Origin of the sequence: Pseudarthrobacter sp. NPDC058329, assembly GCF_042879835.1 — a bacterium.
GTDB lineage: Bacteria > Actinomycetota > Actinomycetes > Actinomycetales > Micrococcaceae > Arthrobacter.
The window spans coordinates 216,061-328,327 of record NZ_JBHVZR010000002.1 but is presented as its reverse complement, the minus strand read 5'-3'; the positions used below and the strand labels follow the sequence as shown (position 1 = coordinate 328,327).

At 65.5% G+C, this 112,267-nt stretch carries 106 protein-coding genes, 1 tRNA gene, 2 pseudogenes and 2 riboswitches (2 of these 111 running past the window's edge); of the genes and pseudogenes, 53 read left to right on the top strand and 56 right to left on the bottom strand.

From position 1 onward, the window contains the following. The 7 genes in view from ACFVYC_RS06005 to ACFVYC_RS05975 are tightly spaced (at most 49 nt apart) and all read left to right on the top strand, a layout consistent with a single transcriptional unit that may run on beyond the window. Positions 1-32: the end of an amino acid ABC transporter permease gene (locus ACFVYC_RS06005; protein WP_387547883.1), read on the top strand. It extends 1,024 nt beyond the left edge of the window; 32 of the gene's 1,056 nt are visible here — the last part of the coding sequence; its start codon lies beyond the left edge, outside the window; its stop codon occupies positions 30-32. Beyond that, positions 32-910: an amino acid ABC transporter ATP-binding protein gene (locus ACFVYC_RS06000; RefSeq protein WP_387547881.1), complete on the top strand. Its 879-nt coding sequence runs from the start codon at positions 32-34 to the stop codon at positions 908-910. Before ACFVYC_RS06005 ends, ACFVYC_RS06000 begins: the two co-directional genes overlap by 1 nt. Positions 911-921: 11 nt before the next feature. Continuing rightward, positions 922-1,944 carry a transporter substrate-binding domain-containing protein gene (locus ACFVYC_RS05995; RefSeq protein WP_387547878.1) on the top strand — a complete coding sequence of 341 codons (1,023 nt, stop codon included), beginning with the start codon at positions 922-924 and terminating at the stop codon, positions 1,942-1,944. Further along, positions 1,928-2,752 (top strand): DUF1684 domain-containing protein, encoded by an 825-nt coding sequence (locus ACFVYC_RS05990; protein ID WP_387547875.1) that lies wholly within the window; start codon positions 1,928-1,930, stop codon positions 2,750-2,752. Before ACFVYC_RS05995 ends, ACFVYC_RS05990 begins: the two co-directional genes overlap by 17 nt. A 49-nt stretch (positions 2,753-2,801) precedes the next feature. After that, complete coding sequence (locus tag ACFVYC_RS05985; RefSeq protein WP_387547930.1) at positions 2,802-3,839, top strand: LLM class flavin-dependent oxidoreductase; 1,038 nt, start codon at positions 2,802-2,804, stop codon at positions 3,837-3,839. A 9-nt stretch (positions 3,840-3,848) separates the two neighbouring features. Beyond that, positions 3,849-5,225, top strand: a complete 1,377-nt coding sequence (locus ACFVYC_RS05980) for an NtaA/DmoA family FMN-dependent monooxygenase (RefSeq protein WP_387547873.1) — start codon at positions 3,849-3,851, stop codon at positions 5,223-5,225. Beyond that, positions 5,222-5,380, top strand: a complete 159-nt coding sequence (locus ACFVYC_RS05975; RefSeq protein ID WP_387547871.1) for a hypothetical protein — start codon at positions 5,222-5,224, stop codon at positions 5,378-5,380. The genes ACFVYC_RS05980 and ACFVYC_RS05975 overlap by 4 nt, the downstream gene beginning before the upstream one ends. Here the strand turns inward: ACFVYC_RS05975 and ACFVYC_RS05970 are convergent. Together ACFVYC_RS05970 and ACFVYC_RS05965 are read right to left on the bottom strand one after the other, a co-directional pair. After that, on the bottom strand, positions 5,377-6,444 hold the full coding sequence (locus ACFVYC_RS05970) for an LLM class flavin-dependent oxidoreductase (RefSeq protein WP_387547869.1): 1,068 nt from the start codon (positions 6,442-6,444) through the stop codon (positions 5,377-5,379). The genes ACFVYC_RS05975 and ACFVYC_RS05970 overlap by 4 nt on opposite strands. A 159-nt stretch (positions 6,445-6,603) precedes the next feature. Beyond that, the gene (locus tag ACFVYC_RS05965; RefSeq protein ID WP_387547866.1) at positions 6,604-7,587 is read right to left on the bottom strand and encodes an ABC transporter substrate-binding protein; all 984 of its coding nucleotides are present in this window, start codon (positions 7,585-7,587) and stop codon (positions 6,604-6,606) included. 289 nt (positions 7,588-7,876) lie between these two features. Between ACFVYC_RS05965 and ACFVYC_RS05960 the strand changes: the two genes are divergently transcribed. Both ACFVYC_RS05960 and ACFVYC_RS05955 read left to right on the top strand, forming a co-directional pair. Then, positions 7,877-8,866: an LLM class flavin-dependent oxidoreductase gene (locus ACFVYC_RS05960; RefSeq protein ID WP_387547863.1), complete on the top strand. Its 990-nt coding sequence runs from the start codon at positions 7,877-7,879 to the stop codon at positions 8,864-8,866. 1 nt (position 8,867) lies between these two features. After that, entirely contained in the window at positions 8,868-10,349 is a 1,482-nt protein-coding gene (locus ACFVYC_RS05955; RefSeq protein ID WP_387547928.1) for an MFS transporter, read from the top strand. A 13-nt stretch (positions 10,350-10,362) separates the two neighbouring features. Here the strand turns inward: ACFVYC_RS05955 and ACFVYC_RS05950 are convergent, their stop codons facing one another. The 4 genes from ACFVYC_RS05950 to ACFVYC_RS05935 form a co-directional block, all read right to left on the bottom strand. Further along, the gene (locus ACFVYC_RS05950; RefSeq protein ID WP_387547861.1) at positions 10,363-11,493 is read right to left on the bottom strand and encodes an FAD-dependent oxidoreductase; all 1,131 of its coding nucleotides are present in this window, start codon (positions 11,491-11,493) and stop codon (positions 10,363-10,365) included. A gap of 10 nt (positions 11,494-11,503) precedes the next feature. After that, positions 11,504-12,430, bottom strand: coding sequence for an AEC family transporter (locus tag ACFVYC_RS05945; RefSeq protein ID WP_387547859.1), 927 nt, complete (start codon positions 12,428-12,430; stop codon positions 11,504-11,506). A 67-nt stretch (positions 12,431-12,497) separates the two neighbouring features. Beyond that, positions 12,498-12,923 carry an aspartate 1-decarboxylase gene (panD, locus tag ACFVYC_RS05940; protein WP_387547856.1) on the bottom strand — a complete coding sequence of 142 codons (426 nt, stop codon included), beginning with the start codon at positions 12,921-12,923 and terminating at the stop codon, positions 12,498-12,500. Positions 12,924-13,102: 179 nt separating this feature from the next. Continuing rightward, positions 13,103-14,017 carry a LysR substrate-binding domain-containing protein gene (locus tag ACFVYC_RS05935; RefSeq protein WP_387547854.1) on the bottom strand — a complete coding sequence of 305 codons (915 nt, stop codon included), beginning with the start codon at positions 14,015-14,017 and terminating at the stop codon, positions 13,103-13,105. A gap of 152 nt (positions 14,018-14,169) precedes the next feature. Here ACFVYC_RS05935 and ACFVYC_RS05930 point away from each other — a divergent pair, with 152 nt between their 5' ends. Both ACFVYC_RS05930 and ACFVYC_RS05925 read left to right on the top strand, forming a co-directional pair. After that, complete coding sequence (locus tag ACFVYC_RS05930) at positions 14,170-15,633, top strand: amino acid permease (RefSeq protein WP_387547852.1); 1,464 nt, start codon at positions 14,170-14,172, stop codon at positions 15,631-15,633. Between the two features lie 303 nt (positions 15,634-15,936). Then, a complete protein-coding gene (locus tag ACFVYC_RS05925) occupies positions 15,937-19,440 on the top strand; it encodes a proline dehydrogenase family protein (protein WP_387547850.1) in 3,504 nt (1,167 codons plus the stop codon). Between the two features lie 87 nt (positions 19,441-19,527). Here ACFVYC_RS05925 and ACFVYC_RS05920 read toward each other — a convergent pair whose 3' ends face one another. Together ACFVYC_RS05920 and ACFVYC_RS05915 are read right to left on the bottom strand one after the other, a co-directional pair. After that, positions 19,528-19,845: a hypothetical protein gene (locus tag ACFVYC_RS05920; RefSeq protein WP_387547848.1), complete on the bottom strand. Its 318-nt coding sequence runs from the start codon at positions 19,843-19,845 to the stop codon at positions 19,528-19,530. Between the two features lie 168 nt (positions 19,846-20,013). Further along, positions 20,014-20,868 (bottom strand): LysR family transcriptional regulator, encoded by an 855-nt coding sequence (locus ACFVYC_RS05915; protein ID WP_307093520.1) that lies wholly within the window; start codon positions 20,866-20,868, stop codon positions 20,014-20,016. A gap of 144 nt (positions 20,869-21,012) precedes the next feature. Between ACFVYC_RS05915 and ACFVYC_RS05910 the strand changes: the two genes are divergently transcribed. Further along, entirely contained in the window at positions 21,013-22,422 is a 1,410-nt protein-coding gene (locus tag ACFVYC_RS05910) for an MFS transporter (RefSeq protein WP_387547846.1), read from the top strand. Here the strand turns inward: ACFVYC_RS05910 and ACFVYC_RS05905 are convergent. From ACFVYC_RS05905 to ACFVYC_RS05895, 3 genes and pseudogenes are all read right to left on the bottom strand, one after another. After that, positions 22,407-23,559: pseudogene (locus ACFVYC_RS05905) on the bottom strand (N(5)-(carboxyethyl)ornithine synthase). The gene ACFVYC_RS05910 and the pseudogene ACFVYC_RS05905 overlap by 16 nt on opposite strands. Then, entirely contained in the window at positions 23,556-23,696 is a 141-nt protein-coding gene (locus tag ACFVYC_RS05900) for a hypothetical protein (RefSeq protein ID WP_387547843.1), read from the bottom strand. The pseudogene ACFVYC_RS05905 and the gene ACFVYC_RS05900 overlap by 4 nt, the downstream one beginning before the upstream one ends. Before the next feature lie 103 nt (positions 23,697-23,799). After that, positions 23,800-23,873 (bottom strand) — tRNA-Gly (locus ACFVYC_RS05895). A gap of 233 nt (positions 23,874-24,106) precedes the next feature. Here ACFVYC_RS05895 and ACFVYC_RS05890 point away from each other — a divergent pair. Further along, complete coding sequence (locus ACFVYC_RS05890) at positions 24,107-24,568, top strand: SRPBCC family protein (protein ID WP_387547841.1); 462 nt, start codon at positions 24,107-24,109, stop codon at positions 24,566-24,568. Positions 24,569-24,572: 4 nt separating this feature from the next. Here the strand turns inward: ACFVYC_RS05890 and ACFVYC_RS05885 are convergent, their stop codons facing one another. Continuing rightward, complete coding sequence (locus ACFVYC_RS05885) at positions 24,573-26,312, bottom strand: CAP domain-containing protein (protein WP_387547839.1); 1,740 nt, start codon at positions 26,310-26,312, stop codon at positions 24,573-24,575. 133 nt (positions 26,313-26,445) lie between these two features. On the opposite strand from ACFVYC_RS05885, the gene dcd reads away from it, so the two are divergent. Beyond that, positions 26,446-27,021 carry a dCTP deaminase gene (dcd, locus tag ACFVYC_RS05880; RefSeq protein WP_387547836.1) on the top strand — a complete coding sequence of 192 codons (576 nt, stop codon included), beginning with the start codon at positions 26,446-26,448 and terminating at the stop codon, positions 27,019-27,021. A 20-nt stretch (positions 27,022-27,041) separates the two neighbouring features. Here dcd and ACFVYC_RS05875 read toward each other — a convergent pair whose 3' ends face one another. From ACFVYC_RS05875 to ACFVYC_RS05860, 4 genes are all read right to left on the bottom strand, one after another. Next, a complete protein-coding gene (locus ACFVYC_RS05875) occupies positions 27,042-28,223 on the bottom strand; it encodes a cation:proton antiporter (RefSeq protein WP_387547834.1) in 1,182 nt (393 codons plus the stop codon). Positions 28,224-28,228: 5 nt separating this feature from the next. Beyond that, positions 28,229-28,711: a cation:proton antiporter regulatory subunit gene (locus ACFVYC_RS05870; RefSeq protein WP_387547832.1), complete on the bottom strand. Its 483-nt coding sequence runs from the start codon at positions 28,709-28,711 to the stop codon at positions 28,229-28,231. Between the two features lie 139 nt (positions 28,712-28,850). Continuing rightward, entirely contained in the window at positions 28,851-29,975 is a 1,125-nt protein-coding gene (locus ACFVYC_RS05865; RefSeq protein ID WP_387547830.1) for a PmoA family protein, read from the bottom strand. 145 nt (positions 29,976-30,120) lie between these two features. Next, a complete protein-coding gene (locus tag ACFVYC_RS05860) occupies positions 30,121-31,524 on the bottom strand; it encodes an MFS transporter (RefSeq protein WP_387547827.1) in 1,404 nt (467 codons plus the stop codon). A gap of 194 nt (positions 31,525-31,718) precedes the next feature. Here ACFVYC_RS05860 and ACFVYC_RS05855 point away from each other — a divergent pair, with 194 nt between their 5' ends. Genes ACFVYC_RS05855 through mnhG form a run of 6 tightly spaced genes read left to right on the top strand, consistent with a single transcriptional unit; the run spans position 31,719 to position 38,132 of the window. Next, entirely contained in the window at positions 31,719-34,796 is a 3,078-nt protein-coding gene (locus ACFVYC_RS05855; RefSeq protein ID WP_387547825.1) for a Na+/H+ antiporter subunit A, read from the top strand. Continuing rightward, positions 34,793-35,314 (top strand): Na(+)/H(+) antiporter subunit C, encoded by a 522-nt coding sequence (locus ACFVYC_RS05850; protein WP_387547822.1) that lies wholly within the window; start codon positions 34,793-34,795, stop codon positions 35,312-35,314. Before ACFVYC_RS05855 ends, ACFVYC_RS05850 begins: the two co-directional genes overlap by 4 nt. Then, a complete protein-coding gene (locus tag ACFVYC_RS05845) occupies positions 35,311-36,915 on the top strand; it encodes a Na+/H+ antiporter subunit D (RefSeq protein WP_387547819.1) in 1,605 nt (534 codons plus the stop codon). The genes ACFVYC_RS05850 and ACFVYC_RS05845 overlap by 4 nt, the downstream gene beginning before the upstream one ends. After that, positions 36,912-37,457 (top strand): Na+/H+ antiporter subunit E, encoded by a 546-nt coding sequence (locus tag ACFVYC_RS05840; RefSeq protein ID WP_387547816.1) that lies wholly within the window; start codon positions 36,912-36,914, stop codon positions 37,455-37,457. The genes ACFVYC_RS05845 and ACFVYC_RS05840 overlap by 4 nt, the downstream gene beginning before the upstream one ends. Further along, a complete protein-coding gene (locus tag ACFVYC_RS05835; protein WP_387547814.1) occupies positions 37,454-37,732 on the top strand; it encodes a monovalent cation/H+ antiporter complex subunit F in 279 nt (92 codons plus the stop codon). Before ACFVYC_RS05840 ends, ACFVYC_RS05835 begins: the two co-directional genes overlap by 4 nt. Continuing rightward, entirely contained in the window at positions 37,722-38,132 is a 411-nt protein-coding gene (gene mnhG / locus ACFVYC_RS05830) for a monovalent cation/H(+) antiporter subunit G (RefSeq protein ID WP_387547811.1), read from the top strand. Before ACFVYC_RS05835 ends, mnhG begins: the two co-directional genes overlap by 11 nt. Before the next feature lie 21 nt (positions 38,133-38,153). On the opposite strand, the gene ACFVYC_RS05825 is transcribed toward mnhG, so the two are convergent. The 7 genes from ACFVYC_RS05825 to ACFVYC_RS05795 form a co-directional block, all read right to left on the bottom strand. Continuing rightward, a complete protein-coding gene (locus ACFVYC_RS05825; protein WP_387547808.1) occupies positions 38,154-38,417 on the bottom strand; it encodes a DUF4235 domain-containing protein in 264 nt (87 codons plus the stop codon). A gap of 119 nt (positions 38,418-38,536) precedes the next feature. Then, positions 38,537-38,752, bottom strand: a complete 216-nt coding sequence (locus ACFVYC_RS05820; RefSeq protein WP_159829550.1) for a CDGSH iron-sulfur domain-containing protein — start codon at positions 38,750-38,752, stop codon at positions 38,537-38,539. Beyond that, positions 38,749-39,813, bottom strand: a complete 1,065-nt coding sequence (locus ACFVYC_RS05815) for a glycosyltransferase (RefSeq protein ID WP_387547805.1) — start codon at positions 39,811-39,813, stop codon at positions 38,749-38,751. The genes ACFVYC_RS05820 and ACFVYC_RS05815 overlap by 4 nt, the downstream gene beginning before the upstream one ends. After that, a complete protein-coding gene (locus ACFVYC_RS05810) occupies positions 39,810-40,871 on the bottom strand; it encodes an iron-containing redox enzyme family protein (RefSeq protein ID WP_387547802.1) in 1,062 nt (353 codons plus the stop codon). Before ACFVYC_RS05810 ends, ACFVYC_RS05815 begins: the two co-directional genes overlap by 4 nt. Before the next feature lie 67 nt (positions 40,872-40,938). Then, on the bottom strand, positions 40,939-41,409 hold the full coding sequence (locus tag ACFVYC_RS05805) for a DUF4383 domain-containing protein (protein WP_387547800.1): 471 nt from the start codon (positions 41,407-41,409) through the stop codon (positions 40,939-40,941). A gap of 131 nt (positions 41,410-41,540) precedes the next feature. Continuing rightward, positions 41,541-41,750, bottom strand: coding sequence for a hypothetical protein (locus ACFVYC_RS05800; protein WP_387547798.1), 210 nt, complete (start codon positions 41,748-41,750; stop codon positions 41,541-41,543). Between the two features lie 86 nt (positions 41,751-41,836). Continuing rightward, positions 41,837-42,379: a heme-degrading domain-containing protein gene (locus tag ACFVYC_RS05795; RefSeq protein WP_387547795.1), complete on the bottom strand. Its 543-nt coding sequence runs from the start codon at positions 42,377-42,379 to the stop codon at positions 41,837-41,839. Between the two features lie 72 nt (positions 42,380-42,451). Next, positions 42,452-42,592, top strand: a riboswitch (TPP riboswitch). A 55-nt stretch (positions 42,593-42,647) separates the two neighbouring features. Here ACFVYC_RS05795 and ACFVYC_RS05790 point away from each other — a divergent pair. From ACFVYC_RS05790 to ACFVYC_RS05780, 3 genes are read left to right on the top strand one after another with little or no spacing between them, the layout of a single operon-like run. Next, positions 42,648-43,271, top strand: a complete 624-nt coding sequence (locus ACFVYC_RS05790; RefSeq protein ID WP_387547792.1) for an ECF transporter S component — start codon at positions 42,648-42,650, stop codon at positions 43,269-43,271. Next, on the top strand, positions 43,271-44,824 hold the full coding sequence (locus ACFVYC_RS05785) for an ABC transporter ATP-binding protein (protein ID WP_387547789.1): 1,554 nt from the start codon (positions 43,271-43,273) through the stop codon (positions 44,822-44,824). The genes ACFVYC_RS05790 and ACFVYC_RS05785 overlap by 1 nt, the downstream gene beginning before the upstream one ends. Further along, positions 44,821-45,621, top strand: a complete 801-nt coding sequence (locus ACFVYC_RS05780) for an energy-coupling factor transporter transmembrane component T family protein (RefSeq protein ID WP_387547786.1) — start codon at positions 44,821-44,823, stop codon at positions 45,619-45,621. Before ACFVYC_RS05785 ends, ACFVYC_RS05780 begins: the two co-directional genes overlap by 4 nt. A 32-nt stretch (positions 45,622-45,653) precedes the next feature. On the opposite strand, the gene ACFVYC_RS05775 is transcribed toward ACFVYC_RS05780, so the two are convergent. Continuing rightward, positions 45,654-46,481, bottom strand: coding sequence for a hypothetical protein (locus ACFVYC_RS05775; protein WP_387547783.1), 828 nt, complete (start codon positions 46,479-46,481; stop codon positions 45,654-45,656). A 179-nt stretch (positions 46,482-46,660) separates the two neighbouring features. Between ACFVYC_RS05775 and ACFVYC_RS05770 the strand changes: the two genes are divergently transcribed. Continuing rightward, positions 46,661-48,184 carry a UDP-N-acetylglucosamine 1-carboxyvinyltransferase gene (locus ACFVYC_RS05770; RefSeq protein ID WP_387547781.1) on the top strand — a complete coding sequence of 508 codons (1,524 nt, stop codon included), beginning with the start codon at positions 46,661-46,663 and terminating at the stop codon, positions 48,182-48,184. Positions 48,185-48,248: 64 nt separating this feature from the next. Next, on the top strand, positions 48,249-49,478 hold the full coding sequence (locus tag ACFVYC_RS05765) for a glutamate--cysteine ligase (RefSeq protein WP_387547778.1): 1,230 nt from the start codon (positions 48,249-48,251) through the stop codon (positions 49,476-49,478). A 107-nt stretch (positions 49,479-49,585) separates the two neighbouring features. Here ACFVYC_RS05765 and ACFVYC_RS05760 read toward each other — a convergent pair whose 3' ends face one another. Genes ACFVYC_RS05760 through ACFVYC_RS05740 form a run of 5 tightly spaced genes read right to left on the bottom strand, consistent with a single transcriptional unit; the run spans position 49,586 to position 52,240 of the window. Continuing rightward, a complete protein-coding gene (locus ACFVYC_RS05760; protein ID WP_387547775.1) occupies positions 49,586-49,810 on the bottom strand; it encodes a hypothetical protein in 225 nt (74 codons plus the stop codon). Positions 49,811-49,821: 11 nt separating this feature from the next. After that, a complete protein-coding gene (locus ACFVYC_RS05755; RefSeq protein ID WP_387547773.1) occupies positions 49,822-50,325 on the bottom strand; it encodes a methyltransferase family protein in 504 nt (167 codons plus the stop codon). A gap of 20 nt (positions 50,326-50,345) precedes the next feature. Then, positions 50,346-51,554, bottom strand: a complete 1,209-nt coding sequence (locus ACFVYC_RS05750; RefSeq protein ID WP_387547770.1) for an O-succinylhomoserine sulfhydrylase — start codon at positions 51,552-51,554, stop codon at positions 50,346-50,348. Further along, positions 51,555-51,965 carry a rhodanese-like domain-containing protein gene (locus ACFVYC_RS05745; protein WP_387547767.1) on the bottom strand — a complete coding sequence of 137 codons (411 nt, stop codon included), beginning with the start codon at positions 51,963-51,965 and terminating at the stop codon, positions 51,555-51,557. It abuts the gene before it with no gap. Then, positions 51,962-52,240, bottom strand: a complete 279-nt coding sequence (locus tag ACFVYC_RS05740; RefSeq protein ID WP_387547764.1) for a DUF1737 domain-containing protein — start codon at positions 52,238-52,240, stop codon at positions 51,962-51,964. Before ACFVYC_RS05740 ends, ACFVYC_RS05745 begins: the two co-directional genes overlap by 4 nt. Before the next feature lie 13 nt (positions 52,241-52,253). Continuing rightward, a riboswitch (SAM riboswitch) is annotated at positions 52,254-52,368 on the bottom strand. A 295-nt stretch (positions 52,369-52,663) separates the two neighbouring features. On the opposite strand from ACFVYC_RS05740, the gene opgC reads away from it, so the two are divergent. Continuing rightward, positions 52,664-55,075 (top strand): OpgC domain-containing protein, encoded by a 2,412-nt coding sequence (gene opgC, locus ACFVYC_RS05735; RefSeq protein WP_387547761.1) that lies wholly within the window; start codon positions 52,664-52,666, stop codon positions 55,073-55,075. 100 nt (positions 55,076-55,175) lie between these two features. Here the strand turns inward: opgC and ACFVYC_RS05730 are convergent, their stop codons facing one another. Beyond that, positions 55,176-55,430: a hypothetical protein gene (locus ACFVYC_RS05730; protein ID WP_387547758.1), complete on the bottom strand. Its 255-nt coding sequence runs from the start codon at positions 55,428-55,430 to the stop codon at positions 55,176-55,178. 228 nt (positions 55,431-55,658) lie between these two features. Between ACFVYC_RS05730 and ACFVYC_RS05725 the strand changes: the two genes are divergently transcribed. Next, complete coding sequence (locus ACFVYC_RS05725; protein ID WP_387547755.1) at positions 55,659-56,372, top strand: TetR/AcrR family transcriptional regulator C-terminal domain-containing protein; 714 nt, start codon at positions 55,659-55,661, stop codon at positions 56,370-56,372. Positions 56,373-56,392: 20 nt separating this feature from the next. On the opposite strand, the gene ACFVYC_RS05720 is transcribed toward ACFVYC_RS05725, so the two are convergent. Together ACFVYC_RS05720 and ACFVYC_RS05715 are read right to left on the bottom strand one after the other, a co-directional pair. Then, entirely contained in the window at positions 56,393-56,857 is a 465-nt protein-coding gene (locus tag ACFVYC_RS05720; protein WP_387547752.1) for a pyridoxamine 5'-phosphate oxidase family protein, read from the bottom strand. 54 nt (positions 56,858-56,911) lie between these two features. Then, positions 56,912-57,841, bottom strand: coding sequence for an aminodeoxychorismate lyase (locus ACFVYC_RS05715; RefSeq protein ID WP_387547749.1), 930 nt, complete (start codon positions 57,839-57,841; stop codon positions 56,912-56,914). A gap of 98 nt (positions 57,842-57,939) precedes the next feature. Between ACFVYC_RS05715 and cls the strand changes: the two genes are divergently transcribed. Continuing rightward, positions 57,940-59,412: a cardiolipin synthase gene (gene cls, locus ACFVYC_RS05710; RefSeq protein ID WP_387547926.1), complete on the top strand. Its 1,473-nt coding sequence runs from the start codon at positions 57,940-57,942 to the stop codon at positions 59,410-59,412. A 21-nt stretch (positions 59,413-59,433) separates the two neighbouring features. Here the strand turns inward: cls and ACFVYC_RS05705 are convergent, their stop codons facing one another. The 7 genes from ACFVYC_RS05705 to ACFVYC_RS05675 form a co-directional block, all read right to left on the bottom strand. Next, a complete protein-coding gene (locus tag ACFVYC_RS05705) occupies positions 59,434-61,521 on the bottom strand; it encodes a chorismate-binding protein (RefSeq protein ID WP_387547746.1) in 2,088 nt (695 codons plus the stop codon). A gap of 33 nt (positions 61,522-61,554) precedes the next feature. Further along, positions 61,555-62,088: a low molecular weight protein-tyrosine-phosphatase gene (locus tag ACFVYC_RS05700; RefSeq protein ID WP_387547743.1), complete on the bottom strand. Its 534-nt coding sequence runs from the start codon at positions 62,086-62,088 to the stop codon at positions 61,555-61,557. 129 nt (positions 62,089-62,217) lie between these two features. Then, positions 62,218-62,841, bottom strand: a complete 624-nt coding sequence (locus ACFVYC_RS05695; protein WP_387547740.1) for a LysE family transporter — start codon at positions 62,839-62,841, stop codon at positions 62,218-62,220. 21 nt (positions 62,842-62,862) lie between these two features. Then, entirely contained in the window at positions 62,863-63,252 is a 390-nt protein-coding gene (locus tag ACFVYC_RS05690; protein WP_387547924.1) for a type II toxin-antitoxin system VapC family toxin, read from the bottom strand. Beyond that, positions 63,252-63,551, bottom strand: a complete 300-nt coding sequence (locus ACFVYC_RS05685) for a type II toxin-antitoxin system Phd/YefM family antitoxin (protein WP_387547738.1) — start codon at positions 63,549-63,551, stop codon at positions 63,252-63,254. The genes ACFVYC_RS05690 and ACFVYC_RS05685 overlap by 1 nt, the downstream gene beginning before the upstream one ends. 90 nt (positions 63,552-63,641) lie before the next feature. Continuing rightward, on the bottom strand, positions 63,642-64,460 hold the full coding sequence (locus tag ACFVYC_RS05680; RefSeq protein ID WP_387547735.1) for a methyltransferase domain-containing protein: 819 nt from the start codon (positions 64,458-64,460) through the stop codon (positions 63,642-63,644). A gap of 66 nt (positions 64,461-64,526) precedes the next feature. Then, positions 64,527-65,033: a MarR family winged helix-turn-helix transcriptional regulator gene (locus ACFVYC_RS05675; protein WP_387547732.1), complete on the bottom strand. Its 507-nt coding sequence runs from the start codon at positions 65,031-65,033 to the stop codon at positions 64,527-64,529. Positions 65,034-65,240: 207 nt separating this feature from the next. Between ACFVYC_RS05675 and ACFVYC_RS05670 the strand changes: the two genes are divergently transcribed. The 12 genes from ACFVYC_RS05670 (at position 65,241) to ACFVYC_RS05615 (ending at position 78,251) form a co-directional block, all read left to right on the top strand. Continuing rightward, positions 65,241-67,448, top strand: coding sequence for an MMPL family transporter (locus ACFVYC_RS05670; RefSeq protein WP_387547729.1), 2,208 nt, complete (start codon positions 65,241-65,243; stop codon positions 67,446-67,448). A gap of 222 nt (positions 67,449-67,670) precedes the next feature. After that, positions 67,671-67,967, top strand: a complete 297-nt coding sequence (locus ACFVYC_RS05665; protein WP_387547726.1) for a hypothetical protein — start codon at positions 67,671-67,673, stop codon at positions 67,965-67,967. A 240-nt stretch (positions 67,968-68,207) separates the two neighbouring features. Next, complete coding sequence (dnaK, locus tag ACFVYC_RS05660) at positions 68,208-70,079, top strand: molecular chaperone DnaK (RefSeq protein ID WP_387547723.1); 1,872 nt, start codon at positions 68,208-68,210, stop codon at positions 70,077-70,079. Between the two features lie 2 nt (positions 70,080-70,081). Continuing rightward, complete coding sequence (locus ACFVYC_RS05655; protein WP_387547720.1) at positions 70,082-70,789, top strand: nucleotide exchange factor GrpE; 708 nt, start codon at positions 70,082-70,084, stop codon at positions 70,787-70,789. 273 nt (positions 70,790-71,062) lie between these two features. After that, on the top strand, positions 71,063-72,037 hold the full coding sequence (locus tag ACFVYC_RS05650) for a DnaJ C-terminal domain-containing protein (protein ID WP_387547717.1): 975 nt from the start codon (positions 71,063-71,065) through the stop codon (positions 72,035-72,037). Between the two features lie 14 nt (positions 72,038-72,051). Beyond that, positions 72,052-72,477 carry a heat shock protein transcriptional repressor HspR gene (locus ACFVYC_RS05645; RefSeq protein ID WP_387547714.1) on the top strand — a complete coding sequence of 142 codons (426 nt, stop codon included), beginning with the start codon at positions 72,052-72,054 and terminating at the stop codon, positions 72,475-72,477. Positions 72,478-72,843: 366 nt separating this feature from the next. Then, on the top strand, positions 72,844-74,109 hold the full coding sequence (urtA, locus tag ACFVYC_RS05640) for an urea ABC transporter substrate-binding protein (protein WP_387547712.1): 1,266 nt from the start codon (positions 72,844-72,846) through the stop codon (positions 74,107-74,109). 33 nt (positions 74,110-74,142) lie between these two features. Continuing rightward, the gene (gene urtB, locus ACFVYC_RS05635; RefSeq protein ID WP_387547709.1) at positions 74,143-75,027 is read left to right on the top strand and encodes an urea ABC transporter permease subunit UrtB; all 885 of its coding nucleotides are present in this window, start codon (positions 74,143-74,145) and stop codon (positions 75,025-75,027) included. Then, on the top strand, positions 75,024-76,175 hold the full coding sequence (gene urtC / locus ACFVYC_RS05630) for an urea ABC transporter permease subunit UrtC (RefSeq protein ID WP_387547706.1): 1,152 nt from the start codon (positions 75,024-75,026) through the stop codon (positions 76,173-76,175). The genes urtB and urtC overlap by 4 nt, the downstream gene beginning before the upstream one ends. Continuing rightward, entirely contained in the window at positions 76,172-76,975 is an 804-nt protein-coding gene (urtD, locus tag ACFVYC_RS05625) for an urea ABC transporter ATP-binding protein UrtD (RefSeq protein WP_387547703.1), read from the top strand. The genes urtC and urtD overlap by 4 nt, the downstream gene beginning before the upstream one ends. After that, a complete protein-coding gene (urtE, locus tag ACFVYC_RS05620; protein WP_387547700.1) occupies positions 76,975-77,667 on the top strand; it encodes an urea ABC transporter ATP-binding subunit UrtE in 693 nt (230 codons plus the stop codon). Before urtD ends, urtE begins: the two co-directional genes overlap by 1 nt. Positions 77,668-77,867: 200 nt before the next feature. Beyond that, entirely contained in the window at positions 77,868-78,251 is a 384-nt protein-coding gene (locus tag ACFVYC_RS05615; RefSeq protein WP_387547921.1) for a hypothetical protein, read from the top strand. A gap of 58 nt (positions 78,252-78,309) precedes the next feature. On the opposite strand, the gene ACFVYC_RS05610 is transcribed toward ACFVYC_RS05615, so the two are convergent. The 3 genes from ACFVYC_RS05610 to otnK are packed head-to-tail and all read right to left on the bottom strand — an operon-like array spanning position 78,310 to position 80,995. Then, entirely contained in the window at positions 78,310-79,107 is a 798-nt protein-coding gene (locus ACFVYC_RS05610; protein WP_387547697.1) for a DeoR/GlpR family DNA-binding transcription regulator, read from the bottom strand. A 14-nt stretch (positions 79,108-79,121) separates the two neighbouring features. After that, entirely contained in the window at positions 79,122-79,769 is a 648-nt protein-coding gene (locus ACFVYC_RS05605) for a class II aldolase/adducin family protein (RefSeq protein WP_387547694.1), read from the bottom strand. After that, positions 79,766-80,995 carry a 3-oxo-tetronate kinase gene (gene otnK, locus ACFVYC_RS05600; protein ID WP_387547692.1) on the bottom strand — a complete coding sequence of 410 codons (1,230 nt, stop codon included), beginning with the start codon at positions 80,993-80,995 and terminating at the stop codon, positions 79,766-79,768. The genes ACFVYC_RS05605 and otnK overlap by 4 nt, the downstream gene beginning before the upstream one ends. 177 nt (positions 80,996-81,172) lie before the next feature. Between otnK and ACFVYC_RS05595 the strand changes: the two genes are divergently transcribed. The 3 genes and pseudogenes from ACFVYC_RS05595 to ACFVYC_RS05585 all read left to right on the top strand — a co-directional run bounded on the left by ACFVYC_RS05595 (position 81,173) and on the right by ACFVYC_RS05585 (position 86,260). Beyond that, positions 81,173-82,549, top strand: a complete 1,377-nt coding sequence (locus ACFVYC_RS05595) for a homoserine dehydrogenase (protein ID WP_387547689.1) — start codon at positions 81,173-81,175, stop codon at positions 82,547-82,549. A 55-nt stretch (positions 82,550-82,604) separates the two neighbouring features. Next, positions 82,605-83,962 (top strand): annotated as a pseudogene (locus ACFVYC_RS05590) (SLC13 family permease). A 387-nt stretch (positions 83,963-84,349) separates the two neighbouring features. Beyond that, complete coding sequence (locus tag ACFVYC_RS05585) at positions 84,350-86,260, top strand: FAD-binding monooxygenase (RefSeq protein ID WP_387547686.1); 1,911 nt, start codon at positions 84,350-84,352, stop codon at positions 86,258-86,260. Here ACFVYC_RS05585 and ACFVYC_RS05580 read toward each other — a convergent pair. Both ACFVYC_RS05580 and ACFVYC_RS05575 read right to left on the bottom strand, forming a co-directional pair. Beyond that, the gene (locus ACFVYC_RS05580) at positions 86,242-87,099 is read right to left on the bottom strand and encodes a prephenate dehydratase (RefSeq protein WP_387547684.1); all 858 of its coding nucleotides are present in this window, start codon (positions 87,097-87,099) and stop codon (positions 86,242-86,244) included. The two genes, ACFVYC_RS05585 and ACFVYC_RS05580, sit on opposite strands and share 19 nt — an antisense overlap. 103 nt (positions 87,100-87,202) lie before the next feature. Further along, the gene (locus tag ACFVYC_RS05575) at positions 87,203-89,116 is read right to left on the bottom strand and encodes an amylosucrase (RefSeq protein ID WP_387547681.1); all 1,914 of its coding nucleotides are present in this window, start codon (positions 89,114-89,116) and stop codon (positions 87,203-87,205) included. A 282-nt stretch (positions 89,117-89,398) separates the two neighbouring features. Here ACFVYC_RS05575 and idi point away from each other — a divergent pair, with 282 nt between their 5' ends. Then, on the top strand, positions 89,399-89,923 hold the full coding sequence (idi, locus tag ACFVYC_RS05570; RefSeq protein ID WP_387547679.1) for an isopentenyl-diphosphate Delta-isomerase: 525 nt from the start codon (positions 89,399-89,401) through the stop codon (positions 89,921-89,923). Positions 89,924-89,926: 3 nt separating this feature from the next. On the opposite strand, the gene ACFVYC_RS05565 is transcribed toward idi, so the two are convergent. Then, on the bottom strand, positions 89,927-90,583 hold the full coding sequence (locus tag ACFVYC_RS05565) for an AmiS/UreI family transporter (RefSeq protein WP_387547676.1): 657 nt from the start codon (positions 90,581-90,583) through the stop codon (positions 89,927-89,929). Between the two features lie 202 nt (positions 90,584-90,785). Between ACFVYC_RS05565 and gdhA the strand changes: the two genes are divergently transcribed. Next, the gene (gdhA, locus tag ACFVYC_RS05560) at positions 90,786-92,123 is read left to right on the top strand and encodes an NADP-specific glutamate dehydrogenase (protein WP_387547673.1); all 1,338 of its coding nucleotides are present in this window, start codon (positions 90,786-90,788) and stop codon (positions 92,121-92,123) included. A 6-nt stretch (positions 92,124-92,129) separates the two neighbouring features. Here the strand turns inward: gdhA and ACFVYC_RS05555 are convergent, their stop codons facing one another. From ACFVYC_RS05555 to ACFVYC_RS05545, 3 genes are read right to left on the bottom strand one after another with little or no spacing between them, the layout of a single operon-like run. Then, entirely contained in the window at positions 92,130-93,227 is a 1,098-nt protein-coding gene (locus tag ACFVYC_RS05555; protein WP_387547670.1) for an alanine racemase, read from the bottom strand. A 46-nt stretch (positions 93,228-93,273) separates the two neighbouring features. Then, a complete protein-coding gene (locus ACFVYC_RS05550) occupies positions 93,274-94,023 on the bottom strand; it encodes a ThuA domain-containing protein (RefSeq protein WP_387547667.1) in 750 nt (249 codons plus the stop codon). Next, positions 94,023-95,153, bottom strand: a complete 1,131-nt coding sequence (locus ACFVYC_RS05545) for a Gfo/Idh/MocA family protein (protein WP_387547919.1) — start codon at positions 95,151-95,153, stop codon at positions 94,023-94,025. Before ACFVYC_RS05545 ends, ACFVYC_RS05550 begins: the two co-directional genes overlap by 1 nt. 280 nt (positions 95,154-95,433) lie before the next feature. Between ACFVYC_RS05545 and ACFVYC_RS05540 the strand changes: the two genes are divergently transcribed. Beyond that, complete coding sequence (locus ACFVYC_RS05540) at positions 95,434-96,021, top strand: helix-turn-helix domain-containing protein (RefSeq protein ID WP_387547664.1); 588 nt, start codon at positions 95,434-95,436, stop codon at positions 96,019-96,021. A 15-nt stretch (positions 96,022-96,036) separates the two neighbouring features. Here the strand turns inward: ACFVYC_RS05540 and ACFVYC_RS05535 are convergent, their stop codons facing one another. The 5 genes from ACFVYC_RS05535 to ACFVYC_RS05515 form a co-directional block, all read right to left on the bottom strand. Beyond that, positions 96,037-97,332 (bottom strand): ammonium transporter, encoded by a 1,296-nt coding sequence (locus ACFVYC_RS05535; RefSeq protein WP_387547662.1) that lies wholly within the window; start codon positions 97,330-97,332, stop codon positions 96,037-96,039. A gap of 65 nt (positions 97,333-97,397) precedes the next feature. Further along, positions 97,398-98,378, bottom strand: a complete 981-nt coding sequence (locus ACFVYC_RS05530; protein WP_387547660.1) for a DUF3445 domain-containing protein — start codon at positions 98,376-98,378, stop codon at positions 97,398-97,400. 17 nt (positions 98,379-98,395) lie between these two features. Next, a complete protein-coding gene (locus ACFVYC_RS05525; protein WP_387547657.1) occupies positions 98,396-99,094 on the bottom strand; it encodes a flavin reductase family protein in 699 nt (232 codons plus the stop codon). A gap of 322 nt (positions 99,095-99,416) precedes the next feature. Then, the gene (locus tag ACFVYC_RS05520; protein WP_387547655.1) at positions 99,417-99,896 is read right to left on the bottom strand and encodes a dimethylamine monooxygenase subunit DmmA family protein; all 480 of its coding nucleotides are present in this window, start codon (positions 99,894-99,896) and stop codon (positions 99,417-99,419) included. 9 nt (positions 99,897-99,905) lie between these two features. Continuing rightward, positions 99,906-100,283: a cupin domain-containing protein gene (locus tag ACFVYC_RS05515; RefSeq protein WP_387547652.1), complete on the bottom strand. Its 378-nt coding sequence runs from the start codon at positions 100,281-100,283 to the stop codon at positions 99,906-99,908. A gap of 250 nt (positions 100,284-100,533) precedes the next feature. On the opposite strand from ACFVYC_RS05515, the gene glnT reads away from it, so the two are divergent. From glnT to ACFVYC_RS05485, 6 genes are read left to right on the top strand one after another with little or no spacing between them, the layout of a single operon-like run. Continuing rightward, complete coding sequence (gene glnT, locus ACFVYC_RS05510) at positions 100,534-101,874, top strand: type III glutamate--ammonia ligase (protein ID WP_387547649.1); 1,341 nt, start codon at positions 100,534-100,536, stop codon at positions 101,872-101,874. A 43-nt stretch (positions 101,875-101,917) separates the two neighbouring features. Continuing rightward, the gene (locus ACFVYC_RS05505) at positions 101,918-102,826 is read left to right on the top strand and encodes a glutamine amidotransferase (protein WP_387547647.1); all 909 of its coding nucleotides are present in this window, start codon (positions 101,918-101,920) and stop codon (positions 102,824-102,826) included. After that, positions 102,814-103,557 (top strand): protein glxC, encoded by a 744-nt coding sequence (locus ACFVYC_RS05500; RefSeq protein ID WP_387547645.1) that lies wholly within the window; start codon positions 102,814-102,816, stop codon positions 103,555-103,557. The genes ACFVYC_RS05505 and ACFVYC_RS05500 overlap by 13 nt, the downstream gene beginning before the upstream one ends. A 9-nt stretch (positions 103,558-103,566) precedes the next feature. Next, a complete protein-coding gene (locus ACFVYC_RS05495) occupies positions 103,567-104,955 on the top strand; it encodes an FMN-binding glutamate synthase family protein (protein ID WP_387547643.1) in 1,389 nt (462 codons plus the stop codon). After that, a complete protein-coding gene (locus ACFVYC_RS05490; RefSeq protein WP_387547640.1) occupies positions 104,955-106,157 on the top strand; it encodes an FAD-dependent oxidoreductase in 1,203 nt (400 codons plus the stop codon). The genes ACFVYC_RS05495 and ACFVYC_RS05490 overlap by 1 nt, the downstream gene beginning before the upstream one ends. Then, complete coding sequence (locus ACFVYC_RS05485) at positions 106,154-107,440, top strand: allantoate amidohydrolase (protein WP_387547637.1); 1,287 nt, start codon at positions 106,154-106,156, stop codon at positions 107,438-107,440. The genes ACFVYC_RS05490 and ACFVYC_RS05485 overlap by 4 nt, the downstream gene beginning before the upstream one ends. A gap of 19 nt (positions 107,441-107,459) precedes the next feature. On the opposite strand, the gene ACFVYC_RS05480 is transcribed toward ACFVYC_RS05485, so the two are convergent. Further along, on the bottom strand, positions 107,460-108,056 hold the full coding sequence (locus ACFVYC_RS05480) for a dihydrofolate reductase family protein (protein ID WP_387547634.1): 597 nt from the start codon (positions 108,054-108,056) through the stop codon (positions 107,460-107,462). Between the two features lie 328 nt (positions 108,057-108,384). Between ACFVYC_RS05480 and ACFVYC_RS05475 the strand changes: the two genes are divergently transcribed. Continuing rightward, positions 108,385-109,674: an ammonium transporter gene (locus ACFVYC_RS05475; protein ID WP_387547631.1), complete on the top strand. Its 1,290-nt coding sequence runs from the start codon at positions 108,385-108,387 to the stop codon at positions 109,672-109,674. A 171-nt stretch (positions 109,675-109,845) separates the two neighbouring features. On the opposite strand, the gene ACFVYC_RS05470 is transcribed toward ACFVYC_RS05475, so the two are convergent. Both ACFVYC_RS05470 and ACFVYC_RS05465 read right to left on the bottom strand, forming a co-directional pair. Then, positions 109,846-110,883 carry a glycoside hydrolase gene (locus ACFVYC_RS05470; protein WP_387547628.1) on the bottom strand — a complete coding sequence of 346 codons (1,038 nt, stop codon included), beginning with the start codon at positions 110,881-110,883 and terminating at the stop codon, positions 109,846-109,848. A 172-nt stretch (positions 110,884-111,055) separates the two neighbouring features. Next, positions 111,056-112,267, bottom strand: the 3' portion of a protein-coding gene (locus ACFVYC_RS05465; protein WP_387547625.1) for an SNF2-related protein. 2,259 nt of this gene lie beyond the right edge of the window; only the last 1,212 of its 3,471 coding nucleotides appear in the window; its start codon lies off the right edge, out of view; its stop codon occupies positions 111,056-111,058.

Below are 112,267 nucleotides of genomic sequence, written 5' to 3'. Positions count from 1 at the left end.
CCGTGGCCAACAACCGGGCAAGGAGCCTCTGATGACCACCGCTGCAACTGCCGCCACTGCTCCCGCCGGCCCTGCCCCGGCAACAGGTGCCCAGGAATCTGCCGAAGCTCCGACGCAGGAGCGCGCAGCCACCCGGGGGCTGGTGGAAATCACCAAAGTCCGTAAATCCTTCGGTGCCACCGAGGTCCTCAAGGGCGTCAGCCTGACGGTGGAGCCGGGCGGCGTCGCCGTCATCGTGGGACCGTCCGGTTCGGGCAAGTCCACGCTGCTGCGCACCATCAACCACCTTGAGAAGGTGGATGGCGGCTTCATTGCCATTGACGGCAAGCTGGTGGGCTACGAGGTCCGTGGCGAACGGCTGCATGAGCTGCGCGAGAAGGACATCCTGAAACAGCGCACCGAAATCGGCATGGTGTTCCAGAACTTCAACCTGTTCCCGCACCTCACCGCACTCGAAAACGTGGCCGAAGCGCCAGTCGTCGCCCAGGGCCGGTCCAAGGAAGAGGCGCGGCGCCGCGGCCTGGAGCTGCTGGACCGCGTAGGCCTCAAGGACCGTGCCGGCGCCTACCCCCGCCAGCTCTCCGGCGGCCAGCAGCAGCGCGTGGCGATCGCCCGCGCCCTGGCCCTCGATCCCAAGATCCTGCTGTTCGATGAGCCCACCTCGGCCCTGGACCCTGAGCTGGTCAACGAAGTGCTGGACGTCATCCGCGAACTCGCGAAATCCGGTACCACGCTCATCATCGTCACCCACGAAATGGGGTTCGCCCGCGACGTGGCGGACACCGTGGTCTTTATGGACGAGGGGCAGATCGTGGAACGAGGCACCCCGGAACAGATTTTCACCAACCCGCAGGAACCGCGCACCCGGAGCTTTTTCTCCAAGGTGCTCGAACCGGCTTTCAACATCTAAAGGATTCCCCCATGGCACTTTCCTCACGCCTTCCCCGCCGCTCCCGCAGCGTGGGCACCCTGGCCGCCCTGCCCGCCGTCGTACTTCTTGGAACTGCTGCGCTGGCCGGGTGCGCTGATCCCGGTGCAACCGCAGGCGGCCCGGCCAGCGGCGGAGCCGGGACGACGGCGGCCCGCAACGGCGTGGTGTACAACACCGACCCGGACCAGCAGCGAATCCGTGCAGAGAAGGACGCAGCGCTCGCCGCCAAGGTTCCCGAACTGATTGGCAAGGACGGCAAGCTGACCATCGCCACCACCGCCGGGTCCATCCCGCTGACCTTTCACGCAACGGATGACAAGACGCCCATCGGCTCGGAACTGGACATCGCCCAGCTCGTCGCGGACAAACTGGGCCTTGAGCTGGACGTCCAGGTGACGTCCTGGGAGAACTGGCCGCTGAAGACCCAGTCCGGCGACTTCGAGGCCGTCTTCTCCAACGTCGGCGTCAACAAGGACAGGGTGAAGCTGTTCGACTTCGCCAGCTACCGCGCGGCCTTTATGGGCTTCGAAGCCAAGAAGGACGCCACCTATGACATCAAGGGCGCGGACGACATCTCCGGCCTGAAGGTGTCCGTGGGGTCCGGAACCAACCAGGAAAAGATCCTGCTGGCATGGAACAAGGAGCTTGAGGACAAGGGCAAGGCACCTGCCACCCTGCAGTACTACTCCTCGGATGCCGACACCATCCTTGCGCTGTCCTCCGGACGCACCGACCTCAACATCGCCCCCTACCCCTCCACCGTCTACCGGGAAAACACCCGTGAGGACCTCAAAGTGGTGGGCAAGGTCAACGCCGGCTGGCCCTCCGAAACGCTGGTGGCAGCCACCACGCTCAAGGGCAACGGCCTGGCCCCGGTGATCACCGAGGCCCTGAACTCTGCCCTCGAGGACGGATCGTATGCAGCGGTCCTCGAACGCTGGGGCCTGTCCGAGGAAGCGCTGCCCGAGTCCAAGACAATCAACGAGGAGAACTTTAATGTCGTTGCACACTGACACCGCCTTCGAAGCGGTCGACGCCGACTGGCAGGAGTGGCACGCCGCCCACGAACGCCTCCGGGCACACACCCATGGCTTCCTCGCCGTCACCCACCTGCACTGGCTGGGCTCCGAGCCCGCAGCCCTGGAGGGAACGCCCGGAACGTGGAGCGCCGCCAATGATGTCGTCACCGTAGTCCTGGAGCCGGGCGAGGTCCTGGAACTGGAACAGCAGCCCCTCCCCGCCGGGGAAACGGTGATCGGCCCCATCGCCGAGCGCGGCGGCCTGAACCTCACGTCCGGGGACACCGTCATCGAGGTGGCCAAGCGCGGCGGCGAGTACATCGTGCGTCCGCGGAACCCGGACAACGCACTCCTGCGGGAGTACCAGGGCACCCCCGCGTACTCGCCGGATGCCGCGTACGCTGTCCGCGGAACCTATGTGCCGTTCGAGTCGCCCCGCCCCACCACGGTGGGTGCCGCAGTCGAAGGCATCCAGCACGTTTACGAGGCGCCCGGAGAAATCCGCTTCAAGCTGGCGGGCCAGGAGCTGGCCCTGACGGCATTCAACGGCCACGCGCCCGGATCGCTGTCGGTGCTGTTCACTGACCAGACCTCCGGCAGGACCACCTACGCGGCCAACCGATCCCTGTCTGTGGTCCCGGCCGCGGACGGTTCCGTGGAGCTGGATTTCAACCGGGCCGTCAACCTGCCCTGCGCCTACACCGACCTGGCCACGTGCCCGCTGCCGCCGGCCGAAAACCGGCTCCCGGTGGCCATCGAAGCCGGCGAGAAGATCCCCTACGAACGTCAGGACCAGCAGTGAGCACAACAGAACCAGCCCCCCCTGAAAAAACCGCGCAGGATTCCTCGCCATCGAACTCGACGGCGCCGGGTGGAACGGCGGAGACTTCGCCGGGCTTACCGAAGCCGTCCTCGCCGCCGAGTCTGCAGGTTTCCACGCGGCCACGTTCACCGACTCGCCGGTTCCCGGCCGGGCCAACGCCCTGCAGCGCGCCGCCTACGCAGGACCGGTAACGCGGACCATTGCCCTGGTTCCCGAGGTGGACACGGTGTACACCGAGCCGTTCCACGTCTCAACGCAGCTCGCGAGCCTCGACTACGTTTCCGGCGGCCGTGCCGGGTGGATCGCCACGGCAGCGGAATCGACGGAGGCCGCGGCCGCCGTCGGACGCCGGAACGTCAGCGGCGCAGCCCTGGCGCAGGAAGCCGCCGCCTCCGTTGAGGTTTCCCGCCGGCTGTGGGACTCCTGGGAGGACGACGCCGTGATCCGCGACGTCCCCACGGGCCGCTACATCGACGTGGACAAGCTGCACTACGCCGACTTCGAAACTCCTGCGGATTTCGCCGGGCCCGGCTACTCGGTCAAGGGACCGTCCATCATCCCCAGGCCGCTGCAGGGGCAACTGCCGGTGATTGCCGCCGCGTCACTGGTAGGTGAGGGGCAGGTTGCCGCGGACGCCGTTGATGCCGTGCTCGTCACCGCACCGACGCCCGAACTGCTCGCCGACGAAATCAGGGACGTCCGAAGCCGTTTGGGGGCAACGGTGGCAGTCATCGCCGAACTCGACGTCGTCCTGGACTCCCGCGGGCAGGCCGCCGCTGGGCGGGTGGCGGGCACCGAAGGCGGCCGGGCGCTGTACGCAGGCCCTGCGGCGGGCCTGACGGACCTCCTCGGGTCGCTGCTGTTGGAGGCCGACGGCGTCCGCCTCCACCCGGCGTCGCTCGCCGTGGAACTGGACGAACTTTCCCGGCTGGTCCTGCCGGAACTGAGGCGCCGGGGTGCACTCCGTGCAGCAGTGCAGGATGGCACCTTCCGCGACCTCCTTGGGCTGGATCGCCCGGACAGCCGCTATGCAGACTCATCCACGGCCGCTGCAGCCGGAAACTAAGGGGAGACCATGTCACAGCACAGCAGTGCTAAATCCGAAACCTTCACGCCCTCGGGCAAGCTGCAGTTCGGCATCTTCTTCCAGGGGGTCAACTCCGGCACCATCTGGAAGGCTGCCGAGTCGGGCTCGCAGACGGACTTCGAATCGTTCCGCCGCATTGTCCAGACAGCCGAGCGCGGACTGTTCGCTGCGTTCTTCCTGGGTGAGGGCCTTCGCCTCCGGGAGCACCTCGGCCGGCCGCATGCGCTGGACGTGGTGGGCAGGCCGGACGCGCAGACCATGCTCGCCGCCCTTGCCTCGGTGACCAAGAACATTGGCCTGGTGGCCACCCAGAACACCACGTACAACGATCCCGCGGACCTGGCACACCGGCTCTCGTCCCTTGACCTGATCTCCGGGGGCCGCGCAGCCTGGAACATCGTGACCACGGACAACGCCTGGACCGGTGCGAACTTCCGCCGCGGCGGATACCTGGACCACGCAGACCGCTACAAGCACGCAGAAGCATTCGTGCAGACGGCCAAGCGCATCTGGGATTCCTGGGAAACCGCCCACGGGCCCGTACGCCGGGTGCTGCATGAAGGACAGCACTACACCGTGGATGTCACGCCGAGGCTGCCCCGGAGCGCGCAGTACCGTCCCGTACTCTTCCAGGCCGGCGACTCTCCGGAAGGCCGTGACTTTGCCGCCCGCCAGGCGGACGTCATTTTCTCGGCGCACCCGAAGTTCGAAGCCGCCGTCGAATTCCGCAAGGACCTCGTGGCCCGCTCACTGAACGCGGGCCGCGGCGCCAACGCCGTGCAGATCATGCCGGCCAGCGAATTCATCCTGGCGCCCACCGCAGAAGAAGCTGCCGCGAAGAAGGAATGGGTGCGCAGCCTGCAGATCGGTCCGCAGCAGGCAGTGGCCTACCTGGAGCAGTTCTGGGGCCGTGAGCTGTCCGAGTACGATCCGGACGGGCCGCTTCCGGAAATCGATCCAGCCGTGGAGGAAACCTCGGAAACCCGCGGCAGCGGCTTCCACGGCGCCAAGGCCCGCCAGCTGGCGGACCAGTGGCGGGCTGAAGCCAAGGACAAGGGACTTTCCATCCGCCAGTTCGTCACTTCCAAGACGGCCCGCATCGACGCCACCTTCACCGGTTCCTACACAGCTGTGGCGGACCAGCTGGCCGAGTATGCACGGGTTGGCGCGGTGGACGGGTTCAACATCTCGCCGTGGCTGATTCCTACAGGCCTGGATGACATCGTGAACCACCTGGTGCCGGAGCTGCAGGAACGCGGCGTCTACCCCACGGGGTACGCAGGCAGCACGCTGCGCGAAAACCTTGGGCTGGAAACTCCGGTGCGTTCTGCGGACGAAGCTGCTGAGGCGGTCCGCGCGTCATGAACGCGGACCGCTTCAGCGGGTGGCTGCGGCGCTGGTTCCTGACTACGCGCCACAGCTTCGCCGGGATGTTCGACGGCGGCAGGGCCACTGCCGCCGTCGGCCCGTCCTTAGGTTCTGTGCAGCTCCAGCTGACGGTGTGGGAGCAGCGGCTCTAGGGTACTTCGGCGTCCGTCGCATGGGTTTGAGCCGGAGACCATCCCAGGGCTGGACCTAAGGTGCCGGCGATGTCGGTAAGGATCTGGACGTAATCCTCGTGGTCGAAGCTGAAGGGCAAGGCGAAGGCCACCTCATCGACTTCCCGGAATCCTGCGTGTGCGTACAGCTGCTCAGCGAGTTCATCGCTGGTGCCAATGAGGTCCGGGGCGAACAGCATGCCCTTTGGCCCCTGCGGCGCGCGTGTCCGGGGACTCCGTGCATCCACGTACCGCTGGTACTTTTCCCGTTGATCCGGAGACGCCGAATCGGTGGGGATCACCACCAAACCCTGTGACACCCGGGCCGGAGCATGCGCTGTAGCCGCCGTGGCAGCTGCCTCGCGGAAGGCGCGGATCTGCGATTGCTGGATGCGGGCGAAATCCGGTTCCTGGTCTGCTTCGGGAAAGACCACACTGCTGGAGAGCAGGTTGAAACCGTTGGCTCCGGCCCAGACGGCCGACTTCCTGCTGCCGGCACCGTACCAAAGGCGGTCCCGCAGGCCGGGGGAGTGCGGCTCGACGCGGCTGGAGAACTCCTCCACCACACCCTGCCGGCCGGAAAAGTCCCGCACCGGTTCCCCTGCGACCAGGCGTGCAAGCCGTTCCACCCGTGCGTAGCTGAAGTCCTCCAGCTCCGGGGAATCCGGGTACAGCTCATGTTTCACCGTGTCGTAGTGCATCGGTTCCCCTACGCTCAGCCCCGGATTGATGCGTCCTCCGGCGAGCAGGTCCACGGTGGCCAGGTCCTCGGCCAGCCGCAATGGGTTTTCCCAGCCCAGCGGGGTCACCGCGGTTCCCAGCTCAATGCGGGAGGTGCGCTGGCTGGCGGCGGCCATCACCGCGATGGGGGAGGAAATCCCGAACTGCAGATGGCGGTGGCGCAGCCAGGCGCTGTCGAATCCGAGGCGCTCGCCCAGTTCGATGATCTGCAAAGTGGACTGGTGGCCCGGTGCCGGATCTGCCGGATCGAACAGGCCAATGGTGAGGAATCCAAGCTTGCGCAAGGGATGCGTGGGGTGGGGCATGGGGCTCCTTCAGGATCGGGGCGCGCGGCTCCTTCCCAGAATATGCGCACGGATCCGGCGGTTCTTCTGACAAGGGCGGACAAAGGCGGGCGGAACTGGAACGTGAAGAATCCCCGCCTCGCTGGAGCAAGGCGGGGATTCCTTCGTCGGCAGGGCCCCTCACGTCTTGGGCAGGCCTGCCGGGTTCAGTTCTGACTTCTCGATGGCCTCGGAAGTCAGGCCCCAGCGGTCCAGGATCTTGGTGTAGGTGCCGTTCTCGATCAGCTCGTTCAGCGCGGCCTGGGCAGCGACGGCAAGGCCGTTGCCCTTCTTGGTGGTGAAGGCGATCTCAGCGGTCAGCGGCCAGCCGCCGTTGAGCGTGCCCACCTGCTTGCTCTTGCCGTCCAGGGCTGCCTTGTAGGCGGCCCCGGCGTTGGGTCCGAAGGTGAGGTCGGCGCGGCCCGACTGAAGGGCCAGGGTGGAGGCGGAATCGTCGTCGTAATACTGGAACTCAACCGGCTTCAGGCCGTTCTTTTTGTTCTCTTCGTCCCAGCGGACCAGGATGGCTTCCTGGTTGGTGCCGGAGCCCACGATGATGCGTTTGCCGGCAACATCCTTGGCCTCCTTGATCTCCCCGAGGTCCGAATCGCTCTTTGCGTAGAAGCCCAGCAGATCGTTCCGGTAGGTGGCGAAATCGAACTTTTCCTTGCGCGCCTCGGTGACTGTGACGTTGGAGAGAACGGCCTCGTACTTGGATGACTCGATGCCCAGCGGCCAGTCGGCCCAGGCCACCGGAAGTACCTCAACTTCCAGGCCCAGGGTCTCGCCCACGGCATAGGCGATGTCCACTTCGCTGCCAATCACGGTTTTGTTGTCAGTGGCGAACAGGCTGAGCGGGGCGGTGCCGCCGGTGGACACCACGGTCAGCTTGCCGTCGGCCTTGATGGCTTCCGGGACCAGCGCGGCGGCCGCGGTGTCCACGGAAACCTCGAAGCGGTCCTGCTCGGGCGCCAGGTTGAAGGACTTGCCGGCCGCGGTGGTGGATGCTCCCGACGTCGGTGCTGACGCCGCCGTCGCGCCAGGGTCTGCGCAGGCAGCCAGTCCCAGCAGCGCGGTGATGGCGAAGGCTGCGGCGGCAGCCGGTTTTGCCTTGATGGTGGGCATTTTTCCTCCTTGGAGGGGGTAGCGGATGCAACGGAATTTGCTCGTTGCAGCAACTATCCGGCAGCCCATGCGGGGGAATCAAAGGCCTGCGCAACCCGGAGATACAGGAGGTAACGGCGGTTAACCCTGCGACCGCGGCGGTCACATTCGGGGCTGCTGTGTCCGTCGGGATGCTGCGTATTCCGGTGCAAGCCGAAATAGAACGGGCACCGCAGTGGTTATGCACTGAGTGCCCGCCGCGACCCGGCCGGCAAACCCTACGTAACGTTTTGAAAGGTCGGCTCCCACCGTGGCTCTTCCCCTCTCCATCCTTGACCTGGCAACCATCGGCAAGGGCCAGACGGCGGCAGAGAGTTTCGCGGGCAGCGTGGCTATGGCGCAGGGCGCCGAAAGGCTGGGTTACCGGCGCGTCTGGTACGCCGAGCACCACAACATGTCCGCCATTGCTTCCTCCGCCACGAGCGTCCTGATCGCCCACGTTGCCGCGCACACGGAAAGCATCCGCCTGGGTGCGGGCGGGGTGATGCTGCCGAACCACTCGCCGCTGACCATCGCAGAGCAGTTTGGCACCCTGGAAACCCTGCACCCGGGCCGGATCGACCTTGGCCTGGGCCGTGCGCCCGGCAGCGACCAAAACAGCATGCGGGCCCTCCGGCGGGACCCCATGTCTGCCGACAGCTTCCCGCAGGATGTCCTGGAACTTCACGGCTACCTCACCGGCCCCACCCGGATCCAGGGCGTCGAAGCCACCCCGGGCAAAGGAACGAACGTCCCGCTGTACATCCTGGGATCCTCCCTGTTCGGTGCGCGCCTGGCGGCCCAGCTTGGCCTGCCGTATGCCTTCGCCTCGCACTTCGCCCCCAACGCGCTGCAGGATGCCGTGGCCACCTACCGCCGCGAATTCAAGCCCTCGGCGCAGCTGGATGCACCGCACGTCATCGCGGGCGTGAACGTTATCGCCGCTGACTCAGCCTCCGAAGCGCAGTCGATGATGCAGGTCACCAAGCGTGCACGCGTGTCCTTGTTCTTCGGCGGCGGCCGGGAATTCACCGACGACGAAGCGGACATGATCCTCGACTCCCCGCAGGGCCAGCACGTCTCGCAGATGATGACCTACTCAGCGGTGGGGACTCCCGACGTCGTGATGGATTACCTGGAAAGCTTTGGCACGCACGCCGACGCCGATGAACTCATCGTCGCGCACCAAAGCACCGGCACCGAGGCGCGGCTCCGGTCGGTCGAACTCCTGGCCGAAGCCGCCGGACTGGCGCGTGTCTGACATGGCTACCACCGGGGAAGGCGTCGGGTTCCGCTCCAAACGCGGTCCCATCCTCATTGCATTGATGCTGTCAACGGGACTTGTGGCCATCGACTCCACCATCGTGGCCACCGCGGTTCCGTCCATCGTCCGGGATATCGGCGGGTTCGAATCGTTCCCGTGGCTCTTCTCCGCCTACCTGCTCGCCCAGGCCGTCTCGGTTCCCATCTACGGAAAGCTCTCGGACATGGTGGGCCGCAAGCCGATCATCCTGGCCGGCATCGGGCTGTTCCTGCTCGGCTCCATCCTCTGCGGGATCGCCTGGAGCATGCCCGCCCTCATCGCCTTCCGTGCGCTCCAGGGACTTGGTGCCGGAGCCGTGCTGCCGGTCTCCATCACCATCGCCGGCGACATCTATTCGGTTGAGGAGCGTGCCAAAGTCCAGGGGTACCTGGCCAGTGTGTGGGCTGTCTCGTCAGTGGTGGGCCCCAGCCTCGGCGGTATCTTCTCCTCCCTGGGAATCTGGCGCGGAATCTTCCTGGTCAACGTTCCGCTGTGCCTGCTGGCGGGCTGGATGCTGGTCCGGACCCTGCACGAGAACGTCGAACGCGCCAAGCACAAGGTGGATTACGTCGGCGCCGCGCTGCTGGCAGGCGCACTCACGCTGCTGATCCTTGGGGCCCTCCAGGGCGGGCAGGCGTGGGCGTGGAATTCACCGGTCAGCATCGGCATTTTTGCCGTGGGGGCGGTTCTCCTGGTTCTGTTCCTCCTGGTGGAACGGCGGGCCACGGAACCCGTCCTGCCGTTCTGGGTGGTGTCGCGCCGCCTGCTCGGGACCACTGCCCTGGTGTCCTTCGGCGTCGGGGCAGTCATGATCGGGCTGACCTCGTATGTGCCCACGTTCCTGGAGGGCGCGCTGTCCACCTCGCCCCTCATGGCCGGCCTGGCGCTCGCCGCGCTCACCCTCGGCTGGCCCATCAGCGCCTCGCAGGCAGGGCGGCTCTACCTGCGGATCGGGTTCAAACCCACGGCCCTGATCGGGATCTCCATCACGGTGGTTGGCCTCCTGGTCCTGGTATGGACGGCGGCCACGCCCAACGTCGCGCTGATCGCCACGAGCTGCTTTGTGGTCGGACTCGGCCTGGGGCTGCTGGCCACCCCTACCCTGATCGCTGCCCAATCCAGCGTGGAATGGAATGAGCGCGGCGTGGTGACCAGCACCAACATGTTCGCCCGGTCCATCGGCAGCGCCCTTGGCGTGGCCGTGTTCGGTGCCATCGCGAATTCGGTGTATGCCAATACCTCCGGCGGCACCGGTGACGCGTCCGCCGTCGTCGCCGCTTCAGGCACAGTCTTCCTGGCGGCGCTGGCCGCAGGCATCCTTACCGTGGCAGCAGTGCTGGCCATGCCCGCGGTGAAGGCAGGGCAGCCAAGCCAGGCCGACGCCGGGCACGTTCCCGGCGACCCCGTCCCCACCGACGCTGAAGGCAGCCCCCGGCACTGATGCCTGGCGGGGGCTAGCGGGAGGCGCGGAAAATCTCCGGAGCGGCCCGGGTGCCGGTGGCCAGGTCCGCGAGGATGCGGCCCACGACCGGAGTGAACTTGAACCCGTGTCCGGAGAACCCTGCGCCGATCACCACGGGGCCGATCCGGTCCAGGATGAAGTCCTCATCCGGGGTAGTGGTGTAGGTGCAGCTGATCGCCTCGAACGAATCCGCGTCCACGCCGGGCAGCCACGTCCGTGCGTAGTCCTGCAAGGCGCGAAGCTGGGCCGGCTCCGGTTGGAAGGAACGCCGGTCCGGGTCCACCACGGGTCCCACACCGTGCCAGCCGGCCTTGATCCCCTCGCCGGGAGTCTGCATACCGTACACGGGGGAGTACCAGTCCCTGTACTCCGCGCCCGTCCCCGGAGTGTGGTTGAATCCGGGCCACTGGGCACCCTCATCCACTAGCCGGAAGTGCGCCGGCTGCTCCTGGGTGACCCGGAGCTTCGGAATCCGCAGCCCGGCGCCTCCCGCGGGACCCAACAGCTTATCGGTCCAGCCGCCGGCGGTAACAACAACCTGGGCGGCGGTAACCACCTCGGAGCCCGCGGCCGAGTCCAAAACCAGCCGGACGTCGTCGTCCATTACCTTCAGTTCCACCACTTTGGTGTGGTGGCGGATCTCGGCGCCCCGGGCCAGGGCGAGCCGCTGGAAGGCGGGCAAAGCGGCCTCAGGGTTGAGCTGGCCGCCGTCGGGCATGTGCAGCACCTGCCGGTCGAAACGAATGCCGCGCCAGCGCTCGCCCGCCTCTTCCGGCGACAGGAATTCGGCACGGATGCCTGCCTGGGCCAGCGCCGCGGCGACCTCCGGCAGCCGGGAATCCGGTCCGTGGTTAACGATTCCCGTCCGGGCCAGCAGCTGCTCGCCGCTTTCCTGCTCCAGCTCGTCCCACAGGCTCAGGCCTTCGGCCAGCATTGCCACGTATTCCGGCCGGTAGTAGCCGGGGTTGAGGTTGCGGGTGCTGCCGTGCGAGGCCCCTATCCGGTGCCCCGGCCCGAACTGCTCCACAAGCGTTACCTGGCGGCCACGGCGGGACAGGGCCCAGGCGGCAGCCGAACCCATGGCCCCGCCGCCAATCACCACGGTGTCCAGCATCTTTTCCATCAGACTCCCATCACGTCAGCAGCAGCGCTACGCCAATCATCGCCGGGACGGCCACCACGGTAGTAATCAGCACGGTGTCCTTGGCGACGGTGAGGCCGGTTTTGTAGCGGCTGGCAGCCACGAAGACGTTCTGCGCGGTGGGCAGCGCGGAGGTGACCACCACGGCGAACAGGGCATGGCCTTCCATGCCCAGGGCAAACCGGGCGAAGAGGTACGCAAGGGCCGGCTGGACGGCAAGTTTGAACCCGCTGGCCAGCAGCGTGTCCAGGCGCCGGGCGGCGGCGGCCTGCAGAGGGCGGGTGCCGCTCAGGCTCATTCCAAAGGCGATCAGCATGGCCGGAATGGCAGCTCCACCGATCAGATGGATGGGTTCCATGACCAGCGGCGGAACCTGCCAGCCGGTCCCGGCCACCACCAGTCCCAAGGCGGACCCAACGATCATAGGGTTGCGCAGGATCATCAGCACGAAGCTCAAAGGGGTAGTGCGGTGGGAGCTGGTGCTGGAGTCCAAAATCATCAGGAACAGCGGGGTGAAGAAGGCCAGCTGGAAGATCAGCAGCGGCGCCACATAGCTTGCATCGCCCAGGACGTAAACAGCGATGGGAATGCCCAGGTTGGCGGAGTTCGCCAGCGACGCCGCCATGGACGACATCAGTGACTCGGGCAGCGAACGTTTGAGCCAGAACTTGGCAATGGAGAAAAAGATGGCGGCGGTGGCGACGGCGGCCACCGCCGTGACCAGCAGCGGCGCTGCGAAAACCTCCGCCAGCCGCGCCTTGCTCAGCGTTTCGAAGAGCAGCGCCGGGCTGGCCACAAAGAAAGTGAGGGAGCTGAGGACCTGCCGTGCATTGTCGCCCAGGATTTTCTGCCGGCCCACGAACCAGCCCACCAGGATGATGCACCAGACCACAAAGAAGCCGGCCAAAACCCCTAGCAAGGGGTAGCCTGCAGCGAATCAGTCCACAGGACACGGCGAAGGCAGGTACCGGGAGACACGCTCCGGGTTAGAGGGCAGCGTTGTTAAGGGCGAACGGGGGGCGCATCATCCCCGGAGTGATGCCCTCGGCGGGGTCGTTGCCCAGCTGGATGATCCGGTTGTTTTCGTCCACATGGACCACGCGCGGTTCGTAGGCCCTGGCCTCTTCTGTGGTCATTTCGGCGTAGGTGATCAGGATGACAAGGTCGTTTTCGTGCATGAGGTGCGCCGCTGCACCGTTGATGCCGATGACCCCGGAACCGCGTTCGCCGGCAATGGTGTATGTCTCAAGCCGTGCGCCATTGGTGATGTCCACGATGGATACGAGCTCACCGGGAAGAATGTCGGCAGCATCGAGCAGGTCCAGGTCAACGGTGACCGAACCTACGTAGTGCAGGTCGGCGTGCGTGACGGTGGCCCGGTGGATTTTGGACTTGAACATTGTGCGATTCATAACGGCATCAGTCTAGCGCCGGGGGCCTTTCCGCGCAGTGACGCAGGGAACAGTGATACGCCGTGCGCAGTGAGGCGCCGGTCACTGGCGCAGGGGCGGCTCCTGCGCAGTGGCGGCACCCGTCGTGACGCCGGGCGGACCGGAGCCTCGCGGGGAAGGACACGTACGTCGGCGGGCGGTCACTCGCCGTCGTGCCTCGCCACTGCCGCGGCGGCCGCAGCGAGCGTCTCCCGCGCGGCAAGGATGGCCGGACGCTGGGCACTCGAGCGCCTGACGGACGTAAAAACAGTACGGTACGGCTTGCCCGGCAGCTCCAGCAGATCGGCCGTGGTGCCGCGGCCGGTCCACACCAGGTCCGGCATGAGGGCTACGGCGTTTCCGGACTCGATCAGCCGGATCTGGGCCTGCAGGTCTGCGGTCTCGAACCGCACATCCGGTTCGAACCCGGCGCTCCGGCAGGCCTGCTCTGCCCAGTGCCGCGACGCTGCACCACGCGGCTCCATGACCCAGGCCAGTTCCGCGGTGTCCGCCAGCGAACTGACCGCTGGCCCGCCGTCGGCCGCCGGCGGCACTGCCAGCCTGATGGCATCGGTGGTCAGCCGGACACGGTCCAGCTCGGGGTACCGCGGGGCCGCATGCCCCGGGTACTGTTCCGCGATAACAAGGTCGAAGTCCCGCGCCCAGGTCTCATGCAGCGCCGTTTCCGGCTCGCGCTGGATCATCTCGATGCGGACTTCCGGGTAGGCCCTGGTCATCCTCGTCAGCGTTTCCGGCATCAGCGCCAGGGCCGCCGACTGGAACACGGCAATCCGGACGGTTCCCGTGACGGTGGTCAGGGAAGCCGCAAGGTCAGCTTCCGCCTGTTCCATGGTCTCGAGCAGGCTCGCCGTGTGCGCCACCAGCACTTCTGCCTGCGGTGTGAGCTGCACACGCCGGCCGGTCTTGCGAAGCAGCTCCACGCCCACTTCCTTTTCCAGGAGGGCAAGCTGCTGCGATACCGACGACGGACTGTACTGCAGTGCCTCCGCCACCTCCGCAAGCGTCCCCCGAATGCTTAACTCACGGAGCAGCCGGAGCCGGCGGACGTCGAGCATAAGGGATTCCTAACTGAAACTAATGAATATAGGTTAGAAGGAGTCACTTTATCTAATGCAAGCATGCTTGCATACTGTTGGGACCGAGTTACCCCCGTCACAGCGCCTAGCGGCGTGCCGCGGCGGGGTCGCACCCCAAGCAGGAGTTCCTGATGAGCACTAGAGATATGAGCCAGTCGGTCATGCGGCGCAAGCCCATCGACGACATTGAGGAAGAAAACAAACACAGTGGCCTCTTCAAGTCACTCGGGCTGTGGCAGCTTACGGCCATCGGCGTAGGCGGCATCATCGGCGTCGGCATCTTTTCCCTTGCGGGACTGGTGGCGGCAGGCAGCGAAGGCACGCCCGGCGTGGGGCCCGCGGTGCTGATTTCCTTCCTGATTGCAGGCCTTGCCTCGGCGGCCGCGGCGCTGTCCTACGCGGAGTTTGCGGGCATGATTCCCCGCGCGGGCTCTGCCTACACCTATGGATATGTGGCGCTCGGCGAGATTGTTGGCTGGTTTATCGGCTGGGATCTGTTGCTCGAGTACATCGCCATCGTTGCGGTGGTGGCCATTGGTATCTCAGGCTACTTTGACGCGTTCCTGTCCGGGATCGGCATTCACATGCCGGTCTGGATGACGTCCACCGCGGATGAGGGCAAGGGCGGCATCGTCAACATTCCCGCTATCTTCGTGTGCCTGCTGGTGACGTGGATCCTGTCCCGCGGCACCAAGGCCTTTGGCAGGTTCGAACTCGTGGCCGTGGCCATCAAGGTCGTCCTGATCCTCTTCATCATTGGACTTGGTGTCTTCTACATCGACACCAACAACTACAACCCGTTTATGCCCAGCGGATTCGGCCCGGTGCTCGCCGGCGCAGCAACCGTCTTCTTCGCCGTGTTCGGGTACGACGCCATGAGCACCGCGGCTGAGGAAGCCACCGACGGCAAGAAGCACATGCCCAAGGCCATCATCCTGTCCCTGATCATCGCCATGCTGCTCTACGTTGCCGCCACCCTGGTGCTGACCGGCATGCAGAACTACCGGGACATCGACCCCACGGCCGGCTTCGCCTCAGCGTTCACGGGTGTGGGCCTGCCGGTCATCGCCACCATCATCTCGGTCTTCGCGGTGCTGTCCATCCTCACCGTGATGCTCACCTTCCTCCTGGGCGTCACCCGCGTCTGGTTCTCGATGAGCCGGGACGGGCTCCTGCCGGGCTGGTTTGCCAAGACGGACAGGCACGGCACTCCGCAGCGGGTTACCTGGATCGCCGGCATCGCTTCGGCATTCCTGGCGGGCGTGTTCCCCATCAAGGAAGTGGCTGACTTGACCAACATCGGCATCCTGGCCGCATTCGTTGTCGTCTGCCTCTCGGTGATCATCTTCCGCTATAAGCGCCCGGACGCTCCGCGCACGTTCCGGCTGCCGCTGATGCCGGTCATCCCGGCCTTCGGTGTGCTGGCTTCGGCATTCCTCATGTTCCAGCTGCACTGGGAGACCTGGGCCCGCTTCGGCGTCTGGCTGGTCGTCGGCCTGGCCATCTACTTCTTCTATGGCAAACGGAACTCGCTGATGAACCCCAACAGCCCGCGGCACGAGGAGATCGTGGAGATGCACCGGCCCATCGGCTGACCCCTCCCTGCGTTAGCTCCAACACGGCAGGCCCGCCGTCCACCCCTGCGATGCCCTATCAGATACAGCTCCCACCCTCTGGTTTTGGAGACTGTAAGTGATAGGGCAACGGGGGAGGAGGCGGGCCTGCTGTTTGCGTTTCAAGAGGTCGGCAAACGGTTTTTAAGGGGGCGGGCCCAGACTTCCTAAAAGTTGGTTTTTCTAACCTGTATTGCTTAGAAAAGATCGCTTTATCTTACGTGACTGGAAGCTCATACTGGTTGGTAAGACCTCCTCGAACCACAGGAAAGAACGAGAAAAGCCATGACCCACATAGCAATGGAGCCCGGAGTTGCGTCCGGGGCAGCGCAGACCGTCAACGTCGATGTGCCGCAGGCGAAGGCGCTGGCGAACGAGACCGTAGCCCTGGTCCGCCACTGGCTGACCGAGGCGTCCAAGGTTCCCGTGGATGCTTCCGCCCAGCAGCTCGCGGGTGTGCTGAAGGACCCCAACGGCCTCGACTTCACCGTTGGCTTTGTGGACGGCGTGGTCCGCCCTGAAGACCTGCACGTCGCCGCACGCAACCTCGCCGCCCTGTCCCCCAAGGTCCCGGCGTTCCTGCCCTGGTACATGCGCCGCGCGGTCCAGCTGGGGGGCGCCATGGCTCCGGTCATGCCGCAGGTTGTTATCCCCATCGCCCGCAAGGTCCTCCGCGAAATGGTGGGCCACCTGATCGTGGACGCCACCGAAGCCAAGCTGGGCCCGGCGATCGCCAAGATCCGCAAAGACGGCATCAAGCTCAACGTCAACCTCCTCGGCGAAGCGGTTCTCGGCGAGCACGAGGCGTCCCGCCGGCTCGAAGGCACACACACCCTGCTGGCCCGTCCCGACGTCGACTACGTCTCCATCAAGGTGTCCTCCACCGTTGCCCCGCACTCCGCCTGGGCCTTCGACGAAGCCGTGGAACACGTCGTCGAGAAGCTCACCCCGCTGTTCCAGCGCGCCGCCTCCTTCGCCGGCAACGGCAAGAAAGCCAAGTTCATCAACCTGGACATGGAGGAGTACAAGGACCTGGACATGACCATCGCGGTCTTCACCAGGATTCTGGACAAGCCCGAGTTCAAGGATCTCGAGGCCGGCATCGTGCTCCAGGCCTACCTCCCGGACGCACTCTCCGCAATGATCCGCCTGCAGGACTGGGCCGCCGAACGCCGGTCCCGCGGCGGTGCGGCCATCAAGGTCCGCGTGGTCAAGGGCGCCAACCTGCCCATGGAAGAGGTGGAAGCCTCGCTGCACGACTGGCCGCTGGCCACCTGGGGCAGCAAGCAGGACTCCGACACCAGCTACAAGAGCGTCCTCAACTACTCCCTCCACCCCGACCGGATCCGGAACATCCGGATCGGCGTGGCCGGCCACAACCTGTTCGACATCGCCTTCGCGTGGCTCCTGGCCAAGCAGCGCGGCGTGGAATCCGGCATTGAGTTCGAGATGCTGCTGGGCATGGCCCAGGGCCAGGCCGAAGCCGTCAAGAAGGACGTCGGCTCCCTCCTGCTCTACACCCCGGTCGTGCACCCGGCTGAATTCGACGTCGCCATCGCCTACCTCATCCGCCGCCTCGAAGAAGGCGCCAGCCAGGACAACTTCATGTCCGCTGTGTTTGAGCTCAGCGAAAATGAGGTCCTCTTCGAGCGGGAGAAGCAGCGCTTCCTCGCGTCGCTGGCAGAACTGGACGACACAGTTCCGGCAGCCAACCGGCAGCAGAACCGCAGCCTGCCGCCGGTTCCGATGCCTCACAGCGGTTTCGAGAACACTCCGGACACCGACCCGTCCCTCCCCGGCAACCGCGACTGGGGCCGCGCCATCCTGGGACGCGTCCCCTCCTCGACGCTCGGCAACGCGTCCGTTGCCGCAGCCGGCATCAGTGACGAGGCCGAACTGAACCGCGTCATCCAGACCGCGCTGGACAAGGGCAAGGCCTGGGGGCAGCTCTCCGGCGCCGAGCGTGCCGGAATCCTGCACCGCGCCGGCGACGTCCTGGAGGCACGCCGCGCCGACCTTCTCGAGGTCATGGCCAGCGAGACCGGCAAGACCATCGACCAGGGCGACCCCGAGATCAGCGAGGCGGTGGACTTTGCCCACTACTACGCCGAATCCGCGCGGAAGCTGGACGAGGTCGACGGCGCCACGTTCGTCCCGGCGAAGCTCACCGTGGTCACGCCGCCATGGAACTTCCCGGTTGCCATCCCGGCAGGATCCACCCTTGCGGCACTCGCCGCCGGCTCCGCCGTCGTGATCAAGCCCGCCAAGCAGGCCGCCCGCAGCGGTGCCGTCATGGTGGAGGCGCTCTGGGAAGCCGGTGTGCCCCGCGACGTGCTGACCATGGTCCAGCTCGGCGAGCGGGAACTCGGCAAGCAGTTGATCTCGCACCCGGCAGTTGACCGCGTGATCCTCACCGGCGGTTACGAGACCGCAGAGCTGTTCCGTTCGTTCCGCCAGGACCTGCCGCTACTGGCCGAGACCAGCGGCAAGAACGCCATCATCGTCACCCCCAGCGCCGACCTGGACCTCGCAGCCAAGGACGTGGCGTACTCCGCGTTCGGCCACGCCGGCCAGAAGTGCTCCGCCGCGTCACTGGTGATCCTCGTGGGCTCGGTGGCCAAGTCCAGGCGGTTCCACAACCAGCTCATCGATGCCGTCACGTCCCTGAAAGTGGGCTACCCCGAGGATCCCACCAGCCAGATGGGACCGATCATCGAGCCCGCCAACGGCAAGCTCCTCAACGCCCTCACCACGCTCGGCGAAGGCGAAAACTGGGCCGTGGAGCCGAAGAAGCTCGATGACTCCGGCCGGCTCTGGAGCCCGGGCGTGCGCTACGGCGTCAAGCGCGGTTCCTACTTCCACCTGACTGAGTTCTTCGGCCCGGTGCTGGGTGTCATGACCGCCGGGACGCTGGAAGAGGCCATCGCCATCCAGAACCAGATCGAGTACGGCCTCACCGCAGGCCTGCACTCCCTGAACTCGGAGGAGCTGGGCGTCTGGCTGGAGAGCATCCAGGCCGGAAACCTCTACGTGAACCGCGGCATCACGGGGGCCATCGTGCAGCGCCAGCCCTTCGGCGGCTGGAAGAAGTCAGCCGTCGGTGCCGGAACGAAGGCCGGCGGCCCCAACTACCTGGCCGGCCTGGGCGACTGGACCGCCGCCACGAGCACCGCGGACGCCACAGTCAGCCACCCCGGAGTCCGGCGGATTATCAATGCCGCCGGTTCAGCCCTGGAACCTGCAGAACTCGAATCCGTCCAGCGGGCCCTGGCCTCGGACGCCCAGGCCTGGGCCGAAGAATTCGGTGCTGCCAGGGACGTCTCCGGCCTCAGCGCAGAGCGCAACATCCTCCGGTACCGCAGCCTGCCGGTGACGGTGCGGCTGTCCGAGGGAGCGCCCCTCGCGCACCTGGTCCGGACCGTGGCAGCCGGCGTGCTGGCGGGCTCGGAGCTGACGGTATCCACCGCCGTCGGGCTTCCCGCCCAGCTGCGCCCGGTCCTCACCGCACTGGATATCGACGTCAAGGTTGAGTCCGACGGCGAATGGCTGGCTGCTGCCGGCCAGCTCGCTTCCGCCGGCAAGCTTTCGGGGGCACGGATCCGCCTGATCGGCGGGGACGCCTCTGCCGTGGCGCAGGCGACGGGCGGCCGCCCAGATCTTGCTGTGTACGCACACCCGGTCACCGAGGCGGGCCACGTGGAACTGCTGCCGTTCCTTCACGAGCAGGCCGTCAGCATCACCGCGCACCGTTTCGGCACACCGAACCACCTCTCGGACGCCCTGATCTAGTCCGTTCCCTGCAATACGTCGAAGGCCGGGCAGTCACCATCACGGTGGCTGCCCGGCCTTCTGCGGTACTGCTTGGGTGGCTGTCCGTCAGCCGAGGTACCAACCCGGCGGTGACCAGGTCACCGGCACGCTGTGGGCGGAAAACTGCTCGCAGCGGGTGCAGGTGTAGGCGGCTTCGCCCAAAGTGGCGACGGAACCATCGCGCCGGTACGTCGGCGGAATGAAGGACTCAAGGTAAACGAATTCGTCCGTGCGGCACTTGTCGCACGTGGGCTTGCCCACGTATCCGGAGTCCGTGGTGGCCAGCCCGGAACCGAGATCGGACCGGCGGGTGCCTGTTGGCCGTGCAGTGTTGTGCGGGCGAGCGTGTGCAGTGCTGAGATGGGTGTTCTTGGCTGTCGTCATTGGCTGCCTGTCCCGAGCGCTGGAAATATTGCAGGGCCGGACGCGCTCGTATTGAAGAACCGGCCAACTGCTTGACCATGGGAAAACCAGCATAGGTTATGGGACCTTCCGGCTCAATGGAGAACGGGTTGTCTTCCCTCGGCCAGACCCCCGGTATGTTCCGTGTTCCTAGGCCGGCCGGTTGATGGTCCTGCCCACGATTGACTGCGTCAGCGCGTCGATCACTTCGGAGTTGGCCAGAGGGTTACGGATCAGGGTGAAATCCACATCTCCGACTGCCGGCAGGTCGAAACGCCGGGTGATGATCTTGAGGTCATCGGGCACCAGCGAGGACGGCATAACCGCGACCCCGATGCCTGCCCGGACGGCGGCCAGGACGCCGCTGATTTGGCGCGTGGTGCAGGTGATGCGCCAGGTCCGGCCGTGGGACTCCAGCGCGTCGATGGCGAGTTTGCGGCTCAGGCTGGGCGAGGGGTAGGCGATCAGCGGCACAGGTGCGCCTGGTTCCAGGACTGTCTGTTCCTGGCCTACCCAGGAGAAGGAGTCGTGCTGCACCACCGTGCCGTCCTTGGCCCCGGCCACCCATTTTACGAACACGAGGTCCAGCTGGCCGGCATTGAGCTTCCGGTAGAGCTGGTCGCTCTGGCCAACTGTCAGCTCCAGGTTGATCTGCGGATAGATCTGGCGGAACTCGCGAAGGATGCGTGGGAGGCCAGTGATGGCGAGGTCATCAGCGGTGCCGAACCGCAGCCGTCCACGCATGGCAGAGCCGGAGAAGTACCGCGCCGCGGCGTCATGGGCCGAGAGGATATTCCTGGCGAACCCCGCCATCGCGTCACCGTTGTCCGTCAGCCGGACGTCGCGGGTATCCCTGGTGATGAGCACCCGCTTGGCGGCCGTTTCCAGCTTGCGGACATGCTGGCTGATGGTGGGCTGGGCAAGGCCCAGCCGCTCAGCAGCCTTGGTGAAGCTGAGCGTTTCGGCGACCGCGAGGAAGGAGCGCAGCTGGGCTGGTTCAAACACTTTCCCCTCCAGTGGCAAAGGTGCGGGCATCGTTGGTATTGCGCTTCGCAATACGAGTTATAGGCACAATACGTCTCCATAATCGCCTGGACCCAGCCTAGCGTTAACCACATCCCGGACCGACCGCAATTTGAGGACACTCCTGTGGCACCCCCACCGCCTTCATCGGCAACTGTCACCCAGCCCGTCATCGACTCAGCCGGCTCCTCACCGCCGGGCAACCAGACCCAGCCCCTCGCCGTCGTCCCTGAACGCCTTTTGTGGAAGCACACCTTCATTTCCCTGAAGGTCCCCAATTTCCGGATCTTCGCTGTTGGGCACTTTATTGCCGTTGTGGCCATCTGGATGCAGCGCATTGCCCAGGACTGGATGGTCCTGCAGCTTTCCGGGTCCGTGACTGCCGTGGGGATCACCGTGGCACTGCAGTTCCTGCCTTCCCTGCTGCTTGGACCCTGGGGCGGGATGGTGGCGGACAGGTTCGCCAAACGGAAGATCCTGATCCTGTGCCAAAGCATGGCCGCGGTTCTGGCCGCAGCGCTCGCGGTACTTGCACTGAGCGGCGCCGTCGAAGTCTGGCACGTCTACCTCATCGCCCTGGTCCTCGGCCTGGTTACGGTGCTGGACCAGCCGGCACGGCAGGTGTTCGTCAACGAACTGGTGGGGCCGAAATACCTGCGCAATGCGATCAGCGTTAACTCCACCACATTCCAGCTGGGTGGCCTGATCGGTCCCGCCCTCGCCGGCTGGCTGATCACCGCAGTAGGGGCGGGGTGGGCATTCGCCGGCAACGCCGTCGCCTGTTGTTCAACGGTGGTGATGCTCCTGAGCCTGCGGAAAGACCATCTGTTCGTCAGCACCCCTGCCCGCAAGAGCAAGGGCATGCTGCGCGAGGGACTTCGCTACGCCCTCAGCAAGCCCACCATCTACTGGCCATGGCTGATGGCCGGGTTCATCGCGGTATTCGCGATGAGCCTGCCGGTGGTGCTGGCCGCGTTTGCTGACCACGTCTTCGACGTCGGAGCCGGAGGCTACGGGTTGCTGAATGCGCTCGTGGCGCTCGGCGCACTGGCGGGAGCAGTGGCGTCCACCCGGCGCCGGCAGTTGAGGCTCCGCTCCGTGGTGTTCTGCGCCGGTATGTACGGAGTCATGCTCTGCCTCGCGGCCCTGGCACCGTCCATGCCGGTGTTCGGAGCGGTGATGGTGCTGTCCGGGTTCTGGTGCCTGATGTTCCTCACCGGTTCCAACCAGCTTGTCCAGGTGAGCTCGAACATGAGTGTCCGGGGCCGGGTCATGAGCCTGTACATCATGGTGCTGATCGGCGGCCAGGCAATAGGCGGGCCGATGCTTGGCTGGCTTTCGGAGCACGCCAGCCCCCACACCGCCTTGCTGGTGGCCGGGGGAGTGCCTGCCCTCGCTGCCCTGACCGTCGCCGTCGTCCTGGCCCGGAAGGGGTCGCTGCAGCTCAGGGTCAGCCTCAAGGACCGCCGTCACCCCGTGCGCATCGTCAGTCGGGCGACGGCGGCCTGCACCGAAGTGGCCTACGCGGGCAGGTGAGGGTAGGCCTCTTCGCGCTTCTGGAACTCGAGGACGTCCTCGTTGCGGATTACGCCGTCGCGGATCTCGATGGCCCGGGCAACGGTGTCGTTCGCCGCCCACGCCTCCGGGCCATCGATGACTGTTGCCAGGAACGGGAGCAAAGCCTGGCTGATCTCCCAGGTGGAAGAGTTCCAGAGGTAGGACGGGCTGTGGTCCACCGCGTAGTAGTTGATGTGGTCACCGACGGCGAACATGGGATCCGCGAACGTGGTGGACCTCGCCCAGCTGAAACCCATTCCCTCGTCACAGGAAACGTCCACGATCAGGCTTCCCGGCCTGAAGGCGGCAAGGTCCTCCGTCTGCAGGTAAGTCAGCGGATTATTCGGGTCCTGCAGCGTGCAGTTGACCACGATGTCGCTCTCGGCCAGGAAGGGTGCCAGCGGAACCCTGCCCCGCTCGGTGATGACCTGGCTCAGGAAGGGCGCTTCGTCGTCGTGATCAAACTGGACGATATTGACCGAATGGATGGGGGCGCCGACGGCGGCGACCCCGCGGTTGGTGAGCACCTGCACGTCGTGGACACCGTGCGCGTTGAGTGCGGTGACGGCCCCGCGGGCTGTAGCCCCGAAACCGATTACCACCGCGCTGAGCCGCCGTCCGTAGTCACCGGTTGAACCGGTCAGCGCCAAGGCGTGCAGTACCGAGCAGTACCCGGCGAGCTCGTTGTTCTTATGGAAAACGTGCAGGCCAAAACCGCCATCACTTGCCCAATGGTTCATGGCCTCGAAGGCGATCAGCGTCAGCCTCTTGTCAATGGCCAGTTGGGTGATGGAGCGGTCCTGGACGCAGTGCGGCCAGCCCCAGAGGACCTGACCGTCCCTTAGCTCGGCCAGATCCGCCGGCTGCGGCTTGGGCAGGAGTACGACGTCGGCCTCCGCCAGCACTCTCCCGGCCCGCCATCCGGCCCACCAGACCTGAGAGGAACTCATCGGATACGCCGAAGCGTTCGCCGTAGCCCTGCTCCAGCACGATGTGCTGGCGGATTTCCGGCGCGATGCGCTCAAAATGCAGCGGGTGGATGGGGAGCCTGCGTTCGGCAGGCTTGCGGGTGGAGGCCAGGACTCCTAGGGTCAGTTTGTTCCCGGAGCTGGTCACTTCTTCTTGGCGGCCTTGCCGGACGCAGCGTCCAAGGAGCTGGCCGGCGCTGAGGCGGCCCTCTTGTCTGCGCGCTTTTCCTTGATGGACTTTACGGACTTAACGGATGCTGTTTGACGCGGGGACTTGTCAGCCATGAATGCTCCTGTAGCGGAACCGAAGAGGTTCCTGACCTCTGACCCTACACGCCGGTACCTAATGAGCCCGGGGGGTGCCAGGTGCGTCTGTCCGCTGCACTCGTGGAGCGGCTGACGGGAATCGAACCCGCGTATCAAGCTTGGGAAGCTAGCGCTCTACCATTGAGCTACAGCCGCATCGCCCCGTTTCAGGGGCAGAACATAGCTTAGCGCAGTTGTGGGAGTGGGCCGCCCAAGCGGTGGCCCGGGCTGCCGTGTCAGGTCAATGCGGCGTCATCCAATAACTCTTCAATAACGTACCGGGTGCTGGTTAGGCAGCGGCGGGGGAGCACGGGCTAACCTGATCCGGGTAGCTGCGGTGCCGGGGGGTGCAGCTGCTGGAAGGCAGACGTCAACCATGAAAGATCCCGATGGCATTCGCAGAGCATGAGGTCCTCATCCAGCGCGATGCCATGGCTGTCTACCTGTACCTGCTTGACGCCACGAACCTTCCGTCCTGGCGTGACGGGGTCCGCAGCGTCAAGCTGCTCAAAGGGTCCGCCGCGGCCAAGGGCGCTGTGTACAGGAAAATGGTGGCAGGACGCTCCGGGCTGAGCATTCCGGCCGACCTGGAAATTACCGAGGCAAGGCCGGGGGCGGAAATCCAGTTCCGGGTCGCCTCCGGCCTGGGCCAGCGCGTCGGCGGTTACTACCTCAGCTCCGAAGCCTCGGGAACCCGCGTCCGCTTTGCCCTCGAATTCTGGCCGGAGGGCCGGTTCGGTTTCCTGCACAGGCTCGGGTTCCTGAGCAGGATGTCCCAGCGGAACCTCAGCTCTGAGGTGGCCCAGCTGGACCGCCTTGAGGACGTTATGGAGCTTCAGCCGGCCGCCTAGGCCCTTACTGTGCCAGCCGCTGCCCCGCCCACGGACCCGGAATGTTCGACGGCGACGCGAGGCTTCCGGCGGTCAGGTCCCAGTACTGCACCACGTCCGAACTTCGACGGAGCGCCAGTCCTGTGGAGTTGAGGGCGGTGACGTCCCGCAGCGGCCGAATGCCCGTAACATCAGCCCAGCCGGTGGCCACGGTAGCCCGCGCCTCCGCGCGCAGGGCGGTGGTACCCCAGCCGCGTTGGAGCTGGACAGAGCCGTCCGTCCTTACTGCCAGGATGTCCTGGAACCCGTCGGCGTCGTAATCCACCATGGACAATTTGCGGGCGGTGCCGATGTTGCCGACCGTTGCGCGGTTGGAGAGATCGCCCAGCCCTTTGTTGGGATATAGGTAAAGGTTTCCAGCTCCGTCCAGGGCAAGGAGCTGGGGGAGCCGATTGTTGGCGCACCAGCCGCCCACTGCAAGCGTCAGTGTTTCCCATCCGCCGCTCCCGAGGGTGGCAGGGGCAAGGAACCCGCCGCCGGGCAGGCCCCGGTGCAGGGTGAGCGTGCCACTGTTCCATTGCGTCAGGACGTCGTAGGCGCCGTCCCGGTCCCAGTCGGTAGTGAAGACTTCCTTGGCTCCTGCGAAGCCTGACCCTATGGGCCTGGCCGCCGCGTACGTGCGTACGCCGGTTGAAGCGCGTGCCAGGAGTTGTCCGGCGGAGTCTACGGTCACGAGGTCGCCCGGCCCCTTGATGGCTGCTGCCGAGAGGTCCAGCGTTGGCGGCATGTGCTTGGCCGGCGGATCGCACACAGTAGGCGGGGGCAGTGGGAAGGGATCCCCTGACCCTGTGCCGCCGGGGGAGTTGAGGGTGCCGGCCGGGAGCGTGGTGTAGCCAAAGAAGTTCACCACGCCCCAGATGGTGTACTGGCTGTTGGTGTAGGAGATTCCGGCGCCCATAACGTTGAAGCGCGGATCGATCAGCATCGCGTTGTGGCCGGGGGAACCCTTCCACCACTCCACCAGCTGGGCGGCGTCCCTGTCCGTGCGGATGGCAATGACCTCACCGGCGCCATTGTTGGGATTCATGGCCCGCGCGTCCGTCCAGAAACTGGCCCGGTGCTCGATGACTTCCCGGGAGGCAATGCTGTTGGACCATTCCTGCGCCAACCCTGCCACTGTGGGGTGGTACTTCACGGGGTTCAAGCCCTTGGACACCCGGTACTCATTGATTCTGTTGAAGACGGTGAGGATTGCCGCCGCATTGTTGTCCGGAACCAGTGCCTCCGACGCGGGCAAGGCAGCAGCGGTTTCCGGGGCCGCCGGGCGCTGGGCAGGCGGCGAGGCGAGTTCCTGGTCAGGTGCCCAGAGTGGCGGAATCCAGGGAACTTCCGGATCCGCGGCTTCTGCGGCAGGAGTGGCCGCCGCTTCAGGGAGGGCATCTGCCGGCGGAATCGCGGCGGCAGGTTGCGCAACCGCTGCCGCCGTCGCAGCCGGTGATGCAGGCGACGCCGGGCGGATGTCTGGTTCCACGGCGGGGGTGAGCCCGGACGCGGCCGAGCTGTCGCTGACGGAAGCGCCGCCATCGTCGTTCACGCCCGCAGGAGCCAGGATGACGCTGCCCGGGCCCGCCGCACCCGCCGTCTGGCCCGCCGCACCCGCCGTCTGGCCCGCCGCGACCGGCAAGGGCGCTGTCCCCGCGGACGAGGAAACCAGCGCCAATGCGCAGAGCACGCCAATAAAAGAGGGCGCGACCAATTTATTCACAACATCCCCAGCTCTGTTGGGCCATCCGGGAGACCATCCGGCGCCTGAATCACTGAGGCAACACTAGCCCCACCAGATCACAGGAACAACGAAAGAATGCGGCTGTGGATAACCAATACGGTAATTTGGGACGGTGCTGATCTCTGACCGCGATATTCGTGCCGAAATAGACTCCCAGCGGATCGTGCTGGAACCCTACGATCCTGCGATGGTCCAGCCGTCGTCGGTGGACGTCCGGATCGATAAGTTCTTCCGTCTGTTCGACAACCACAAGTACGCGCACATCGATCCCGCGGAGGAGCAGCCGGAACTGACCCGCCTGGTCGAAGTGGAGCAGGACGAGCCCTTTATCCTGCATCCGGGCGAGTTCGTCCTCGGATCCACCTATGAGACCGTTACGCTCCCGGATGACATTGCCGCGCGGCTGGAAGGCAAGTCATCCCTTGGCCGGTTGGGGCTGCTGACGCACTCCACGGCGGGTTTCATCGACCCAGGCTTCTCCGGCCATGTGACCCTGGAACTTTCGAACATGGCAACGCTGCCCATCAAACTGTGGCCAGGCATGAAGATCGGCCAGTTGTGCTTCTTCCGCCTGACGTCCGCGGCCGCGTACCCCTACGGCCAGGGCGACTACGGCAACCGCTATCAGGGCCAGCGCGGGCCCACGGCCAGCCGCAGCCACCTGAACTTCCACCGCACATCCATCTAAGCCGTCAGGACACCCGCTGTTCAGGCTTGCGCCGCAACCCCGGCAGGGGGCAGTACGGCCTTCACCAGCGGTTCCACGTAGCGTGCCGCCAGCGGACCCACCACGGCCATGATCAGCACATAGGCCGTGGCCAGCGCGGCCAGTTCATCAGGAATTGCCCCCGAGGCCAGGGCCAGCCCGGCGATGACAATCGAGAATTCGCCGCGGGCTATCAGCGTGGCTCCGGCCCGAAAACGGCCAGGACGTGCGATGCCGACGCGCTGTGCCGCCCAGATTCCGGTTGCCATCTTGGTGGCTGCCGTGATGAGGGCGAGCACGAGGGCCCAGCCAAGTACCGGGGGAATGGACGATGGGTCCGTATTAAGCCCGAACGCCACAAAAAAGATGGCGGCAAACAGGTCCCTCAACGGTTCCAGGATGCGGGTGGCGTTGTGGGCGGTGGCACCGGAGATGGCGATGCCAAGCATAAAGGCCCCCACCGCCGCGGACACCTGCATGGCTGAAGCCAGGCCGGCCACCAGCAGCGCGGCGCCCAGCACGTTCAGCAGGAATACCTCGGAGTTCTCGCTGTGCACGGCTTTGGAGACCCGGTGCCCGTGACGCAGTGCGACCATCAGGACCAGGCTCACCACTGCCAGCGCGACCCCCACGGTGGTCAGTCCGCCGAGGAAGCTCACCCCGGCCAGGACTGCGGTGAGGATGGGCAGGTAGACAGCCATCGCGAGGTCCTCAAAGACCAGGATGGACAGCACCACGGGGGTTTCGCGGTTGCCCAGCCGGCCCAGGTCGGTGATGACCTTGGCTGCGATTCCCGACGACGAAATGTAGGTGACCCCGCCCAGCACCATGGCGCCCACCCCGCCCCACCCCAGCAGCAGGGCAAGGCCTGCGCCGGGCAGGAAGTTCAGGACCAGGTCCAGCACGCCCGCCTGCCAGGAGCGGCGGAGCCCGGTAAAAAGCTCGGCGGCTGTATATTCCAGTCCGAGCATAAGCAGTAGCAGGATAACGCCGATTTCCCCGGAGAGATGTGCAAACTCATGCATACCTTCGAGCTTGACAATCCCGCCGGCCCCAAAGGCAAGGCCGCCCAACAGGTACAGCGGGATGGGCGACATTCCGATCCGTCCGGCCAGCCTGGCCAGCAGGCCAAGGCAGAACACAACGGCCCCCAGTTCGATGAGGGTCAGGGCCAGCGGGTCCATCGCGTTTATCCGTGACGCAGGATATCGGCCGTCGAGTCGAGGCCTTCCAGGGTGCCAACGGCCACCAGCAGGTCGCCGGTGTGAAGGACGACGTCGGGTCCCGGCGAGGGAAGCACCTCGCCTTCACGCATGATGGCCACAATCGAAACGCCGCAGCGGGTGCGGATGCAGGCCTTCCCCATAGGCTGGTTCTGGAACGGGGAGTCGGGTGCGATCGAGAATTGCCGCGTGACGATACCGGGAACATCTTTGTGTTCTTCCGTCAGCTTCATGGCAAGGTGCTGCCCGCCCAGGAGGTTTCCGAGGGTTGCAGCCTCGTCCCCGGTCAGGGGAATCGAAGCCTGGCAGGTATCGGGATCGTCCCAGGTGGAGACAATAAGCTCCGTCTGGCCTTCCCGCAGCTCCACAACGCCGATACGGCGACCGGAGGCTGTCATAAAATCCTTCCGCCGGCCGAGGCCCGGAAGGTCCGTCTCATCCACGTTCATGAGTTAAGCCTAGTCTGCCGCGACCCGCTTGGGGCTGGCCCGGGGATTTCCGCAGGACCGTCAGCGGCCTCTTAGTCGTAGACCCGCAGGCTGCTCACGCCGGTGCCGCCGGGAAAGCCGGGAACCGCGGCAGGTGTGTTCACCGGCCTGCCCTGGCCGCAGACGCACCGGCCAGAACGCCGCGCGCGGCCGTGGCCAGTGTTTCAGCCCGGCCTGCGTCCGAGTCACCGTCCGCGATGACCACCCCGTACCGGTAGCGCAACGTGGAGCCGGCAGGAAACAGGACTTCCTGGCTGAAGAAGGGCGCCGGGCCCATGCAGGCGAACGGCTCGGACCGGGCAAACCACTCCGGCTGGGGGTGGACGCTTAGCGGGTCGTCGACCATAACAACGGTGGAGAAGCGGCAGGTTTCATCGTGCTGGCCCACGAACGACAGCCACGGGGAACGCCGGCCGCGAAGCTCCTCGCCCGACGCCCCGCCCGGGCCGATGATCGCTCCGCCGGTGAAGGACCTGGGCCCGCGCCAGAACAGCCCGCCGTAACCGGCGTTGTCCCGCCCCTCGGTGGTGGGAGACCCGATGTGGATGTCCTCCCCGGAGACATTGGTCATCGCTGAGTCGAAGACCAGGGTGTAGCTGGCGTCTTCGCCCGGCACTACCTGGAAGGTCCGTTCCTCCTCAACCACGCGGGACCCCGCCTGCGTGATCCACTGCAGCGTGTGGGCGAAACTGAACCTGCCGTCGTCGTCCGCTGCCTGGCGAACCTCGCCATGCCGCATGGCACCGTTGTTGGGCAGCCACTGATAGTCCTGGCCGCGGCGGTAGCTGGGCCCGCCCCAGAAGTTGTCCGGCCCGAGGTGCGGCAGCGACCACGCAATGCCCTTGTGCCACACGTGGTCGTGCGGGCGGTAGGCGCTGACGAGGTCGCCGGCGCGCGTCCGGACCGGATGGAAATAGGGCCGGGGTGACTCCGCCTGGGGATCGTCTGCGGCGTAGGTATAGGTCAGGACGGGCGCGCCGTCCAGGGAGACTGTTACGGCGGCGCCGTCATCAACCCAGCTGAAGGGACTGGCGGAGGATGCGGGGGTGTTGCTCATGCGTGGCTCTTCGCCCATCTTCGCCGCAAATGCTGCGGGGCGGCCTGCGTCTATGTCCACGGCGGCGGCGAACCCTGCGCCCGCGGATTCGGGGGCTTCTGCGTGGGCGTGGACAATGCCGCCCTTGCCGAAGATTCCTGCGCGCGGGCGGTTCGGGGCCTGCTCCATCGGTGGGGCTCCTCGTCATTGAAAGGATTCAAGAATTCGATCCCCACTAGTATGTGAGCGACATCAGGGGCGGGTCAACACCTTGTAGTGATGGTCCGCGGGCAGGACGACTACTGATCGGGGCCGGTTCCTGGTGCGGGAAGCCTCAGGCCGCGGGAATGACAGCGATGGGGGCCCGGTCCGGTGATTTGACCGGCAGCAGCACCAGCAGCCCGGCCAGGAGCACCACCATAATTCCCAGGATGCCCCACCGCTGGGCCTCTCCCGGCGCCACCAGCGGGGTGGCAAAGGTGATGCAGAGCGTAAAGAGCGCGGGCGCCAGGAAACTGACGGCCCGGCCCGTGGTGGCGTAGAGCCCGAACAGTTCGCCCGATTCACCGTGCGGGGCAAGGCGCGCCAGGTAGGCGCGGGACGAGGACTGGGCAGGCCCCACAAAAAGGCAGAGGAACAAACCGAACACCCAGAAGGTGGTGCTGCCGGGCCACTCCATGCCGAAGAAGACGTAATCGCCGTTGCCCAGGACCAGGATGGCGGTGCCGGCGGTCAGCAGGCCCACCAGGGCGCCGATGATCACGGCCTTGGGTCCGATCCGGTCATCGAGGAATCCGCCCAAGATGGCACCCACGGCGGCCACCACATTGCCGAAGATCGCGAAGAAGATGACCTGGGACAGTTCGAAGCCGAAGGTGCCCGCGGCGATGATGCCGCCGAAGGTGAAGACAGCTGCCAGGCCATCGCGGAAGACGGCGCTTGCCAGCAGGAAGTAGATGGTGTGCGGGCTGGTGGCGTAGATCGCCTTGATCCGGCGGATCAGGAGCCCGTAGCTGGCCAGGATTCCCAGCCGGCGCGCCTGCGGTGCCTTTGGCAGTTCCGGCACCGCGAACAGCACGGGCAGGGCGAAGACGAAGAACCACAGAGCCGAGAAGACTGCCACCAGCCGGATGTTCAGGCTGTTCCCGGTGGACGCCCCGAACCAGTCAAAGCTGGGCTGGACGAAAAGCTGCAGGACGATCAGCAGCGCGACAATACCGCCCAGGTACCCCGCCCCCCAGCCCAGCCCGCTGACCTTCCCGATGTTCCGCGGTGTGGAGATCTGCGCAAGCATGGCGTTGTAGTTGACGCCCGCGAACTCGAAGAACACATTGCCCAGTGCGATCAGGGACACCCCCAGCAGGAGGAACTCAGGCCTGGGGAAGACAAAGAAGCACAACGCGGTCAGGACGGCGACGGCGGCCGTGTTGACTCCCAGCCACAGTTTGCGTCGCCCGCCCGCGTCGGAGCGCTGGCCGGTGACCGGAGCCAGCAGGGCGATGGCGAAGCCGGCAACGGCAAGCGCCCCGCCCAGGACCGCGGAGGCACGGTCTTCCCCTCCGAAGGCGTTGGAGGTGAGGTACACGGTGAACACAAACGTGGTCATCACAGCGTTGAAAGCCGCCGACCCCCAGTCCCAGGATGCCCAGGCCAGTACTCTGCCCTTGCTGGTTGCCTGATTCCCGGATGCAAGTTCCGAGGACGGTTGCGTGGCCCCGGGAGCGCTGGCGCTGTTCATACGATGCATCGTATCCGCCCGTGGCGAACAGGCAGCGGACCTGGCGCCCGCGACGCCGGGGAAAGCGGCCGGAGGATACAGCACGCCGGAGAAAACGGCAGCAGAGCCTTGATAAACTAGGCACTCCCGAACCTGACGAATGACCGCCTGCCCTAACTTTTGACAATCGAATCCCTGACGTTGCGGAGAAAACAGTGATCACAGTCCTTGCCGTGCACTTTACGGTGGCTGTGGTGGCGCCGTTCCTGTTCAGGGCCTGGGGCCGCAACGCTTTCTATGCACTGGCAGCTGTTCCCGCACTCTCCTTCATCTGGCTCCTGTTCCAGCACGGCCCCGTCTACTCGGACAGCGGGGCGGTGGCGGAAGTGGTCCCCTGGGTTCCGGGCCTCCAGCTCGAGTTCGCCTTCCGGATGGATGCCCTGGCGTGGGTCATGTCCCTGCTGGTGCTCGGTGTCGGCTCGCTGGTCCTCATTTACTGCGCACGGTACTTCAAACGCAAGGACCAGGACCTCGGCGCGTTCGGTGCCCAGCTCCTGGCCTTCGCCGGGGCAATGTTCGGCCTGGTGGTGGCCGACGACCTCCTGCTGCTGTTTATCTTCTGGGAACTCACCACCATCCTGTCCTACCTCCTGATCGGGTTCGCCCGGACCAGGCTGGCGGCACGGCGGTCGGCACTCCAGGCTTTGATGGTCACCACCGCGGGCGGCCTGGCCATGCTGGTGGGCCTGATCATGCTGGGCTACGCGGCCGACACCTACCGCATCTCTGACATCCTCCAGCAGGCGCCCGCGCTCATGGGCGGGCCTTCGGGCGCCATGGTGAGCGCCGCCGTCGTACTCATCCTGGTTGGTGCCATCACGAAGTCGGCGCTGGTCCCGTTCCATTTCTGGCTCCCGGGGGCCATGGCGGCGCCCACTCCGGTCAGCGCCTACCTGCACGCCGCGGCGATGGTCAAAGCGGGCATTTACCTCGTTGCGCGGCTGGCGCCGGGCTTCTCCGAGACGTCCTTCTGGCAGCCGGTGGTGCTGGGCCTGGGGCTGGCGACGATGCTTGTGGGCGGCTACCGGGCACTGCGGCAGACCGACATCAAGCTCATCCTTGCCTACGGCACAGTGAGCCAGCTGGGCTTTCTCACCATGGTGGTGGGGCTCGGCACACCGGACGCCGCCCTCGCGGGCCTGGCGATGCTGTTGGCCCACGGCCTGTTCAAGGCCACCCTCTTCCTGGTGGTGGGCATCATCGACCACCAGTCCGGCACCCGTGATGTCCGCAAGCTTTCAGGGATTTTCCGGTCCTCCCGCGCCTTGGGGATTGTCGCGGGCATCGGTGCCGCGTCCATGGCGGGCGTTCCCTTCCTGGGCGGATTCGTGGCCAAGGAATCGGTGCTGGAGGCGTTCGTCCACCACGCAGGCAACCCCGACGCCGGTCCCTGGGGGATAGTGGTCCTGGCGGGCCTGGTCCTGGGCTCCATCCTGACCTTCGCGTACAGCGCCCGCTTTATGTGGGGCGCTTTCGCCGTCAAAGCCGGGGTGGAGCGCACGCCCTTCAAGGCCATCAAGCCCTCCTTCCTCGCGGCGCCGGCCATCCTCAGCCTCCTGACCATTGCCTACGGGCTCTGGCCGGTCCCCGTGGATGCCTGGGTCCAGCCCTACGCGGCCCTGTTCGCTTCTTCCGCTCCCGACGCCGGCACCCCCGCCGAGCAGGCAGGCCACCTGGCACTGTGGCATGGCTTCACTCCCGCGCTTGGACTGACGGCCCTCACCTTCGCGCTTGGCTTGGCGATGTACTTTGGCCGCAACGCGGTGTCGCGCGTCCAGTCCGTGGTGCCGGCGTGGGTGGACGCGGACAAGGCCTACCAGTACACCGTTGGCGCACTGGATGACGTGGCCGTGTGGGTCACCGGCCGCACGCAGCGCGGTTCGCTGTACTACTACCTGGCTGTCATCCTCAGCGTTGCGTTTGTGCTGCCGCTGGCGGCAATCCTGCTGGCGGGCAAGCCGCTTCCGGAGGGTATCTACCTCGTGGATCCCGGTTCCCCGCTTCAGCTCGTGGTGGGCGCGGGCATCGTGATCGGCGCCCTGGCCGCGGTCAAGGCCAACAAGCGGTTCCTTGCGGTCCTGATGGTTTCCGTCACCGGCTATGGCATAGCGCTGATGTTCGCGCTGCAGGGCGCTCCGGACCTGGCCCTGACCCAGATGCTGGTGGAAACCATCGTCCTGGTGGCCTTCGTCCTGGCGCTGCGCAGCCTGCCGCCTGAACTCCGCGACCGCACCGGCGGCAAATACCGGGTGGTGCGGGTCATCATCGGCCTGTGCTTCGGCGTCACCATGGTTTTCGCGGCGATCTACGCCATGGGCGCCAGGACTGCCATCCCGGTCTCGCTGGAGTTTCCGCGGCTCGCCTATGAGGGCGGCGGGGGATTGAACATCGTCAACGTGACGCTTGTGGACATCCGGGCCTGGGACACGTTCGGCGAAATTACCGTCCTTGCCCTTGCCGCCACTGGTGTGGCAAGCCTGATCTTCGTCCGTGGACGCGGCGACCGGATCAAGAACTCCGCCACCGTTGCCGCGGGCACCGTGGGCCGCTACCGGGCCGTCAACCCGAGCACGCGGGACGCCGCCGCGCTCGCCGTCAGCCGGAAGTTCGCTTCGGCAGCCCGGGACGCGTGGATTGTGGCGGGCCGGACCCTTGCCCCGGAACGCCGCTCCATCATCTTCGAAGTGGTGACCCGGCTGATCTTCCACTCCATGATCATTTTCTCGCTGTACCTCCTGCTGGCCGGCCACAACCTTCCCGGCGGAGGTTTCGCCGGCGGCCTCACCGCAGGCCTTGCCCTGACCATCCGCTACCTTGCCGGCGGGCGGTTCGAACTCAGCGAGGCCACACCGGTGAGCGCCGGTGCCCTTCTGGGCGTGGGGCTGGCTGTTGCCGCAACCTCGGGTGTGGCGCCGCTGCTGCTGGGCGGCCAAGTGTTCCAGACGGCCATCATTGAGCTCTGGCTGCCGGTGTTCGGTGATATTAAGTTCGTGACCTCAACCATCTTTGATATCGGCGTGTACATCGTGGTGGTGGGCCTGGTGCTTGACGTCCTGCGCAGCCTCGGCGCCGAGATCGACGAGCACCTGGAAGAGCGGTCCGCCGCTCCGGCCGGCGCTTTCACCGACGACGAAGACGGCTTCGCCGGTGACGCATCAGTACCGGGTGCGGCCGCCAGCGCCAGGGAGTCCCAGGGCTTCTCCGCTGAGACAACCGCAAAGGGCCAAGCATGAGCGTGAACCTGACACTGCTGATTGTTATGGGTGCCCTGTACGCCTGCGGAATCTACCTGATCCTGGAACGCAGCCTCACCCGGGTGCTGCTGGGACTGATGCTTCTGGCCAATGCCACCAACCTGCTGATCCTGGCAACCGGCGGCTACTCCGGGCTTGCCCCGCTGTATTCAAAGGAAATTGCGGCGCAGGACTACAACGATCCGTTGCCCCAGGCGCTGATCCTGACGTCCATCGTTATTTCCTTTGCGGTGACGGCGTTTATGCTCGGCATCATCTACCGCACATGGGTACTGGCCCGCCAGGATGAGATCCAGGACGACGTGGAAGACCTTCGTGTGGCGGAAACGCCAAGCTTCGACGCCGAGGACGACGCCGTCATACCAGCCGAGACCTCCGAGTTCCCGGCGGCGACGGTTATGGCAGGCGGCCGCGAAATGCCCGCCGAAGACGCAGCCGCAGAAGAAAAGCCCGGCTCCAACAATGTGGCCCCAGGCCCGGAAGGAGTCGGAAAGTGAACATTGCAAGCTTTGCCCCGCTCGCCGTCGTACTTCCCATCCTGGGCGCCGCCCTGACCTTCCTGCTGATCCGGCACTCACGGGCGCAGCGGGCGGTCAGCATTGCGCTGCTGTCCCTCACGCTCCTGCTGGAATGCTTCCTGCTTGCCTCGGTGTGGGACGGCGGGACTGCCGCCGTGACCATCGGCGGCTGGCTGCCGCCGTGGGGCATCGTGATGGTGGTGGACCAGTTCTCCTCCCTGATGCTGGTGGTCTCCTCCGCAGTGAGCCTCGCCGTGCTGGTGTACGCCACCGGGCAGGGCATGGCCGACGGAGACCAGGACGCGCCGGTCTCGATCTTCCACCCCACGTACCTGATCCTGGTGGCGGGGGTTTCCAACGCCTTCCTCTCCGGTGACCTCTTCAACCTTTACGTAGGCTTCGAGATCCTGCTGACGGCAAGCTATGTCCTGATGACCCTCGGCGGTACCGGGCCGAGGATCCGGGCGGGCGTCACCTATGTGGTGGTCTCCGTGGTGTCGTCGGTGCTGTTCCTGATCTCCATCGCCATGGTTTACGGAGCCACGGGAACCGTCAACATGGCCGACCTTGCCATCAAACTCGGGGAGCTGGACCAAGGCACCAAGACTCTCCTGCACGTGATGCTGCTGGTGGCGTTCGGCATCAAGGCGGCCGTGTTCCCGCTCTCCTTCTGGCTGCCTGACTCGTACCCCACCGCGCCCGCCCCTGTCACCGCCGTGTTCGCTGGCCTGCTCACCAAGGTGGGCGTCTACGCCATGGTGCGGACCGAGACCCTCCTCTTCCCGGGGGACACCCTCAACACACCCCTGATGGTGGCCGCGCTGTTGACCATGGTGGTGGGAATCCTTGGCGCACTGGCCCAGAACGACATCAAACGTCTGCTCTCATTCACACTGGTCAGCCACATCGGTTACATGGTGTTCGGACTGGCCATGTCCTCCACGGCAGGCCTGGGGGCCGCCGTCTTTTACGTGGCGCACCACATCACCATCCAGACCAGCCTCTTCCTGGTGACGGGCCTGATCGAACGCCGCGGCGGCAGCTCGTCGGTGGACCGCCTGGGCGGCCTCGCCAAGCTCTCGCCGCTGCTGGCGCTGCTGTTCTTCGTTCCCGCCATGAACCTGGCCGGCATCCCGCCGTTCTCCGGCTTCCTGGGGAAGGTGGGGCTGATGCAGGCCGGCATCGAACTGGGGACGCCGCTGGCCTACGCCCTGGTGATTGGCGGGGTCCTCACCAGCCTCCTGACGCTGCTTGCCATTGCCAGGGTCTGGAACCGTGCCTTCTGGCGCAGCCCCGCCGACGCCGAACATCCGGATCCCGTCCTGCTGGCCCCGCCGTTGGCGCGAGTGGCCGGCCCGGGTGCCAAGCGGAATACCGTGACACTCCTGCCGCGCACCATGGTGGGTTCCACGCTGGGACTGGTGGTTCTCGGCGTCGCGCTCACAGTCTTCGCCGGTCCATTGTTTACGGTTTCCGACCAGGCCGCCGAGGACATGCTGGACAGGTCCTCCTATATCCAGGCCGTCCTGGGTGAGGACACCGTTGTCCCCATGGTCCTGACGTCCGGAGGAGGAAAATGAGCCGCCGGCGGATCTCCCTGCGCCAGGAGTTACCCCTCCTGGTGTGGCTGGTCATTGTGTGGGGTGCCCTCTGGCAGGACTTCAGCCCCGGAAATCTCCTGTTCGGTGCACTGCTGGCCGTTGCCGTTGCCAGGTTGTTCTACCTGCCCCCGGTGGAACTCAGCGGCCGTTTCAACATCCTTTACGCCGTTCCCTTCGCCCTCGTGTTCCTGGCCAAGGTGGTGGTTGCCAGCGCCCAGGTCCTGTACCTGGCAGTGGTGCGCGGGCCCAGGGTGAGGAACGCCGTGGTGGCCGTGACGCTGCGTAGCCACCAGGACCTGCTGGTCACGGCAACCGGGCACGTGATTTCGCTGATCCCGGGATCGCTGGTGGTTGAGGTGGACAGGTCCACGTCAACCCTCTACCTGCACGCCCTGAACATCAGCTCCGCGGAGGACGTTGAAAGCCTGAAGAAAGAGGTGCGCTCCATCGAAGCCGGACTGATCAGGATCATGGGCACCAAGGAAGAACTCGACGCCGTCCGGATGGAGGCGGCCGCATGATGCAGACAGTCCTGGTCCTTACCGCCGTGATCTTCTCAGTTGCTGCGGGCGGTGCCATCATCAGGATCGCCCGCGGGCCCTCGTTGCTGGACCGTGTACTCGCAGCTGACGTCCTGCTGGCGATCCTGGGCGGCGCACTATGCGTGGACATGGCGGTAAACCGGCACCTGAACAACCTGATGCTGGTGGTGGCCATCTCCATCATCGGTTTCCTGGGGTCCGTCACTGTTGCCCGTTTTGTGGCAGACCGAAGGGAGGTGCCAGGTGAGTCCTGACGCTACCGCCATGGATTTCTGGATCGACCTTGTGTCCGCCGTGTTTATGGTGGTGGGGGCCGTTATGTCGCTGGGGGCCGCGATCGGCCTGCTGCGCTTCCCGGACCTCCTGAGCCGTATGCATGCGGCCACCAAGCCGCAGGTGCTGGGGCTTTTCCTTTTGTTGGCAGCCATCGGACTGCAGATGCGCACCTGGTGGGTGTGGCCCGTGCTGGTGGTCGCCTGGATTTTCCAGCTGTTGACTGTGCCGGTGTCCGCGCACATGGTGGGCAGGGCGGGTTACCGCACCAAGCACTTGCACCGCGAGCTGCTGACGTCCGACGAGTTGGAGGCAGTAGTACAAAAAGCCGCCGCCAAAACCGCCCGTGAGGACGATTCCGGCGACGGCCCTACGAAGTAGCCGCTAAGTGGTCCCGGCAGGTCAGACGATGTCCTTGCTCTTCGCGAACCGGGTGATGGCCCGCTGGGTGCCGCGGTTGGCCAGGACCTGGATGATGGTGCTTACCGAGGCCGAGATCAGCGCGAACGTCAGCGCGGACTGAAGGCTGGTGGGGATGTCCTCGTCCTTGCCGGTGGGCGGCTTCCGTCCGGTGGTCTTTTCCCAGATGGTGTTGACCAGCTTGGTCCCGACGAAGCCGGCGCCGAGGCTCACACCGGTGCCGAGCAGCTTGATGAAGAGGTTCATTCTTAGTACTCCTTGCGGGCGGAAAACGGGCTGACTTCAGCCTAGCGGCATCCCGGCCGGGAGCCGGAGCGGCAGGCCCTCTGGTTCGCTGTGGGCGTTGTGTCCGGGAAGTGTGCTGCTCAGCCCGCCGGCGGTTCCGTCCGAAACTTGATCATCTTGTGCGTGCCGTCGCAGTAGGGCTTGATAGCCGACGCGCCACAGCGGCACAGGGCTACGGTCTGGCGCTGGCGGGGGACCGGGTCCCCGGAAGGCGTCACGATTTCGAAGTCGCCCCGGACAATCAGTGGCCCGTCGGGGCACACCACGATCGAGCTTTCGGCGGGTTCTTGGTTCATGGCTGCTCCTGGCGGGGGTTGTGGGCGGGAGTCTGTACGTTCGGTTGGCGAAGGACGGCGATTTTCCCGGAGTGCCTGCGCTGGAGTTCGGACTGCGGGTGCGCAGCGGCTTTGAGTCGGGACCCCATGTAGGGCATGCCCCCCGTGAGGCGGAAAGCCAGTGCGATCCAAATGCAGACCGCCCGTTCCAATGCCCACAGCGGGGCGCACCACACTGCGCGGAGGGGGAAGAAAAAGTTACCGTGGTGCCGCCGTCGCCCGACTCCTGCCATGATGACCGGTGCCGCCGCCAGTCCCAGCAGGGCCGGCCCGCGGTACCTCGCGGGAAGGCAAGAGGCTGCGGCGAATACCGGAAGAAGGGAAAGTTCCGTGGCGAGGCGGCGGGGCTCCGCGAAGTCGTCGTATGCCTGCCGGATACGTTGCTTGAGGAAATGCCGGAACGCGGGCGGCCTGCGGGCAACGAACAGGCCCGGGAGGATCTTCTCCCGGCCGCCGGCCGCCTTGACCGTCCGGATCAGCTCCAGGTTCTCGAACAGCACCGGATCGTAGCCGCCGGTGGCCAACAGGGCGCTCCGGCGCACGGCTAGAGTACCCGGGAAGTCCGCAGACCAGGCCCGGTTGATCAGGGTCCTGGACGTATCCCACCAGGCGTGCCAGGGCAGGGGGTCGAAATAGTTCTGCGGCCGCACAACGTCCGCTGACTCAAGGTGAGCAATGATGGCGGTGAGCGATTCGCACGTGTAGCGCACGTCGTCGTCCGCTATCACCAGCAGCTCTGCCATGGAGGAGCGGACGCCGGTCATCACCCCGGCCACCTTGCCGTTGCCTCTGGCGTTGGAGCCGTCGCTGCCGCCCGGCTCCGGACGGAGGTGACGGACGGCAGCCGGGAAAGCGGCCCGATGCCGCTCGAACAGCTCCGGGCTGGAGCCGTCAACCACGGTGACAGGTATCCAGCCGGAGAGGAGTTCGAGGTAGGCGGCGAGGTCCGGCAGTTCCGAATCCCCGGTCCAGCGCAGCGGCAGGATGTACTCTGCGGACCGCCCGATGGCTGTAGTGCTCACGCTGCTGCCGGCACTGCCGCCCTCAGCGAGCTCTCTCCGTTTTCCCAGCAGGTCAAAAGGTGCGCCGAAAGCCTGCCATCGATCGCCATCACAGCAGTCGCCCCGAAGAGGACGTCCCCGAGCAGTCCGGGTTCGGCCTCCACGAGTCCTCCTGCGAGGTCGCGGCCGGCGATCTGCTCGTGGACGGCGTCGGCTTCCACGTGCTCGTCAAAGTAGTGGGTGACCTCGGCGTCGAAGCCGTGCCGGCGGAAGCCGTTGCCGTACAGGCGGTTGGGCTGGGAAGAGGTCATCTCGTAGATGGCCAGGTGGCCGGTGATGGCGCCGCGGAGCCGCCGGTTGAGCCCGAACAGTGACATCATATTTACCGCGGCCAGGGACACGGCCGGTACCGCGTCGAGGTAGGCGCCGTAGTGGTCGTCCATTCCCAAGCCCCGCATGGTGCGGGCGAACAGCGCGCTGTGCATGCGTTCCGGACGTCCGCCGCCGTACTCATCGGCCTGGATCTCCACCAGTGCAGCCTTAGGCCTGCCGGCGAGCCGAGGGATGGCCCAGGTGTGCGGGTCCGCTTCCTTGAGCTGGTAGACGGACTTGTGGACCAGGAACTCCTTGAGCTGATCCAGGGTCGCCTTCTTGGCGACGTACCTGGACACGCTGGGTCCGGTATCGGTGGCGGCAAGGCCGAACAGGACGTCGGCGACGGCATCACTGGTCATCTTTGCCGCAGGTGGCAGGTCCAGCTCCCCGGCTGCTGATTGGGCAGCTGCCCGCAGCGCTTCTTCGAATGGCCTTTCGAGCAGGCGGCGGACGTGGATCAGGCCCGGCTCCCATTCCCACTCGTCCCCGACGCCTTCGAGGCCGGAGTAATGAAGCTCGTAGAGGCAGAAAAGTGCCAGCTGGACGTCGTCGTCCCCAATGATGTCGGTAGTTGCACCCAGGTGCGGCGCAACATGCCGGCGCAATTCCTCGACGCCCGCGGCGGCGTCGTCTGTCCCGGCTGTAACTGCCAGGGCACTGAACAGGGCGGTGCTGATGGGACCTCTGGGTTCCGGGATCTTCATGATGCTCCTTCGGGCGGCTGCGGCGCTGCCGGTGCTGCACCGTCGACGGTGGCGGCTTTGGTTAAGGCTAGGCGTTCAGGTCGCGTTCGCGGCTGCGGCGTGAGGTGGTCCGCGGGGACAGCAGGATGGCGAGAATGATCATGGCCAGGCCCAGGGCAAGGTGCAGCCAGTTGTCAGCGCCGTTAAGGGGGACAAAGTTGGCCGGGGTCTCATCGCCCACCAGGAGGCCGTACAGCCAGAGAACCAGGTAGATGACTCCCCCGTAGATGAGGTAGCTCCTTGCCTGTTGGTGTGTCCTCGCAAGCAGCGTGCCAGCCACCCCGAAGGCCAGGTGCACCACGTTGTGCAGGACTGAAACTTGGAAAACGCCCATGAGCAAGGATCTCGAGCCGTGCCCGGCCATACCCATTGCTCCGTAATTGCTGGTGATTCCGGGGATGAACCCTACGACACCCACCAGCAGGAAGACGCCGCCCGTTGCGAGGGCCGCCGTTTGCAGGCCTGTCCTCGCTCCGGTGGCGCGGGTGCTGACTGTCATGACCTGTCTCCTCAAAAGCCTGGAGACAACATAGTAAGCATGATTACTAATTTAAGCTAAGTGCGTCCATTTTGCTGTTGGACCCGTCTTCCCGGCCGCTGGCTGCAGCTCCCGCAGCCGCTGGTGGCCCCTCAACCCTCCGAGGTGCTCCACACGTAGGGGTTTGAATGGTGCCCGCCGTGGCGGCCATGCTCGTACCCCTGTTGCCAGGCCCTCCCGACGGCGGACACCAGTTCCGCCAGCAGGGGATAGTAGGGGTGGTCCGGGCCGATGTAGATCATTTCCTCCGCGGCCTTGTCCACCGCCGCCCGCACCTGGTTGTCGGCTGCATTACCGAGCATGGCGCCCCTCCTTTGAAACTTCCGCCACCTGCTTTGAATGTACTCCGGGCGTTCCAGGGGGTCCATTACGGTGGTTGACCCAGGCGTTACTCCGACTTCATGGACCTGCGGATTTCGCGCAGGGCCTGGACCACAAGGTCATGGTCCTGCACCTGGGGAAGCCCCGAAACCGTCACTGTAGCGACTGCGCCCACCCCGGCAACGTACACGGGAAAGGAGCCGCCGTGAGCGGCATACCGCGACTGATCGAACCAGGCGTGGTCTTCAATCCGTCCACCGCGGACCCGGGCGCGCAGCCCCACCAGCAAGGAGGGCACCTCGTAACGGGCCGCGGTCCGCTGCTTGGCACGGATCCAGTGCTCGTTGTCCGGGGTGGCACCGGCCAGGGCAACGTGGAACAGGACCTGCTCTCCCTTGGTGATGTCTATCGCGATGGGAAACTGGCCCTCCTTACCGAACTCCACGAGCAGCAGACCCAGGTTCAGTGCATCGTCCATGGAGAAGCCGGGCAATTGGAGCTCCCGGATTTCGCCCTCAATCCGGGCAATCAGTGCTTGGAGTGATCCTTCCGGCTGGATGTCATCGGAATCCGGATCGAACTCGGTCACATGCGGGGAATTGGCAGTCATGGCCCACAATCTACCCCTCCTCCGGTGTAAACTGGACCCCGCCCACCAGGGCGATTATTTACCCACAGAAACTATTAACGACAGGGGAGCGCCGCCGTCGGGCATCACTGGCCAAGCCAGGATCCGCAGGTGGGCGCTGAGAGTGCGGACAGCCGCAGACCCTCGAACCTGATCCGGTTAGTACCGGCGCAAGGGAGTCGAGTTCTCGAAGCACCGCAGCGGCGTGCCGTTGCCGTGCTTTCCCCTCCTGTTCCTCAGGAGGAATTGCATGGCAACTACAGCAATCAAGAAGACCACCAGCAGGTCCTGGCGCGTCGTGGACATCGTGGTGGCAGCATTGATCGCCATCGCCGGCGGCGTCATCTTCTGGGCCTGGTCCCAGGGGGCGGCCGCAGTCTCGGCGCCCATGAACGCCCTCTACCCGCCGCTCACCGGATTGCTGGCCGGCGGCTGGATGATCCCGGCCGTGCTGGGCATGCTCATCATCCGCAAGCCGGGCGCAGCGCTGTTCTGCGAGACCGTTGCGGCCACCGGCGAACTGCTGATGGGTTCGCAGTACGGCGCGTCCGTTCTGTTCTCCGGGTTTGTCCAGGGCCTCGGCGCCGAGATCATCTTCGCCATCTTCGTGTACCGGAAGTTCAACCTGCCGGTATCCCTGCTCGCCGGCGCCGCTGCCGGGCTTTTCTGCGGCCTCAATGACTCCTTCGCGCCCTGGGGCTGGAACATCGCCTACTCCGGCGGGGACAAGCTGGCGTACATCATCTTTACCGCCGTTTCGGGTGCCGTGATCGCCGGAGCACTGTCCTGGATCGCCACGCGCGCGCTGGCGAAGACAGGAGTCCTGGGCTCCTTTGCGTCGCGCAAGGCAGCAACGGAGCCCGTCTTCTCCTGATGACTGCTCCTTCCGTGCACGGCGCCTCGGTGGCGGCGCGGCCGGCTGCAGTCGCCGCCCGCGGCTGGGGCTGGCGGCACGGCGGCCGGTCCAAGCCGGCTGTCCGTGCCCTTGACCTCGACATCCAGCCGGGCGAGCGCGTGCTTCTTCTTGGCCCGTCCGGAGCGGGCAAGTCCACGCTCCTGCATGCGTTGGCAGGGGTGCTGGGCGATGCGAACGACGACGACGGCGAGGCGGGCGATTCCGACGAGTCGGGTTCGCTGCTGATTGACGGCGCCTCCCCCCGCGGGCAGCGCGGCCGGGCGGGACTGATGCAGCAGGACCCGGAGACCCAGGTGGTCCTCTCGCGGGTCGGCGACGACGTCGCCTTCGGTGCCGAGAATCTGGCCGTGCCCCGCGACGACATCTGGACCCGCGTGCACGAGGCGCTGGACGACGTCGGGCTCTCCCACCTGCCGCTGGACCACCCGACGTCGGAGCTGTCCGGTGGCCAGAAACAGCGGCTGGCGCTCGCGGGCATCCTTGCCATGCGGCCCGGGCTGATTCTCCTGGATGAGCCCACGGCCAACCTGGACCCCGCCGGGGTGGTGGAGGTGCGCGACGCCGTTGGCCGTTGCCTCGACAAGACCGGGGCAACCCTGGTGGTGGTGGAACACCGCGTGGCCGTGTGGAAGGACCTGGTGGACCGCATTGTGGTGCTGCAGCCGGGATCTTCTGCCGATCCGGCCGTGCTCCTGGACGGGCCGCCGGATCAGGTGCTCAGCGAAGCCCGGAGCATGCTCATCGAAGCCGGGGTCTGGGTGCCCGGCTACGTCCCCGCTACCCGTGACCGCGCGTCCGATCCGGGCCCCGGTGCCGGGGACCTGCTGCTTGCCGCCGAGCAACTGGCCGTATCGCGGCAACGTGCCCGCCGCAAGGGCTTCCGGAAGCTGCCGCCGGTGCCGGTGCAACAGGGGATTTCCGCGCAGGTCCGTGCAGGGCAGTCGCTGGCAATTACCGGGCCCAACGGGGCAGGAAAGTCCACCTTTGCGCTGACCCTCGCCGGGCTGCTGGAGCCTGTCGACGGGAAGGTTTCCGCCACCCTGGCACTCAGCAGGGGCGGGGGAATCGACCCGTACGGGTGGAAAGCGGAGCAGTTGATTGAGCGTGTGGGCACGGTGTTCCAGGAACCTGAGCACCAGTTCGTCACCGGGAACGTGCTGGATGAATTGCGCTTTGGGCCGCGGCACCTGGGGCGCGGCGAGGAGCGGGTGGACGAACTGCTGGAGCGGCTCCGGCTCACCGAACTCGTTGATGCGAACCCTTACACGCTTTCGGGCGGGGAGAAGCGGCGGCTCTCCGTAGCCACTGTCCTCGCCGCCCATCCGCAGGTCCTGGTCCTGGATGAACCCACCTTCGGGCAAGACGCCAACACCTGGGCCGAGCTGGCATCGTTCCTGTCCGAGTTGCTGGACGCCGGCACCGCCGTGGTGTCCGTAACCCACGATGCCGAATTCACTGCGGCGTTGGGCGGAACGGAACTGCGCTTGGCAGCAGCGGCGGTGGCACCATGAGGCGGGAGCTGAACCTGCGCGGCAACCGCGCCCTCCTGACGCGCGCCAACCCGCTGAGCAAGTTCGCAGCCGTTTTCCTGATCACTGCCGTCCTCGCGCTCTCCATCGACTGGGTGTCCGCCTCCGTGGCGCTCGTCTTTGAATTCCTGCTGTTCCCGTTGGCGGGTCTCACCCTGACGCTGCTGTGGCAGCGGGGGTGGCCGCTGATCCTTGCCGCCGCCGTCGGTGGCTGGAGTACCTCCATCCTGGCTGCCGACAGCGGAAGGACGCTGATCGACGTCGGCATTTGGAGCATGAGCGAAGGCTCGCTGGAGCTGGGGCTCGGGTTTATGCTGCGTGGGCTGGCGATTGCGCTGCCGGCGGTGTTGCTGATGAGCTGTACCGATCCAACGGACCTGGCCGACGCGCTGGCGCAAAAGGCGCGCCTTCCGCACCGGTTTGTGCTGGGAACCCTGGCCGCGATGCGGCTGGTGGGGCTGCTGGCAGAAGAATGGCAGACCATCGGGATGGCGCGCCGTGCGCGGGGCGTCGGTTCCCGCGGAAGTGCCCTGGAACGGGTGAAGGCCACGCTGGGGCAGAGCTTCGGTCTCCTGGTTCAAGCCATCCGGCGTGCTTCAAGGCTGGCCGTCACCATGGAGGCGCGCGGCTTCGGTGGGGGTAAGCGGACGTGGGCGCGGGAATCCACCTACAGCGGACTGGACGTGTGGGTCCTGGCCGGCGGCGTGGTGATGGCAGGCGCGGCGTTTATTGCCGCCATGTGGGCTGGCACTTGGAACATGGTGTGGCTGGGGAGCTGACGGAAGCTGCCCTCCGGAGGCTGGGCGCCGGCTTAGTCGCAGGAGTGGTTGTAGTCGAAATTCCTCGACACGAACTGGGTCAGCGTGACGTCGCCGCCGCCGGTCAACGGCGGGTCTGCGCACTTGGCTTTGGCCCCGGTGACAGTGCGGGCACCGGCTAACCAACTCGGCAGCGAGTAGAGGTTGCTCGAACTGCTGACGGTCCCCACGATCCGGCCCCACTGGAGGCCGGTTGAATAGATCCCGACTCCTTTGACGTCGATGCTGTGGAAGAAGTCCGTCATGCCCTCCAGCACGGTGCGGTTCGCATCCTTGTCCGTGGTGGACCAGGAGTTCCCGGTTTCCACATCCAGCCACCAGAAATAGTCCGAGGGGTTGGTAATTCCGCGGATGTAGGCGTCGTCGTAGGCTTTGGCCCAGCCGTACATGTACGCGCACGCCTTCCCGTAGTCCCCGTCCTCGCAGGAGCCATAGGGGTTATGGACGGCCGATCCTATGGGGTACTCGTTGCTGGCGGGCCACCACGAGCCGCTGCTTCCCGGGTTCGCGGTGTTGACGTAAAGGGATATCTTGGGCTGGGGCGTGACGCCCGATGAAGCAGCGGCCCATTCGAGCTGTTCCTTCAGGCAAGGATTGGTGCTGTTGGCCAAGCCGTTGTTGACGCCGACAACGGCGAAGGCCTGACCTGCCGGAAAAGACTTGTCGCACTGGGGCCAGGAGATGTCGTTGCCCAGTGTTGACTGGTTGCCCTCGCCGGGCGACGGCGCCGCTCCGGCCGGCGGAACGGGGAGCAGGAGCAGGACGGCGAACAGCGGGGCGGCCAGCCCGGCCGCCACTCGCGTGCCTCGAGGTCGGCGCACTGCCACCTCCGTCGTCGTCAAAGTAAGAGGGTATATTCAGTCTCCTCCGCTTCGGCGGGCAGGGTCAACAAGGCAAGCAACCGGCGTTCTATCGCACGTAGTGGGTAAACGCTCTCCGGCGGCGGCAGAACTGGGCGTCCTCCGCGCCTGCTTAGCTCATTTGTGATATATTTGTCGGCATGACGCAGGAAACTACGGAACACGTTGCCGCCATGCTCAGGGATGCCAGGGGTGAGAAGGGCTGGACGCAAGGCCAGCTCGCTGCCGAGCTCGGAACCAGCCAGAGCGCCATTGCCCGGATGGAACAGGGCAAGCAGAACCTGAGCCTGAAGATGATCCAGCGGCTGGAGGCGACCTTCGGCCGGAGCATCGTGAACGTGGGAAAACCGCAGATGACGCACCTGCGCGTGGAGGGCGGCCGCACGCTGTCGGGCGCCGTGGACGTTAACAGCAGCAAGAATGCCGGCGTCGCGCTGTTGTGCGCAAGCCTCATCAACCGGGGAACCACCATTCTTCGCCGTCTTGCACGCATCGAGGAAGTGAACCGCATCGTTGAGGTGCTCAGCAGCATCGGGGTCGAGTGTACCTGGCTCAACGATTCGGACCTCCAACTACGCAGGCCTGCCGTCCTTAACCTGGCAGCAATGGACGTTGAAGCCGCCCGCCGAACACGCAGCGTCATCATGCTGCTGGGGCCGCTGCTGGACGAATCCTCGGAATACCGCCTGCCGTATGCCGGCGGCTGCGACCTGGGCACCCGAACCGTTGAACCGCATATGCAGGCGCTGCGCCAGTTCGGACTCACGGTGGAAGCAACTGCAGGCTTCTACGCAGTGCAAGCCCCTTCTGCCGACAGCCGTGACCGTTCCTTCGTGCTGACAGAGCGTGGAGATACTGTCACTGAGAACGCCATCATGGCGGCGGCACACCGTGAGGGAACCACGGTGATCAGAAACGCCAGCCCAAACTACATGGTGCAGGACCTCTGCTTCTACCTGCAGATGCTGGGCGTCACCATCGACGGCGTCGGCACCACCACCTTGAAGATCACCGGGCGGCCCATGATCGACGCCGAGATCGAGTACTTCCCGTCGGAGGACCCCATTGAGGCCATGAGCCTCATCACCGCCGGCATCGTTACCAACTCTGAGGTGACCATCCGGCGGGTCCCCATCGAGTTTATGGAGATCGAGCTGGCCACGCTGGGGCAGATGGGCCAGAAGTTGGAGATCTCGGGCGAGTACATGGCCCAAAACGGCCGGACCCGCTTGGTGGACGTGACCACTAAGCCTTCGCAGCTGCACGCGCCGGAGGACAAGATCCACCCGATGCCTTTCCCTGGCCTGAACATCGACAACCTGCCGTTCTTCGCCGTCATAGCCGCCAACGCCAGCGGGCAGACCATGATCCACGACTGGGTTTACGAAAACCGGGCCATTTACCTCACGGAGCTGAACCGGCTGGGTGCCCAGGTCCAGCTGCTGGATCCACACCGTATCTACGTCAACGGCCCCACGAAGTGGCGTGCTGCAGAGGTTGGCTGTCCGCCGGCCCTCCGCCCGGCAGCCTGCCTGCTGTTGGCCATGCTCGCGGCCCGTGGAGTCTCGGAGCTGCGGAACATCTATGTCATTGAGCGCGGATATGAGGACCTGGCCGAGCGGCTTAACGCTATCGGTGCCAAAGTGGAGTACTTCCAGGACTGAACATTCACGCGTCATGAAGTCATGAGGACCTTCAAAAGGCCCTCACCTGTCGCAGAATGTGAGTATGCGAACATTCGGCGTTGAGGAAGAGCTCCTGATCGTTGATCCGGAGAGCGGGGAGCCGCTTGCCCTCGCCGATGCGCTGCTGTCCGGCCGCCGGCTGGCTGCGGACGACGCTCCGGATGACCCCCGGGATCTCGAAACGGAAGACAGAACCGTTTATGACGACGACGAGATGGGCCTGAGTGCCGAACTCAAGCTGGAGCAGATTGAGACGCAGACCCGGCCATGCCTGGAGTACGGTGTGCTGCTGGACCAGATCAGGGCCGGGCGGGCGCTCGCCGACAGGGCTGCCAGGAAGAATAATGCCAGGGTGGCGGCGCTGGCCACCTCGCCCCTCGGGTTGTCCAGCCACACCACTCCCGATCCGCGATACGCCAGGATGCTGGAGCGTTTTGGCCTGACTGCACAAGAGCAGTTGACGTGCGGCTTCCACGTCCACACCTATATCGAGTCCCAGGACGAGGGCGTGGCTGTACTGGACCGCATCCGCGACAAGCTTGCGGTCCTCACTGCATTGAGCGCGAACTCTCCGTTCTGGAACGGGCTTCAGACCGGTTTTGAAAGCTACCGCACCCAGGCGTGGAACCGCTGGCCGACGGCCGGCCCAGCCGGGATCTACGGAACCTATTCTGCCTACCGCCGGGTGGTTACCCGGCTGCTGGACAGTGGCGTGATGCTGGACGAAGGGATGATCTACTTCGACGCCCGGCTGTCCCGGAACCATCCCACCGTGGAGGTCCGCGTTTCAGACGTTTGCCTGCGGGCCGAGGATGCGGCCCTCATCGCTGTCCTCGTGAGGGCGCTCGTGGAGACGGCAAGCCGTGAGTGGCGCGAGGGCGTTGATCCGGCGCCCGTTCCCACCGTACTTTTGCGTATGGCCTCATGGCAGGCAAGCAGCGGCGGACTCAGCGGCGAGCTGCTGGACTTCGGGTCCTTCCGGCCTGCACGTGCCGCAAATGTAGTGCGTTCTCTGGTTGACTATCTTGCCCCGGTATTGCAGGAGCAGGGCGAACTTGCCTTGGCGAGGCGGGGAGTGGAGGACGTCATCGCCCGCGGGACGGGGGCAGCTGAACAGCGCCGCATCCGCGACAAGGCATTGGCCAGCTCATCGCCCGAAGACTTGGGCTTCAGCGCAGTGGTCAAGCACGCCATCGATGCGACCATGCGGGGTTCCCTGGATTTTTCGAAGGCCGATGGCGCTCCGGAACTTCTGCGGGTCCGCCAGGCCTGACATCTCCGCAGCTACGCGGTTGGACTACCTCATCTCAGATCAGGGGACGAAAGCGACTCCGTGAGCCAAAGGTGCCAGTGCGGAAACGGGTCCTTGGCAGTTCGTCGTCAGTAGGGCCAGGTCACCAGGGCCTTGGCCCCGGCGAGTTGTGCTTCCATCAGGGCCAGCCGCTCCAGCCGGATATCGATCTTCCGCTGCAATACATCAACGGCAGTACCGGAACCGTCAGCCGCAGCATCGAGCCGGGCATCACTCAGGACCAGCTCATCAAGGCCCGCAACGGAGGTATGAATACCCTCCATCGCGGCCGCTGCGCCCGTCCCGACTCCCATAAGAACATCATCTAATGGGGGTCTGACATTCTGAGGCCAACGTAGCGGGGAACACCCTGGCGGTACTTCATGTACGAATCTCCGAATAGGCCTGCCAGGCGTTCCTCCTCCCGCAGCACCTCCCGGTGCACCGCAGCGGACGCTGCCGGAAGGGCGGCCAGGATCCAACAGTTGCCCCGCATCAGGCCGATGCCAAGGTGCACCAGCGCCCATCCCACGTACATCGGGTTGCGCGAGAATGCGTAGGGCCCGGATGTAAGGAGGACGCCCGGCGTAGCAAGTCGCACGCCCCGGGCAGCAAACCAGGCCCAAACGACAAGGGTGCCACCGGCGCCCAGTGCAGCCAGGCCAGCTGCATGAAACAGTACGGGCACCCGGGCGGACGGAGCGGAAAGCCGTGATCGTACCAGCCGCTGAAGCACGGCGCCAGCGGCGATCCCCACCAGGTTCTGCTCCGGCAACGGAATGTTGGACAGGAGCCTTTCCCAGTCACTCGTGACAGCAGGTCCCGTCATGACCAACACGCCAACCAGTGCTAGACCTGCTTCAATGCCTGCTCAAGGTCGCCAATCAGGTCGTCCACGTTCTCCAGCCCAACCGAAAGCCGCACCACGCCGTCGCTCAGCCCGATGGCCGCCCGCCCCTCGGGACCCATGGCACGGTGCGTCGTGGTGGCCGGATGGGTGATGAGGGACTTGGAGTCGCCCAGGTTATTGGAGATGTCGATGATTCGCAGGCCATCCAGCAGCGCGAAGGCCGCCTCCTTGCCCGAGCGGCCGCCCGTCGTCGCAAGTTCCAGGGTGAGAACTGTCCCACCCGCACTCATCTGCTTCGCGGCGAGCTCGTATTGCGGATGTGACTTCAGGAGCGGGTACTTCACCCAGCTCACGGCAGGCTGCTGCTCCAGCCACTCGGCCAGTTGCAGGGCTGAAGCGGACGAGTGGTTAACGCGCAGGGCCATAGTCTCGAGGCCCTTGGTGAGCACCCACGCGTTAAAGGCGGACAACGACGGACCGGTGTGCCGCATGAGCTGCTTGACAGGGCCATCGATGAATTCCTTGGTGCCCAGGATAGCGCCGCCCAGCACCCGGCCCTGGCCGTCAATGTGTTTGGTGCCGGAGTAGACAATGACGTCCGCGCCGAGTTGCCCGCAGCGCTGCAGCAGGGGGGTGGCAAAGACATTGTCGACGACGACGGTGGCACCGGCTGCGTGCGCCAGTTCGCTGACCGCGGCGATGTCCACGATCTCCTGCATGGGGTTGGAGGGTGACTCAAAAAAGACGGCCGTGGTGGGCTGGGACAGGGCGTCACGCCACTGCTCCAGGTCCGGGCCGTCCACGAATACCGTCTCCACTCCCCAGCGCGGCAGGATCTCATTCAGGATCACAAAACAGGAACCGAAGAGCGAGCGGGCGGCCACCACACGGTCGCCGGCTGCCAGCAGGGCGCCCAGGGCGGTGAAGACCGCGGACATGCCGGACGCCGTCGCAAAGCACGCCTCGGTTCCCTCGAGGAGGCGGAGCCGCTCCTGGAAGGTGGCCACGGAGGGGTTGCCGTAACGGGAATAAACGAAGCGCTCGTCTTCACCCGTGAAGGCACGTTCCGCCGCGGCGGCAGATTCGTACACGAAGCCCGAGTTCAGGAACACAGCTTCGCTGGTCTCCTGGAAATTGGTGCGGTCCAATCCGCCGCGGACGGCCTGGGTGTCGGGGCTCCAGCCGGCGGCGTCTTCGTTGAAGGTCACTTAATTCTTCCCGAGATTGGTGGGCAGGCCGCGGTTCTTCCAGCCGTTGACGGTGCGTTCGCCGTAGCGGTCCGGCTCGCCCTCGAAGCCCTCCAGCACGTTATAAGAGGTGAATCCGGCCTGCGTGGCAGCAATCGCGGCCGCGACGGAACGCTGCCCGGAGCGGCACAGGAACACCAGCTCGGTCGAAGCATCCTCGGGCGCCTGCTGGGTCAGGTGGGTGATGAAATCCGGGTTGGGGATGCCGCCGGGGAACGTCCACTGGATGAACAGGGGATCGTTGTCCGTGGCCTTGGTGTCCGGGATGCCGATGTGGGCCCATTCGCCCTCGGTGCGCACATCCACCAGGATGGCGCCCTGCTCCAGCTTGTCCCACGCTTCCTGGGGCGTCAGGTCCCCTGCATAGCTCATGCGTGGCCCTCGCCGTCGAACTCAAGGTCTTCGCCTGCGGACTCAAGGTCATCCACCGCGGTGGCGACGGCGGCATCGGCTGATGCGATGGCAGCCGGAAGGACCAGGGCCTGTGCAACTATCACCTTGCCGCCGTTGGACGTTGCCGCCGGGCTGCCGTGCAGCACGTAGCCCTCGGCCAGGGCGGTCGAAATCCTTTCACAGAAAGACCTGTCATCCGGCCCGGTGACAAGCCGGTAGGAAAGTCTTTCTTCAAGGGCAGGTGCGTCAGACACGACGGATCTCCTTCTTTCACGCTTGCAACACGATTCGGTCGATATGCCGAGTATTCACCTGAGGCACCCCGCCGCGAAAGGAGGGTTGCCGACCGGCCAGTCAGGGCTTGGCGCCGATACTCATTACTCCCCAAAAACGTAACACTTGGCACGCGCGGCCGCAGCGCCGCCGTCGTCATGTTCCGTAACTGAACCCTTCCGGTCCGGGAGGGAGGCCATACGTCCGCAGCCAACCAGGTCCATGAAGGACGACGGCGACAGGCACCCCGGGGGGCAGGGGACCGATGCCTGCGACCTCCTGACATGCCGGATAAAGTTCTTGTGGGGCCGCCGCCCCGTCGTTGAAGCATCAGCCTTGGGGGTCCCATCAGCTCGTCATCAGCCGTCGCGCGAAAGATCCATCACCTTCCTTTGGTGCGCCGCGTGGCGGCCTTCCTGGCCGCCATACTGTTGGCAGTCCTGGCCGTGGTGCTGCCTGGCGGAGCGGCCCGGGCGGCAGATAGCTTTCCGGACGAGGGCAAGCCGTTGCTGGGCGCTGTCCTGGAATGGGGTGAGGACACCGCCGCCGGGTTCGCCGACCGCCTGGGTGCGTCGCCGGCGCTGTTGGGGCATGACATAGCCTTCCCGTTCCGCCCCTCAGAGGTAAACGACATCAGAGGCTTCCTGGAACAGTCAGGAGAGCAAGGCGCGCATGCCATGCTCACGGTGAAGCCGACGGTTCCGTTGGACCAGGTCACCGCTGAAGCCGCCGCATCATTTGCTGACGAAGTGGCGGAACGGACAGGCAACTTCAGGGGCCAGGTGCTGATCCGCTTTGCTCCGGACATGAATGCCAGCTGGGTGGAGTGGGGCCAGCAACCTTCCGCCTACCGGTCCGCTTTCCGGGCCGTAGCCGCCGCCTTCGAGGATACCGACGGCGGCCGTACCGCCATGGTGTGGGAGCCCTACCTGGGCAAGGACTACCCCTTTGGCCTGCACCGGAGCGCCCCCGCGCCGGGAAGCGAGGGCTTTGCCCTGCTCGATACCAATGGCGACGGCGCCTGGAACAGTTCGGACGCGGCCTACGAGCCCTACTATCCAGGGGACGACGCCGTGGACTGGGTGGGGCTGACCGCTTTCCATGACGACACGGCCGGCGGAGCGCCCATTAACACCGTTCCCCGTCAGGGCGAACTCCAGGAAATGCTCACGGCCTCAGGCGGCGAAAACTTCTACTCGACGTACGCGGCCCGGAAAAACAAGCCGTTCCTGCTGCAGACATCCGCTTTCTACAGCCCGAATTCGGGCGGAGCCCCGGAAGCCCAGGTCAAGTCCACGTGGTGGGACCAGGTCCTGGGGGCAGCCGGCTCCCCGGAGTTTGCCAAGACGGCCGCGGTGGTCTGGGATGAGCGGACGAGCACCCGTGACACCGGTGTGGCGAGCATCGACTGGCTGCTGACGGGGAACCCGGCCATTGCAGACGCCGCCCGGCAGAGGCTGGAAGCTTCCCCGTTGGTGACAGGTCCGGTCACTGAGGTTGCGGCGCACAGCGGGTATGTGCGGGCCAACACCCTTTCCGGGCCGGCATCCTGGACTGTGGGTGCGGCGCTGGTCATTCTCCTCGTGGCTCTGTGGCAGGTCCCCCGGCGCGTGAAGTGGGCAACAGCATGGGCCTACACGGACCCCTCCGCCAGGGATTCCCGGGTGGACTTCCTGCGTGGCATGGCCATCGTCTTTGTGGTGGTGAACCACCTGGGGATGACGTCACTGTTTCAGTTGCTCACGCAGGAAGCCGTGGGCTTTGTTTCCGGGGCGGAGCTTTTTGTGCTCTTCTCGGGCCTGGTGGTGGGCATGGTGTACGGGCCCAGGGTCAAAGAGGACTTCGGGACAGTGGTGGACCTGACCTCGCGGCGGGCCGGAAAGCTGTACCTCACGGCCCTGGTGGTTCTTATCGGCGTCTTCCTGATCTCCCTGCTGCCGATTTTCCGGACCGACACCCTCACCACCTTCGTGGACCAGGGCACCGGCGGGGCAGGGCATAACGGCGCCGGCCGCACCTACGACCTCTACGCCGGAATGGAGTCGCTGTTCCAGTTCCCCGTGCCGCCCCAGATCCTTCCAGCCATCCTGCTGCTGCAGTTCGGTCCCTGGCAGTTCAACGTCATGGGCCTCTACGTCGTCCTGCTCCTTGCCAGTCCATTGATCCTTGCCGCCCTCAACCGCGGCAAAGCCGGATGGGTACTGGCCGCCACCCTGGCCGTATACGCCGTCGGAGCGCTCACGCGCTTCCGGATCCTGCCCTCGCAGTTCGAGGATTCCTTCCCGCTGCTGGTGTGGCAGGTGCTGTTCGTCATCGGCCTGGTGGCCGGGTTCCATCGGCACCGGGTGGTTGCCTGGCTGGCAGCCCATGCCTGGGTCGTGGCGGCGTGCACGGCGGCGGCGATGGTCTTCGTTTTCCTGTCCTGGGGCAACCCATACCTGGCCAACGGTTTTGATGTTCGGCTCTCGGTTATTCCGGACGCTGTGTACCGGAGCATGTACGACACCTTCTTCGGCCGCACCTACCTGGCTCCAGGACGGCTGCTTAACGTCCTGGTCCTGGTGGTGGCTGCCTATGCGTTCCTGACCGTGTACTGGAAGCCGGTGACGCGGGCCCTGGGGTGGTTCCTGATTCCGCTGGGCAGGGCAACCCTGTACGTGTTCATCATGCACGTTGTGCTGATAGCGGTGATCGCCAACATCCCTGCGCTGCGGCAGGGTGACGTGCTGATCAACACCGCCGCCTACGCCCTGGTGCTGGGACTGCTCTGGTTGATGGTCCGGACACGGTTCCTCTTCCGCGTCATCCCCAGCTGAGAGCGGGGCTTCCCCGGAAGCCGAAGGAAGCTGACAAAACAAAAGGCGTGAACCGTTGCCCGTTGGCGGGCGGTTCACGCCTTTCCTGCAATGCCGGTGGTTACACGATGCCGGGGCAGCTGGCCAGGATGTAGTCGGCGGCAGCCGGCCCCTTCATCCTCAGGCCGTTGGAGCCCGGGGTGATCCGGTGCTTCATTGCCGCCCAGAAAGAGGTTTCCATGCCTGGCGCCTGCTGGTTGATGAAGCACCAGCTGGTGTAAAGGCCGTAAAGACGGTCGTCGTTGAGGCTGTGGTCGGAGGCGGGGTCGAGGTGGGTGGCTTCCTGGAGAAAGATGTCGAACTGCGAATGTGCCATGAGGCGTCCCTTCGCTAAGTGCGTGTGTACCGCCGTTCGGCTACAGCAGCGAAATCCTCAATGCCCTGCACGGGGCCACGGAGTGGTGATCGAGACCATTGGAATCGATGGCATCAGGCGATGTCAGCGCCTATCTACAATGTAGACTTTACTCGTAGACTACGTTTACAGCAAGCGTCTGGAATTACCCTCCCGGCCCGCCTGCTTCCGGCTCCAGAACGGAAGATTATGTCCTCGCCGAAGACCCCGGGCCCCGCCAAAGGCCGCGCCCGGAAGGAGCGGCTCAACCGCGACCTGGTGCTGGCCAAGGCCCTGGAAGTTGTGGATGCGGAGGGCCTGAACGCGCTGACCATGCGCCGGCTGGGGCAGGAGCTTGAGCGGGATCCGATGAGCCTGTACCGATATGCGGAGAACCGGGCGGCGTTGCTGGATGGGGTGTCTGAGTTGGTGCTCAACCAACTGTCCATCCACCCCGAGGACCCCGACTGGAAAACCCAGCTTCGGCACATCGCGCATAACCTTCGGCGGCTCGCGCTCGAACACCCCAACGTGGTGCCCCTGCTGGTGACCAGGCCGCTCTCCACTCCGCTGGGGCTGCGCCCGCTGGGCACCCTGCGTCCACTGGAGCAGATCCTGGCCCTGCTCATCGGCGCCGGGTTCAGCGCTGCCGACGCCCTCCACGTCTACCGTGCCTACTACGGGTTCCTCTATGGCCACCTTCTCAATGAGCTGCAGGAATTCGTAGTGGATCCGGAAGAGAATGAAGTGCTGCTTCGGCTGGGATTGCACCGGCTGCCATCCAAGGAGTTTCCCCGGCTCCGTGAGCTGGCCCCCGCCCTCGCCGAATACGATGGCGAAGCGGAACTGGACCAGGGGATCACTATCCTGCTGTCGGGCCTCGAAGCACAGCTGTCCAGGAACCAGGAAAGTTTTCCTGCTTAGGGGCCAAAAAGGGCGGGCAGCTACTCGAAGGAAGCCCTCCGGCGGTCAGTAGTGCGGGTGTTCCAGATATCCGGCGTGGTGACCTTGAACCGGCGGCCCGTCAGCACCCGCGCCGACAACCTGATGTAGTGGGTTTTTTCGCCCGGTTGCCATGGTTCCAAGCCCAGGCCGTCCACGGCTTCCTTCTCCGCCTGGTCCTCGATAATTTCGGTGTCGCCCCTCGCCACGACGCTCCACGCCTCTTCGGTGTGTGGATCATAGCCGTCGATCTCAAGTGCCGCCGGCCGTTGAGACTTGGCATTCCACAGCTTGGTCACACCAGCGGTACGGAAGACGATGCTCCGTTGGTGCACAACATAATTAACCGGGAAGATCTCCGGATGGCCGTCCACCACCAGGCCAAGACGGCCCAGGGTGTCACCTTCCAGCAGGTCCCAGCACTCATCAAACGTCAGTTTCCCGGTTGGCTGTACGTCAGAGGTCATGGACCATACCCTACGTCTCAGGCGGCCGAAGGAACATGGCCGGAAGGGCAGAAGTTACCCGATGCCGGCGAACAACTCGTTCAGCTCCGTGGTGAGCTCCTTTTGCACCGATGGGGTGCCTACCTCTTTGCCATCGATACGGTTCACCGGCGTAAGCATGCGCACGCTTGAAATCAGCCAGACGGCGTCAGCATCCAGCAGGTCCTGGGGCTCCAGCGGACCGTATCCGAGTTCCCAGCCGGCCGCTTTTGCGGCCGCGAACAACGCACCTTGGGAGGTGCCCGCCAGGATGCCGCTGTCCAGCTGAGGAGTGATGAGGCGCTTTACGGACGTGCCGTCGTCGGACGCTTCCACGTGTGCCATCAGCACGGTTGACGTGGGGCCCTCCAGGACTCGGCCATCTGCGGAGACAAAGATGACGTCGTCCGCCCCCTGCTTGTGGGCGTGCCGCAGCGCGGCCATGTTGACCGCGTAGGAAAGCGTCTTCGCGCCGAGCAGCAGCCAGGGGGCGCGCTCGGCAACGTCACTGTCGTAGCCGCGGTCAAGGAGGATCACGTCGATGCCGGCTTCGCGCTGGCGGCGGCCGGCCGCTCCCACGGGGGAGACCTGCACCCAGGACATGGGGGCCGGGGCGCCCTCCACGCCGCGGGTCACTACGAGCTTGACCACCAGTTCGTCGTCGGACCCGGCAGCGGGCGGATGCTGGGCGTGGTGTTCGGAGAGGGCAGTGCCAATGGCGCGGCGCCAATCCGCTTCGCCGGGAATGGCGAGGTCCAGCGCATCAGCAGAACCGGCCAGACGGTCAAGGTGGGCCTGGATTTTCCGCACCTTGCCCGCCACGGCAAGCATGGTCTCGAAGATCCCGTCGCCCCGCGTGGCACCCTGGTCCGTCACGAGCAACTGAGGCTTGGACGCATCGGCCAGCCGGCCGTCCGGGAAGTCGGGGTCGAGGAACACAAGAACCGCAGAAGCAGGAGAGGTCATGGCTCCAGCTTAGTGCGGCGTCCCACGGATAAGCTGGGCAGAGTGCCCCGGCCGGAATCCGCCCGCCGGGAGCCCATCTACCGGGGGTAATTCACGTGTTGTGGCCATTTTCGCTTGCCGGTTCCGCGCCGACATGGATCGTGGTGTTGCTGGCCGCTGCCGACCTGGTGATCAGGGTTCTGGCCGTGGGCATCATCCCCGGCAACCGCCGGCCCACCACGGCAATGGCCTGGCTGCTGGGCATCTTCTTTGTCCCGTTCGTAGGCATCATCCTGTTCCTGCTGTTCGGCAACTTCAAACTGTCCAGCCGCCGCCGTGAGCAACAACAGCAGGTCAACGAGCGGGTACGCGCCGGGATCTCATCACTCGCTGACGTGGAGAGCGACTACCCGGGCCCCGAGTGGGTGAGGTCCGCGGGGGAGTTGAACCGGCGGCTGGGCTCGCTGCCCATGGTGGATGGCAACTCCGTGGACCTGATCCCCGGCTACCCGGACTCGATCCTGCACATGACGCAGGCGGTCCGGAAGGCGAAGAAGTTCGTCAATGCCGAGTTCTACATCATGAGCACGGACCACGTCACCAACGACCTCCTGACCGCGCTGGAGGAAGCGGCCGAGCGGGGTGTGGAAGTCCGCGTGCTGTTCGACCACATCGGCACCCTGCGCGTCCAGGGCTACAACCGGCTCCTGAAGCGGCTCAAGGCCAGCAAGATCCAGTGGAAGCGCATGCTCCCGCTGTTGCCCATCCACGGCCAGTGGCGCCGCCCCGACCTGCGGAACCACCGCAAAATCATGGTGATCGACGGCGAAATTGCCTTCACCGGTTCGCAGAACCTGATCGAGCCTTCCTACAACAATCCGAGGCACCGCAAGGCAGGCCGGGAGTGGGTGGAACTGATGGCCCGCCTCAACGGACCGATCGTCACCACCCTGAATGTCGTCTTCGCCACCGACTGGCTGAGCGAAACCGACGAATCCCTGGACCATCAGTTGCAGCTCCCGGCGAACCCGCACCCCGGCAATGTCACCGCCCAGGTGGTTCCCAGCGGCCCCGGGTTCATCACCGAAAACAACCTGCGGCTCTTCAACACCCTCATCTACTCCGCCCAGCACCGGATCTCCATCTGCAGCCCGTACTTCGTTCCCGACGATTCACTGCTCTACGCCATCACCACGGCTGCCCAGCGCGGGGTGGATGTGGAGCTGTTCGTCTCCGAAAAGGGCGACCAGTTCCTGGTCCATCACGCCCAGCGCTCCTACTACGAGGCCCTGCTGGAGGCCGGCGTCCGCATCTACCTGTACAAGGCACCGTTTGTGCTGCATGCCAAGCACTTCACCATTGACGACGAAGTGGCGGTCCTCGGTTCCAGCAACATGGACATGCGCTCTTTTTCGCTGAACCTGGAGGTGTCGGTGATGCTGCTGGGCGCCGACATTGTCACCAAGATGCGGGCGGTGGAAGACACCTACCGGGACATCTCACACGAGCTCAAGCTGGCGGACTGGCTGAACCGGCCTCTGGCGGCGCGGTATGTGGACAACGTGGCCAGGCTGACAGCAACCGTTCAGTAGGGCCGTCCAAAAACTCCGGGATCAGGAGTCGGGGAAGTTGGTGCCGAGCGTCGAGAGGACGCCGAAGGCCTTGGTCCGGATCTCCGCGTACTCCTCGTCAGCCACCGAATCGGCAGTTATGGCACCGCCGACGCCGAGGGTCAGTTCCGCGGTTCCGTCACCTTCCTCCCGGATCACCAGCGTCCGGATGGCGACGGCGAGGTCGGTTGCGCCGTTCAGCGAGAAATAGCCGGCGGCGCCGGAATACAGCCCGCGTGGTTCGCCTTCCAGCCGGTCCAGGATGGCCATGGTGCTGATCTTGGGTGCGCCGGTCATGGAGCCGGCCGGAAAGCAGGCTGCCACCGCCTCGGCGCGGGACGATCCGCGCCGCAGCCGGGCGTCGATGGTGCTGACCATCTGGTGGACGGTTGCGTAGCTTTCGATGGCACAGAGCCTGCTGACGGTGACGGAACCCGGGACCGCGAAATGGCTGAGGTCATTCCGGAGCAGGTCAACGATCATGATGTTTTCGGCCCGGTCCTTCAGGGACGTTTCGAGGTCGAGGCGCAGCCGGACATCTTCGGCCGGATCGGCGGCGCGGCCGCGGGTTCCTTTGATGGGTTCGGCGCGCATGCCGCCGTCGGAGGCTATCTTCAGGAAGCGCTCAGGCGACGTGCTGGCCACCGTGAGGGCGCCGAACCGAAGGTAGCTGGCAAAGGGCGCGGGGTTTTTGCGTCGCAGTGCCAGATATGTTGGCCACGGGTCAATGTTGGCGGCGGGAACCTTGGCCGTGAGGGATGTGGTCAGGCAGACTTCGTAAGTGTTCCCTTCGGCGATTTCGTGCTGCGCCTCGGCGATTTTTGCCTTGTAGGCGTCGCTGGTATCGCGGCCCTGGAAGGCAGTAGCGTTTGGCAGTACGACGCCGTTGCTGCCGCCCGCTGGGGCTGCCACAGCAGCCTGGGCGGCGGGGCTGGACGCAGCCAGGAAGGCGGCCCGCGCGTCGCCCAACCACTGGTCCGCGTCGGCGACGTCCAGGGCAAGGAGCCAGGCTACTCCCGCAGCGTGGTCCAGGACCACGGCCCTGCCGGCGAAGATCAAGGCGGCATCCGGGGTGCGGGCGGAGAAATCAGCCCCGCCAGTTTCCCGCTTGAGTTCGTACCCGAGGCATCCCAGCCAGCCCAGGGTAAATTCTCCGGGGTAGCCGTCCGGGGTGGCAACCGGTGCGTCGCCCCATACGGTGTCCAGCCAACGGAAGAACGGTCCTTCCACCGTGGCGGTAGCGCAGCCTGCGCGGATCAGGCTTTCGCCGGAGCGGTGCGTCATCGACTGGCCGGACAGGCCGCCGTCGTCCGCCATGATGCTAAAGCGGCTGCGCTCCGAGGCTGCGGACCGGGGCTTGTACGCCCCGGTCCCGGCAGCAGCGCCCGCGTTGGAGGAGTCCAGCCAGACCGCGTTGGGTGAGCCGCCGTAGAGGTTGTCGAACAGCGCGGCCGCGTCCGGTTGCAGCTCCAGGCGCTCCGCGCGAAGGCTCAGGCCACGGCGGGCGGACTGCTCAGGGGCGAGGGCAGTGGCCAGGGCGGGAAGGTACGGCAGGAGCTGCAGGACGTCCTCGGGTGCCCTGCCGTCTGCGCGGTTCAGGACGCGTACATCTGCGTGGCCCGCAACGTCGTCGCTCCGCAGCCACTCCTCTTCCTGTGCCGCCCATTGGTCCCAGTATGGTTCGTAGGTTCCGCCGTCGCGGTCCAGGGCGCGGGTCCGGCGTACAGCCTCCGGCGAGTCAGCCCAGATGACGGCCGCGAGAAGGGGGCGTGCGGCCGCCGCCGCGGAACCCACACCCTCAACGATGACAATCTCGGCGGGCAGCGTGACGCACGCCCCGCCGTCGTGATGGTTCTCCCAGTCCCAGCTGGTCCACGTTGCCGCATCACCACGGCTCAAGGGTTCCAGGACGGTGGCGACGTAGCGGTCCACGCCAGCCATCAGCCCGTTCCAACCGGGGTAGATGTCCTCGAGGTGGAACAGTGCAACCTTGTGGTGGGCGCGCAACCGTGCTGCCAGTTCGACGGCGAGTGTTGTTTTCCCTGCGCCTGAGCGCCCGTCAATGGCGATGATGACGGGGGCTGGGCTCATGGGTTAGAGCGTACCTTTATCCGTGCCGGGCTTTCATCTGCGCAGGAGCTGGACATCCTTGATGACGGCAGCCTTGATGTGGTTCACGAGTCCGGGAAGGGCGGCGTGAATTTGGTGCCAGACGGCGTCGAAATCGGATTGCCCGCCGTACCAGGGATCCTCGATGCCCTGGTCCAGAAGGTCCTTGTCCACCATCCGGGGGTCGAAGCTGCGCAGCATGCGGATCTTGTTCCTGGACTCCTGGTCCGGCGCGGACTGGCTCAGCCATGCGTAGTGGTCGATGTCGAGTGCCAGGATCAGATCCCGTTCCCGGAACCAGGCCGGCTGCCATTCCCGGGCAACGTGCTTGTCGGAGAGCAGCTGGGTCACCCCAAGACGCCGCGCGGCCCGCGGGTCTATTGGCCGGCCCGCTTCGTAGTCGGTGGTGCCTGCGGAGTCCACCGCCACCACCATGTCCAGCCCCTCGCGTTCCAGGGCCGCGGCGAGCATCAGCTCGGCCATGGGGGACCGGCAGATGTTTCCGGTGCAGACGGCGATAACGCGGTATGGGCTCGACACTGAGTTCATATACTAAGCATGCGTGCTAACTGGTCTTGGGGCTAGTGGCGGATTCACAAAGGTTGACTTTTCTGTAAAGAAGCTTTGCTCAGCCGTCATGTCGACTCCACAACTGCAGCCCGCGGGCGGGGGAGGCTGCTAGTGGAGGAAAGCCAGCAGGATCCCCACGGCGACGAACAGTGCGCCAAACGCACGGTTGAGGATAATCTGCCCGCGGGCGCTGTGGGTGAAGCGCTCAAAGGACCGGGCCGCGGCCGCGAAGAAGAACCACATCACCAGGATGTCGATGGCCACCACCGTTGCGGTGAGTACTGCGTACTGGGCCGGGAGGGGCTGGTCGGGCCGGATGAACTGGGGCATAAAAGCCAGGAAGAAGATAATCGCCTTCGGGTTCAGCAGGTTCACCCAGAGCCCGCGCCGAAAGATGGACCAGGCGGGCTCGTTCCGAAGGCCCGCAATTTTCTCCTGCTCGAGGTCCGGCTTGCTGAGGAACTGCCTGATGCCCAGGTAGACCAGGTACGCGGCTCCGGCGTAGCGGATGACATTGAAGGCCACCGGTGAGCTGGCCACCAGGACTCCCACGCCAAGGGCCACGATCACTACGTGGATCACCAGGGCTGCCTGCTGGCCGAGGATGCCCCACAGGGAGCGGCGGAATCCGGCGTTCAGGGAGTTGCTCATGGTGTTGATCGCTCCGGCGCCGGGAGTGAAACTGATCAGGGCGCCGGCACCCGCCAGGGCGAGCCAAAGGGAGAATTGCACCAGTCAAGTTTAGGGCCGTCCTCACCAGAGGGTTGCCACGGATCCGAATGCCTGCAGGTCTTCATCCGCGGTGACGAGCGTAAGCCCCTCCACCATCGCCTGGGCCGCGAGTATGCGGTCAAAGGGATCCTTGTGGTCCCAGTCCAGTTGTCCCGCAGCCAAAGTGTGTGGCGAGGAAACAGTCAGCTCGGAAGCATACAGGTGGGCCACCTGCCGTCCGAAGCTCGCCACAATTGCCGCGCCGGCCGGCAACTTTCCCTGGCGGTGCTTGTACGACAGTTCGTAGGCAGTCACCGGCGATACGTAGATCTGATTTTCCAGCTTAGTGATGGAACTCCTGGCCTTACTGGAGAGCCGCTTCGGCTCGGCGACGGCCCAGAGGAAGACATGGGTATCCAGCAGGAGCCGCATCACTCGGACGCTCCCATCTCCTCATCACTCCATGGCTCGTAGAACTCATCAGGGATGTGAAGCGGGCCCAGGAAGCCCAGTTCCCGCTTGTGCGGACGCTCAATTTTGACCAGCCTGGCCACCGGCCTGCCGGCCTTGGCGATGACCACGTCTTCGCCGTTTTCCACCTGGTTCAACAGCTCGGACAAACGCGTCTTCGCTTCTTGGACGTTGTACTGGCCCATGTTGACCAAGTCTAGTTGGTCAACCTCCACTGTGTAAGGCTCAGCCCAGTATTCGTTCTCGCCGTAGTAGGTCATGGGCCGACGATATTCCGAGGATGGCAGGCAGCGGCAGCCGTAATCCCGGCTATGTGGAAATCGGCTGGCTCTGACGGCTTCTTCGCGGCCCTACGCCCGCGCAATCACCTCGCCGTTGGGAATCAGGAACCAGCCGTCGTCGGTTGATCCCCAGCGGTGCCATCCGGCGGAGATTCTGGCAAGGTCTGCGGGGTTGGCGAAGCCGTATTCCAGTGCCTGTTCGGCGAATGCTGAGTGCAGCACCCGCTCGCCCCACACGCGGGCCTGCCAGCGGCGCTGCTGCCCGGTGGCGTAAAGCCAGTTGCTGCTGGTGGGCGCGACGTCGGTGAAGCCCGCGGACTGGGCCCAGCTGACAAGCCGCCGCCCGGCGTCGGGCTCTGCTCCGTTGCGCCGCGCGATGCGCTGGTAGAGCTCCATCCATTCATCCAGCTCGGGGATGGCGGGATACCAGCTCATGCCGTGGAAGTCGGCGTCGCGGACTGCCACTATGCCGCCCGGCTTTGCGACGCGGCGCATCTCGCGCAACGCCTCCACCGGATCGGTCAGGTGCTGCAGCACCTGGTGGGCGTGGACGACGTCGAACGTTTCATCCTCGAAGTCAAGGTCGTAGATGTTCCCGGCCACAAACTCCGCGTTCGTTACCTCGCGCTCAACGGCGAGGGCCTTCGCCTGGGCGATGATGTCCGGGGAGCGGTCCAGCCCGGTGACTTTCCCGGGGTTGACCAGAACCGCAAAATCGCAGGTGATGCTGCCGGGCCCGCAGCCGACGTCGAGCACGTCAGCCCCGGAGGTGAGATGCGGCAGGACAAACGCGGCGGAATTCTCGGCGGTCCTGGCGGCGTGGGCGCGGACCACTGACTCGTGGTGGCCGTGGGTATAAACGTCGTCTTCGGGCTGCTGCGCACTCATAACCAAACGCTACCCCCAACCGGGTCCCGCCATGTGTCGTTCCGGCACGGCAAAACTTGGCGTCTCTTAGTTGGCTGCGCTGGACGATTCTTCCCGCGCGGCCACCGTGGCTTCCACCATGGCCGTCATAAAACGGGTGACTGTATCCAGTTCCTCCGGGCTGAAATCCGCCATGGCGCTGCCCATCCGGCTTGAGAGCGGAGCGAAAATGGCGCCGCCGTCCCGGAAAGCCTTGGGTGTCATCCGAAGGTGGACCTGCCGGCGGTCGGCGCTGTCCCGCTCCCGCACTACATGTCCGGAGCTGTCCAGCCTGTCGATCAGGGCTGTGGTGGCGGGGGAGCTGAGGTTCAGTTCCCTGCGGAGGAGCCCCGGCGTGACCGAGCCGCCGAGGGCGGTGTGCCGCATGATGACTGCCAGGGCGTTCAGGTCCGTCCGGTGCATGTCCTTGCGCCCGCCCGCTGCGTCCACGTAGCGGTTGGCCTCGAGCGTGAATTCCTGAAGAAGCCGCACCAGCGGATGTGGCCCCTCGGCCCCTGGAGGGCCGGGCGTGGCCGGGCTTTCCTTGCCTGCCATGTCCACCTCCAGGAGTGTGCTCGGTGCCGGGGGTTCCGCCCCGGCCAATTCCAGCGCGGCTAAACCGTACTGACGGATACTACTTCAGCTGCGCCGGCTCCTTCCTGTTGGCAATCTTCGAAAAAAGCTAGCCCAGCGCTTATCTCTATGGTGGAGATAATCTAATATGGAATCAATCTTACGCCCGTTCTCTGCTCGGAAGGCATCATGAACTCCCATTCCCACGCCAAGGAGCGTGTCCCGTTCTGGCTGCGCTGGCTGCTCCCCGTGATTCTGGTATTGACCTGGCTGGCCCTCGCCGGGGTGGGCGGTCCCACTTTCGGCCGGCTTGAGGAGGTCTCCTCCAACGACCAGGCGTCATTCCTGCCCGCCAGCGCCGAGGCAACTGCCGCGCAGGACTGGCAGGCGAAGTTCCGGGACTCCGATGAGGTTCCCGGCGTCATCGTCCTGGAAAGCGACGAGGCCCTGACTCCCGCGCAACTGGGCGAAGTTGCAAGCCTGCGGACGGAGATTGAAGGCCTGGACCTGGGCAGTGCAGTCATCGGGCCCATCCCTTCCGAGGACGGCAAGGCGGTCCAGTTCATCGCCCCCATTGATTCTTCAGCGGAGATCAAGGAGGCTGTCCAGGAACTGAGGGACGCCGTCGCCGAAGCGGCACCGGAAGGCATGCGCACCTTCGTTACTGGTCCTGCCGGGCTTGCCGCAGATCTCACGGCTGCCTTTGCCGGCATCGACGGCATCCTCTTGCTGGTGGCGCTGGCTGCGGTGTTCGTGATCCTTCTGATCGTCTACCGCTCGCTGCTGCTGCCCATCGTGGTGCTCCTGACCTCTGTCTTCGCCCTGTGTGCGGCCATCCTGCTGGTCTTCGGCATGGCCAAGGCCGGCTGGATCCAGCTCAACGGCCAAAGCCAGGGCATTCTCTCCATCCTGGTGATCGGCGCTGCCACGGACTACGCGCTGCTGTTTGTCGCGAGGTTCCGCGAGGCCCTCACGCATACCATCAACCGCACCTCAGCCGTGCTGACGGCGTGGAAAGCTTCCTTCGAGCCCATTCTTGCTTCCGGCGCCACCGTGATCATCGCACTGCTGTGCCTGCTCTTCTCGGACCTGAACTCCAACAAGGCCCTGGGTCCCGTGGCGGCCGCAGGCATTCTCTGCTCCCTGTTCGCGGCGCTGACCCTGCTGCCCGCGCTGATGGCCCTCCTGGGCCGCGCGGCGTTCTGGCCCTTCCGCCCGAAGCTCGCCCCGGCGGATGAGCGGGAGCCGGAGCTGGTGACAGGGCTGGAAGGCCAGAAGGGGTTGTGGCGTGCCACCGGCTCGCTCGTTTCCCGGCGCCCTCGCATCGTCTGGGTTGCCTCCGTATTGCTTCTGCTGGCGGGTTCGGCCGGTGTCCTGCAGCTCAAGGCCAACGGCGTCCCGCAGACGGACGTCATCCTCAGCGCGTCCAACGCCGTGGACGGACAGGATGCCTTGGCGCGCCATTTCGACGCCGGCAGCGGCAGCCCCGCCGTCGTGGTTGCGGATGGCGGCAAGGCGCAGGAGGTGCTGGACACCGTGAAGGCGGCCGACGGCGTCGGGGAGGCCTACCTGCTGGCGGAAGGTTCGGTGCCCATCACCGGAGCCCCCGGGACTCCCAGCGACCCTGCCGTCCGTGAAGGAAAGGTGCTGATCAACGCCACCTTGAACTCCGCGGCGGATTCCCTCGAGGCCGAGGAGGCCGTGAAGGCCCTCCGGGAAGAGGTCAAGGCAGTTGACTCCGGCGCGCTGGTGGGTGGTGTCACGGCTACGGCCCTGGATACCAACACCACCGCCCAGCGTGACCTGGTGATCATCATTCCGGTGGTCCTGGTGGTTATCCTCTTTATCCTGATGCTGCTGCTCCGCTCCGTGCTCGCGCCGGTCCTGCTGGTGCTCTCCGTGGTCCTCAGCTATGCGGCAGCCATGGGTGTTTCGGCGTTGGTGTTCAACAACATCCTGGGCTTCCCGGGCGCGGACGCCACCGTTCCGCTGTTCGGTTTTGTGTTCCTGGTGGCGCTCGGCGTGGACTACAACATCTTCCTGATGAGCCGGGTCCGCGAGGAATCCCTGAAGCACGGCACCCGGCCCGGCATCCTTCGCGGGCTCAGCGTCACCGGCGGCGTGATCACCTCGGCCGGCGTGGTGCTGGCGGCGACGTTCGCCGCGCTGGGCGTCATTCCCATCATGTTCCTGGTGCAACTGGCATTCATCGTCGCCTTCGGCGTCCTGCTGGACACTGTCCTGGTGCGCTCGCTGCTGGTGCCCGCCCTGGCCTATGACATCGGTCCGCGGATCTGGTGGCCGGGCAAGCTGGGCCGCCCCGAACAGGACCCGGCCGTGCAGCGTGAAGCCGGCGGCGACCTCGAAGCGGACCTGGAAAGGGCCGGCCGCCGGTAGGCCCGCGAGCGTCAGACAGGGCACGCTTTTGGGGCCTGGAACCCTGCCGCGGTCCCGGAAGTACGGGACCGTTCCCGTACTGGCTAACCAAAAGCGTGCGCTGCGTGACGTCCGTTCAGACGTCCTGGCGCTGAGGAGCCCAGGGCCCTGTTGAGGCAAACGCCTGCTGGATAGACTGCAATTGCGCCCGCATGGACGCGGAACTCGAGGGAGAGATGCACCATGACTGAGAACCAGGAATCCTTTGGCGATGAGCCCCGCAAGGGAAGCACCGCCCCCGGACTGGAGGGCGAGGGCGGGCAGTACGTGGACGGCGATTACGGTGATGCCGGAACTGTCGGAGAACCTGCCGGGAACCGTGAAGACGCCGAATACCCGGACGGCGACTATGGGGATGCCGGCACCGCCGGAACGGCGCACGAATCAGACACCCTCCGCGAAGGCCTGACTGACGGGCAGGTCAACACCACGGCCGAGGAGCGGGGCCCCCTTCACGGCGATCGGGACAGTGACAGGTAGCACCAAGAGGCCAGCAGTCCGGCGACGGGGTTCTCCAATAGCGAAACGGAGAACCGCCGTCGTCCGCCTTTAACCCGCCATTCCGCGGAAATACAGTACGTCACCATCTTGCGCGGATCCAAAGTTGAGCGAAGTCCGCTCAACTTGGATTGACATCGCCGACGCCCTGAGTAAAGTTGAGCGCAGAACGCTCAATTGTCTGGGCGCCAGTAAGTTTCCAAGGAAAGAAGGAAGCAACACATGTCACGTGCAGTAGGTATCGACCTCGGAACCACCAACTCCGTCGTCTCCGTTCTCGAAGGTGGCGAGCCCACCGTTATTGCCAACGCCGAGGGTGGCCGCACCACGCCGTCGGTCGTTGCGTTTTCCAAGTCCGGCGAAGTCCTGGTTGGCGAAATCGCCAAGCGCCAGGCCGTCAACAACATTGACCGCACCATCGCTTCCGTCAAGCGCCACATGGGCACCGACTGGAACGTCGCCATTGACGACAAGAAGTACACCCCGCAGGAAATCTCCGCGCGAATCCTCATGAAGCTGAAGAACGACGCCGAGTCCTACCTGGGTGAAAAGGTCACCGACGCCGTGGTCACCGTCCCCGCGTACTTCAACGACGCCGAACGCCAGGCCACCAAGGAAGCCGGAGAAATCGCCGGCCTGAACGTCCTCCGCATCGTCAACGAGCCCACCGCCGCGGCACTGGCCTACGGCCTGGACAAGGGCAAGGAAGACGAACTCATCCTCGTCTTCGACCTCGGCGGCGGCACCTTCGACGTCTCCCTGCTCGAGGTTGGCAAGGACGAAGACAACTTCTCCACCATCCAGGTCCGCGCCACTGCCGGTGACAACCGCCTCGGCGGCGACGACTGGGACCAGCGCGTAGTGGATTACCTGCTGAACCAGCTCAAGGTCAAGGGCATCGACCTGTCCAAGGACAAGATCGCCCTGCAGCGCCTTCGCGAAGCCGCCGAGCAGGCGAAGAAGGAACTGTCCTCTTCCACCAGCACCAACGTCTCCCTGCAGTACCTGTCCGTCACCCCCGACGGCCCGGTGCACCTGGACGAGCAGCTGACCCGCGCCAAGTTCCAGGACCTCACCAAGGACCTGCTGGAGCGCACCAAGAAGCCGTTCCATGATGTGATCAAGGAAGCGGGCATCAAGCTCACGGACATCAACCACATCGTGCTCGTCGGCGGCTCCACCCGTATGCCTGCTGTCTACGACCTGGTCAAGGAACTCGCCGGCGGCAAGGAGCCGAACAAGGGCGTGAACCCGGATGAGGTTGTAGCCGTCGGCGCAGCCCTCCAGGCCGGCGTGCTGAAGGGTGAGCGCAAGGACGTCCTCCTGATCGACGTCACCCCGCTTTCCCTTGGCATCGAGACCAAGGGTGGCGTGATGACGCACCTGATCGAGCGCAACACCGCCATCCCCACCAAGAGGTCCGAGACGTTCACCACCGCTGACGACAACCAGCCGTCCGTGGCCATCCAGGTCTTCCAGGGCGAGCGCGAGTTCACCCGCGACAACAAGCCGCTGGGCACGTTTGAGCTGACCGGCATCGCGCCGGCCCCGCGCGGTGTCCCGCAGGTTGAGGTCACCTTCGACATCGACGCCAACGGCATCGTCCACGTCTCCGCGAAGGACAAGGGCACCGGCAAGGAACAGTCCATGACCATCACGGGCGGATCCAGCCTCTCGAAGGAAGACATCGACCGCATGGTCAAGGATGCCGAGGAGCACGCAGCGGAGGACAAGGCCCGCCGCGAGGCAACCGACACCCGCAACACCGCCGAGCAGCTCGCCTACTCCGTGGACAAGCTCATCGCGGACAACGCCGACAAGCTGCCCGAAGAGGTCAAGACCGAGGTCCAGACCGACGTCGACGACCTCAAGAAGGCGCTCGAAGGCACGGACGATGCAGCGGTGAAGGCTGCCTTCGAGAAGCTGCAGGCTTCCCAGGGCAAGCTGGGCGAAGCCATCTACTCCCAGCCCGGTTCCCCCAACGGCGCAACCGGTGCCGCCGGTGCTGAGGGCGGCGCTCCTGCCGGTGACAAGGCGGCTGACGAGGACATCGTCGACGCCGAAATCATCGACGAAGACGAAGCAAAGAAGTAGCCATGCCGCACCACGGTAACGAGGAAGAGCACATCTCATCCGCGAGCCAGGAGCAGCAGGGCAACGGCCACCAGGAACCGGTCATCCGGGACAACCGCAAGGTTGATCCGGTGACCGGTGCGGCCCGGCACCCCGAGGGCGGTCAGTCCGTTCCCGGCGACGCAGCCCCGGGCGCCGGTTCCGAGGACCCGGACTCCGACGGCGACGCACTGGCCCAGGCCGAGGAGATCCTTAACGGCATCGAGGTGCCGGCTGAGGAATCCGTGGCCCAAGGTGTTTCGGCGGGCGCAACCTCCGCGGAGGCGGCCGAGCTGAAGAACGACCTCCTCCGCCTGCAGGCCGAGTACGTCAACTACCGCAAGCGCGTGGAACGCGACCGTGCCGTGGCAGGGGAGATGGCCGTCATCGGCGTCCTGAACTCCCTGCTCCCGGTCCTGGACGACGTTGACGCCGCCCGGCAGCACGGCGACCTCGCCGATGGCCCCTTCGCCGCGATCGCCGCCAAGCTGGAGAACGCGCTGAAGACCTACGGCCTGGCCCGCATCGATGAGACCGGCGTGGAGTTCGATCCCACGATCCACGAGGCCCTCATCCAGCAACCCGGCGAGGACATCGAAGTTGACACCGTCAGCCAGGTACTTCGCTCCGGCTACAAGTCAGGCGAACGCGTCCTCCGCGCCGCCCAAGTGATTGTGGCCGTACCTGCCTGACGGTCACCACGCCTCCGCGGATGAGGGGGCCCCGCCCCTTCGCGTGGCGGCTTTGGTCCTACGGACCTAGGCCGCCACGCTACGGCAGCGGATCTGGCCTCCCAACACTCGCAAGCTCGTGTTGGGGCCCTCGGCCAGATCCTTACGTGCCACTCCCGGGCCCCCTCATCCGCTCCGGCGTTCTGCGGTCGCGTCACCTAAGGTGAGATGACCACAAAGCTCGGAGCCCATGCGGCGTGTAGAGCTTTAGTAAGTACAAGAAAGGAAACGCCATTGGCTAGCCAGGATTGGGTGGACAAGGACTTTTACGCGATCCTTGGTATCGCCAAGGACGCTTCCGACGCCGATATCAAGAAGGCTTATCGGAAGCTCGCGCGGCAGCACCACCCTGATACGAACTCGGGGGACACTGCGTCCGAGAAGAAGTTCAAGGACATCTCCGAGGCTTACTCTGTACTTTCCGATCCCGAAGAGCGCCAGCAGTATGACGCCATCCGGGCCATGGGGGGCGGGGCCCGCTTCGCTCCCGGCGGCGCCGGTGGCGGCAACGGCGGGTTTGAGGACATGTTCGGCGGCTTGTTCACGGGCAACACCGGGCGCCACTCGGGCGGGTTCAACCCGTCGGCCGGCGGCATACCGCCCGAGTTTGCGGACTTGTTCGGCGGCGGTTTTGGGGGTTCTCCCGGATTCCAGCGCACCCCGCAGAAGGGTGCTGACCGTACTGCCTCCACGAGTATTTCGTTCTCCGGTTCCATCCGCGGCACCACCATTGGCCTTCGGGAACCCAGCGGCGAGGTCATCGATGTCCGCGTGCCACCGGGTATCAAGGACGGCCAGAAGGTCCGCGTGCGCGGCAAGGGCCAGCCAGGCGCGGCCGGGAACGGGGACCTGGTGGTTGCCGTTTCCGTGAAACCGCACGAGTTTTACACGCGCGACGGCGACAACCTCCGCGTGCACGTCCCTGTCACCTTTCCCGAAGCTGCTTTGGGCGCCGACATCGAAGTACCCACGATCGAGGGCGAGAAGGTGCGGGTCCGCGTGCCGGCCGGTACGCCGTCGGGCCGTACACTCCGGGTCAAGGGCAAGGGTGTGAAGACGTCCAAGGGGACCGGCGACCTGCTGGTGACCATCGACGTCGCCGTTCCCAAGAACCTGAACAAGGAAGCCGAAGCCGCGGTCAAGGCGTTTGCCGATGCCACGGCCGGGGCCGACGTGCGAGAGGGCCTGGCCGCCAAGGCCCGGCTTTAGCAGCGGTGTGAGCCGTGGACATCAACTCAGACCAGCCGATCTTTGTGATCTCGGTGGCGGCTGAACTGGCGGACATGCACCCCCAGACCCTCCGGCAGTACGACCGGCTGGGCATCGTTTCGCCCAGCCGCGCCCCCGGAAAGTCCCGGCGCTACTCCCAGCGCGACATCAACATGCTCCGCGAGGTGCAACGGCTGTCCCAGGAGGGCGTCTCACTCGAAGGGATCAAGCGGATCCTGGAGCTCGAGAACCAGGTGGCTGCCCTCCAGCGCCGGGTTTCGGAGCTGGCCGAAGAGCTCAGCCGGCGCCCGCAGCCTTTCGATTCAAGGATCTTTGCGGCCGGCGCAGCGGGAGACGTGGTGAGCCTGGCCCGCGGCCAACGGCCCCGCCCGAGGTCGCAGGCGGTAGTGCTCTGGCGGCCCCGCGCCATCGGGCAATAGCCGCGCCGGTGCTGCGGACCGGGCGTTAGCAGCCCTTCCCGCGCCCCAGGTTCCGCCTACAACCGCAGGTGAAGCCCGTTTTGTCAGGCACACAGCTTGATTGTGTCCGGCTGGCAGGCCAACGTTACGGGGAGGTAAGTTTCCCGCAGGTTAACTTTCGGAGGCCCGCTTTGCTGGGGTTTCTCGTGCCTGTCCGTTGGTAAGCCATACCTCAGCCCAGCCCCCGCAACAGTCCCGAAACTGCGTCGAAACCAACGCCGCAGGCACCGAAACAATTCGCTCCTACATTCATCCCAAGGGGTCACTTCCCAGGACCTCGGAGGCGAGCCGCTGCCAGCGCAGCGGCTGAGTGAGAAGCAGGTACACATGAGGGTTTCGGTTAACAAACGCGCTTTCCTGCCCCTGGCGGCGGCAGCCGTGGCCACAGTCCTGGCAGGCTGCGGCAGCCAGATCGCAGATCCGGCGTCCGGGGGCTCCACTGCCAGCACCGGCACTTCCTGCGTGGACACCACGGGCAGCAGCGTCAAAGTGGGGTTCATCAACTCGCTGTCCGGCACCATGGCCATCAGCGAGAGCACGGTCTTTGACTCCCTGTCCCTGGCCGCCGAGGAAATCAATGCTTCGGGCGGAGTCCTGGGCAAGCAGCTCGAGGTCGTCAGCGAGGACGGCGCCAGCGAACCCACCAAGTTCGCAGAGCGGGCCGGGAAACTGATCCAGCAGGACTGCACCGCGGCGGTGTTCGGAGGCTGGACCTCCTCAAGCCGCAAGGCGATGCTGCCCGTATTTGAGGCCAACGACGCGCTGCTGTTCTACCCGGTGCAGTACGAGGGCCTGGAGTCGTCAAAGAACATCTTCTACACCGGTGCCACCACGAACCAGCAGATCATTCCGGCGCTGGATTACCTCGCCGAGCAGGGAACCAAATCCCTTTTCCTGGTGGGCAGTGACTACGTCTTCCCACGTACAGCCAACAAGATCATCCAGGCGTACGCCGAGGCCAAGGGCATCGAAGTGCTGGGGGAGGAATACGCCCCGCTGGGCTCCACCGAGTTCTCCACCATCGTCAACAAAGTCCGCGACTCCAAGGCGGACGCGGTCTTCAACACGCTCAACGGCGACAGCAACGTGGCCTTTTTCCGGCAGTACAAGAGCGTTGGACTGACAGCGGACACCATGCCCGTGGTCTCCGTGTCCATCGCCGAGGAGGAAGTCCCCGGCGTCGGCTTGGACAACGTTGAAGGGCAGCTGACCGCCTGGGACTACTACCAAACCCTGGACACCCCGGCCAACAAGAAGTTCGTGGCGGCGTTCAAGGCGAAGTTCGGGGCAGAGCGGGTAACGTCCGACCCCATGGAGGCCGCCTACACCTCCCTGTACCTCTGGAAAGCCATGGTGGAGAAGGCAGCCTCATTCGAGGTGGACAAAGTGCAGGCCGCGGCCGGCGGAGTGACCTTCGAGGCACCTGAAGGCCTGGTCACGGTCAACGGGGAGAACAACCACATCACCAAGACTCCCCGGATCGGCAAAATCAACTCGGCGGGCCTCATCGACACGGTCTGGTCATCGCCCGAGGCCGTTGAACCGGATCCGTTCCTTGCCACGTACGACTGGGCCAAGGACCTGGCCAAGTAGCGGCGCGGAAGCATCGAGGAAAGGCCTGCTGGAATGGAACTCCTGATAGGGCAGATGTTCGCCGGACTCAGCCTCGGCTCCGTACTGCTCCTCGCAGCACTGGGACTGTCGTTGACCTTCGGTCAAATGGGGGTCATCAACATGGCCCACGGCGAGTTTATGATGGCCGGGGCCTACACTGCCTTCGTGGTTCAGCAGGCCATCTCCGACGCCGGAGTATCACTGCTGGTCTCCATTCCCGCCGGCTTCCTGGTGGGAGGTGTCCTGGGGCTGGTGCTCGAGGCGGTGCTGTTGCGCCGCATGTACCGCCGGCCCCTGGACACGCTCCTGGTCACTTTCGGGGTGGCATTGATCCTGCAGCAAGCCGCACGCGACATCTTCGGCGCACCCAGCGTTGACGTCCGCGCTCCGGGCTGGCTGCAGGGCAACATCGAGTTGCTGGGCGCCCCCATTCCGTTGACCCGGCTCTTCATCCTGGGGCTGTCGCTGCTGTGCCTGGCCGGCCTGGTCCTTCTCCTCAGGGCCACACCGCTCGGGCGCCGTATCCGGGCTGTTGTGCTGAACCGCGACCTCGCCGAAACCAGTGGTGTCTCGACCCGGCGCAGCGACCAGCTGACGTTCTTCATAGGTTCCGGCCTGGCCGGGGTGGCCGGTGTCGCCGTCACCCTCATTGGCTCCACGAGCCCGTACCTGGGAACCAATTACATCGTGGATGCCTTCCTGGTGGTGGTGGCCGGTGGCATCGGCCAGATCAAAGGGGCCGTCATCGCAGCCTTCGCCCTGGGCGTGCTCCAGTCCGTCTTTGAATACTCGACGACGGCCAGCATCGGCAAGGTCCTGATCCTGATCGTGATCGTGGTGTTCCTCCAGCTTCGGCCGCAGGGCATCTTCAGCCTCAAAACGAGGAGCCTGGCATGAGGAAACTGTTGCGCGGGCGGCCGGGAGCAGCGGCGGGTTTCACGCTTGGCGCCGTCCTGCTCCTCGGCGTCGCACCCGCGGTGCTGCCGGCGTTCAACCTGGGTCTGCTCGGGAAGTTCCTCTGCTTCGCAATTGTGGCCGTGGGCATTGGCCTGGCATGGGGGCGCGGCGGCATGCTCACCCTGGGCCAGGGTGTCTTCTTCGGCCTTGGGGCATACATCATGGCAATGCACATGAAGCTGGCTGACGCGTCGCTCTTCGGCGGCACCGGAGTCCCGGACTTTATGTCCCTCTATGGCAGCGGCGAGGTACCAGGCTGGTGGGAACCCTTCCGGAGCCCCTCGGTGACCATCCTGGCCGTGGTCCTGGTTCCCGGGCTGGTGGCTCTGATCCTGGGGCTGGCGATCTTCAAGCGCCGCGTCAAAGGCGCCTATTTCGCGATCCTCAGCCAGGCCCTGGCCGCCGCCTTCGCCGTGTTCCTGATCGGCCAGCAGGCCACCACCGGAGGCTCCAACGGTCTCAACGGATTCCGTTCCTTCTTCGGCTTCGACCTGCAGGACCCGAACAACAAGCGCATGCTGTACGTGACCGCGGCGGTGATCCTGTTGCTGTCCCTCGCAGCGGTCCGCCAACTGACGCATAGTCGGTTCGGGGAGTTGCTGGTTGCGGTCCGGGACCAGGAGGAGCGCGTCCGTTTCCTCGGTTATGACCCGGCGACCGTCAAAACCGTTACCTACGTGGTGGCCGCGGTCCTGGCAGGCATTGCGGGCGCCCTGTTCGTCCCGCTCGTGGGAATAATTTCCCCAGCGGATGTGGGCGTGATCCCTTCCATCGCGTTCCTCATCGGCGTTGCAATTGGCGGCCGCGCCACGCTTCTGGGGCCGGTCCTGGGCGCCGTGTGCGTCGCCGCCGCACAGTCCAGCCTGTCCTCCACCTTCCCGTCCTTCTGGGTGTACTTCCAGGGCCTGCTGTTTGTCCTGGTCATCGGGTTTATGCCCGGCGGGCTTGCCTCCTTGCCGGGGCTGTTGCGCAGGCACCGCCGGACCCCTGGCGCGGCACCAGCACCTGCCGAACCAGCACCTCCAGCGTCCCTCGCATCGCCGGCAGCTGAAGAGAAAACCACCACGCCTGAGGAGGTCAGCAGATGAGCGCGTCCACCCTGCTCCCGGACGGCGAACCGCAGGCCGGGGGAATGCGCCACGGCCGGCCCAAGTACCTTGAGATCCGAAACCTCTCGGTTTCCTTTGACGGATTCCTCGCCGTGGACAACGTCAACCTTGACGTCGTGCAGGGCGACCTGCGGTTTCTGATCGGACCCAACGGCGCCGGAAAAACCACTGTCATTGATGCCATCACGGGCCTGGTGCCGGCCACGGGGTCGGTGAACCACACCGGCACAGAGGTCCTCGGTCGCAAAGTGCACCGGATTGCCCGGCTGGGGGTCGGGCGTACCTTCCAGACCGCCAGCGTGTTTGAGAACCTTTCCGTCCTCCAGAACCTTGACATTGCCGCCGGCTCCGGCCGGGGCCCCCTGCAGATGCTCCGCCGCCGGAAGTCCGTAGACCCTGCGGTGGAAGAGGCACTGGAAATCATTGGCCTTGAAGACGCCGTGGAAAAGAAGGCAGGCATCCTGGCCCACGGACAGAAGCAGTGGCTGGAGATTGGGATGCTGCTGGTGCAGAACTCGGACGTCCTCCTGCTGGACGAGCCGATTGCGGGGATGAGCCAGGACGAGCGTGCGGAAACCGGTGCACTGCTCCGCCGCATCGCAGCCAACCGCATCACGATGGTTATCGAGCACGATATGGACTTCGTCCGGGAGTTCGCTACCTCGGTGTCTGTCCTTGCTGCCGGCAAGGTGCTCAGCGAGGGAAGCGTAGCGCAGGTGCAGGCAGACAAAAAGGTGCAGGATGTGTACCTCGGGACGTCGGGAACGGAAGGCCACTGATGCTGGAAATCGAGGGTCTACAGACCGGTTACGGCCGAACGCAGGTGATCTCGGGGGTGAGTGTCACTGTCAGGGAAGGTGCCGTTGTCTCTGTCCTGGGGCACAACGGCGCGGGGAAAACCACGCTGCTGCGCGCCGTCGTCGGGCTGCTCAAACCGATGGCCGGACGCATCACCCTGGACGGGGAGAACATCTCGGCGCTTCGCCCGCACCAGCGGGTGGCCCGTGGCATGGCCTATGTGCCGCAGGGGCAGCAGTCCTTCGGTCAGCTGTCGGTCATGGAGAATCTCCAGCTGATCGCGGACGGCCGCAAGAACGGCGCTGAACGCGTGGCGGAAGCCCTGGACATGTTTCCGGCGCTCAAGCCATTATTGGCCCGGCGGGCCGGGCTGCTGTCGGGCGGTCAACGGCAGCAGTTGGCGATCGCCCGGGCGCTCATCACGGATCCGCGCCTGCTGATTCTCGACGAACCCACTGAAGGCATCCAGCCAAACATCGTGGCCGAGATAGAGGCGACCATTATCAAGCTGTCCCAGCGCAACGGAATGAGCATCCTCCTGGTGGAGCAGCACATCGGCTTTGCCCTGCAGGCCGCCGACAGCTATTACGTGCTTTCCGCCGGAAGGGTCTCCTCCTCCGGGCCCGGTGGTTCCGCATCGACGGGCAGCGTCCGGAAGGCAATGCTCATCTGAGACACGGGGACGAAAATCTACTGATCCGGAAATTAGAGTACCCACTACTCGTGACGGTCAAGCCCCCGGAAACTTGAATGGAACCACTGCTGGATCAGCAGCAGTGGTTCCAAGTTCCTGGGGGTTTTGATGTTTGGTACCCAATGGCGGGCGCCCGATCCGCTTCGTTGTGACCCTACGGGCATCCGATGAGCCCGGGGATGGAAGCGGTGGCCGCCTTCAGCGGCTCGATTCCCGGCCAGGTGCTGCTGGCACTCGGACAGACCATAGTGGTGGTGTGCGTCTGCTTCGATATGGTGCGTGCCCTGTCCGTGCCGCGGTCACACCGGCGTTATGTAGCCAGTACCGTCTTCCGGACGTTGGCAATCCCCTCCGTGGTTGCCAACGGGCTGACGGTGCTGGTTGCCCTGGTGCTGGCCTCGTGGATCGACGTGGTGATGGGCATGTTCGTGCTGATGGCCATCATCTTCCGGCTCCACAATGACAAGGACGAGGACAACTGGTGGAAGGGCAAGGGCAGGAAGCTCGCCCGCTGGGCCGGGCGGCAGTTCGGCGGCCGGACCGCCGCTCCTGCGACGGGGTAGCCGCTGCGGGTGGGGGAGGGCTCCGGCTGCCAGGTTGCCGTATCCAGCCACCGGTCCGTCAGGCGTCCTGGTGGCTGCCCGCCCGGACCACGTCGACGCCCAGCCCCTGAATCCGGCCGGCGGCTGCCTCATCCAGGCCTGCATCGCTGATGATGAGGTCAAGCTCCTCCAGAGCGAGTACGCGGTATTTCGCATACCGTCCGAACTTGCTGCTGTCCGCGAGCAGCACCGTGGTCTCGGCGGAAGCCATGGCGGCGCGTTTCGGGTCGATTTTGGCCTCTACCGGCGTTGTTACGCCGTGCTGAAGATCCCAGGAACTGGAGGAAAGGAAGGCCATATCAAGGGACAGTTCAGCCAGGGAGAGCGCGGCGAGCCGGCCGATCATGGATTTGTTGTCCCGGTCCACCCTGCCGCCTACGCAGATCACGTCCACTCCCGGGAAATCCAGGAAGGCCGTAGCAGTGACCAGGTCGTTGGACACGACCGTCAGGTCCGTGCGGTTTTGCAGGTAGGGGCTCATGGCCTGGACGGTGGTGCCGGCGTCAAGATAAACGGTCATGGAGTCGGACACGAGTTCGGCAGCCTGGCGGGCGATCGCCGCCTTGGCCGGCAGGTCGGCTGCTTCCTTCACGGAGCGGTGCGGTTCCTGCAGCAGTTTTGTCACTGCGAGGACGCCACCTTGGGTGACCTGGACCTTTCCTTCGTCGGCAAGGGCTGCGACGTCGCGGCGGGCGGTCATGTGGCTGACGCCGAGCAGTTCTGTAATTTCCCGGTAGCTGAGTACGCCGTGGCTGCGCAGGTGCTGAAGAATTTGCTGCCTGCGCTGCTCCGGAATCAGCGATGTTGTCTTAGCCAATGGTGCCTCCCTGGTCAATCTACCGGAGAATGCGTCCAGGGGCTGTCCCACTTCTCAGCGAGCTCGCGGATCTGCTGTGGGGTGAGTTCGCGGCGGGGAGAGTTCTCGGTCAGGAGGGCGATCCGGCAGGCTTCCTCCAGTTCGGCTGCGCGCTCCACGGCGTCGCCCAAGTCCTTTCCGGACACCACGGACCCGTGGTTGGCGAGCAAGGCGGAACGGAAGGGTCCCGGTGCGGTCCGGATGTCATCCCCGAGCGCGGCGTCACCTGGATGGCGGTATGGCAGCAGCGGAGTCTGGCCAACCCGCATCACAAAGTACGGGGTGAGCGGGGGGACGGCGTTGCGTTCGGACCACGGGCTGAGGCAGGACATGGCGACGGCCTGCGGCGAGTGCAGGTGGACGATGGCCTGGTGCTCCACGCCACGGTTGTAGAGGCCCACGTGCAGCGGGGTTTCCTTCGAGGCGCGTGCGCCGCCGAGGTGTTCGCCCGTAAGCGAGATTTCGGCAATGTCCGCATCCGTCAGCGATCCCAGGGATGCCCCGGTCCCGGTCACGAGGATCGTCTCCCCGTCCCGGATGCTCAGGTTGCCGGTGGCTCCCGGGCTCAGGCCCATGTCGACGAGGCGACGTCCCGCCGCGATGAGTTGTTTCCGTGCGCTCATGCCAAGTGCTCCCAAGCCGAAGTGAAGAGGTCGTTGTCGCCGAAGTTGCCGCTCTTGAGCGCCAGGGCCACCGTGCGTCCCTGCGCTTCTGCGGAGGACCAGCACACTCCCGGAGCCAGTTCCGTGCCGATCTGCAGGAACTGGACGTTCAGGCCTCGTACGACGGCGCCACTCGTCTCGCCGCCCGCGACGATCAGTCCGGAGACTGTTGAGTCCGCCAGGAGCAGGGCCGCGGTCTGCGTCAGCACCCGTTCGACGACGGGTGCAGTCTCGACGTCGCCGACCCTGGGGAGGACATCGCTGCGGTCGCGTGCCGCGCACACCACGGGGGTGGCGTCGGCGGGCTGGGCGAGGACCCAGGCGGCGAGTTCGGCGGCAACCGCACCGGGATCGGCGATGGCCGCGTGGATGTCCACCTTGCTTACCGGCTGGGTGCGGGCCGCGTGCGCGATCTGGGCCAGCGTGGCGCTGGAAACGCTCCCGCACAGGACGGCGCCGCGTCCGCGGGGCGGGGGCGCCCAGGAGGCATCGGTCCGGCCGGGGCCTGGAATGCCAAGGGCCAGCCCGGATCCGCCGGACACCAGCACATCGTCGGCTGTGGCGGCACCGATGATCGCGAGGTCTTCGTCGTCGATGGCATCCACCACAACGTAGCGGGCCTCGGCCGCGTTGATGGCTGAGCGGAGGGCCGCGGGCCCCTGCCGCACCGTTCCGCGCAGCACTTCGCCCACGGGGTGGGAAGTTTGAGGGCGCAGCAGGTCGGCAACCCGGGAGCGGGTCATGGGGGTGAGGGGATGGTGGCGCATGGACGAGTTCTCGAGGAGCTCGGCGCCCACAAAGAGGTGGCCGTTGTAGACGGTGCGGTGGTTGGCCGGCAGCGAAGGCACCACTACGCAGCTTTGCGCACCGAGTTCTTCCGTGATGGCGTCGAGCACCGGCCCAATGTTTCCCTCGTCCGTGGAATCAAAGGTGGAACAGTATTTCACGTAGAAGCGGGCCGCGCCCCAGGCCTGAAGGCGGCCCAACGCGTCCAGGGAAGCGGCGACGGCGTCAGCTTGTGAACCGGACCGGCTCTTGAGTGCGACGACAACAGCGTCGAGTGCGGCCAGCTGTTCGGAGGAGAGTGTGCCGTCCTCATTGACGACAGCCACTCGATGACCAGAGCGCCGGAGCATAGTGGCTATGTCCGTGGCGCCAGTGAAGTCATCAGCGATGATTCCGAGCACGTTCGATCCTTTCTAAACCACCCGCCTCCAAGCGGCGGTGGCCGGAAATGACTGTAACACCCAGCGGGGAAGGAATGTTAAATTTTGGTAAGTTGTTGTACGAAATTAGAATGTGTGTCACAGTGATTCCCGGCACGTTCGAAGGTCGGGCGTCGCTCACGAAGATTTGGACCAACCGTGATCCTCCCTCACCGCGCTCGACGACGAGATCCCATCCGCGTAGCCCTCACCGGGGCCAACGGCGGTTACGGACGCACGTTCCTCGCCCAGCTGTCCCTCACTCCCGAAATCCTCCCTGCCGTACTGATAGATCCCGATATCGACGGTGTGCTGGGCATGCTTGCCGAACTGGGCATCCCTGAGCACCTCGTGGCCGGGTCCATCGACCCTGCACACACCGCGGAAATCGTCGCGGATGGCCGGACCGCCCTGATCGCGTCAGCCGACGCCCTGGACTGGACCGGCATCGACGTTCTGGTCGAGGCCTGCGGCCGGGTGGGCGTTGGCTCGGCCTACGCAGCGGCAGCACTAAACAACAACACCCACGTGGTCATGGTGAGCAAAGAGGTCGATACCGTGGTGGGAGTGGAACTCGGCGCCCAGGCGGCTGCCAAGGGGCTCAGCTACCTCCCGGGCGATGGTGACCAGCCGGCAAACCTGCTGCGCCTCGTCGACTGGGTCAGCGCCGTCGGACTCGACATCATTGCCATCGGCAAAGCCGGCGAGTACGACCTCCAGTACAACCCGGAAACCGGCCGCGTCACGCAGGCCGGCGAGACCATCGACGCACCCCAGTTGACCAGGCTGCTGGGCCTCGGCGACGACATCGCCGCCACGCTGCAGAAGCGGGCCGAAGCCGTCAGCACCCTGAAGCGGGCAGCCGCAGCCGATTCGTGCGAAATGACCGTGGTGGCCATGCGCACCGGCATGATGGCCGACGTTGAGGCGATGCACTACCCGGTGGCCCGGATCGACGAGCTTGCCGACATCTACGCCGCACGCGCCGACGGCGGCATCATCACCAACGACGGCGTGGTGGACGTCTTCTCGGCCCTGCGGCTGCCCGGCGAGGCCAGCTTCGCAGGCGGCGTCTTCGCCGTGGTCCGCACCGGCGACCCGGTGACCTGGGAGATCCTTCGCGGCAAGGGCCACGTGGTCAGCCGTGACGGAAAGTACGCATGCATCTACTGGCCGTACCACTACATGGGTGTGGAGACGCCGCTGACGGTGCACGCCGCCGTCGACCGCGCCGCCGCTCCTGCCGCTTTGCCGGGCATGGTCCTTGCCGGCCGCGCCACCCGCGAACTGCCCGCCGGCACCGGACTGGCCGTGGCGGGACACCACCACGAGATTGCCGGGGTGGCGCCGGTGATGATCGCCTCGCAGCGCGAAGCCTTCCCGTTCTACCTGCTCGACGGCGCCAGGCTAACCCGCCCCGTGGCCCAGGGCGACCTCATCGGACTCGAGGACGTTGACGGCGTTGACGCCGGCGCCCTTGCCCTCTACCTCGCGGGAGCCTCCCGCGATACGAACCTGATCGGAGTAAATCAATGACGTACTTTGCTTCCCCCGCCCCGCACCCGGTGCCCGCATCCGCTGTGTGCGCGGCATGACCCCCGAAATCATCGCCCTGATCGGGCTGGCGCTGGTCTTCACCATCTCCTCGGTGCGCAACGTCCATATGGGCGCCCTGGCCCTGGTGTCCGCGTTCATCATCGGCATCGGCGTGGTGGGTGAAAGCCTGAAGGAAGTCGTCGGCGGCTTCCCGGTGGACGCCCTGATCATCCTCGTGGGCATCACCTACCTCTTCGCATCGCGCACGAAACCGGCACCATCAAGTGGCTGGTGGACCGCTCGCTCGACCTCATCGGCGACCGCGTCGCCCTGCTGCCCTGGGGCCTCTGGGCCATTGCCTCGGCGGTTGCCTGCATGGGCACCTCGCACGCCGCGTTTGCCGTCGTCCCCATCGCCATGACGCTCGCGCACAGCCACAAAATCAACTCCACCATGATGGGCATCGCCATGAGCTCGGCGATTGTGGGCGGCGCGCTTGCCCCCACCAGCATCGTGGGCATCACCGTGCAAACTGTCGCCTCCGAGGCCAACGTCCCGTACAACGCCGCGCTGATGTTCGCACTCTCCATCGGTGTGAACGCGCTTGTGGTCCTGGTGGCCTTCTTTATGTTCGGCGGACGCGAACTCATTGCCCGCACCCGGGCAGGTGCCGCCGGCCGGTCCTCCGGCGGCACCTCGCCGACGGGCGGCGGCTCAGGTACCCGCACCGGAGCCGCGGGAACGCTGACGCTTGACCGCACCGAGGCCCGCGTGGATGCCTCACCGCGTCCCAAGCTGCTGCCCCTCCAGCTGCTCGTCATCGTCTCGATCTTTGTGCTCGTGATCGGGTTCTTCACGCTCAACCAGCTCGACGTCGACGTGAACCTCGGTGTCGTGGCGCTCACCATCGCCGTGATCATCGCCCTGGTCGATCCGGGCGTGGGCCGCAAGGCAATCGCCCGCATCGACTGGAGCACCACACTGCTCCTGGGCGGCATCATCACCTATGTGGCCGTCCTGACCCGCCTTGGCGCCATCGACCAGCTCGGCGAGGCCGCCCGTTCCGTGAGCCAGCCGCTGCTCGCGGCGTTCGTCATCTGCGTCATCGCCGCCCTGGTCTCGGCATTCGCCTCCACCATTGGCATCATCGGCGCCCTGATCCCGCTCGCGGTTCCGCTGCTCATTCCCGGCGGCGGCCTTGAGATGACCGGCTTCATCTACGCGCTGGCCATCTCGGCCTCCCTGGTGGACTGTGCACCCTTCGGAACAACCGGTGCCACAATCGTGGCCTCGACCGTGGAGGAACACCGCTCCACGGTCAACCGGCACCTGACCATTTGGGGCCTTTCGATGGTGATCATCGGACCGGTCATCACGCTCGCGGTCCTTGTGGTTCCATTCCTCTGGGCATAGCCCCACAAGTCCGGTGAGGGCGGGTACTGCTGAAAAGCAGTGCCCGCCCTTTCCTGTGAGGGTTCAAGCAACCCGGACGATGTCGTCCTGAACGAGTTCGCCGTTGTGCCAGGTGCGGATGCGCAGCTTGGCGGGGTCGACGGCGTCTGCCGGGATCAGTGCCGGGCTTTGCCGATGACCAGCGCGATCTCGCCCTCGTAGCCGAGCAGTTCGCGGCCCGCGGTGGGCGTCAAGCCCTTTCTTCAGTCGTTCCGGCGGCTCTTGTTGTGGGCACAGCGGGTGGCGTACAGTGTTGCTCCTACGGCAGTCCTTTCTCATATGGAAATTCAAGTTCTATTATCGAACAGCTATTGAATCGCAAAGCCACACAACGAAGTGAGGAATCCCGTGCAGTTCCACCATCACGGTTACGTCTCCGGAGACCCGCGGGTGAAGCCGGCAGCGGGCGTCGGTATCAACCGGCCCGAGGAGCTTCCGGACAAAGTTGATGTCCTGGTTGTTGGCACCGGACCTGCCGGAATGCTCGCCGCAGCGCAGCTCTCCATGTTCCCGAATGTCACCACGCGCATCGTGGAGCGCCGCCCCGGCCGGCTCGCCATCGGCCAGGCCGACGGTATCCAGGCCCGGAGCGTCGAGACCTTCCAGGCTTTCGGGTTCGCGGAACGGATCACTGCCGAGGCATACCGCATCACCGAGATGGCGTTCTGGAAACCGGACCCCGCCAACCGCACGAACATCATCCGGGCTGCCAGGGCCGTGGATGACGAAATGGGCATCAGCGAATTCCCGCACCTGATCGTCAACCAGGCCCGCGTGCTTGACTACTTCGCCGAATTCGCCGCCAACTCGCCTACCCGCCTGAAGCCGGACTACGGCTACGAGTTCCAGTCCCTGACCGTCGCGGACGAGGGCGACTACCCTGTCACGGTGGCACTGCTCCACACTTCCGGTCCACGTGAGGGACAGGAACGTGTTGTCCGCGCCAAGTACGTGGTGGGGGCCGACGGCGCGCGGAGCAGAGTGCGCGAAGCGATCGGCTGCCACCTGGCCGGGGACCAGGCCAACCACGCCTGGGGCGTGATGGATACCCTCGCGGTCACGGATTTCCCCGATATCCGCACCAAGTGCGCCATCCAGGGCGAAAAAGGCAGCATCCTCCTCATTCCACGCGAAGGTGGCCACCTCTTCCGGATGTACGTGGATCTGGGCGTAGTGGACCCGGCCACCCATCACGCCGTCCGCAACACCAGCATCGAACAGATCATCCAGAAGGCCAACGAGATCCTGCACCCCTACACCCTGGACGTGCGGAACATGGCGTGGCACAGCGTCTACGAGGTGGGGCACCGGCTCACTGACAGGTTCGACGACGTCCTGCCGGAGGACCGCGGCACCCGGACCCCGCGGGTGTTTATCACCGGCGATGCCTGCCACACCCACAGTGCCAAGGCTGGCCAGGGCATGAACGTCTCCCTGCAGGACGGCTTCAATATTGCGTGGAAACTCGGCCACGTGCTGGAGGGCCGCAGCCCGGAAAACCTGCTCACCACCTACTCCGCCGAACGGCAGGTAGTGGCCAGGAACCTGATCGACTTCGACAAGGAGTGGTCCACCATGATGGCCAAGAAGCCTGAGGAGTTCGAGCACCCCTCGGACCTGGAGGACTTCTACGTCCGCACCGCTGAGTTCCCGGCCGGGTTTATGACCGAGTACGCCCCGTCCGTGCTGGTGGCTGCGGCGAAGCACCAAGACCTGGCAACGGGCTTCCCGGTAGGCAAGCGCTTCAAGTCGGCGCCGGTGGTTCGGGTGGGCGACACCAATCCCATACATTTGGGCCACCACGCGACGGCGGACGGCCGCTGGCGCATCTACGTCTTCGCGGACGCCGCACTTGCCGGTGAGCCCTCAGGTGTTGCGGACTTCGCCGGGTGGATCGCGAACTCGCCCCATTCGCCGCTGGCCGCAACGCCGTCGGACGCTGATCCTGACGCCTGGTTCGACGTGAAGGTGATCTACCAGCAGCCGCACACCGCCGTGGACATCGGCGCTGTTCCCGCAGTGTTCAAGCCGCAGGTTGGCCCGTTCAAGCTGACCGACTACGAGAAGGTGTACGCCACCGACCCCGCCGCCGATATCTTTGACCTGCGCGGCCTGGACCGCGGCGGCGTGGTGGTGGTGGTGCGGCCGGACCAGTACGTGGCGAATGTCCTGCCGCTGACGGCGACGGCCGAGCTGGGCGAATTTTTCGCACCGCTGCTGAAGCCGCACCACACGGCAGGTCAGCCGTTGACGGTCTGAGCCGTCCTGTACTCCGCAGCTGCATAGACGCCCAGGATCCGCACCTCGGTGGTGAAGAAGTCCAGTTCCTCGAGGGCCAGCTGTAGCGGCAGGTCCTCGGGGTGGCCTTCGACGTCCGCCATAAACATGGTGGCGGCGAACTCGTTGCCCACCATATAGCTCTCGAGCCGTGTCATGTTCACGCCATTTGTGGCGAAGCCGCCCAGGGCCTTGAAGAGGGCGGACGGGACGTTCCGGACCCGGAACACAAAGCTGGTGACTGCGGGTCCGGGCAGTTCGTCCCGGGCCGGCAGCGCCGTTTCCCGGGCCAGGACCACAAAGCGCGTGGTGTTGGAGGGATCGTCCTCGACCCGTGAGGCCAGCACTTCCAGGCCATAGATCTGCGCGGCCAACGGGGGAGCGAGGGAGAGCTTGCGCGGATCGTTCCACTCGCTGACTTCCCGCGCAGACCCGGCGGTGTCACCGGCGATGACGGGCTTAAGTCCGTGATCGCGGATGAGTTTCCGGCACTGGCCCAGGGCATGGATGTGGCTGTGGACCTCGGTGGCGTCCTCGATGGTGCTGCCCGGAAGGCCCAGCAGGTCGAAGTGGATGGGAAGGAAGAACTCGCCCACGATCTGCAGGTTGGACTGGGGCAGCAGGATATGGATGTCCGCCACCCGGCCGGCGATGGAATTCTCGATGGGGATCATGGCCAGGTCCGCTTCGCCGCTGGACACGAGCTCAAACGCGTCCTCAAAGCTCGCGCAGGGCACGCTTTCCAGTCCGGGGAACATCTGGTTGCACGCGATATTGGAGTTGGCGCCGGGCTCACCCTGGTACGCAATCTTCTGGGACATGATCCGTATGGTTTCACGCCCTGCGCCCGCCCACCCAACTGGGTGGCAGTTAACGTCCCGAAAAAGCAATTTCAGTGCATTAGTTGCGACTCAATTGGGTGGGTCAGACGGGGGTGACACGCAGCCAGACGTACTGCCGCGGCAGGAGCGTGACGCCCCCGGTCAGCTGCAGTTCGGCTTCGGAGAGGAGGTCGACGGCGGCTGCTGAGTATCCGGCGAAGGTTCCGGCGCCCAGGGCCTGCGGTTGGTCGCTGAAGTTTGCCAGTGCCAGGATCTCTGAGCCCTTGCCTGATGTTCCGGGCTGGCCGGGCCGCTGGTAGGCAAGCACGCTGCGGTTGTTGGTGGCGAAACCGACCAGCCGGGTGCCTGCGAGTTCGGACGTGGTGCCTCGGACCTGGATCATCCGTTTCAGGCCGGCGTAGACGGCCCCTTCAGGCGTGGACGGATCAAGCCGGCGCTCGTACTGCTCTTCCGGGAAGTGCGGCCGGTGGACCCAGCGGCTGTCCGTCTCGTGGCCTTCCTCCCGGTCGTATCCGTAGTCGTTGACCTGGCCCACCTCGTCGCCCAGATACAGCAGGGGAATGCCGCCGGTACTGAAGGCAACCGAGTGGGCCAGGAGGATCCGCTCCACCGCCTCAGCCGGGTCCACCTCCATGCCGCACAGGGACGCCGTCGTGCCTGAAATCCTGCAGTCGCCGGTCTTGGGGTTGTCCTGGAACGGGACGCCGCGGGCGAAGCTGCCCGGGAAACGGTTGACGTAGAAGGAGTTCAGGAAGCGGCGGTGGTCGAAGCCGTTGATTCCCAGCTCCGCTGCGTCCTCGTCCGCGAACGTCCAGCCGATGTCATCGTGGCTCCGGACGTAGTTCACCCAGGAAGTGCCCCCGGGAATGTTGTGCCGGCGTTCCAGTGCCTGCGCAAGGAGCGAGACGTCGCGGGTGGCCAGGGAGTCCCAGATCAGGGCCATCTGCAACGGGTTATAGGAGATCTGGCACTCAGCGGGGTCAATGTAAAGGGCCACCTCGTCCGGATGCACGATGGCCTCCGACTTGAACAGCAGCGACGGCGCTGCCAGCCGGCACACCGCGTTGAACGCCTGGAGCAGCGTGTGCGCTTCGGGGAGGTTCTCGCACGGGGTGCCGAGCTGCTTCCAGATGAAGGCCACCGCATCCATGCGCAGGATGTCCACGCCCTGGTTCGCCAGGAACAGCATCTCGCCCGCCATCGCGCGGAAAACGTCCGGGTTGGAGTAGTTCAGGTCCCACTGGTACGTGTGGAACGTGGCCCAGACCCAGCGGCCGTCCTCCATCTGGATAAAGGACCCCGGATGGTTTTCGGGAAAGATCTCCCGCACATTCTGTTCGAAGGCGTCCGGCATGGTGCGGTCCGGGAAGATCCAGTAATAGTCGCTGTACTCGGGATCGCCTTCGGCTGCGCGCCGGGCCCACCCGTGTTCGTCGGAGGTGTGGTTGAAAATGAAGTCCACCACCAGGCTGATGCCGTTTGCCTTCAGCTCAGCCGCAAGGCCACGAAGCTGTTCCATGCTCCCCAGCTTCGGGTTGACCTCGCGGTAGCTGGAGACCGCGTAGCCGCCGTCCGAGTGCGGTTCGGGGGCCAGGAACAGCGGCATGAGGTGCAGGTAGGTGAGGCCGAGCTCCTTGAAGTACGGGATGCGGCTGCGGACTCCCTCGAGGCTTTCGGCGTACCGGTCCACGTAGCAGACGCCGCCGAGCATGGTGTTGTCCAGGAACCAGCCGGAGTTCGCTTCGCGCTCGGCGTCCAGGGTTTTTAGCTCTGCCGGGCGTTCCTGCCAGGAGCGGGCGCTTTGAACCACCAGCGCCGTGAGCTGCTCCAGCCAGTCGGCGCGGGAGCCGTACAAGGAGTGGAAGAGGCGGCACAGGTCAGGGAAATGCCGTTGGAACCGCCGCTCAAAGTCAGTTCCTGCACCGAGGTGTGCTCCTGCAAGGGCGTCGACGACGTGCTGCCGCGCCGTTTCGTCCACGCCGACGAAGTCCTGCATTGAGAAGCCCCTTCCCACCTCCGGCCGGCGGATCCGGCAGGCACTGTTACGGCAGTATGCCACGCCATGCCCCGGGGGAAGCGTTCGACGGCGGCAGGAGCCTGCGGTTTGCATGCGGGCCCGGCTTTCGGCATTTCCGGATTCTTCTCCCGGCCAAGCCTCGCTATACTCCGTTGAGGCACGGACCTGAAAGGAATGCCCTGTGAATGCTTACGGTTTTGCTGGCGCTGTGAGCATAGACAGCTGCCAGACCGTCAGGAAGGCGAGCTGCGTCAGGTGTCCATGACAGATCAAGAGTTGGTGGTACTCCTGGACGCCCAGGGCAAGCCCTGCGGAACAGCCCCCAAACAGGACATTCATGATCACAACACCCCGCTTCATCTGGCGTTTTCCTGCTACGTCTTTGACCAGAAGGGGCGCGTCCTCGTCACGCGGCGCGCGCTCGTGAAAGCCGCCTGGCCAGGGGTATGGACCAACTCTTTCTGCGGACATCCTGTTCCCGGCGAAGACATGGTGGACGCAATCCGCCGACGAGGCCGGTGGGAACTCGGAATCGAGGTCCACAACCTGGAGGAGAGGCTGCCGCAATTCAGGTATCGGGCCGTAGACCCGAACGGCATAGTCGAGAACGAGCTATGCCCCGTCTTTACAGCCCTGACCGACGATCCCGTAGTACCCCGACAGTCAGAGGTGTGCGAACACCAATGGGTTTCCGTGGCCAATCTGCTGGCGGCTGCAGAGGCGGCCCCCTGGGCATTCAGCCCTTGGCTCATCCTGCAACTTAGCGAACTGCGCCCCAGCCTGTAAGGCTCAAGGCCCCTGTAGACCTGCCCCATGTTCTGTCTCTGCGGGGCCATATTCGTCTTTGGGCTGCAGGCATCGTGTCTGCGGGCGCCTCGCCAGGATGCCGGCAGCAAGGAACAGCCCGGTCAGGATGACCGCGGACGCCGCGGCCACGGCTGGACTGTGTGGCCACAGGCCCGCCAGCCCGAGAAAGGCCGGAACCGTTGCCGTCACCTGGCTGGTGAGAACCAGTGCCCAGCCGATGAAGGGATTTAGCCCCTCCACCCCCATAGCCATCGATGCAAAGAACAGCCCCCACAGCACGGACCAACACAGCCAAAGAACGGCCAGCAGCGGATCGTCCTGCAACCACGCCGCCGCCAGAAGCGGTCCGACGAGCGCCACCATTCCGCAGAACCAGCCGACCCCTTTGGAGCCCAGGCCCAGCAGGACGTCCATTCCCGAATAGATGTATGTCAACCCAAAAAGGGTCATTCCTGCAGCGCTCAACAACACTGGTGTCCCGCCGTCCTGGCTGGAAAGGTATCCCACCGCGAGAGCCAACTGGATGGCTCCAACCGACACGCTGAGCACGGCGGCATCGCGGCGGGGCAAGAGCTCCAGTGCCGCCAGGCCGTTGACCAGCAGCGCAGCGCCGGAAAGGAGGAGGCATACATACGGCATCAGGACACCTCCCAGCCGCACAAAATGGCCGCGTACTTTTCCGTAGAGCGAAATATAGCTGTCACATTACGGAGATTAGCGGATGAGGTGGTGTCCGCCTAACAGTGCCCGGTCGTAATCGGATAGGTTGAAACGTAAACTTTTCCGGGACTGTGCCGCCTCCCCGCGGCTGTCCCGCGTTAGCTCACGGTGAGGAAGAATCATGGATGCACGGCTGGAGGCCATCAGGGATACCGTCCTGGCCCGGAACCCCGGCGAGGCGGAATTCCACCAAACCATCACGGAAGTCTTCGAAAGCCTCGGCCCGGTCCACGACCGCCATCCCGAGTTCCTCGAAGCCGCCATCCTCGAGCGGCTTTGCGAACCTGAACGTCAGATTATCTTCCGCGTTCCCTGGACTGACGACCAAGGCCGCGTGCAGATCAACCGCGGCTTCCGGGTGGAATTTAACTCAGCGTTGGGCCCCTACAAGGGCGGCCTGAGGTTTCACCCCTCGGTCAACCTTGGCATCGTTAAGTTCCTCGGCTTTGAACAGATCTTCAAGAACGCCCTCACCGGCATGCCCATCGGCGGCGGCAAAGGCGGCTCCGACTTCGACCCCCGTGGCCGCAGCGACGCCGAAGTCATGCGGTTCTGCCAGTCCTTCATGACCGAGCTCTACCGCCACATCGGCGAATACACCGACGTCCCGGCCGGGGACATCGGGGTGGGCGGGCGTGAAATCGGCTACCTGTTCGGCCAGTACAAGCGCATCACCAACCGCTATGAATCCGGTGTGCTGACCGGCAAGGGAATTTCCTGGGGCGGATCGCTGGTCCGGCCCGAGGCCACCGGGTTCGGGACGGTGATCTTCACGCAGGAAATGCTGAAGACCCGGGGAACAACCTTCGACGGGCAGCGCGTGGTGGTCTCCGGATCCGGGAACGTGGCCATCAACGCCATCGCCAAGGCGCAGGCGCTGGGTGCCACAGTGGTTGCCTGCTCGGACTCGAGCGGCTACATCGTTGACGAGGCCGGCATCGACATTCCGCTGCTGCGCCAGGTCAAGGAAGTGGAGCGGGCCAGGCTCAAGGAATACGGCGTCCGCAGGCCAGGTGCCACCTATGTGGACGGCGGGTCCGTCTGGGATGCCGGCGCCACGGTGGCGCTGCCGTGTGCAACGCAGAACGAGCTCGACGGCGCTGCTGCCGCCGCCCTGGTGCGCGAAGGCCTGCTCGCCGTGGGTGAAGGGGCCAACATGCCGAGCACTCCCGACGCCGTTGCCGTCTTCCAGCAGGCCGGCGTCCTGTTCGCGCCGGGCAAGGCGGCGAACGCCGGCGGAGTGGCCACCTCTGCCCTGGAAATGCAGCAAAATGCCAGCCGCGATTCCTGGTCCTTCGAGCACACCGAACAGCGGCTGACGGACATCATGGTGGGAATCCATGACGTCTGTGCTGCTACGGCCGAGGAGTACGGCTCGCCAGGGGATTACGTGCTCGGTGCAAACATCGGCGGGTTCGTGAAGGTGGCAGACGCCATGCTGGCGCAGGGGCTGATCTAAGCCGCCCTATTTGTTCTTTCCCCGGGCAGCCACAGTCCACCGGTCAACGAGTCGTCCCTGCCGCACGACGGCGACCTCGTCCACGAGGTTGACGGCCAGGCATACGTGATTGGGGATCACCCTCAGCCTGGTGCCGAGGGGCGGCGGGGGTGCGCCGTCGTTCCACTCCACGGTGGCGTGATGCTCCGAAAGGGCGGTGATCCGTGCATCCGCGTGGTCGATCAGCCGGCCATACCCCGTTGCCCAAAAAGGGCGGTCGCTGCCCAGGATCTTGCTGCCGGCGTCAAGGATGAAGCGCGCAGGGGTGCCCGCCGGAGTGCCGTGGTGGCTGACCACTGTGGCCGCCACCGTGAGGGCTATGTCTTCGAGGGCACACCGGCCCAGCTCAAACTGCTGGGCGTCACCAAAGACATAGACGCCCGGACGCACCTCAGTGGCAGCGGAACCCTGGGTGAGCAGCGCCGTCGGGGTGGATCCGCCGCTTCGGACCGCGGTCTCGAACCCAGCCCCGGCCAGGACCCCGGCTGCCTCCTTCAGTGCTGCCTGCTCCTGCGCCGCGGCTTCGGCGGGCATGCCGGGAGCGTAGCTGTGGCCCGGGAAAGTGAACACACCTCCCACCCGCAGGCCGGCGCCGGCGGCTGCCCGGGCCACCGTTGCCGCGGCTTCCGGCAGGACGCCGCTGCGGTGATGGCCGCTGTCAATCTCCACAAGCACCGTGATGTCACTGGCCGCAGCGCCCAGGCTCTTCCCAAGCATTGCGGCCCCTGCCGCAGAGTCCACGCCTACTGAAATGACTGCCGTCTCCGCCAGCCGACGGAGGCGTTCAACCTTCTGGACTGAGAGCCACAGCGGGTAGGCGATAAAGATGTTGTCCACACCGCCCGCTGCGAACACTTCCCCCTCGCCGATGGTTGCTACGGTCAGTCCCGCTGCGCCCGCCGCGAGCTGCCGCGCAGCGACCTCAGGGATTTTGTGGGTCTTGGCATGCGGCCGCAGGGCCAGGCCTTTGGCCTGCACAGCGTGCGCCATCCGCTCAATGTTCCGGTCCAGGACATCCACGTCCACAAGGATTTCCGGCGTATCAATGTCGGTGGGAATGCTCATTCGTCCCACATCCCGCAACACCAGGCGGCGCTTGTCATGAGAGCTCCTAACCCTCGCCGAACCAGTCCCGGGCAGGGTTGGTGACGGCTGGAACGGAACGGTCCAGGCCGGGCTGGGCTGCCCACTTCACGCCGTTGGCCAGGACCCGCTGGATCTGCGGTTGGTGGTAGACGGGGTATTCCTGGTCGCCGGGGCTGAAGTAGAAGATCCGGCCCTTGCCCCGGGTGAAGGTGACGCCCGAGCGGAACACCTCGCCGCCGGCGAAGGAGCTGATGAAGATCAGGTCGTCCGGGTCCGGGATGTCGAACAGCTCGCCGTACATCTCCTGCTCGGGAATGACGATGGGGCTGTCCACCCCTTCGGCGATGGGGTGGGTCGGCTTCACGGTCCATACCAGCTCCCGCTCGCCGTCGTTGCGCCAGGCCAGCGAGCAGCTGGTGCCCAGCAGCCGGGTGAAAACCTTGGCGAAGTGCCCCGAGTGGAGCACGATCAGTCCCATGCCGCCGAGCACGTGCCGGTGGACGCGTTCGACGACGGCGTCGCTCACCTCGTGGTGGGCGATGTGTCCCCACCAGAGCAGGACGTCCGTCTCTGCGAGCACCTCCTCGTCAAGGCCGTGCTCATCGTCGGTGGCGAGCACCGCCGTCGTGATTTCTGCTTCGGGGTAGTAGGAGCGGAGGCCCGCGGCGATGGCGCCGTGGATGCCGTCAGGGTAGATGTCGCCGATGTGGGACGGTTCGTTGTTGGCCTCGTGGACCCCTTCGTTCCAGACCCGGATCCTCAATTTGTCGTTCATTAGAGACGAACCTCCCTCTGCTCCAGCGCGGACTGGTAGCACGCGTCGATGATCTGTGCCCGGTAGAGTGCCAGAGATCCGTCATGCTCGCCCCAGACTGCTTCGCCGCCGCGCACTGCCGTGATGAAGTCTTCCACTACGGCGTCATGGGCGCGGCCCGGCAACACAGGCGGCACGTAGTCGGCGGATTCGCCGTCCTTGTCGGTGAACACGCGGAGCTGGCCGACGGGTGGGAAGGGCGCGCCCTGCACCTTGAGTTCGGCGCCGCCGTCGGTGCCGTAAATGGTGAAGTCCAGGAGGTCGTCCGTTTCCCGGTAGGTGGCCCAGCTTGCCTCGATCAGCAATGTTCCGCCACCCTCAAGCCGGAGGAACGCCGAGGCGAAGTCTTCGACGTCGAACGCGTGGCTGGAGGCGAGGGCTGAGTACTCTTTTCCGCCACCGCGCCCCTGCGGACCAAGTTCGGAATGGGTGGCGGCGGACACGGCCACCACCTTGGGTTCGCCGAGGAGGTGGAGGGCGTAGTCGAGTGCGTGGACGCCGATGTCAGCCAGGGGTCCACCGCCCGCGAGCTCCGGATTGGTGAACCAGCTCCCCAGGGTTGGGATGCCGGAGCGGCGCAGCCACGATGCCTTGGCGTAGTACGGCCGGCCCAGCCCGCCGTCGTCAATAACGCCTTTGAGGGCCTGGATGTCACCGCGGCGGCGGTGGTTGAAGGCTACGTCCAGGACGCGCCCCGCCGTGCGTGCTGCGTCAACCATCGCCTGGCCTTCGGCGGCGTTGCGCGCGATGGGCTTCTCGCTCAGCACGTGGATTCCCCGTTCGAGGGCGGCGACAGCGATGGGTGCGTGCAGGAAGGTAGGCACCGCCACGCTGACCGCGTCCAGGCCCCCGTGGTCCAGCATGTCCTCCCAGTCCGCAAAGGCGTTCGGAATCGAGTACTCGGCCTGCAGCGAATCGCGGAGTTCCTGCTCCATTCCTGCCAAGGACACAATGCGGACGTCCGGCAGTGCATCATAGGCCTTGAGATGCTGCTGGCCTGCCCAGCCGATGCCGACGACGCCCACCCGCAGTTCCTGGCCCGTTTCACGCAGTACGGTTGCCTGCTCTTGTCCGGGCGCGTCTTGTGGCACTTTTTGCGAGGCAGGGGACTGCTGCCCGGACGATTGCTCGTTCTTCACGGATGCTTCCTATTCGTTGGCGGTGGACGGTCAGGAGGGGCTGCGCTTGGAATCGACCCGCCTTGTCCTTCTGCGGCCAGCGGCTTAGGTCTTCGCTGCCGGGGCCGTGTTGCTGCGGCGGGTTTTCCCTAGCTTAGCTGCCACCCGTCGGCATGTTCGGGCACGGTTCGTCCTGGCAGCAGGCCCCCGGCCCCGCCCGGTCACCCGCAGCCTGCCACCTATGATGGCTCATATGACAGAACATGCCCGGGAAGAGGTCGCCGGAAAACTCGAACAGGTGATCGCGGCCCAGCTGCGGCACTACCGCACCTCCCAGGGCCTGTCCTCCGCGGAGCTTGCTGCCCGCACCGGGTTGTCCAAGGCGATGATCTCTAAAATCGAAACAGCCAGCACGTCCTGTTCACTGACCACGCTCCAGCGCCTCGCCGACGGGCTGAAGATCCCGGTAACGGCGCTGTTCCGTGGGGCGGACACGGACCGGGACGCCACGTTCACCAAAAACGGCCAAGGCAGCCTCACTGTACGCAGCGGTACCCAGCACGGGCATGAATACCGCGTGCTGGGTACTTTGAAGGGCCGCACGGATGCGCTCGAACCTACCTTGGTGACGCTGACGGATGCATCCGACGTGTTCCCGCTCTTCCAGCACCCTGGCACGGAATTCATCTACATGCTCGCGGGCAGGATGATCTACGGCCACGGCCAGTACGAATACACCATGGAGCCGGGCGACTCGCTCCTGCTCGATGGGGAAGGGCCACACGGTCCGCTCGAACTCCAGGAGCTTCCCATCCAGTTCCTGGCCGTGGCCGCGAAGTAGGGACCGTGCGTCAGGTCAGGACATCACGCGCTGGGGCGAGCCTAGCTCCACGGGCTCTTCATCACTGAGGTAGGCGGCCTCCGCGTGGGCCGCGATGTCGATGCCGCGCAGCTCGTCGGCCTCGTTGATGCGCAGGCCCACGGTCATGTCTATGGCTTTGGCAATGCCCCACGTCAGCACGAACGAGTAGGCCAGTACGGCGATGGTGGCCAATGCCTGGATCCCAAGGAGTCCTGCGCTCCCGCCGTAGAAGAGGCCATTGACCCCATTGGGCGCGGCGTCGGTGGCGAAGAAGCCAACCAGCAGTGTCCCCAGGATCCCGCCCACCAGGTGTACGCCCACAACATCAAGGGAATCATCAAAGCCGAGCCGGAACTTCAGTTCGATGGCCAGGGAGCAGACGGCGCCGGCGATCAGACCAATGGCGAGGGCCCCGAGCGGGCTGACGGCACCGCAGGCAGGAGTGATGGCCACCAGGCCCGAGATCAGCCCGGAGGCGGCGCCCATGCTGCTGGTGCTGCCGAGCCTGATGCGCTCCATCAGGGCCCAGGCGAGCAGGCCGGCCGCGCCCGCCACGGCGGTGTTGAGGAACACCACGGAGGCTGAATGGCCGGCTGTCAGTGCTGAGCCGGCGTTGAAGCCGAACCAGCCCACCCACAGCAGGCCGGCGCCCACCAGGACGAGGGGGCGGCTGTGCGGTTTGGTGTGTTCACTGCGCGGCCAGCCTGCGCTGCGCCCCAGGACGAGGGCGAGTGCCAGGGCCGCGATTCCGGAGTTGATGTGCACGGCGGTTCCGCCGGCAAAGTCGATGGCTTTGAGGCCGTTGATGATCCAGCCCCCTGTGACGGAGCCATCGGAGGAGCTGAAAGCGAAGACCCAGTGCGCCACCGGGAAGTATACGAGCGTTGCCCAGAGGGCGGCGAAGGCCATCCAGGCGCCGAACTTCATTCTTCCGGCCGCCGCGCCGGCGATGATGGCCGTGGTGATCCCGGCAAAGAAAAGCTGGAAGGCGGCAAACAGTGCCGGCGGCAGCGGCGCTTCAGGGTCCTCGGTGAGCATTTGGTCCAGGCCAAAGTACTCGGTGGGATTTCCCACAAGCCCGGCACCGCCCACGGAATTACCGAAGACCATCGAGTAGCCGAACAGTGCCCACAGCACGGCGACGATGCTCACGCCGCCGAAGCACATCATCATCATGTTCAGGATGCGGCGCGATCCCACCATGCCGCCGTAGAAAAGGGCAAGGGCAGGGATCATGATGCATACCAGCGCACTGGCAGCGAGGATCCAGGCAACATCTCCAGAATTCAAGGGAGCTCCAATCAGGGAAAGTTCATATGGCCAAATCCGGCCGGAAAGTCGAAGGGGATGGTGCGTCAGCCGGCAAGAAGCCAGTCGGATGCGGCCTTCCGGTAGCGGCTGATGCCTTTGTACCCGGCCATGTCCTCGGGAAGTTCGGCCAGGACGTGGCCCAGGCGTTCCCGCCATGCCGGGACTTGGGCAATGTCCGCAAGGGACAGAAGGTGGGTGCGGACCAGGAACAGGACGGCGCCCGAGTGGGGAAGACGGATGAGGTGCTGGACTTCCACCCGCAGGTGGAGCCGCTGCGGCAGGGCAGGGCAGGCCGCCACCGTGCTGCGGTCCCGCGCCCATTCGGGATACGTTTCCGTGGACGTGTCCAGGCGCCGGTCCACGGTCATGGTCCAGTTGGTGCGGCGGTACATTTCCCCCGGCTGGAGGCGCATCAGGAACTGCTGTGCCCGGCACGCAATTTGCTCTTCGTGGATCCGGGGGACAGGGCCGTGGACTTCCAGGAACTTCATGCCTACGTCGAACCCCAAGGACCAGTCGGCGGCGAAGGTAACCAATCCGGCGTCGAGCCACAGGGCGTCCTCCCGCTGGTCAAGGAGTGCAATGTCATCCTGGATCTGGCTGCCAAGGAACCGCAGGGGAGTCGTGGGCAGGGTGGCGTCGTCCCCCAAAGTGAATTCCAGTTCGAGCCCCTGCAGGGCGTTCCGCCAGGTGCAGGTGTTTCCTTCCCTTATAAAGGAGAAGCTTTCCGGCTGCTCCTCAGCCAGGAGGGGAAGCAGGGTGGCGATGGCATCCCACACCGCCGATTGCATGTGGGGCAGCACCTGAAGCCGGGAGGAGTCCCGGTTCAGCACGGCCTCGCGCTCCCGCAATTCCGCCAGGTAGTGCTCATCGACATCCAGGACGCGGATTCCCCAGGAACCTGCCTCAGTCTGCACGGGTTTGCGGGCGGGTTCCACGTTGGCGCTGTACCGGTAGCTGTCCTTGGAAAAAGGGAACGGGAAGCAGGCAATCCGTTCCGGAAGGACGCCGGTTTGGCGCTTCACTATAATGACGTCGGTACTCAAAGGTCCAACTCCAAATCCTTGTCCAGGCTGCGCGAGACGCAGCACATCATGGTGGTGTTCGCGGCCTTTTCGGTGTCACCCAGGTAGAGGTCCCGGTGGTGTGGGGTCCCGCGCAGTACCGGCAGGACGCATTCACCGCAGACACCCTTGCGGCACATATTGGGAACGCTTTTTCCTGCCTTTTCGAGGGATTCCAGCAGGGAGATATCGGCCGGGACCTCCACGGTGACGCCGCTGCGGGCCAGGTGCGCCGTGAACGGCTGGCCCTGGTCCAGCTCCGGTGTGCCGAAGGGCTCCGAGTGCAGCCGGCTCTTGGGCCAGCCCAGCTCCATGGCCTGTTCCAGGACGGCATCCATAAAGGCGGCCGGTCCGCAGGCGTAGAGGTGTGTTCCGATCCTTTGGTTATGGAGCTTCTCCCGCAGCTGCTCCTGGAAATGGCCGCGGTCAGTGCACTCGGTCAGGGCGGGCCCCAGCAGTTTCCGGGCTTCCGCCACGTGTGCGCCCGCGCCGGGGCGATACGCGTAGAGCAGGGAGGCGTCAGAACCTCTTTCGACGGCGGCCCTTGCGTGGGAGAGCATCGGTGTGATGCCGATTCCCGCAGCCACCAGCAGGTGATGCCTTGCCGTTGCCACCGGTGCGAACGCGCTGCGGGGCCGCGCGGTGTAGACGGCGTCTCCCGCCGCAAGCCGGTGCATCGCCAACGAACCGCCGGCACCAGCACTGAAATTACGTACTCCGCGGGCCTGCTGCCGGGACCGGTCAACGAGTAGGCGTTGGCCCCTTCCCCGCACTGCACCACCAAATGGCTCCCCGGCACATAAGGAGGAAGCCGAGCACCTGTTGGGTCTTTCAGCACGATACTGCTAACCGATTCCGTCTCGGCCCGGACCTCCGCGACCTCCAGCACAAGGCCGCCCCCTACTGCCGGGTGGACGGTCGGAGGGAGTTCCGGGTTGGGACCCGGGTGGCCTGCGGGGTGGATGGCCGGATTGATGCCGGCTTCAGCTACGGCCGCGGTCATGCTGCCTCCTCGGCGTGGGCGGCATAGCCCAGGTAGCCGGCATGCCGCCGGGAAAAGTGGCTGGAGATGACCAGAATGGTGCCGCACCCGTGGCATGCAACCTCGGAGCCGGGCTGCTGAAGCGTCCGCAGGGTGGCGTGGCAGTGTCCGCAGAACACGCCGTGGGGTCCGGATGTGTCCGGGTGGGTGGCTATCTCCTCGTCCACCAGGCCGCAGCCGGCAGCGGCGGCAGCGGCCGCGTGGATATCCGCCGAAGGACCGGCCAGGACGAGGCGTACCCCTACGCGCACATTGGAGAGCACGGACTGAAGGTGTCCCAGCGCTTCCTGGTCCGCGCGTTCGAACTGCAGGTCCTGCCGGGGCCGGCCGGAGCCTTCCGCTGCCGGGACCGGGGTTCTTCCGAACGACACGCACAGGACGCCGCGGAAACCCGGCCGGACGGCCGCCGGGGCCCCGGAAGGCATTGCGGATTCCATTGGCAGGTCCTAGGGGGCGAAGGAACGGTGGCCGGTGTAGAAGCCAAGGGCGTAGTCGGGCGTCTCAAATTTGACCGTGGTGCCCTTCGGGAAGAACAGCACATCGCGCTCCTTGGCACGGGTAACTTCCCCGGTGGCCTGGTCAGTGAGGATGAACTCTCCCTGGACCACAACCTTCATTTCGTCGTAGGTGTACTCGTACACCAGCGGTTCGGACGCCTTGAGCTCGAAGAAGCCCGCGCTGATCGCAGAACCGCCGGGGTTGGACAGTGAGTCGCCGATGGCGGCGTCAACGCCCGGTTCGTTCATAGGCGGAAGACCCAGGTAGCCGCCCTCCACCTTCTGGATCGATCCGGCCTTGCTGATGGTTCCTGTCAGTGTTTCCACGCATTCTCCTATGTAGTAGCGACGTGAAACCATGATTCCTGACAGTGAACGACGGTGGGTTTCCCGCACGTTAACTCGCCGTTGCGATCCCTCGCTTGCGACGACATCCAGAGTTAACAAACCGGGCGACCATCGGAAACATGGTTTTGACTACTGTGGTTCAACAAGGTTTCATAAGAAGCAACCGCAAACGAACAGGACAGTTCCGATGACAAGTGTCGCGACACCTGAAGTACCAACAGATGCCCCAGTGGCGCAGAACGCCAGCCGTATATCCCTCGCGGACATCGCGAAGGCGAACAACGTCCGCTTCCTCCTGGCCACCTTTGTGGACATGACAGGAAAGCCCTGCGCCAAGCTGGTCCCGGTTGAAGCCGCGGACGAACTGGAAAACGGCGCCATGGGCTTCGCCGGCTATGCGGCAGGCCTCATGGGACAGAAACCGCAGGACTCGGACCTGATCGCTGTGCCCGATCTGGCCAGCTTCACCCCGGTTCCCTTCATCAAGGAGGGCCTGGCGATCATCCACTGTGACCCGCACGTTGACGGCAAGCCCTGGCCCTACGCCCCGCGCGTGATCCTGAAGAACACCCTGGCCCGCCTGGCCGGGAAGGGAATGCAGGCAAAGGTAGGCGCCGAGGTCGAATACTTCCTGGTGAAAAAGAACGTCGACGGGACCCTGAGCACCGCCGACGACCGGGATGATTCGCCCCGCCCCTGCTACGACGCCCGCGGCGTGACCCGAATGTACGACCACCTCACCTCCATCTCCGACGCCATGAACGGCCTGGGCTGGGGCAACTACGCCAATGACCACGAGGACGCCGCCGGCCAGTTCGAGCAGAATTTTAAGTACGCCGACGCCCTCACCACCGCCGACCGCGTGGTCACCCTCCGCTACATCCTGAACATCCTGGCCGAACAGCGCGGCATGACCGCCACGTTTATGCCCAAGCCCTTCACGGACCGCACCGGCACCGGCCTGCACTTCCACCTGTCCCTGTGGTCGGGTGCCGAGGCGCTCTTCCCCACAGAGGGAGCGGACGACGGCGGCCGCGGCCTCGGGATCTCCGGCCTCGCCTACTCGTTCATCGCCGGCATCCTGGACCACGCCCCCGCACTGCAGGCCTTCCTCGCCCCCACAGTGAACTCCTACAAGCGGACCGGCGCCACCACCAGTTCCTCCGGCGCCACCTGGTCACCGCGAAAAGCATCCTTCGGCGGGAACGACCGCACCCACATGATCCGGGTGCCGGACAACAAGCGGATCGAGCTGCGCTCCGGTGACGGTTCCGCCAACCCGTACCTCGCCATCGCCACCGCCATCGCGGCGGGGCTGGACGGCGTGGAGAACTCCCTCGATCCCGGCCTGCCGTCAGGGCCGGGGGAGTCCAAACCCGGCGCGCATCTCCTTCCGGCCACGCTGCTCCATGCCGTGGAAGCGCTCCGGAAGGACCCGGTGATCCTGTCCAGCCTCAGCGGCGACCCCGCCATCGGCAGCTACTACGCGGACGCCAAGGAGGAGGAATTCCTCAGCTGGCACAACCAGGTCAGCGACTGGGAAATCCGCACCTACCTGACGTCCATCTAGCCCCGCCTCCATCTGACCACCACCACCCAAGTAAAGGACCACCATGTGCGGAATCGCCGCGCTGCAGCTGCGCAACCCCTCGCTGCATCCCCAGATGGGCAGCCTGCTGTCCTCGATGCTCTGCCAGATCGTGGACCGCGGACCGGACTCAGCCGGCCTCGCCGTCTACAACACCCCCGGCCTCGTCAGTGCGGGAACGTCCACCCTTAGCCTGCTGGGCAAGGACCAGGGAATAACGACGGCGGCCATCACCGCAGGCGTCGCAGCACTCCTCCCCTCGGACGCGGCAGCAGCCGCCCGGGTAGTGGGCGACACCACCCTGGTGAGTGCCGCCGTCGGGACTGACCTGTTGGTGAAGGCAGTCAGCGAAACCCTGCCGGACGCCACCATCATTGGCCGCGGCGAGCACGTGGCAGTGATGAAGAGCGTGGGCCACCCGATGGAGATCGCCGCAGAGCACGGCCTGGAATCGATGGCCGGAAGCCAGGGGCTGTCCCACACCAGGATGGCCACCGAATCGGCAGTCACCGCCGGGGGTTCGCACCCGTTCTCCGTGGCCGACGACCTGTGCCTGGTCCACAACGGTTCCTTCTCCAACCACGCCACGGTGCGGCGGGGCCTGTTGCGCGAAGGCGTGGTGTTCGACTCCGAGAACGATACCGAGGTGGGCGCCCGCTACGTCGCCTCCCGGCTGAAGCAGGGCGACACCCTCGAGGAAGCCCTGGTGAACCTGGGCAAGGTCCTGGACGGTTTCTACACCCTGGTGGTCACCACCGCGGACAGCATGGCCGTGGTCCGGGACCCCATCGCCTGCAAGCCGGCCATCATCGCCGAAACGGACGACTACGTGGCGATGGCCTCCGAATACCGCGCACTGGCCGGCCTCCCCGGCATCGACAACGCCCGCATCTTTGAACCGGAACCCGGAAAGGTCTACACATGGTCACTCTGACAGCCCCTGAAGCCCCCACCCTTGGTACTACGGGTGAAACCGGCGCCCCTGCGCAAACCTCCACGGTGGACCTCGCCGCCGGCACCGTCCGGGAACTGAACCAGGCCATCCACAACGCCGAAGACGGACAGTCCTGGACCGTCACCAGCCCCGGCGGAAAGCACAGCCTGGCCGTCGGCATCAACGCGGACGTCACGGTGACCATCGAAGGCCACGCCGGCTACTACGCCGCCGGGATGCACCAGAAAGGCGACGTCACCATCAACGGCAATGCCGGCGTCGGCCTCGCCGAAAACATCATGTCAGGCCGCGTCCACGTCACCGGGGATGCTTCCCAGTCCGCCGCAGCCACCGGCCACAGCGGCCTGGTGGTCATCGACGGCAACGCCGGAGCCCGCTGCGGGATCTCCATGAAGGGCGTTGACATCGTGGTGGGCGGCAACATCGGCCACATGTCCGCGTTTATGGCACAGGCCGGCCGGCTTGTGGTCTGCGGCGACGCCGGCGACGCGCTCGGCGACTCTATTTACGAGGCCCGCATCTACGTCAAGGGCACCGTGGCCTCCCTTGGCGCCGACTGCATCGAAAAACCGCTGAAGGCCGAGCACCGGGCGGAACTCGCGGAGCTGCTGGCCGCCGCCGGACGCAGCGACAAACCGGCCGACTTCAAACGCTACGGCTCAGCCCGGAACCTCTACCACTTCAGCGTCCACAACTCGACGTCGTACTAGGAGCCCACCATGACCATCACCTCAGTACCGCAACCCGCTGGAGCACCAACAGCAACGCCCGCGCCCGTGCAGAACCTGGCCGAATTGGGCCTGCGCGAGTCCTCCACGTTCGACCGCGCCACCATCGCCGACATCCAGCGCGCCGCCGAAACCGGCGTTTACGACATCCGCGGCTGGGGCGCCAAGCGCAAAGTCCCGCACTTCGACGACCTGCTCTTCCTTGGCGCCTCCATGTCCCGCTACCCGCTGGAGGGCTACCGCGAAAAGTGCGATACCGACGTCGTCCTCGGTGACCGGCACGCCACCCGCCCCCTGCACCTGGCCACCCCGGTGACCATCGCCGGCATGAGCTTCGGCGCGCTGTCCGCCAACGCCAAGGAGGCGCTGGGCCGCGGCGCCTCCGAGGTGGGCACCTCCACCACCACGGGCGACGGCGGTATGACGCCTGAGGAGCGCGGCCAGTCCAAGCACCTGGTGTATCAGTACCTCCCGTCGCGCTACGGCATGAACCCGGATGACCTCCGCAAGGCCGACGCCATTGAGATCGTGCTCGGCCAGGGCGCAAAGCCCGGCGGCGGCGGCATGCTCCTGGGCCAGAAAATCACCGAACGCGTGGCCGGAATGCGCACCCTGCCGGTCGGGATCGACCAGCGCTCGGCCAGCCGGCACCCGGACTGGACCGGCCCGGACGACCTGGAAATCAAGATCGGCGAACTGCGCGAGATCACCGACTGGAAGACCCCCATCTACGTCAAGATCGGTGCCTCCCGCCCGTACTACGACACCGCGCTCGCCGTGAAGTCCGGCGCTGACGTGGTGGTGGTGGACGGCATGCAGGGCGGAACCGCCGCCACGCAGCAGGTGTTCATCGAAAACGTTGGCATCCCCACCCTCGCCGCCATCCCGCAGGCCGTCCAGGCGCTGCAGGAGCTCGGGGTCCACCGCAAGGTCCAGCTCATTGTCTCCGGCGGCATCCGCACCGGCGCCGACGTGGCCAAGGCCATGGCCCTTGGTGCCGATGCGGTGGCCATCGGCACCGCGGCGCTGATCGCGCTCGGCGACAACGATCCCCGGTACGCCGCCGAATACTCGGCGCTGGGCTCCGCCGCCGGCTTCTACGACGACTTCCAGGACGGCCGCGACCCCGCCGGCATCACCACCCAGGACCCGGAACTGTCCTCACGCCTGGACCCGGTAGCTGCCGGCCGCCGTCTGGCCAACTACCTGCGCGTCCTCAACATGGAAGCCCAGACCATCGCCCGGGCCTGCGGCAAGTCGCACCTGCGGAACCTGGAACCCGAGGACCTCGTGGCGCTGACCATCGAGGCCTCGGCCATGGCCCGCGTGCCGCTGGCCGGCACCAGCTGGATCCCGGGCGCAGGCCAGGGGAGCTTTTGATGCCTGACGCTTTTTCTGGCTCGTCAGACTTTGTGGTGGTGGGCGCCGGGCTGGCAGGCGCCGCCACCGCCTGGCAGCTCGCCTCCCGGGGCCACCAGGTCACCCTGCTGGAACGCAGTGCCCCGGCCGCGCACGACGGCAGTTCCCACGGCTCCGCCCGGATCTTCCGCTACGCCTACCCGGACCCGTTTTATACGCGCGCCGTCCTGGAGACCAGGGCGCTGTGGGACGGGCTGGCTGCAGCCTCCGGAACCTCCCTGATCACCCCCTTCGGTGCGGTGGACTACGGCCCGGAGCGCAATCCGCGGCTGCTGGCCTCGGTGCTGGCGGAGGAAGGCATTGAGCACGAGCTGCTGTCCGCTGCCGAAGCCCGGACGCGCTGGCCGCAGATCGCGTTCGACACAGAGGTCCTGTGGCACCCCGGCGCAGGGGTTATCGACGCCGAAGGCGCCGTGAACGCCATGGTGGGGCTCGCCGTCGGGCACGGCGCCCGGCTGCTGACCGGCTGGGAGCTGCAGGGCGTGGAGCGCACGGACTCCGGTTACCGGCTGCGCTCGGTGACCGGGGAAACGCTCGACGCCGGCAACGTGGTGGTCAGCGCCGGCGGGTGGCTGCCGGGGCTGCTGGGGCAGCTGTCCCTGCCCGCGGGTTTCCTTGCCGGGCTTCCGGAGATCACCGTCCGGCAGGAGCAGGCGTTCCACTTCAAGTACCGGGATGACGACGGCGGCGCAGGCGTGGGTGCCGCTGCTTCCGGTGCCGCCGGCTGGCCCACGTTCATCCACAAAGCCGCGGACATTCAGGCCTACGGCCTTCCCGGCGGACGCGACGCGGGCTTCGCAGGGCAGAAGGTGGCCGAGTACAACGGCGGGAAACTGATCCCCTCCGCCTTTGACCAGACCGGCGCAGTGGATCCCGCCAACCGGCGCCGTGTGGTGGACTACGTCCGCCGCTACCTGCCCGGCTTGGACCCGGAACCCTACGCCGAGACCACCTGCCTGTTCACCAACACCCCCAACGAGGACTTCCTCATCGACCGCGTGGAGAACCTCACCGTCCTGTCGCCCTGCTCCGGGCATGGAGCCAAGTTCGCGCCACTGATCGGCCAGTGGGCTGCGGACCTGGCCACCGGAACCGGCAGCGTTCCCGGCCGGTTCCGCCCCGCGTCTTCAATACCTGCGACCACCTGGAACGGATACCAGTGAGCCTTCAACAGACAGCACCCACAGCGGATGCCCCGCCTTCCGGCAGGACAAGCGCCCCCACCGTAACCAGCCTGCTGCAGGACATCGCCGCCGTCGGCCGGGACACGTCACGGGGCGGCTATTCGCGGCCGGTTTTCTCAACCGCGGAAACGGACTTGCGGAACTGGTTTATTGAGCAGGCCGGGCGCCGCGGGCTGGACGTCCACACGGACCATAACGGCATCATCTGGGCTTGGTGGGACACCTCCGCCGGGACGCGGAGGGACGCTGTTGTGACGGGCAGCCACCTCGATTCGGTCCCCGGCGGCGGTGCGTACGACGGTCCGCTGGGTGTCGCCTCAGCGCTGGTCGCCGTCGACATCCTCAAGGCCCGGGGGATGCGCCCGCGCCGGCCGCTGGCCATTGCTGTTTTCCCGGAGGAAGAGGGCTCCCGGTTCGGGGTGGCCTGCCTGGGCTCCCGGCTCCTGACGGGGGAGCTGGACCCGGACAAGGCCCGCAGGCTGAAGGACCCGGACGGCAACACCTACGCCGACGTGGCGGCCGCGAACGGGCAGGATCCCCGGCTGATCGGCGCCGATTACAAGGCCCTCCGGCAGCTGGGCCTGTTTGTGGAACTGCATGTGGAGCAGGGCAGGGGACTGATCGACCTGAACCAGCCCGTGGCCATCGGCTCCTCGATCCTGGGCCATGGCCGCTGGAAGCTCAGCATCAGCGGGCAGGGGAACCATGCCGGCACCACCCTCATGACGGACCGCAAGGATCCGATGATCGCCGCCGCTAAAATCATGGTCAGCATTCGCGATACCGCCAGGAAATACCGGGATGCCCGGGCTACGGTGGGCAGGGTCCAACCGGTCCCGGGCGGGACCAACGTGATTGCCTCCCGGGTGGATCTGTGGATCGACGTCCGCCACCCGGAGGACTCCGTCACCGCAGCCCTGGTGGAAGCCATCCGGCTGAACGCCGAGATCTTCGCGGCGGAGGAGGGCTGCCAGGCCCAGCTGACCACTGAATCGCTGAGCACCACCGTGCATTTCGACGGCGGTCTTCGGGACCGGCTGCAGGAACTGCTTCCCGCCGCGCCGGTCCTGGACACCGGAGCAGGGCACGACGCCGGTGTGCTGAGTTCGCATATCCCTACTGCCATGCTGTTCGTCCGGAACCCCACCGGCGTCTCGCACTCGCCGGACGAGCTGGTGGAGGACTGGGACGCGGAGGCAGGCGCCGTCGCCTTGGCAGACTCGCTGGCCGGGCTCTTGGGCGAGGCACGCGCCATCGGCTAGCGAGGCCGTCGGGTTGGCTTCAGTTCCGCACGCGGTACGTCATCAGCACGCAGCCGCCCGAGATGGTGCGTGACTCCGTTAGTTCGAGGTCAATGCGGCGCGTTTGGTGGAAGAAAGGGACTCCGGACCCGAGCAGCACCGGATGCACGTTGAGGCTGACCTCATCAATGAGGCCTGCCTCGAAGAGTGAGCCCGCGAGCTCCCCGCCGCCCATCAGGCAGATGCCCTTGCCCGGCTGGTCCTTGAGCTGCTGGACGAACCCGGCGGCGTCGGCGGAGACCATCTCCACCCCTGGCGGGGGTTCGGCCAGCGTGCGGGAGAAGAGGTACGTGGCAACAGCCGGGATGCCGCTGCCCCCATTGCTTGCCGAGGGGCTGCCCGGGCCTGGATCACCGCCTGGCTCTCCGCCTGGATCACCGCCTGGTTCTCCGCCCATGCCTTGGGCGGCCGCGAATTCCCAGGTCTTCCGGCCCATCAGCACGGCATCCACAGTGGACCAGTACTCAGCCATGACCTCCTCCACGTCGCGGCTGAAATGGAGCCAATCAATGGCGCCGTCACTGCCGGCGATGAAGCCGTCAAGGCTGCACGCCGCACCATAGGTCACGGTCCGCATGGGTCTTTCCTTTCGCTTCCCCGCTCACCCAAAACAGTAGGCATGAGCGGGCGCTTTGGCTATGCCGGATCGTGCCGGGGCGCCCTCCGGTTACTCCTGGTACGTGGATGCCTGCTGCCACCAGTGGTGCAGGTGAAACTCACATGTGAATTTCCGAAACCATCATTTAACACACCGGAAACCTACCCAAGAATGGCAGCCATACAGTTGGAGCACGACGGCAATAGCCACCCTCGGCTGAACGTGGTACTGACCCCGCGTCCCTCCTGACGGAGCGGCTCTGACGGCAACCTACCGTTCTCTCTTCGCATCACGAAAGGGGTTTCCCATGGACTCGGGAAATGTCGCTTGGATTCTCGCCAGCTCCGCGCTGGTCTGCATGATGATCCCCGCCCTGGCCCTGTTTTACGGGGGCATGGTGGGGTCCCGCCGCATTCTCAACATGATGATGATGTGCTTTGGCGGCGCCAGCCTGGTGGCCGTCCTCTGGGCGCTCTTCGGTTACTCAATGGCCTTCGGGAACTCGGTAGGCGGCCTGGGCCTCATCGGGGACGTCACGGAATTCCCTGGCATGGCGCAGCTGCTGCCCGCGGATGAGGGAGCCTCGATTCCGGTGGTCCTGTTCGCCGCGTTCCAGTTGTTCTTCGCCTGTGTCACCACTGCCCTGGTTGCCGGGGCAGCGGCAGGGCGGATGAAGTTCGGCGCCTGGATGCTGTTTGCCGGCATCTGGGCCACCATTGTCTACTTCCCCATTGCGCACTGGGTGTTCGCCTTCTCCGCCGCGGACGGCAGCACTGTTGGCGGCTGGATCGCCAGCGGCATCAAGGCTATCGACTTCGCCGGTGGCACCGCTGTCCACATGAACGCCGGTGCCGCCGCCCTCGCCCTGGCCCTGGTGCTGGGCAAGAGCTCGGGCTGGCCCAAGGTCGATCATGCCAAGCCGCACAGCAGGCCGCTGGTGCTGATCGGTGCAGGGCTGCTGTGGGTGGGCTGGTTCGGCTTCAATGCCGGTTCCGCACTCTCCGCAGGCCAGTCGGCGTCGGTGGTTTTCCTGAACACCGCCGTTGCTGCTTCGGCCGGCCTCCTCGCCTGGGCGCTCGTTGAGCGCCTTCGCCGCGGGGCAGCCACCAGCATGGGTGCGGCATCCGGCCTGATCTCGGCGCTGGTCGCCATCACACCCGCCTGTGGTGCCGTCAGTCCACTCGGGGCGGTGGCCATCGGTGCCATCGCCGGGGCCGTCTGCTCCCTGGCCATCGAGCTGAAGTTCCGCCTGGGCTACGACGATTCGCTCGACGTCGTAGGCGTTCACCTGGTGGGCGGCATCCTCGGCACCCTGCTGATCGGACTGTTTGCTACGGACGCCGCACCCAACGCCGTCAACGGCCTGTTCTATGGCGGCGGCGTGGAACTGCTCGGTGTCCAGGCGCTGGCAACCGTCACCGTCCTGGCCTACTCATTCGGCATCACCTGGATCCTGGCGAAGATCCTGGACAAGACAATTGGCCTGCGCATCAAGCCGGAGGACGAGCTGCGGGGCATCGACCTTGCTGCCCACTCGGAGCTCGCTTACCTCACGGATGAGGATCCGGTGGAGCTTGGTTCGCCGCAGCGGGCCTAGCAGGCACTAGGAATTCCGGGCGGCTGGGGCGCCCGGGATGCAAAGTAAGGCAGAGGGCCAACCCTTGGACCGGTGCCAGCAGCAGCTGGCTTATAGTTCCAAGGTTTGGCCCTTTGTTGTGGTTCGGGCCGCGGGCTGCGTGTTCAATCCAGCGGGTTCAGTGCTCCGGGTTCAGTGTTCCGTGCAGACTAGGTTGCCGCCGCGGACCTCCAGCACTGCTGCCCTGACGTGGCTGAGATGGGTCTTAGGGTCCGGCGTCATGGCGTCGATGTCTTCGCCGCCCCAGTGCGGGTGCGTGAAGTAGACCAGCAGCGCCCGTTCCTTCCCGTCCTCCCGCGCCTCGAGCGGAACCACATCTGCGTGGCGTCCGACGACGGGCCTTCCGTCCGCCTGCTCCGGCTGCGTCAGGATGAGCCCGCCCCGGTGCTCCTGCCGGACCCAATTACCGGCGGCATCGTCCGAGCGGTAGATGGCCTGGCCCCGCCACTCGTCAACGATCATCCAGTAGGTCCCCTGAAGCCGGAAAACCTTGGGCCCTTCGTGGGGACGGCCCGGGATGGTCAGTCCTTCCCGGGTCCACGACGACGGATCCTGGGGTGTGTCGCTCACGGCGCTGCAGGTGTTGGAGCCGCGGGCTTCGTCCTTGTACCAAAGGCGGAAGCGGCCATCCCCGCAGCGCGCCACGGCGGCGTCGATGACGCGGGGCGAATCCAGGTCAACTGCGCCGAGGTACTCCCACGCCACCAGGTCCCGGCTGGCCAGCTGGACGATGGACGCGTTGCCGGTCCAGTCCGTCCTGACCCCGCCCAGCACGGTCAGGTACATAATCCACTGATCGCCGATTCTTACGACGTCGGGAGCCCAGAGAGTGGCGGGCAGTTCCGTTTCAGGGGGCACCAGTCCGTCCAGGGTGCCCTGGTAGCTCCAGTTGAGTCCGCCGTCGGAGGACCTCGCGACGCCGATGGCTGTGCCGTGGACCCATTCGACGCCGGTCAGCCCCGGTGCCGTCGCGCGGCGTTGGGTGTAGAAAAGCACCCACTCACCGGTGAGGTGGTCCGGAACCAGGATCGGATCCGTGGGGCCGTCCCAGAGGGGGTCACGGTATGGGGTTCGGAAGGCGTCCGGGTGCAGTGGAATGAGGGGCCGGGCTGGTTCCGTGGTTGCAGGCAGCGTGACGATGCCCTCTTCGGCCATTTCTGGTGCGTGCATGCTCCTCCAACGTTGTAGTTTTTTGGCTGCACCCCAGCATATTCGTGTTTGACGACTCGTAAAGGCACTTGCGCTACGCAGATTCGCGGGCGCTACCCGGATCGGGGCCGCGTCAGCGAATGTGCGGGTCGGAACCGGATTCGCGCAGGGACCGGAACGGACGGCACTTGCCCTACTCCTGGAACAGCCCTGCCAGATCCTCGGCCGTGATGGAGCCGCCGGCCAAGGCGTCGCCTTCCATGACGTCCGCGAAGAGCTGTGACTTCCGGGCCTTCAGCGCCATAACCTTTTCTTCGATGGTGTCCTTGGCGACCAGCCGGTAGACCATCACGTTCCGCTCCTGCCCGATCCGGTGGGTCCGGTCCACCGCCTGCGCCTCAGAGGCCGGGTTCCACCACGGATCCAACAGGAACACGTAGTCGGCCTCAGTGAGGTTCAAGCCGAACCCGCCTGCCTTCAGCGAGATCAGGAACACGGGTGCGCTGCCGTTCTTGAACTCGCTGACCACGTCGGCCCGGTTGCGGGTTCCGCCGTCGAGGTAGCAGTACTCGATCTTCTCCTCGTCCAGCCGTTCCCGGACCTTGCCAAGGAAGCCCGTGAACTGGCTGAAAATCAGGGCCCGGTGGCCCTCCGCCACCAAGTCGTCAAGCTGCTCGAACAGCACGTCCAGCTTGCTGGACCGGACCGATGACAGCGCCGGATCCACGAGCGAGGCGTCCAGGCTGAGCTGCCGCAGCAGGGTCAGCGACTGGAAGATGGTGAAGCGGTTCTTGTTGACGTCCTCGATGAGCCCCAGGATTTTCTGCCGTTCCCGCTGCAGGTGGGTCTGGTACACCTTCTGGTGGCGCGGATTCAGCACCACTTCCAGGATCTGCTCCTGCTTCGGCGGGAGGTCCTTGATCACCTGGTCTTTGGTGCGGCGCATCATCAGCGGCCGGACCCGACGGCGGAGTTTGTCCAATTGCCCCTTGTCGCCGTTCTTCTCCACCGGCTTCTGGTAGTACTCCGCGAACCGCTTGGGACTGGAAAACAGTCCCGGCGCAACGATGGACGTGAGCGCCCAGAATTCCATGAGGTTGTTTTCCAGCGGCGTACCGGTGATGGCAAGCTTGAAGGCCGCCGGGAGCTTGCGGGCGCACTGGTACGCCTTGGACTGGTGGTTTTTCACAAACTGGGCCTCGTCCAGGACCAGGCCGGCCCATTCGCGGGAGGCATAGGCCTCGTAATCGATCCGGAACAGGGCGTAGGACGTGATCACGATGTCCACTCCCGCGAGCGACTCCGCCGGGACCTGGCTGCTCTTGGCGAACGTCTCGCTGACTGCCTGGATCTTCAACCCGGGAGCGAAACGCGCTGCCTCCAGGGCCCAGTTGCCCACGACGCT

Excerpts from the sequence above, each read along its gene's own strand:
- ACFVYC_RS06000 (WP_387547881.1), top strand. The coding sequence starts at position 32 with ATGACCACCGCTGCAACTGCCGCCACTGCTCCCGCCGGCCCTGCCCCG.
- ACFVYC_RS05995 (WP_387547878.1), top strand. The coding sequence starts at position 922 with ATGGCACTTTCCTCACGCCTTCCCCGCCGCTCCCGCAGCGTGGGCACC.
- ACFVYC_RS05990 (WP_387547875.1), top strand. The coding sequence starts at position 1,928 with ATGTCGTTGCACACTGACACCGCCTTCGAAGCGGTCGACGCCGACTGG.
- ACFVYC_RS05980 (WP_387547873.1), top strand. The coding sequence starts at position 3,849 with ATGTCACAGCACAGCAGTGCTAAATCCGAAACCTTCACGCCCTCGGGC.
- ACFVYC_RS05975 (WP_387547871.1), top strand. The coding sequence starts at position 5,222 with ATGAACGCGGACCGCTTCAGCGGGTGGCTGCGGCGCTGGTTCCTGACT.
- ACFVYC_RS05970 (WP_387547869.1), bottom strand. The coding sequence starts at position 6,444 with ATGCCCCACCCCACGCATCCCTTGCGCAAGCTTGGATTCCTCACCATT.
- ACFVYC_RS05965 (WP_387547866.1), bottom strand. The coding sequence starts at position 7,587 with ATGCCCACCATCAAGGCAAAACCGGCTGCCGCCGCAGCCTTCGCCATC.
- ACFVYC_RS05955 (WP_387547928.1), top strand. The coding sequence starts at position 8,868 with ATGGCTACCACCGGGGAAGGCGTCGGGTTCCGCTCCAAACGCGGTCCC.
- ACFVYC_RS05950 (WP_387547861.1), bottom strand. The coding sequence starts at position 11,493 with ATGGAAAAGATGCTGGACACCGTGGTGATTGGCGGCGGGGCCATGGGT.
- panD (WP_387547856.1), bottom strand. The coding sequence starts at position 12,923 with ATGAATCGCACAATGTTCAAGTCCAAAATCCACCGGGCCACCGTCACG.
- ACFVYC_RS05935 (WP_387547854.1), bottom strand. The coding sequence starts at position 14,017 with ATGCTCGACGTCCGCCGGCTCCGGCTGCTCCGTGAGTTAAGCATTCGG.
- ACFVYC_RS05930 (WP_387547852.1), top strand. The coding sequence starts at position 14,170 with ATGAGCACTAGAGATATGAGCCAGTCGGTCATGCGGCGCAAGCCCATC.
- ACFVYC_RS05925 (WP_387547850.1), top strand. The coding sequence starts at position 15,937 with ATGACCCACATAGCAATGGAGCCCGGAGTTGCGTCCGGGGCAGCGCAG.
- ACFVYC_RS05920 (WP_387547848.1), bottom strand. The coding sequence starts at position 19,845 with ATGACGACAGCCAAGAACACCCATCTCAGCACTGCACACGCTCGCCCG.
- ACFVYC_RS05900 (WP_387547843.1), bottom strand. The coding sequence starts at position 23,696 with ATGGCTGACAAGTCCCCGCGTCAAACAGCATCCGTTAAGTCCGTAAAG.
- ACFVYC_RS05890 (WP_387547841.1), top strand. The coding sequence starts at position 24,107 with ATGGCATTCGCAGAGCATGAGGTCCTCATCCAGCGCGATGCCATGGCT.
- ACFVYC_RS05875 (WP_387547834.1), bottom strand. The coding sequence starts at position 28,223 with ATGGACCCGCTGGCCCTGACCCTCATCGAACTGGGGGCCGTTGTGTTC.
- ACFVYC_RS05870 (WP_387547832.1), bottom strand. The coding sequence starts at position 28,711 with ATGAACGTGGATGAGACGGACCTTCCGGGCCTCGGCCGGCGGAAGGAT.
- ACFVYC_RS05865 (WP_387547830.1), bottom strand. The coding sequence starts at position 29,975 with ATGGAGCAGGCCCCGAACCGCCCGCGCGCAGGAATCTTCGGCAAGGGC.
- ACFVYC_RS05860 (WP_387547827.1), bottom strand. The coding sequence starts at position 31,524 with ATGAACAGCGCCAGCGCTCCCGGGGCCACGCAACCGTCCTCGGAACTT.
- ACFVYC_RS05850 (WP_387547822.1), top strand. The coding sequence starts at position 34,793 with ATGAGCGTGAACCTGACACTGCTGATTGTTATGGGTGCCCTGTACGCC.
- ACFVYC_RS05840 (WP_387547816.1), top strand. The coding sequence starts at position 36,912 with ATGAGCCGCCGGCGGATCTCCCTGCGCCAGGAGTTACCCCTCCTGGTG.
- ACFVYC_RS05835 (WP_387547814.1), top strand. The coding sequence starts at position 37,454 with ATGATGCAGACAGTCCTGGTCCTTACCGCCGTGATCTTCTCAGTTGCT.
- ACFVYC_RS05825 (WP_387547808.1), bottom strand. The coding sequence starts at position 38,417 with ATGAACCTCTTCATCAAGCTGCTCGGCACCGGTGTGAGCCTCGGCGCC.
- ACFVYC_RS05820 (WP_159829550.1), bottom strand. The coding sequence starts at position 38,752 with ATGAACCAAGAACCCGCCGAAAGCTCGATCGTGGTGTGCCCCGACGGG.
- ACFVYC_RS05810 (WP_387547802.1), bottom strand. The coding sequence starts at position 40,871 with ATGAAGATCCCGGAACCCAGAGGTCCCATCAGCACCGCCCTGTTCAGT.
- ACFVYC_RS05805 (WP_387547800.1), bottom strand. The coding sequence starts at position 41,409 with ATGACAGTCAGCACCCGCGCCACCGGAGCGAGGACAGGCCTGCAAACG.
- ACFVYC_RS05800 (WP_387547798.1), bottom strand. The coding sequence starts at position 41,750 with ATGCTCGGTAATGCAGCCGACAACCAGGTGCGGGCGGCGGTGGACAAG.
- ACFVYC_RS05795 (WP_387547795.1), bottom strand. The coding sequence starts at position 42,379 with ATGACTGCCAATTCCCCGCATGTGACCGAGTTCGATCCGGATTCCGAT.
- ACFVYC_RS05790 (WP_387547792.1), top strand. The coding sequence starts at position 42,648 with ATGGCAACTACAGCAATCAAGAAGACCACCAGCAGGTCCTGGCGCGTC.
- ACFVYC_RS05785 (WP_387547789.1), top strand. The coding sequence starts at position 43,271 with ATGACTGCTCCTTCCGTGCACGGCGCCTCGGTGGCGGCGCGGCCGGCT.
- ACFVYC_RS05780 (WP_387547786.1), top strand. The coding sequence starts at position 44,821 with ATGAGGCGGGAGCTGAACCTGCGCGGCAACCGCGCCCTCCTGACGCGC.
- ACFVYC_RS05770 (WP_387547781.1), top strand. The coding sequence starts at position 46,661 with ATGACGCAGGAAACTACGGAACACGTTGCCGCCATGCTCAGGGATGCC.
- ACFVYC_RS05765 (WP_387547778.1), top strand. The coding sequence starts at position 48,249 with ATGCGAACATTCGGCGTTGAGGAAGAGCTCCTGATCGTTGATCCGGAG.
- ACFVYC_RS05760 (WP_387547775.1), bottom strand. The coding sequence starts at position 49,810 with ATGGGAGTCGGGACGGGCGCAGCGGCCGCGATGGAGGGTATTCATACC.
- ACFVYC_RS05755 (WP_387547773.1), bottom strand. The coding sequence starts at position 50,325 with ATGACGGGACCTGCTGTCACGAGTGACTGGGAAAGGCTCCTGTCCAAC.
- ACFVYC_RS05745 (WP_387547767.1), bottom strand. The coding sequence starts at position 51,965 with ATGAGCTATGCAGGGGACCTGACGCCCCAGGAAGCGTGGGACAAGCTG.
- ACFVYC_RS05730 (WP_387547758.1), bottom strand. The coding sequence starts at position 55,430 with ATGGCACATTCGCAGTTCGACATCTTTCTCCAGGAAGCCACCCACCTC.
- ACFVYC_RS05725 (WP_387547755.1), top strand. The coding sequence starts at position 55,659 with ATGTCCTCGCCGAAGACCCCGGGCCCCGCCAAAGGCCGCGCCCGGAAG.
- ACFVYC_RS05720 (WP_387547752.1), bottom strand. The coding sequence starts at position 56,857 with ATGACCTCTGACGTACAGCCAACCGGGAAACTGACGTTTGATGAGTGC.
- ACFVYC_RS05715 (WP_387547749.1), bottom strand. The coding sequence starts at position 57,841 with ATGACCTCTCCTGCTTCTGCGGTTCTTGTGTTCCTCGACCCCGACTTC.
- ACFVYC_RS05705 (WP_387547746.1), bottom strand. The coding sequence starts at position 61,521 with ATGAGCCCAGCCCCCGTCATCATCGCCATTGACGGGCGCTCAGGCGCA.
- ACFVYC_RS05700 (WP_387547743.1), bottom strand. The coding sequence starts at position 62,088 with ATGAACTCAGTGTCGAGCCCATACCGCGTTATCGCCGTCTGCACCGGA.
- ACFVYC_RS05690 (WP_387547924.1), bottom strand. The coding sequence starts at position 63,252 with ATGCGGCTCCTGCTGGATACCCATGTCTTCCTCTGGGCCGTCGCCGAG.
- ACFVYC_RS05685 (WP_387547738.1), bottom strand. The coding sequence starts at position 63,551 with ATGACCTACTACGGCGAGAACGAATACTGGGCTGAGCCTTACACAGTG.
- ACFVYC_RS05680 (WP_387547735.1), bottom strand. The coding sequence starts at position 64,460 with ATGAGTGCGCAGCAGCCCGAAGACGACGTTTATACCCACGGCCACCAC.
- ACFVYC_RS05675 (WP_387547732.1), bottom strand. The coding sequence starts at position 65,033 with ATGGCAGGCAAGGAAAGCCCGGCCACGCCCGGCCCTCCAGGGGCCGAG.
- ACFVYC_RS05670 (WP_387547729.1), top strand. The coding sequence starts at position 65,241 with ATGAACTCCCATTCCCACGCCAAGGAGCGTGTCCCGTTCTGGCTGCGC.
- ACFVYC_RS05665 (WP_387547726.1), top strand. The coding sequence starts at position 67,671 with ATGACTGAGAACCAGGAATCCTTTGGCGATGAGCCCCGCAAGGGAAGC.
- dnaK (WP_387547723.1), top strand. The coding sequence starts at position 68,208 with ATGTCACGTGCAGTAGGTATCGACCTCGGAACCACCAACTCCGTCGTC.
- ACFVYC_RS05655 (WP_387547720.1), top strand. The coding sequence starts at position 70,082 with ATGCCGCACCACGGTAACGAGGAAGAGCACATCTCATCCGCGAGCCAG.
- urtA (WP_387547712.1), top strand. The coding sequence starts at position 72,844 with ATGAGGGTTTCGGTTAACAAACGCGCTTTCCTGCCCCTGGCGGCGGCA.
- urtB (WP_387547709.1), top strand. The coding sequence starts at position 74,143 with ATGGAACTCCTGATAGGGCAGATGTTCGCCGGACTCAGCCTCGGCTCC.
- urtC (WP_387547706.1), top strand. The coding sequence starts at position 75,024 with ATGAGGAAACTGTTGCGCGGGCGGCCGGGAGCAGCGGCGGGTTTCACG.
- urtD (WP_387547703.1), top strand. The coding sequence starts at position 76,172 with ATGAGCGCGTCCACCCTGCTCCCGGACGGCGAACCGCAGGCCGGGGGA.
- urtE (WP_387547700.1), top strand. The coding sequence starts at position 76,975 with ATGCTGGAAATCGAGGGTCTACAGACCGGTTACGGCCGAACGCAGGTG.
- ACFVYC_RS05615 (WP_387547921.1), top strand. The coding sequence starts at position 77,868 with ATGGAAGCGGTGGCCGCCTTCAGCGGCTCGATTCCCGGCCAGGTGCTG.
- ACFVYC_RS05605 (WP_387547694.1), bottom strand. The coding sequence starts at position 79,769 with ATGAGCGCACGGAAACAACTCATCGCGGCGGGACGTCGCCTCGTCGAC.
- ACFVYC_RS05580 (WP_387547684.1), bottom strand. The coding sequence starts at position 87,099 with ATGTCCCAGAAGATTGCGTACCAGGGTGAGCCCGGCGCCAACTCCAAT.
- ACFVYC_RS05575 (WP_387547681.1), bottom strand. The coding sequence starts at position 89,116 with ATGCAGGACTTCGTCGGCGTGGACGAAACGGCGCGGCAGCACGTCGTC.
- idi (WP_387547679.1), top strand. The coding sequence starts at position 89,399 with ATGACAGATCAAGAGTTGGTGGTACTCCTGGACGCCCAGGGCAAGCCC.
- ACFVYC_RS05565 (WP_387547676.1), bottom strand. The coding sequence starts at position 90,583 with ATGCCGTATGTATGCCTCCTCCTTTCCGGCGCTGCGCTGCTGGTCAAC.
- gdhA (WP_387547673.1), top strand. The coding sequence starts at position 90,786 with ATGGATGCACGGCTGGAGGCCATCAGGGATACCGTCCTGGCCCGGAAC.
- ACFVYC_RS05555 (WP_387547670.1), bottom strand. The coding sequence starts at position 93,227 with ATGAGCATTCCCACCGACATTGATACGCCGGAAATCCTTGTGGACGTG.
- ACFVYC_RS05550 (WP_387547667.1), bottom strand. The coding sequence starts at position 94,023 with ATGAACGACAAATTGAGGATCCGGGTCTGGAACGAAGGGGTCCACGAG.
- ACFVYC_RS05540 (WP_387547664.1), top strand. The coding sequence starts at position 95,434 with ATGACAGAACATGCCCGGGAAGAGGTCGCCGGAAAACTCGAACAGGTG.
- ACFVYC_RS05525 (WP_387547657.1), bottom strand. The coding sequence starts at position 99,094 with ATGCACCGGCTTGCGGCGGGAGACGCCGTCTACACCGCGCGGCCCCGC.
- ACFVYC_RS05520 (WP_387547655.1), bottom strand. The coding sequence starts at position 99,896 with ATGGAATCCGCAATGCCTTCCGGGGCCCCGGCGGCCGTCCGGCCGGGT.
- ACFVYC_RS05505 (WP_387547647.1), top strand. The coding sequence starts at position 101,918 with ATGTGCGGAATCGCCGCGCTGCAGCTGCGCAACCCCTCGCTGCATCCC.
- ACFVYC_RS05500 (WP_387547645.1), top strand. The coding sequence starts at position 102,814 with ATGGTCACTCTGACAGCCCCTGAAGCCCCCACCCTTGGTACTACGGGT.
- ACFVYC_RS05495 (WP_387547643.1), top strand. The coding sequence starts at position 103,567 with ATGACCATCACCTCAGTACCGCAACCCGCTGGAGCACCAACAGCAACG.
- ACFVYC_RS05490 (WP_387547640.1), top strand. The coding sequence starts at position 104,955 with ATGCCTGACGCTTTTTCTGGCTCGTCAGACTTTGTGGTGGTGGGCGCC.
- ACFVYC_RS05480 (WP_387547634.1), bottom strand. The coding sequence starts at position 108,056 with ATGCGGACCGTGACCTATGGTGCGGCGTGCAGCCTTGACGGCTTCATC.
- ACFVYC_RS05475 (WP_387547631.1), top strand. The coding sequence starts at position 108,385 with ATGGACTCGGGAAATGTCGCTTGGATTCTCGCCAGCTCCGCGCTGGTC.
- ACFVYC_RS05470 (WP_387547628.1), bottom strand. The coding sequence starts at position 110,883 with ATGCACGCACCAGAAATGGCCGAAGAGGGCATCGTCACGCTGCCTGCA.